Origin of the sequence: Bradyrhizobium macuxiense (genome assembly GCF_007993935.1) — a bacterium.
GTDB classification, from domain to species: Bacteria; Pseudomonadota; Alphaproteobacteria; order Rhizobiales; family Xanthobacteraceae; genus Bradyrhizobium; species Bradyrhizobium macuxiense_A.
Window position 1 is genome coordinate 167,880 of sequence record NZ_VITY01000003.1, and the last position, 110,672, is coordinate 278,551.

Consider the following 110,672-nt stretch of genomic DNA (forward strand, 5'->3'; position numbering starts at 1 on the left):
GAGTTCACCCCGCTGGCTCCGCCGCAGGCCGGGGATTTCGAGACGGAGTGACCATGAAACGTAGTATTCTCGGCGCATTGATCGTGCTTGCGTCGTTCACGGCTTCGGCGGCGGCGCAGGACTTCAAGCAATACCGGACCACGACGCTCGACGCGTTGGTCGACGAATGGAATCGCAAGACCAGCAAAGAGGGGCCGGGCTATTCCTTTTCGCGGCCTGAAAAGCTCAAGCTCATTGTGAAGCTCGGCCAGGCGCCGAAACCGTGCGAGACCGATCCGCTTCGCCTGGTTCTGAGAACGATGGGTTTCGAGAAGGTATTGGAACAGGTCAAGGTCAGCCAATGTATCGGACTCGTATCCGACGGCGGGCGCGCGATGCCAGCTTACGTTCAGGATGTCCTCGTCGATGGCTTGAATGCTGACGCCAAGGTCGGCCGGTCCATCGAAGCCTACGTTGATTTTCTGGCGTTCGAGGTGAATGCCGACCGATCGCGGAACAGGGCGATCCTGATGCTCAACCGCTTCGAGCCACTCTGAGCGGCCGAGACTTCAGACGCGTAGCCCGGATGGAGCGAAGCGAAATCCGGGAGCGGTCCGGCAAGCGGCACAATTCCCGGATTGCGCTACGCTTCATCCGGGCTACGAAATGGCGCGTCATGCGGGCTATTTCAACGCTGCAACCAACTTCGCGGCATGCGCCTCCAGCACCTTGCCGTCTTCCTTGTGGCTCGCAGGCGGCAGCAGCGCGATGCCGTTCTTGCGCGGCATCACGTGCATGTGGAGATGGAACACGACCTGGCCGCCGGCGGGCTCGTTGAATTGCTGCACGGTGATGCCGTCGGCTTCGAATGCCTTCATCGCAGCGGCCGCGATCTTGTGCGAGGCGCGCGCGACGTGCGCGTAATCGTCCGGCGAGATGTCGAGGATGTTGCGGGCAGGGGCTTTCGGGATGACAAGCGTGTGCCCGGGCGAGCGCGGCATGATGTCGAGGAAGGCGAGCACGTGCTCGTTCTCGTAGACCTCGTAGGACGGAAACTCGCCGCGCAGGATTTTCGCGAAGGGATTGTTGTTGTCATAGGCGGGCATGGCGGCGGCTCCTCGGGTCTTGTAGCGCTAATGTCTCGGTCGCGGCTGAAACGTCAAGCGTCGTCGTCGACGGTCTTCCGGAACGGGCCGGCCTCGGCGAGCTCGCGGCCGACCTCGGCGACATAGTCGCGCTCGCGCTTGAGGTAATCGGCAATCGCGCGGCGCAGGCCGGGGTCGGCGATGAAGTGCGCCGAGTAGGTGGTCTGCGGCAGGTAGCCGCGTGCCAGCTTGTGCTCGCCCTGTGCGCCGGCCTCGACTACCTTGAGCCCGCGCTGAACCGCGAAATCGATCGCCTGGTAGTAGCAGACCTCGAAATGCAGGAACGGGTGATGCTCGATTGCGCCCCAGTTGCGGCCGAACAGGGTGTCCGAGCCGATGAAGTTGATGGCGCCCGCGATCCAGCGGCCGTTGCGCTTGGCCATCACCAGCAGCACGTCGCGCGCCATGCTCTCGCCGATCAGCGAGAAGAATTCGCGGGTGAGATACGGCCGGCCCCATTTGCGCGAGCCGGTCTCCATGTAGAACTCGAAGAACGCATCCCAGGCGTCCTCGGTGATGTCTGACCCCGTTAGCCAGTGGATGGTGATCCCGGCGGCAAGAGCCTCGCGGCGCTCGCGCTTGATGCCCTTGCGGTGGCGCGAGTTCAGCGAGCCGAGAAAGTCGTCGAAGGTCTTGTAACCTTCATTGTGCCAGTGGAACTGCTGGTCAGTCCGCTGCAGGAAGCCGTGCGCACCGAGGAACCTTGCCTCATCCTCGCGGGCAAACGTCACATGCACCGAGGAGGCCTCGGTGGCGTTGCAGAGCGCCCGCAGGCCCCGCGCCAGCGCGGAGCCGATCACCTCGCGGTCGACCCCGTCGCGGATCAAGAGCCGCGGCCCGGTCGCGGGCGTGAAGGGGACGGAGACCTGCAGCTTCGGATAATAGCTGCCGCCGGCGCGGTGATAGGCCTCCGCCCAGCCGCGATCGAACACGTATTCGCCCTGCGAGTGCGATTTCAGATAGCAGGGCACGACGCCGACGATCCGGCCATCGAGTTTCGCCACCAGATGCCGCGGCCCCCAGCCGGTCCGCGGGCAGGCCGAATTGGAAGCTTCCGCGGCGGCGAAAAAGGCGTGGGAAACGAATGGGTTATAGCTCGAACTTGCGACGGTCTGGCAATCGCCTGCGGCGGCGGGCGAGGCCAGCGTGTCGAGGTTATGGATGCCGTCCGCGTCCGCCTTCGGATTGGCACAGGCGTCCCATTCGGCGGCCGGAATGCCGCCGATGTCAGCCACAGCCTCTAGGGTGATTTCAGACGACGCCATCGAGAGTGAAGACCGGTGCCTCTTTTGAGCATGATCTTTCCGGAACAGCTGGCTCCACTTCCGGATCATGCTCCCGCATTCCGCCATCGCAGATGACGACCAACTCCCGACAACATCGTGCGTCGCAGCGACGAGTTCAAGACTGCAAAGGGCCTCTCTGGGGCATGTCAGGTTCCCGGCACAAAGCCCTCGAAGATCATCTGGTCGGCGTAGCGGGCGGCGCGCTCGCGCTGTTCCGCGGTTCGCACCGTCCAGGCCAGCAGCGGGCAGCCGAACACATTGCGGGCGATCCAGGGCGCCGGCGCCGGCAGCTGGTTGACCCAAAAGGCGACGAAATGCGGCTCGGTCCTGAAGCCGTGGCGCAGATACAGCATGCCGTCGCGCTGGGCCGCGCTCAGCTTGTCCCAATAGCCGTCGTCATAGGTGCGCTGGGCGGTGATGCCGCGCGGCAAATTGGGCATGGTCTCGCGCAGTGCCAGCACCTGGTCGGGATCGAAGGACATGCCGACGACAGGACCGGAATAGGACGACAGCACCTCGGCCATCCGGGCGACCAGTCTGCGGTCGCCGTCGAAATGGCTCTTCACCTCGACCACCAGCGGGACGCGGCCGGCGACCAGCGCACAGAGGTCGCCGAGCGTCATCATCTGCTCGGACGTGCCCTTGAACTTGACCGCCTTCAGCTCGGCCGCCGTCTTGGCCGCCAGCAGGCCCGACCCCTCGGTGAGGCGGCCGAGCGCATCGTCATGATGCACCATCGCCTCGCCATCGGCGGTGAGCTGGATGTCGCACTCGATGGCGAAGTTGCCGGCGATCGCGGCGGTAGCCGCGGCCGGCATGTTCTCGATGATGCCGCGTGCGGCATCATGCAGGCCGCGATGGGCGACCGGCCGTCTCGTCAGCCAATCGGGGGCGCGCATCGATCAGGCGACTTCGAACACGCCTTCGACTTCGACCGCGGCGTCTGCCGGCAGCGAGGCGACACCGACCGTGGTGCGGGCATGACGGCCCTTGTCGCCGAACGCTGCGACCATCAGGTCGGAAGCGCCGTTCAGCACCTTCGGGCCGTCGAAGAAATCAGGTGCGGAGTTGATGAAGCCACCGAGCCGCACCACGCGCACGACCTTGTCGAGATCGCCGAGCGCGGCCTTGATCTGCGCCAAGAGGTTGATCGCGCAGCCCTGCGCCGCGGCCACGCCTTGCTCCAGCGTGACGCCGGCCCCGAGCTTGCCCTTGGCGATCAGCTTGCCTTCGGCGTTGAAACAAACCTGGCCGGAGACGAAAAGCAGGTTTCCGCTGCGGACGAAGGGGACATAATTTGCGACCGGGGAGGTCGGCTCGGGAAGTGTGATGCCCTGTGACGCCAGTTTTTGTTCGACGGTACCCGCCATCTTTTGTCCCCCAATAGGTTTGCACGAAGCCTGAAACGCGGTCAGGGCCAAGTTTGTTTCGATTGTTTCGCGCATCGTGCCGCAGGTTGCAAGGGACGGTCACGTGAGGGCCTGGCGGCCGCTGCGTGCGAAATAGCATGGAAAACTGTCAAAACGCCGGCAGTTTCGCCGCGTACATTGCGATTTTGTCAGACTTGCCCCAGTTGCGGCGCAATACCACCGTCACTATTGTGGCGAATCCCAGCCTCGAGGAAAACACATGAACCTTCCGTTTCGGAATCCGTCGCGTGCCCTGGTGCTCACGATCGCCGTCGCCGCAGGATCCGGTATGGTTCAAGGCTCCGCTGCTGCGGCAAGCGGGCCGTTTCTCGCGCATCAGGCGCTCTACGATCTGAGCCTGGTGAAATCACGCGGCTCCAATTCGGTCAGCGATGCGCGCGGGCGCATCCTCTACAATTTCTCCGGCAGTTCCTGCGAAGGCTACACCTCCGAATTCCGCCAGGTGTCCGAACTCGACAGCGGCGAGGGCAAGGTGACGCTGTCAGACCTGCGTTCCACGTCCTGGGAGGACGCGTCGGGCAAGAGCTACCGCTTCAAGATCGACACGCGGATGAACGACAGTAACTCGTCGCCGGTCGACGGCATCGCCGAGCGGGTCGGCGATCATATCACCGTGAAGCTGACCCAGCCGGTGAAGAAGACGTTCAATATCGACGGCAAGATCGTGTTCCCGACCGAGCAGATCCAGCACATCATCGCCGCCGCCCGTGACGGCAAGTCGGTGCTCGAGCAGACCGTCTATGACGGCTCCGACAATGGCGAGAAGGTCTACAACACCCTGACCGTGATCGGCCGCCCGATCGCGGGCGACCGCGCGCCGTCGTCGCCCGATCCGTCGACCGCGAGCGATGCGATGAAGACCATGACGCGCTGGCCGGTGACGGTGAGCTATTATGACAGCGACGCGCGGGCGAAGGACGGCGAGCAGACGCCGGTCTACGCGATGTCGTTCGAGCTTTACGAGAACGGCGTCTCCCGCGCGCTGGTGCTGGACTACAACGATTTCGTGATCTCCGGCGCGCTGGACAAGTTCGACGTGAGGGATTCCAAGCCCTGTAAGTAATGGGCTCGCTATCGCCACTCACTCGGTGTCGTCCCGTGCAAGCGAAGCGCGACCGGGATCCATAACCACGACCGTCAATTGTCGCAGAGCGCTGGAGCCACAGCGGGCTTCAACAGCTGCTCCCTGTGGTTATGGGTCCCTGCTTTCGCAGGGACGACAGCGGAGCAAGATTAAGGCCCCCGCGAGACCGCTCTGGCCGGAACCAGCAGACGCGAGTACGCTTCCTGAAACACGCGTGTCAGGGAGGCACATCATGAGCAAGCTCGATCATCTTCGCCCCAGCGGCCTGCATCACAATCCGGCTTACTCCCACGTCGTCGTCGCCTCGGGCGCGCGCACGATCTACATTTCGGGACAGGTGTCCACTGACGAGGAGGGCCGGGTGGTCGGCGCCGGCGATCTCGCCGCGCAGACGACGCAGGTGATGCAGAACCTCGGCATGGCGCTGAAGGCCGCCGGCGCCAGCTATTCCAACATCGTCAAGATCACGACCTTCGTGGTCGGCTACAAGCCGGAGCTGCGCCCGATCATCGGCAAGGCACGCTCGGCGTTCTTCGAGGGCATGGAGCCGCCGGCCTCTACGCTCGTCGGCGTCACCGCGCTCGCGGCCCCGGAATGGCTGATCGAGATCGAGGCGGTTGCGGTCGCGGATTGAGGGTAGTGCCTCCCCGTCATTGCGAGCGCAGCGAAGCAATCCGTACTTCCGCGCGTGCGGAGCGATGGATTGCTTCGTCGCTGCGCTCCTCGCAATGACGGAGTTCTGGTCGCGGTCGAGCCCGGACTACTCCGGCTTTCCTGGCCCCTCATAGGCAATGCCGCGGATCACGGCGGCATTGCCGAACTTCTTGCGCAGATTGTCCATCGCGCGTTCGGCGTGCGCCGAGCGGCGGTCGAGCATGTCGGAATCGTTGGCCTGCGACCCCGGGCGCAACGCGCTGACGCCGGCGCCCATCAGGCGGAAGGCGGTACCGTCGATCTCCTTGACGAGCATCTCGCGTGTCACCGCGAAGATCTTGGCGGCCAATTGGGTCGGGGTCTGGATCGATTGCGAACGGGTGCGCTGGCGGAAATCAGCGGTCTTCAGCTTCAACGTGATGGTGCAGCCTGAGAGGTCGCTGCTCTTCAGCCGCGCCGAGGTCTTCTCCGACAGTTTCCAGAGCAGCTTTTCCAGGGTTGCAAAATCGCGGATGTCGGTCTCGAAGGTGGTTTCGCTCGAGATCGTCTTGGCGCCGCGATCGGGCACCACGCTGCGGTCGTCGATGCCGCGCGCCAGCCGCCACAGCCTGCGGCCTTCGCTCGCGAACTGCTTCATCAGCTCGTTCTCGTCGGCGCGCTGCAAATCGGCGATGACGCGGAACCCGCGTTGCACCAGCTTCTCCTGCGTCGCCGGCCCGACGCCGTAGATGAAGCCGACCGGCTTGCTGGCCAGCATCTCGCGCGCCTCGTCCTGGTCGAGCGTGGCGAAGCCCCTCGGCTTGTCGAGATCGGAGGCGATCTTGGCGAGGAACTTGTTGCAGGACAGCCCGACCGACACCGTGATGCCGATGTCGTGCTCGACCTCGCGGGCGAATCTGGCGAGCACCTTGGCCGGGATCATGCCGTGGACGCGTTGCGTGCCGGAGAGATCGAGGAACGCTTCATCGATCGACAGCGGCTCGACCAGCGGCGTCAGCGCCTGCATCGCCTGGCGCACCTCGCGCCCGACCCGGACATATTTCGCCATGTCGGGCGGGATCACGGTCGCGTCCGGGCAGAGTTCCAGCGCCTTGAACATCGGCATCGCCGAGCGGACGCCGTAGGTGCGGGCGATGTAGCAGGCGGCCGACACCACGCCGCGCTTGCCGCCGCCGATGATGACGGGGCGGTCGGCGATGTCAGGATTGTCGCGCTTCTCGACCGTGGCGTAGAACGCGTCGCAGTCGATATGGGCCAGCGCCAGCGCAGGCAGGGTGCGATGACGCACCAGCCGCGGCGACCCGCAACGGCCGCATCGTTTGACCTTGATATCGAGATCGCCGAGGCAGTCCCGGCAGAAACTGAGGGGGCCGTCGGGAGCTGCCGCTGCCGTCGTCACGGCACGTCGCGCTCCCATTTCGGGTCGCCCAGCACCTGGTGGGCGGCGGCGATGTTGGTCGGGTGCAGTTCGGAGGCTTCGGCGAACGCCTTCACGGTGGCGTCGTCGCGCATCACGAAATCGAGCACGCTCGCAAGAAATTGAGGATTGGACGCAGCGTTCCGCAACGTCTCTGGACCGATTCCGGTTTCGGCCAGGAACAAGCCCAGTCGTTCGGGATCGCCGGCAATGAAGCCGAGCGCCTGAATCGCAACGATTTCAGCAACTTCCCGGGGGTTGTGAACAGGCTTTTTCAACGCGCCGGTTTGCCTTTCCGTTAACTTATGGTCTCTATTGAGAGGCCCATCATGCCCGAGTCTTCCGCGTGTGTTCAAGCAACGGAAACCACGCTGCGGAAGTTGGACTAACGGGTTAACGGGTTAGAGCGATTCTGGCGCTAGTTTGAATTCACATTTTCGACGCGTCCCGAGCGCGGTGCGTGAGGTGCCGCAGCCGGGCCCGTCTCCTGGGTTTGGGAGGGACGGGATGGCCAAAACCGTCCTGATCGTGGAGGACAATGAGCTCAACATGAAGCTCTTTCGCGATCTGTTGGAAGCGCATGGCTATCAGACTTCGGGCACCAGCAATGGTTTCGAAGCGCTCGATCTCGTCCGCAAGCTGCGCCCCGACCTCATTTTGATGGATATTCAACTGCCCCAGGTTTCCGGCCTCGAGGTCACGCGCTGGATCAAGGACGATCCCGATCTGCGCACGATACCGGTGGTCGCGGTTACCGCCTTCGCCATGAAGGGCGACGAAGAGCGCATCCGCGAGGGCGGCTGCGAAGCCTATTTGTCCAAGCCGATCTCGGTCGGCAAATTTATTGAGACTGTCCGACGCTTTATCGGATAGGGGAGTTGTGGTGCCATGTCCGCGCGTATCCTCGTCGTCGATGACGTTCCGGCGAACGTCAAGCTGTTGGAAGCCCGCCTTTCGGCCGAATATTTCGATGTGCTGACCGCTTCCAACGGGGCCGAGGCGCTGGAAATCTGCGCGCGCGCGGAATGCGACATCATCCTGCTCGACGTCATGATGCCTGATATGGACGGCTTCGAGGTCTGCCGCCGCTTGAAGTCGAATCCGGCGACCCATTTCATCCCGGTCGTCATCGTAACCGCGCTCGACAGCCCGGCCGATCGCGTGCGCGGGCTTGAAGCCGGCGCCGACGACTTCCTGACCAAGCCGGTGTCCGACGTCGTACTGATCGCGCGTGTGCGCTCGCTGACGCGGCTGAAGATGATGACCGATGAGCTGCGCATGCGCGCCATCACCTCGCTCGAGATCGGCATGCAGGCGCCCGAGCGCAGCGCGATCGCGGATCGTGGTACCGGCGGCCGCATCCTCTTGGTCGACGACCGGCCGTCGTCCTACGAGAAGCTGGCGCCGATCCTCTCCGCCGAACATACCGTCGACGTCGAGACCAATCCGTCTGAAGCGCTGTTCCATGCCGCCGAGGGCAATTACGACCTGCTGATCGTGTCGCTCAGCCTCGATAATTTCGACGGCCTGCGGCTGTGCAGCCAGGCCCGCTCGCTGGAGCGAACGCGTCAGGTGCCGATCCTTGCGATCTCGGATGCCGACAACAACACGCGGCTGATGCGCGGGCTCGAGATCGGCGTCAACGACTATCTGCTGCGTCCGGTCGATAAGAACGAATTGCTGGCGCGGGCGCGCACCCAGATCCGCCGCCGCCGCTACACCGATCATCTGCGCGACAACGTGCAGAACTCGATCGAGATGGCGATCACGGACGCGCTGACCGGCCTCAACAACCGGCGCTACATGGAGAGCCACCTTGCGACGCTGGCGGAGCAGGCCTCGATCCGCGGCAAGCCGCTGGCGCTGATGATCCTCGACATCGACTACTTCAAGGCGATCAACGACACCTACGGCCACGATGCCGGCGACGACGTGCTGCGCGAATTCGCCGTTCGCATCCGCAAGTCGATCCGCGGCATCGATCTGGCCTGCCGTTATGGCGGCGAGGAGTTCGTGATCGTGATGCCGGAGACCGATCTGCATGTCGCCGGCATGGTTGCCGAGCGGCTGCGCCGCTCGATCGCGGGCGAGCCCTTTGCCGTCGACAAGGGCGGCAAGCGGATCACGGTGACGATCTCGATCGGTCTCACCACGCTGGAGCGCAAGGGCGAGCCGGTCGGCGATGTGCTCAAGCGCGCCGACACCGCGCTCTATCGCGCCAAGCACGATGGCCGCAACCGCGTGGTCTCGGCGGCGGCGTAGTCGCATCTCGTAGCCCGGATGGAGCGAAGCGCAATCCGGGATTTTTCGCCATTTGCACAACTGTCCCGGATTTCGCTGCGCTCCATCCGGGCTACTTAGTGCCTTACCGTCCGCGCTTCACCGCGTCATAGGCCATCCGCTTGAACTCGAACGAGAACGGATGGACGAACGCCATCTGGCGCTGCGCCATCATCACGCCGGCGATGCCCTTTCGGGGCGAAATCCACCACTGCGTGCCCGCGACGCCGCCCCAGTAGAATTCGCCGGCGGCATCGGGATGATCGATCGGCGAGGGGTTGAGGATCAGGCCGCCGGCAAGCCCATGCGCCTTGCCGGGCTGCTCGCCCATCATCGCAAAGCGGATCCATTGTCCGTCCGGCAACTGGTTGGACATCATCGCTGCAATGGTGTCCGGCTTCAGCAGCGTTGGTCCGCCGGGCAGCAGGCTGCGGATCAGTGCGACCATGTCGGGCAGCGTCGACACTAGGCCGCCGCCGCCATTGAGCCGCGCGACCGGGCGCAGATAGGCGCCGGGGAAGGGCGCATTGTCGGTGCGGGTGAGGCCCGGCTTCATCGGCTCCATGAGATCGGCGCCCGCGTAATACGCGACCAGGCGCCCCTGATCCTGCTCGGGAACGACGAAGCCGGTATCGACCATGCCGAGCGGATCGAGGATGCGCACCTTGATGAACTTGTCGAAGCTCTGGCCGCTGACCACCTCGACGAGGCGCGCCACCACGTCGATCGCGAGCGAGTATTCCCACGACGTGCCCGGCTGATAGATCAGCGGCAGGCCGGCCAGCACATCGACCATCTCGGCTAGGGTCGTATTGGGATTGTGCACGCCGCGCTCGTTGAGCGCCTTGAAGATGACGGTGCCGGGATCGAAGAAGCCGTAGCTCAAACCGGCGCTGTGGCTCAGCAATTGGCGGATGGTGATCGAGCTGCGCGCCGGCTCGGTGTCATCGATCGACGTCGCACCGGGCCGCAGTACCTTCCGGTTTCCAAGCTGCGGGATGTAGCTCTCGATCGGATCGTCGAGCCGCAAACGTCCTTCCTCGAACAGCAGCAGCACGGCGCAGGAAGTGATGAGCTTGGTGTTGGAGAACACGCGGAAGATATGGTCGGTGCGCAGCGGGATCTGCGCTTCCTTGTCGGCCCAGCCGACGCACGAGACATCGACGAGGTCGCGGCCGACCATCACCGCGGACGAAATGCCGGACAGGAGATTGTTGTCGATGTAGCGCTGCATGGCGGCGCGCGCCGGCGCGAAATCGTAGCCGGTGGCCGTCACCTTCAGATCTTCCATGGTCGCTCCCCTGTTGCGCCGCGCCGTTCGCGCGGTCGTCGGCCATCTCGCGTGACGGAATATCCGCTCGGGCCGTCGCGCGCGTCCGCGCTACCAACCAAACGGAGCCTGTTTGCGCAACCGGATTTATCCGCCGCGCTTTTTGTCTGTGGAGCTTGCGACCTTGACGCCTGCGTTGGCCAGCAGCACGCGCGCCGCTTCCCTCGCCGCGCGCGCCATCGCCGGATCGTCGCGCACCAGGTCCTGTGCGATCGAGCCGTCGACCAGCAGCGTGAGCTGGGTCGCAAGTCCCTCGGCATCGGCGACGCCGAGCTGGCGGAGCAGATCGCGAAACCAGATCCGGCGGCTTTCCTTGAAGGCGACCGCGATATTTCTGAAGGTATGGTCCTCGTCCTCCGGTCCGAGCTCGGCCACCGCGTTCACGAACGGACAGCCGCGAAAATCCTTCGCCGCGAAGCGCCGCTCCAGCGAATCGAAGGTTGCGAGGATCTGCTCGGCCGGCGGCTTGTCGGAGGCGCGGGGCTGCACGAAGCGGTGCTGCAGATAGGCCTCGATCAGCGCGTCCTTCGAGGGGAAGTGATTGTAGAGCGTGCGCTTGCTGATGCCGATCTCGGCCGCGATGGTGTCGACGCCGATCGCGCGAATGCCCCGCATGTAAAACAGTCTGTCGGCGGTCTCGAGGATCCGCTCTTTCATGGTCTGTTTGGGAGGCGGGGAAGCCATGCGCCGGCCGTGATCCTCTTCGCTTGACAGCACCGCCTCCGTATAGCCTAATTACACAGGTCTGTGTACCTAAAATAAGCGGGATTCGCAGGCTGCGGCTATTGTGCCGTGCCCCTTTGGGAGAACAAGAACAATGCCCCTGTTGCAGGTCCTGCGTCCCACGCTTCCCATTCTGATCGGCGCCTCCATCATGCTCACGCTGAGCATGGGGCTGCGGCAGAGCCTCGGCATCTTCATGCAGCCGCTGACGCACGACATCGGCATCTCGGTGTCTCATTTCACGCTGGCGCTGGCGGTGCAGAACCTCGCCTGGGGCTTCCTGCAGCCGCTCGCGGGCGCGATGACCGTGCGTTACGGCTTCCGCCCGATCATGGTGGTCGGAGCGCTGGCCTATATCGTGGGCCTCGTGCTGATGACGACGGCGCATGGCCTCGTCAGCATCATGATCGGCGCGGGTGTGCTGATCGGCCTTTCGCTCGCCTGCACCGCGAATGCGATCGCCATGTCGGTCGCGGCGCGCGCGGTGCCTGAGACGGTGCGCTCGACCGTGCTCGGCATGGTCTCCGCCGCGGGCTCGCTCGGCGCGCTGCTGTCGGCGCCGATCGGCCAGATGCTCAATGAAGGGTTCGGCTGGCGCGTCGGGCTTGCCGGCTTCGTCGTCCTCTCGGTCTTGATGATTCCAGCAGCCTTGTACGCCGGCGGCGTCGACAAGATCCCGCTGCCGAAGCCGGCGGGCGACGACATCGGCAACGCCACGGCGGCGACCGCGGCGAAGACCGCGTTCGGCAACGCGTCGTTCGTCGTGATGACCTGCGCCTACATGGTCTGCGGCATGCAGCTCGTCTTCCTCACCACGCATCTGCCGTCGTATCTGGCGATCTGCGGGCTCGATCCGATGCTGAGCGCGCAGACGCTCGGCATGATCGGCGGCTTCAACGTGCTGGGCTCGCTGTTCTTCGGCTGGGCCGGCCAGCGCTGGAACAAGCTCGCACTGCTCGGCGGCATCTACATCCTGCGCTCGCTGGCGCTCGCCTGGTACTTCATGCTGCCGGCAACGCCCGGCTCGACGCTGCTGTTCGGCGCCATCATGGGCTTCCTCTGGATGGGCGTCGGTCCGCTGGTTGCGGGCGCGGTGGCCGAGATGTTCGGGCTGCGCTGGCAGGCGATGATCCAGGGCCTTGCCTTCATGAGCCACCAGGTCGGCAGCTTCCTCGGTGCTTACGGAGGAGGGGTGATCTACGACTCGCTCGGCTCCTACACCATGGCCTGGCGTATCGGTGTCGCGCTCGGGCTTGCCGGCGGCATCATCCAGCTTGCCTTCGCGCTGATCCGGCCGGCGCAGCCGCCGCTGCTCAAGGCCGCCTGAGCTTCCGATCCCGCAAACCGACGACTGCCCCATACGAGGGCAGTCGTCGATTGCTGCCTATTTTTCCATCGATCGTTTGCTGCGAGAACGTGCAGTGGGGCGCGAAGCCGTTCCGCGCATGGATTGAATTCGCAGTGTCTTCAACGCGTTGCTCGGTGCGCGCCGGTGGCACGAATCTTGATTGAATCTGGCTAGAAATCGTGCCGGAAGCCGTTGCAGAGGTTTCCGGCCTGGGGACCCATGGGAAGGGCTGGCCGCGATGAGGCTAGTCGCCGTCATTCTCCAGCCATCCGCGCACCACGGCCACCGCCGCGCCGCCGAGCAGGACGCCCTTGTGCCTCGCGCCCGGCCTGATGCCGCCGCGCCTTCGCTGCATCCCGCCACCCGCCGCACGGCAGTTCGAGACATCCCGATAGCCGAGTGCGCGCTGTGCTTCGGCGTTCGCGCTCCGAACGCGCCGCGCCGATTCCGAACACCAGCATTTCTTGTGATGGGAGGACGATGATGGAGTCTGCGACATACACGCGCGAGAGGCTCGTGAGAATCGTGGTTGCTCTGCTGGGAGTGGCGCTTCTTTGCCTGCTGTTCAGTGACCTTGCGCTGGCTGAGGATGCGGCGGCGCCGCCGGCCTGCGGCGGCAAGATCCTCGAGAAGTGCACGCCGAATTCCGGCGACACCGCCTGGATGCTCACATCAGTCGCGCTTGTCCTGATGATGACGGTGCCGGGGCTTGGCCTGTTCTACGGCGGCATGGTGCGCAAGAAGAATGTCGGCGACACCGTGATGACCAGCTTCGCCGTGACCTGCCTGGTCACGATCCTGTTCGCCGTCTTGACCTACAGCCTGGCGTTTCGAGCCGGCACGCCGTTTATCGGCGGTCTGGATCGCATGTTCCTCAAGGACATCCTGAGCGACATCGGCAAGGGTGGCATCGGCAACCCCAATCCGCTCGCCGCGACCATTCCCGAGTCCGTCTACATCTGCTTCCAGATGACGTTCGCCATCATCACGCCGGCGCTGATCGCCGGTGCGTTTGCCGAGCGGATGAAGTTCTCGGCGATGCTCTGGTTCATCGGGTTGTGGGCGATCTTCGTCTATGCGCCGATCGCGCATTGGGTCTGGGGACCCGACGGGATCTTCTCGGCGGGCAACGACGCTGCGTATGTCAAGGTTCTCGATTTCGCCGGCGGTACCGTCGTGCATATCAATGCCGGCGTGGCCGGCCTGATGTGCGCGATCATGCTCGGCAAGCGCGTCGAGACGGGGCCGGCGCACAACATGGTGCTGACCTTCATCGGTGCCTCGCTGCTGTGGGTCGGCTGGTTCGGTTTCAACGCGGGCTCCGCCGTCACCGCCGGAATGCAAGCGGGCATGGCCATGCTGGTGACCCAGATCGCCACCGCGGTGGCAGGCTTCACCTGGATGCTGGTGGAATGGGCGCTCAAGGGCAAGCCGACGGTCGTCGGCATCTGCTCGGGCGCTGTCGCAGGTCTCGTCGCGATCACGCCGGCCTCCGGTTTCGTCGGGCCGGTCGGCGCCTTCGCCATCGGCATCGCGGCCGGCGTCTGTTGCTACTGGGGATGCACCGGCTTGAAGCGCATGTTCAGCTACGATGACGCGCTGGACTGCTTCGGCGTTCATGCGCTGGGCGGCATCGTCGGGGCGCTGCTGACCGGCGTATTTGCGGTCGAGCAGTATGGTGGAACGGCTGGCGTTCTGGAGGGAAATGCCGGGCAGTTCCTCAATCAATGCATCGGCGTCGCGACGGTTTTCGTGTATGATGCCGTCGTGAGCCTGATCATCCTGTTCGTGATCAATCTCTTCGTCGGGCTTCGCGTGACGCGCGACATCGAGCGCGAAGGGTTGGATCTGGCGCTGCATGGCGAGGTCGTGCAGTAGACTTGGCGGCATTCCGCGCCGGCCGGCGATCGTTGCCGGCTGGCACGGATCAAAGCTGTTCGAGGTGATCCGATGAACTGGTTCTATTGGAACACAGCGTGGTCGCTGTTCTTCAGCCTCGTTTGGTTCATGACCATCACACACAATCCGGATGCAGAAATCGCGGATGCACATCTGCCGGATGAGGCGTTCAAAGGCTAGCTCCGGTAGTAGCGCCACATCCTGACGAACGTCCGGTGGATCTCGTCGGGCGTCCGGTCGAACGGCTCGAGATTGACGCGGACCACGCCACGATGGTCCATGCGCCATGGCAAGCGCATCAGCAGCCGATAGGCGGGCCGCCTGCGCCAATCGGCCACCAGCGCGCTGCCGAGTGGCACATTGAGCGCGATCTGCAATTCGTGGACGGTCATCGCGCGCTCTGCGATCTCGACGAGGTCGATCTGCGTTATCGCGCGCCAGCGGATCAGCCCGAACGCCTGGATGAAGATGCCATACTGATTGGCCCCGATGGTCGGACGACCGGCCTCCAGCAGGGGGATGTTGTAGTAGGTGAAGCCGGCGGCCGCCGCCGCCAGTGCCAGCCAGTAGATCGCGCCCGTGATCAGGGTCGCAGTCAGGAAGACCGCGGCGAGGGCGGCGGTGACATAGACCGGAAAGTAGATGTCCTCGCGGCCGTAGGCGACCGAGTAGCCGCCGACGTTGCCCTCGTCCAAGCTTGCGATCATGTGAGCCCTGCGTCCGGGACTTGCCCGAAAGACATGAGGGACGACGCCAGACCACAAAGCAAAAACGGGGCCGCGAGGGCCCCGTTTGTAACGTCAGAAGCAGGCGATCTTACTTGATCTTGGCTTCCTTGAACTCGACGTGCTTGCGCGCGACCGGGTCATACTTCTTCTTGACCAGCTTGTCGGTCATGGTGCGCGAATTCTTCTTGGCGACGTAATAGAATCCGGTATCGGCCGTCGACACGAGCTTGACCTTGATGGTGACCGCTTTGGCCATATGCAAATCCTCGAAAATGAAGGGGTATCGGGAGCCGGCCAAATCGGCCCGCGTTTGGCCCGGAAACTAGCCACAAACAGCTCAAAGTCAAGGATTTCCGGGCCGAAATCGTCCCGATTCCGGCCAATTAGCCCTCGAAGAACTGGTTTTTCGGCCGCGGCAGGCCCAGATTTTCGCGCAATGTCCGTCCCTCGTACTCCTTGCGGAAGATTCCGCGCTTCTGCAATTCCGGGACGACCTTATCGACGAACTCGAACAGGCCCTGCGGCAGATAGGGGAACATGATGTTGAAGCCGTCGCTGCCGCGCCCCTCCAGCCATTCCTCCATCTGGTCGGCGATGGTCTGCGGCGTGCCGACGAAAGCGAGCCCGCCATAGCCGCCGACGCGCTGGGCGAGCTGGCGCACGGTGAGCTTGTCGCGCGCGGCGACCTCGACGAGGCGCTGCCGGCCGCTCTTGCTGGCGTTGGTTTCCGGGATCGGCGGCAATTGCCCGTCGGGATCGAAGCCGGACGCGTCGGTGCCGAGGATCACCGACAGCGAGGCGATCGCGCTGTCGTAATGGACGCGGCTGTCGAGCAGCGCGCGCTTCTCCTTAGCTTCCTCGACGCTGTCGCCGACCACGACGAAGGCGCCGGGCAGTATCTTCAGATGCTCGGGATCGCGCCCGATCTTCTCCATGCGGCCCTTGATGTCGGCATAGAGCTTCTGCCCGTCGGCCAGGCTGCCGCCGCCGGTGAACACGGCTTCCGCGGTCTCGGCGGCAAGCTGCCTGCCGTCGTCTGACGCGCCGGCCTGCACGATCACAGGCCAGCCCTGCACGGGACGGGCGATGTTCAGCGGGCCGCGGACCGACAGGTATTTGCCCTTGTGGTTGAGCACATGCATCTTGTCGGGATCGACGAACAGCCCGGACTCGACATCGCGCACGAACGCATCGTCGGCGAAGGAATCCCAGAGACCTGTGACGACATCGTAGAACTCGCGGGCGCGCCTGTAGCGCTCGGCGTGCTCCATGTGATCGTCGAGGCCGAAATTCAGTGCCGCGTCCGGATTGGACGTGGTGACGATATTCCACCCCGCCCGGCCGCCGGAGATGTGATCAAGCGAAGCGAAGCGGCGGGCAACGTGGTAGGGCTCATCGAAGGTGGTCGAGCCGGTCGCGATCAGCCCGATGTTCTCGGTGACGGCGGCGAGCGCAGACAGCAGCGTGAACGGCTCGAACGAGGTCACGGTGTGGCTGCGCTTCAGCGCGTTGATCGGCATGTTCAGCACGGCCAGATGGTCGGCCATGAAGAAGGCGTCGAACCTGCCGGCCTCGAGCTTCCGGATCAGCGTCTTGATGTGGTCGAAGTTGAAATTGGCGTCGGGCCAGGCTCCGGGATAGCGCCAGGCGCCGGTGTGGATGCTGATCGGCCGCATGAACGCGCCGAGCTTGAGTTGACGCTTCGCCATTGCCCCGTTCCGTTCTTGATGTCGTTAGCGGAACAGATAGGGAGGCTGGCGGGTAACGCCATGAGGGTCCTCAAGAAGAATCTTGCAATCTGGGCGACGAGCAGAGGATATTTTCAACCCGATGCCATTGTCATTGCGGAGGGGGACATGATTTATCCGGCAAGGTCTTTGCGGATCTATGGCTTCCTGGTCGCGCTGGTGCTCTGTCTTGGCAGCCCAGCGCGGGCCCAGATCGTTGCGATCGGCGCGAGCAATGTCGCGGGCAGGGGTGTCAGCAGTTCGGACGCCTGGCCGGCGCAACTGGAGGGCATGCTCGCCGCCAAGGGCCGCAATGTCCAAGTGACCAACGCCGGAATCAACGGCGATACCAATGCCGGCATGCTCGCCCGGCTCGATTCCGCGGTCCCCGAAGGGACCAGGATCGTGCTGCTCGACCGCTATGGTGGCGGCTGGAACGCAAGGCGATTGGGCCGAGGAGATCAGAACGCCGAACTGGCTGCGATCGAATCGAAGCTGCGCAGCCGGCACATCCGCGTGATCCCGATGTGGTGGAATCCAGTCCTGCGCAGTTACCTGCAGTCGGACCACATTCACTTCACGCCGGAAGGCCACAGAGTGGTCGCCGCCCACATGCTGCCCGCAGTGATGGGCGCGGTGCGCTGACCTGACACTCTGTCGCACGCTCGGAGCTTCACGCCCCCAACACGTCCTTGTGCATCTTGCCGCCGTAGAAATGGAAGAACGGCACCGGCGCGTCGTGACGAAGCGGGCCGGTGGCGAGGCGGCGGTCGAGCTCGGCGAGCACGTTCTTGGTCATGGCGTGCGCGTCGGCCAGCGGCTCGGAGCCGATCTCGACCCAGACGAGCTCGACCAGCTCGGCATCGGCATGCACCACGCCTTCGACGCGATGCGCGATGGTCGAGGCGTCCGCAGTGAAGAAGCGGGTGTCGAAGCGGCGGACGCGGCCGGGCGGGGTGATCGCGCGCGCGATCAGGAACAGGCCGGACGGATCAGGCAGCAGCCTCGCGTCGGCGAACGGCGCCCACGGGCCGTCGAGCTTCGCTGTCTTCTCGACCTTGCGGCCGAGGCACAATCCCGTTTCCTCGCAGGCTTCGCGGATCGCGGCATTGGCGAGCGCGCGCGCACGGCCGGGCGTGATCTTCGGGCTGCCCTTCAACAGATTGGCTTCGAGCTCCGGCGTGATCGGGGCGGCGACCGGCACGCGGTTGTCGGCCTTGTCGACGCGGCCGCCGGGGAATACGAATTTGCCCGGCATGAACACGACCTTGTCGTGGCGCTTGCCGACCAGCACCTTCGGCTTGGCACCGGAGCGATCGATCAGGATCAGCGTCGCGGCATCCTTCGGCCGGAAATACGCGTGATGATCGGCTTCCTTTTCGCCCTGGTGGACGACGGCGGCAGGGGCTGCGGCTTCAGTCATTTCATCCCTTTCATTTCTTCTTATCGTCCGGTTTAGCTAGACCGGCGGGATGTCGCTAGGGGGATTCTCGTCAAAGCCATGCATGCGCAGGGCCCATTGCAAGCCGATCACGGCTCCCTTCACCGGCTGCAACAATGCCAGCGATGCGAACAGCGTGAGCGGCAGATAGATCGCAAGTTGCAGCCACACCGGCGGCGAATAGTTGGTCTCGATCCACAGCGCGGTCGGTACCACGATATGGCCGACAATGACGATGACGAGATAGGCGGGGAGATCGTCGGCGCGATGCGGTGAGAAATCGAGATCGCAGACCGGGCAATGGCCATCGCATTTCAGAAACTTGCGGAACAGCCTGCCTTTTCCGCAGCGTGGACAACGGCTGCGGAACCCGCGCTTCATTGCGCTCCACACGTCGCGCTTCTCGGACTCGGCCGCATCGCGGGTCCAGACCACCGTCGGCGGTGTCACGTCCATGATTTCACGTCCATGACTTGCCTCGCTTCGATTTGCCGGGCTTCGATTTTGCCGGCTTGCGGTCCTTCTTGCTGCGCTTCTTCCGTTCCTTGTGCGCCTTCTTGCCGGATCCTTTACCCGGCCCCTTGCCAAATCCCGCGGCGCGGCGCTCGGCTCTTTTGCCGTCACGTTTTCTGTCACGCGGAATTGCCTGGCCGTCGGATAATAGCTCAAAGCGCAGCGCGCCCGCCACCGGTGCTGCCTCGACCAGCCGCACGTCGACGACGTCGCCGAGCCGATACATGGTGCCGCTGCGCGTGCCGATCAGCGCATGTCGCGTCTCATCATAGTTGAAATACTCGCTGCCGATGGTGCGGATCGGGATCAGGCCGTCGGCGCCGGTGTCGTCCAGCTTGACGAACAAGCCGGCGCGCGTCACGCCGGAGATGCGGCCCTGGAACGAGGCGCCGACCTTGTCGGCAAGGAAATGCGCGATCAGCCGGTCGGTGGTCTCGCGCTCCGCCTTCATCGCGCGGCGCTCGGTGACGGAGATCTGCGCGGCAATCTCGGCCAGTGTCTCCACGCTCTCGTCGGTCGGCAGGGCGCCTTCGCCAAGGCCGAGCGCGCGGATCAGCGCGCGGTGCACGATCAGATCGGCGTAGCGGCGGATCGGCGAGGTGAAGTGCGCGTAGCGGCGCAGGTTCAAGCCGAAATGGCCGTAGTTCTCGGCGGAGTATTCGGCCTGCGCCTGCGAACGCAGCACCACCTCGTTGACCAGCGGCTCGTAATCCTCACCCGCAACCTGCGCCAGCACGCGATTGAATTGCGCTGGACGCAGCGCGCCCTGTTTGGTGAAGGGCAGGTCCAGCGTCTTGAGGAATTCCTGGAGGTTTTGCACCTTCTCCTGGCTCGGCTCGTCATGCACGCGATAGATCAGCGGCAGCGCCTTCTTCTCCAGCATCTCCGCCGCGGCGACGTTGGCGAGGATCATGAACTCCTCGATCAGCCGGTGCGCATCGAGCCGCTGCGGCACGATCACCCGATCGACCGTGCCGTCGGGTTTCAGCAGGATCTTGCGCTCGGGCAGATCGAGATCGAGCGGGTCGCGCTCGTTGCGTGCGAGCTTGACGAGTTCATAGGCCGACCACAGCGGCTTCAGGATCGGATCGAGCAGGGGGCCCGTGGTGTCGTCGGGCCTGCCGTCGATCGCGGCCTGCGCCTGCGCGTAAGCGAGTTTCGCAGCCGAGCGCATCAGCACGCGGTGAAACGTATGCGAGCGCTTGCGGCCGTCGGCGCCGATCACCATGCGCACCGCGAGCGCACCACGCGGCTCGCCCGGCACCAGCGAGCAGAGATTGTTGGAGATCCGCTCGGGCAGCATCGGCACCACGCGGTCGGGGAAATACACCGAGTTGCCGCGCTGGAGCGCGTCGCGGTCGAGCGCCGAGCCGGGCCGCACATAATAGGCAACGTCCGCGATCGCGACATGGACGATGAAGCCACCCTTGTTGTTTGGATCGGTGTCGACCTCCGCATGCACGGCGTCGTCGTGGTCCTTGGCGTCGGGCGGATCGATGGTGACGAGCGGGACGTCGCGCCAGTCCTCGCGGCCCTGCAACGTTGCGGGTTTTGCCTCTTCGGCCTCGCGTAGCGCAGAAGACGAAAACACCTGCGGGATGTCGTGGGTGTTGATCGCGATCAGGCTGATCGCCTTTTCGCTCGCAATCGAGCCGAGCCGCTCCTTGACGCGGGCGGAGGCGAGCCCAAAGCCGCGGGTGCGGATCAGGTCAACGCTGATGAGGTCGCCGTCCTCGGCGCCGCCGGTATCTGGCTTGGCGATGTTGAGCTCGCGACCGGCCTGCTTCTTGTCGACCGGGATCAGCCGTCCGCCGCCGTCGGGGTTGCGGCGGAAGATGCCGAGGATGCGCGTGCGACCGTGATCGATCACCTTGATGACACGGCCGCGATAGGGCGTGCCGTCTTGCTCGTCGGTCACTTCGACGCGCAGCAGCGCGCGGTCGCCGACGCCGGCGGTGGTGCCGGGTTTCGGCCGCCGCGGCGTCTCGATGCGGATCTTCGGCGCGGTGCCGTTCTCTTCGCTATCCCACTCGGCGGGCGTTGCGATCAATTCACCGTCGCTGTCGCGGCCGGTGATGTCGGCGAGCACGGTCGGCGGCAGCGCCGCCGGCTCGTGGATCTTGCGGCCGCGCTTGGCGACCGTGCCGTCGTCGGCGAGTTCGCGCAGGAGTCGCTTCAGCTCGATGCGGTCGGCGTTCTTCAGGCCGAACTCGCGCGCGATCTCGCGGGTGCCGACCTTGCCTGGATTGGCGCGGATGAAGGCGACGATGGCGTCCCGGCCCGGAAAGCCATGGTCGGGTTTTCGTTTCACTTATCCTCGTGCCTTGCCGGCGCTCTTCTTTGCGGGCGCTTTCGCTGGTGCCGATGATTTTGAAGGCGACGTCTTGGCACCGGAAGCGACCGGCGCGCGCGCCTTGCTGGTCGCATCCGCTTTCGGTTTCGCCGCGGCCTTCTTCGACGCAGCCTTCTTCGCGGGCTTGGCCTCAGCGTCGCCGTCAGCCTTGTCGGACTCGGTCTTGTCCGATTTGGCCTTGGCCGCCTTGGCAGGCTTTGCCGCCTTCTTGACCTTCTTGCCGCCGCCCTTGGCCGCGCGCTCGTCGATCAGCGCAATCGCTTCCGCGAGCGTGACCTCGTCGGGCGTGCGGTCGCTCGGGATCGTCGCGTTGACGCCGCCGGCCGCGACATAGGCGCCGTAGCGGCCGTTCTTCAGCGCGACCGCGCCGAGCGTCGGGTGATCGCCGAGCGGCTTGCCGGGATCGGCGCCGAAGCGGCGGCCGCTCGGGCCCTTGGCGATCTTCTCCGCGATCAGCGTCACAGCGCGGTTCAAGCCGATGTCGAACACCTCGTCGCCGGCCTCGAGGCTGGCGTAGGTCTTCTCGTGCTTGACGAACGGCCCGAACCGGCCGAGGCCGGCGGTGATCGGCTGCCCGGTTTCCGGATGTTTGCCGATCTCGCGCGGCAGCGACAACAGCTTCAGCGCCAGCTCGAGGTCGACATCGGCGGGCGAGGTGCCCTTCGGAATGCCCGCGCGCTTCGGCTTCTCGCCCTCGGCGTAATCCTTCTGCTCGCCGAGCTGAATGTAGGGGCCGAAGCGGCCGGCCTTCACCGTGACGTCGAACCCGGTGTCGGGATCGGTGCCGAGCACGCGGTCGGCGCTCTCGGCGCTGTCGGCCGCGAGCGGACGGGTATAGCGGCATTCCGGATAGTTCGAGCAGCCGACGAAGGCGCCGAACTTGCCGGCCTTGAGGTTGAGCCGGCCGGTGCCGCAGGTCGGGCATTGCCTGACGTCGCCGCCATCCGCGCGCGGCGGATAGATATGCGGGCCGAGCATCTCGTCGAGCGCATCCAGCACTTCGGCAACGCGCAGGTCCTTGATGTCGTTGACCGCGCCGATGAAGCCGCGCCAGAAGTCCTGCAGCACCTGCTGCCAGGCGATCTCGTTGTTGGAGATGCGGTCGAGCTGCTCCTCGAGATCGGCGGTGAAGTCGTACTCGACATAGCGCGAGAAGAAATTCTCGAGGAATGCGACCACGACGCGGCCCTTGTCCTCGCCGTGCAGCCGTTTCTTCTCGAGCTTGACGTAGCCGCGATCCTTCAGCACCTGCAGGATCGAGGCGTAGGTCGAGGGCCGGCCGATGCCGAGCTCTTCCATCCGCTTCACCAATGACGCTTCCGAGAAGCGCGGCGGCGGCTCGGTGAAATGCTGGGTGACGGCGAGGCTCTGGCGCTTCACGGCCTCGCCCTCGCTCATCGCAGGCAGGCGGCGCGAATCCTCGTCCTCCTCGTCGTCGCGGCTTTCCTGGTACAGAGCGAGGAAGCCGTCGAACTTGATGACCTGGCCGGAGGCGCGCAGTTCCAGCACGCGGGCGCCGGCCTTGGCTTCGATGTCGACCGTGGTGCGTTCGAGCTCGGCCGACTCCATCTGGCTCGCAATGGTGCGCTTCCAGATCAGTTCATAGAGCCGCGCCTGATCGGCATCGAGCCTGCGGCCGATCGTTGCGGGACGCCGGGAGAGATCGGTCGGGCGGATCGCTTCGTGCGCTTCCTGCGCGTTCTTGGCCTTGGCCTGGTACTGGCGCGGCGCGTCCGGCACATAGGCATTGCCGTAGTCTTCGCCGATCACCTTGCGCGCCTGGGTGACCGCCTCGGGCGCGATCTGCACGCCGTCGGTTCGCATATAGGTGATGAGGCCGGTGGTCTCACCGCCGATGTCGATGCCCTCATAGAGCCGCTGCGCGATGCGCATGGTGTGCGCAGGGGCGAAGCCGAGCTTGCGGCTGGCTTCCTGCTGCAGGGTCGAGGTGGTGAAGGGCGCCTGCGGATTGCGTCGCGCCGGCTTGGCCTCGACGGTCGCGACCTTGAACAGCGCGGCTTCGATCGCCTTCTTGAAGTCCTCCGCTTCCGCGCCGGACCCGATGTCGAGCCGCGCGATCTTCTTGCCGTCGGCGCCGACCAGCCGCGCCTCGAAGGCTTCGCCGCGCGGCGTCAGCAGCGTCGCGACCAGCGACCAGTACTCCCGCGGCACGAACTTCTCGATCTCGAGCTCGCGGTCGCAGACCAGCCGCAGCGCGACCGACTGCACGCGGCCGGCCGAGCGGGCGCCGGGCAGCTTGCGCCACAGCACCGGCGAGAGGGTGAAGCCGACCAGATAGTCCAGCGCGCGGCGCGCCATATAGGCGTCGACCAGCGCGCCGTCGATCTGGCGCGGCGCCTTCATGGCCTCGGAGACGGCCTGCTTGGTGATGGCGTTGAACACCACGCGCTCGACCTTCTGGTCCTTCAGCGCGCGCTTCTCCTTCATCACCTCCAGCACGTGCCAGGAGATTGCCTCGCCCTCGCGATCAGGGTCGGTTGCGAGGATCAGGCGGTCGGCGCCCTTGAGCGCCTTGGCGATGTCGTTGAGCCGGCTCGCGGCCTTGGCATCGACCTCCCAAATCATCTGGAAATTGGCGTCCGGATCGACGGAACCGTTCTTGGCCGGGAGGTCGCGAACATGGCCGAACGACGCCAGGACCTCGTAGGAGGACCCCAGATATTTGTTGATCGTCTTGGCCTTGGCCGGCGACTCCACAATGACGATATTCATGTCATTCCAATAGCTTACGGGAAAACTTGAAGGCGGGTTCCGCTAGACTCGCGGTCTGCCGTGTCGGGGCGAACATGGGTGCTGGGGCGGTCGGTGTCAAATCGCCAGATATTGAAGGCAGGGCTCAAACTGTGGAGTTCCTATCCCAAAGGTTGAAAAATGCGTCCTAGAGTTGCAGCCGGAAAGGGCGTATCTCTTTATATATATGGCGTGGGAATCGGATTGGGCCTTTTGAGCAGCATAGGGGGCGGCCGGAAGCGCAAACCGCCCGGCCGGCGGCGACCGGCAAGCGACGAGACAGGTGGGGAGGGCGGCCCGGATGACGCCCTGGTCCTGATCGCAGTCGCGGCGTCCGAACTCGCCAAACTCGCCCAGCACCACAAATTCGAAGTCCTGGACCATCTGCTCGCGATGACCCGCCTGGAGGCCGACCAGCAACTGCGCGCGCGCAGCCGGCGGAAGCTGTCGTGAGGCGAAGGCTTGTTCCGGATGATTGGCCCGCCTTGCGCGCAGGGCTCTCTCAATTCGTCGTCCTGGCGAAAGCCATGACCCATAACCACCGCATTTGGTGACGAGGTGGATCGCGGCCCCAGCGTCGCGCAACAATGACCGCCTGGGGTAATGGGTCCTGCCAGGACGACGGCAGTGGAGTGCCTGCGCTCCACCCAACTTACGCAGTTACAAGACGCCGCGCGCGCTTCGCGGCAGGCCGCGGCTTCAGCGTCGTGTCGGCCGCGCCGAGCACGCGGCCGTCCTGCGACAACAGCGCAAGCTTCTTCACCGGCTTGCCCTTGTCGCGGTCGACCATGACGGTCGCGATCTCGTCCGGATGCTCGTCGAATTCCTCGGTCCATTGCCGGAGCGCGACCAGGATTGGAAAGATGCCGTGGCCCTTCGGCGTCAGCACATATTCCTGATAGGCGCTGCCGTCGGAGGCGGGGACCGTCTTCAGAATGCCGCGCTCGACCAGCGTGCGCAGCCGCGTGGCGAGGATGTTCTTGGCGAGGCCGAGGCTCGCCTGGAATTCGCCGAAGCGGCGCCGGCCAAGGCTGGCATCGCGGATGATCAAAAGCGACCACCAATCGCCGAACACGTCGAGCGCGCGTGCCACGGGGCAACTGTCGCCTGCAAGGCTGGTTCTCTTCACCACGCATCTCCGGAATCTTGTTTTGGCGCGTTTTCTTCACGCGAACCGGTATCCACTTCGCTCGAAAACGCTGATGAGCCATCACGACCTTGTGTGGTTGCAATATTAAACCTGATGCTCTACGTAGGCAACGAAGTTTAATAATGCAACCACATTGGAGGCGGACATGAGACTGGCAAACAAGACGGCGTTGATCACCGGCGGCAACAGCGGCATCGGGCTCGCGACGGCAAAGCTGTTCGTGGCGGAAGGCGCCAAGGTCGTCATCACCGGGCGCAACAAGGAGACGCTGGCGGCGGCGGCGAAGGAGCTCGGACCGAACGCGCTCGCAGTGGTGGCCGATGCCACCGACGTCGCGGCGCTGGAAGCCGCCGTGAAGCAGGGCGCCGAGAAGTTCGGCAAATACGATGTGCTGTTCGCCAATGCCGGCATTCCCGGCCAGACGCCGGTCGGCGGCACCACGCTCGCCGCATTCGAAAATGTGATCCGCACCAATCTCACCGGCGTGTTCTTCACCGTGCAGGCGGTCGCGCCGCATCTCAACGACGGCGCGTCGATCATTCTCAACGGCTCGGTGATTTCGGTGCTCGGCAATCCCGGCTACTCGGCCTATGCCGCGAGCAAGGCCGGTGTGCGCGCGATGGCGCGGGTGATGGCGTCAGAACTGTCGCCGCGCAACATCCGCGTCAACGTGGTGGCGCCGGGCGCCGTGCGTACGCCGATCTGGGGCGCTGCGATCGCGACGCCCGAGGCCGAGAAGGCCTTCGAGAAGCGGATCGGCATGACCACCCCGCTCGGGCGGATCGGCGAACCCGATCACATCTCGAAAACCGTGCTGTTCCTGGCTTCCGACGACGCGGCCCATGTGCAGGGGCAGGAACTGTTCATCGATGGCGGCTCAACGGCGTCGCCCGCCGGCGCGCCGATCTATCGCGGCTAATTTGTTTCTCATTGTAGCGATCGGCCGGTGTGAAGCGCTTCACACCGGCCGATTTCGTTCGCGACTATCATCGCTTCGCTGTCCAACCATGATCTCTTCGGAAAACCGCTTCGCACTTTTCCGGACCATGCTTGAACCTTTGACGTGTTCCCCGGACTCCTGAATGGGCGGGGATTATTTTCACCACGGAATCATTTTGGAGTGCCGTCATGCCGAAAGCAGCTGCCCGCATTTCGACGTCGATCCCTGTCTCGTCCGACTCCGAAAGTTCGGACACGACACAATTTGTGACGGTTGCGTTGTTTTCCGGCATCGGCCTGTTGATTTCGCTCGTCGCCGTCATCCTCGGCATTCAGGGCGTCTGGTTCTGAGTTCCATCAACTGAATGGCCTGCCGCCGCCGGGCGACGGCAGGTGCTCCATCACATCAGGCGGCGTTCAGCCTGCCAGCGGCTTGCAGCGCGCCTGCGACCGCCTTTTCGCGATGCTCGGGGCCGACCTGGATGCCATCGGCAGGGATGAATTCGAGATTCCTGACCCCGATGAAGCCGAACACGCCGCGCAGATAGGTCTCGAGGTGCTCGAGTGCGGCCATCGGCGTGTCGGCGCCGTAGTAGCCGCCGCGCGAGATCGCGATGATGACGCGCTTGTTGCCGGCCAGACCCTCGACGCCGCCGGCGCCGTATTTGAAGGTCTTGCCCGCGACCACGACGCGATCGATCCAGGCCTTCAGCTGGCTCGGAATGGTGAAATTGTACATCGGAGCGCCGATCACGACGATGTCGGCGGCGAGGAACTCGTCCAGGACCGCCTGGCCGGTCGCGATGTCGTCGCGCACCGACGGATCGGGGGCTGCGCCCTGGCTGGCGGCGAGGTGCAGGCCGGAGAGGTGGGCGAGCGGGGTCTGGGTCAGGTCGCGGTAGCTGACGACGAGGCCGGGATTGGCCTGACGCAGCCGCTCGACGGCGGCGGCGGAGACCTGGCGGCTGACGGAGTGGGGGCCGAGGACCGAGGAATCGATGTGCAGAAGTTTCATGGCTGAGGTCACCTTTGGTATAGGTTTGTAACTGGCGCTATATGAGTGACCGCCCTAAATCTCCGCAAGAACGCACATTTTTGAAACCCGAGCACACCGATGAGACCTGAGAACATTGATGTAACTGGTCTGCCGCCGCGGCCCAGTCCCGACCACAGCGATTGCCGCGCGGTGGCCTCCGTGCTGGCGCGGGTCGGCGACAAATGGAGCGTGTTCGTGATCATGATGCTGATCGACGGGCCGAAGCGGTTCAACGAATTGAAGCGCATGATCAATGGCATCTCGCAGCGGATGCTGACGCTCACGCTGCGCGGCCTGGAGCGCGACGGGCTGGTGACCCGTACGGTGTTCCCGACCATCCCGCCGCGGGTCGACTATGAGCTGACCGATCTTGGCCGCGGGCTGGCAGAGCCGGTGAAGGCGCTCGGCCAGTGGGCGTTCACGCATCTGCCGGAGATCGAAGGCGCGCGGAACGACTTCGATACGCGCAATGCGGAGTGATTTGCAGCATCAGCGCATTGAGACAACGGACCCGTCACCCTGAGGAGCCGCGAAGCGGCGTCTCGAAGGGTCGACGGCCACAGTCGGGCCGTGCATCCTTCGAGACGCGCTGCGCGCTCCTCAGGATGACGGCGCGAGATTTCGCGAGCCACCATCGCCGGCTAAATCATCGACACCAGCCCGCCGCCGTGACGCTCCAGCTTGCCCGCCAATTCAAGCTCCAGCAGCACGGCGCGGACGACGGCGGGTGAGACGTCCGCCATCCGGATCAGGTCGTCGAGGCTGATCGGGCTCGGCCCGAGCAGATTGATGATGCGGGCGCGGTCGCCGCCATCTGTGGCAAAGTCCAGCGGCTCGTCGTCTTCGCGCGCGGCGAGCATGATCGGCCGCTCCATGATCGGCGTCACCGCGCTGATGACGTCGGCAGCTTCGGTGACCAGTGTGGCACCTTGCTTGATCAAATCGTTGGCGCCGGCGGCGCGCGGATCGATCGGCGAGCCCGGCACCGCGAACACCTCGCGGCCCTGTTCGGCCGCCATCCGCGCCGTGATCAGCGAGCCGGAGCGATGCGCAGCCTCCACGATCACGACGCCGAGCGAGGCGCCCGAGATCAGCCGGTTGCGGCGGGGAAAGTCGTGCGCTCGCGGCACGTGGCCGAGCGGCATTTCCGAGATCGCCGCGCCGCGCGCGAGCAGGGCGGCCAGCAGATCCTCGTGCTCCGGCGGGTAGATGCGGTCGTGGCCGCCGGCGAGCACGGCGACCGTGCCGCTGGCGACGGTGGCGCGATGCGCCGCCTGGTCGATGCCGCGGGCAAGCCCCGAGATCACGACAAAGCCGGCATCGCCGAGATCGCGCGCGAGCTGGCCTGCAAATTTCAGCCCGGCGCCGGAGGCATTGCGCGAGCCGACGATCGCGATCATCGGGCGCATCAGACTGTCGCGTTCACCGCGCACGCCGAGCAGCGGCGGCGCGTCGTCGATGGTGGCGAGCCGCGCCGGATAATGCGCTTCTTCCGGCGCGACGAGATCGATGCCGAACCTGCGACAGGCCGCGAGCTCCGCAGCGGCGTCGGCCTCGCTGCAGATGCGCGAGGAGCCCGAAGCGCCGCCGCGCCGCGCGAGATCCGGCAGGCGCTCCAGCGCCTGCGCCGCATCGCCAAAATGGCGGAGCAGCGATGCAAAGGTGCGTGGGCCGACATTGTCGGAGCGGATCAACCGCAGGCGGTTGAGCCGTTCGGCGTCGGTGAGTTTTGTGGCGTTGGGGGATCGGTCATGCATGCGGGGTGCAGCTTCGCCCAACCTGAGATTGTGATCAACTGCGACATTGGCGCAGCGCGGCGCAACGCGCTAAAAGCAGCCGCCAATGCCAGGGAAGCCGCCCATGATCTCACTTGCCGACCTCCAAGCGCGTATCGAGCAGGGCGCGTTGTCGCCTGAAGCGGCCATCGGCCAATCGCTGCAGGCGATCGGTGCGCAAGACAGGGCGATCGGCGCCTTTGTCCGCCATGACGCGTCGGCGCGCGCGCAAGCTGCCGGGCCGTTGCGCGGTATTGCAGTCGGTATCAAGGACATCATCGATACCGCCGATTTCCCGACCGAGATGGGCGCTGCGATCTATCGCGGCCATCAGCCGCGCGCCGATGCGCCGGTCGTGATGGCGCTGAAGCAGGCCGGCGCCACCATCATCGGCAAGACCACGACGACCGCGTTCGCGGCGAACGATCCGACCGCGACGCTCAATCCGCACAATCATGCGCACACGCCGGGCGGCTCGTCGTCGGGCTCGGCGGCCGCGGTCGCCGCCGGGATGATCCCGCTGGCGCTCGGCACGCAGACCGGCGGCTCGGTAATCCGGCCGGCCTCGTTCTGCGGCGTCGCCGCGATCAAGCCGAGCTACCGGCTGCTGCCGACCGTCGGCGTGAAGTGTTTTTCGTGGACGCTCGATACGGTGGGGCTGTTCGGCGCCGGCGTGCGCGACGTCGCGCTGGGGCTGGCTGCGATGACGAGGCGGTCTGACCTCGTGGTGCCATCGCAACTCGCGGCGCCGCGCATCGGCGTGGTGACGCAGGCCTTCGCCGGCGCGCCTGAACCATCCGGCGCGGAGGCGTTGCAGAGGGCCGCGCGCGCCGCGGAGCAGGCGGGCGCGACGGTGCGCGAGATTGCGGTGCCTGACGTCATCGCCGAGGCGTGGCGGATCCATCCTGACGTGCAGGAGTTCGAGGCGCACCAGTCGCTCGCCTGGGAATACCGGCAGAACTACGATGCGATGCCGCCGCTGCTGCGCGGCCGGCTCGACGAGAGCAAGGGCGGCACACCGGCCGAATACGACGCGGCGATCGATGTCACGCTGCGCGCGCGCCAGGCGCTGGCCACCGTTCTCGCCGAGGTCGACGTGCTGCTGACGCTGTCGGCGCCGGGCGCCGCGCCGAAGGGCCTGACGTCAACCGGCGATCCTCGTTACAACCGGCTCTGGACCTTGATGGGCGTGCCCTGCGTCAACGTGCCGACCCTGACCGCCGAGGGCGGATTGCCTGTCGGCGTCACGGTGATCGCGGGCTTCGGCGATGACGCGAAGGCGCTGGCGGCGGCGAGCTTTGTCGAGGATGCGCTGAGGGAATGATCACCGTCGTTCCGGGGCGCGAAGCGAACCCGGAACCTCGAGATTCCGGGTTCGATGCTGCGCATCGCCCCGGAATGACCAGCTATCTCTTCTCGCCGATCTTGCCTTCGGTGCCGGCCTGCAGGCGCTGGATGTTCTCGCGGTGCTTGTAGAACAACAGCAGCGTCAGCACGACGAACAGCGAGGCCAGTGCGTTATGGCCGAACCACCACAGGAACAGCGGCGTCACGAATGCGGCGATCAGCGCCGACAGTGACGAGTAGCGTGTGGTGTAGGCGGTGCCGAGCCAGATCACGGCAAAGATCAGCGCCGCCGGCCAGAACAGGCCGAGCAGCACGCCGAGATAGGTCGCGACACCCTTGCCGCCGCGAAAGTTGAGCCAGACCGGGAAGAGGTGGCCGAGGAAGGCACCCAGCGCCGCCAGCATTGCCGCGTTCGGGCCGTCGATCGTCCCCGCGATGATGACGGCAACCGTGCCCTTCAGCATGTCGCCGATCAGTGTCGCCGCGGCGAGGCCCTTGCGGCCGGTGCGCAGCACGTTGGTGGCGCCGATATTGCCGGAGCCGATTGTGCGCAGATCCTGCGTGCCGGCGAGCCTGGTGAGGATCATGCCGAACGGGATCGAGCCCAGGAGATAGCCGATCAGCAAGGCGACCGGCAGCATCGCATCAGCAGACATCGCGGCGGCTCCCTGCACGGTCGGTCCGGTCAAATTTGGACGAATCCGTCAATGAAATATTAACCATCAATCCGCACCATTCCCGTGGAAATGAGGGAGCTTATCATGGCTTCTGTTCGCAGGCGGCTGGAGCAGGTTTTCTTTGTCGTTTACGTCGCGGCCATTGTCGTTGGAACGACGATGGAGGCGATGTCGCAACTCGCGGCGCGTTAGGTTCCACTCCAAGATCAGACGTGTTCGTACACGGTGCGTCCGCCGACGATGGTCCGCGTCACGCGGCCGGAGAAGCGGGCGTCGTCGAACGGCGTATTCTTGCACAGCGATTTGAGATCGTCGCGATCGAGCACCCAGGGGGTGTCGGCGTCGATCACGATCACGTCGGCCGGCGCTCCGGCGCGCAGCGTGCCGCCCGGCAGGCCGAGCAGTTCGGCCGGCCGCGTCGACATCGCCCGGATCAGCGTCTTGAAGTCCATCTCGCCGTTGTGGATCAGCCGTAGCGCCGCCGGCAGCATGGTCTGCAGGCCGACTGCGCCGCTCGCCGCTTCCGCGAACGGCAGCCGCTTGACCTCGACGTCCTGCGGATTGTGATCGCTCATCACGACGTCGATCAGCCCGGAGGCGAGGGCGGCGACCAGCGCCTTGCGGTCCTCCTCGGTGCGCAGCGGCGGTGCCAGCTTCAGGAAGGTGCGGTAGGGGCCGATGTCGTTCTCGTTCAAGGTCACGTGGTTGATCGAGACCGAGGCCGAGACGTTGTGGCCGGCGTCGCGGGCGCGCTTGAGGATCTCCAGCGACTCGGTCGAGGTCAGCGACGCTGCGTGATAGCGTCCGCCGGTCAGCCCGGCGAGCCGCATGTCGCGCTCGAGCATGATCGACTCGGCGGCGGTCGGAATGCCGGCGAGGCCGAGCCTAGTGGCGAACTCGCCTTCGTTCATCACGCCTTCGCCGACCAGATGCGGGTCCTCGGTGTGATGCACGATCAGCGCGTCGAAATCGCGGGCGTAGGTCAGCGCGCGCCGCATCACCTGGGCGTTGGTGACGCTGCGGTCGCCGTCGGTGAAGGCGACCGCGCCGGCGGCCTTGAGCAGGCCGATCTCGGTCATCTCCTGGCCCTGCATGCCCTTGGTCAGCGCCGCCATCGGGTGGATGTTGACGATCGCGGTGTCGCGGGCGCGGCGCAGCACGAAGTCGACGGTCGCCGAATTGTCGATCACCGGCGAGGTGTCGGGCTGGCAGATGATGGTGGTGATGCCGCCGGCGGCCGCGGCCTGGCTAGCGGAGGCGAAGGTCTCGCGATGGCTGGCGCCGGGTTCACCGACGAAGGCGCGCATGTCGATCAGGCCGGGGGCCACGATCTTGCCGGCGCAATTGACGATGTCGGTGCCTTCGGGGACGCCGGCGGCGCCGATGCCGCGCTTGGCGTCACGGATCACGCCGTCGGCGATCAGGACATCGCCCGGACCGTCGAAGTCGCGCGACGGATCGATGACGCGGGCGTTGGCGAGCAGGATGGGGCGGCGGTCGGTCAGCATCGGTCTCACGCGTTCGGCAGGTTGCGGGCGAGCGCTTCCAGCACCGCCATGCGCACTGCCACACCCATTTCAACTTGTTCACGGATCAGCGATTGCGCGCCGTCGGCGACGAAGGTGTCGATCTCGACACCGCGGTTCATCGGGCCCGGATGCATCACCAGCGCATCCGGCTTGGCATAGCCGAGCTTCTTCTGGTCGAGGCCGAAATAATGGAAATATTCGCCCGACGACGGCACGAAGGAGCCGTTCATGCGCTCGCGCTGCAGCCGCAGCATCATCACGATGTCGGCGCCGTTCAGCCCCTCGCGCATGTCGCGCGCGACCTCGACGCCCATCCGCTCGATCCCGGGCGGCAGCAGCGTGGAGGGCGCCACGACGCGGACGCGGGCGCCCATCGTGTTGAGCAGGAAGATGTTGGAGCGCGCCACGCGCGAATGCAGCACGTCGCCGCAGATCGCGATCGTCAGCCCCTCGAGCCGGCCCTTGTTGCGGCGGATCGTCAGCGCGTCGAGCAGCGCCTGGGTCGGGTGCTCGTGGCTGCCGTCGCCGGCATTGATCACGGAACCGTCAACCTTGCGCGCCAAGAGCTCGACCGCGCCGGAGGCGTGGTGGCGCACCACCAGGATGTCGGGGTGCATCGCGTTCAGCGTCACCGCGGTGTCCATCAAGGTCTCGCCCTTGCGGGTCGACATCGATGACACCGACATGTTCATGACGTCGGCGCCCAGGCGTTTTCCGGCGATCTCGAACGAGGACTGGGTCCGGGTCGAGGCCTCGAAGAACAGATTGACCTGGGTGCGGCCGCGCAGACTGGCGCGTTTCTTGTCGACCTGGCGGTTGAGCTCGACATACTCCTCGGAGAGGTCGAGCAGGCCCGTGATGTCGTCAGCGGAAAGGCCCTCAATGCCCAGCAGATGCCGGTGACCGAGGACAAAAGTCGATTTCAATGATGGGGTCATTAAAGCCAGAGCTATAGGCGCGGATGGCCGGTGGGGCAAGCGCGAAGAGGGGCCAGATGAGTTTTCCCCGAGTAAGATGTGGCCGCCCCCCGGCCGCCATTCCCGGGCTTGCGGCGGGCCGGCGATGGCTTGCTTTTGCTGGTCCTTCCGGAACAAGACGTGGACGGCCGGGACCAGCCCGGCGGCTGCGCCGGAGCGAGAGCTTGAAAATTGTCGTGATCCTCGCCGCTGTTGCGGGCTTGGTCTCACCGGTCCTCGCCCAGGGCCTTCAGGGCCTTCCTGGCGACTTCGCGTTCCTGCGCGACATCGATCCGACCATCATCCAGGACATTCGCTACGCCGGCGCGAACAACTTCATGGGCCGGCCGATCGCCGGCTATGACGCGGCGGAATGCGTGGTGAAGCGGGACGTCGGGCTTCGCCTCAAGGCCGTGCAGCGGGAACTGGCGCGACAAAGACTGTCGCTGAAGATGTTCGATTGCTACCGGCCGGCCCGCGCGGTCGCCGACATGGTGGCGTGGTCGCGGAACGGCAAGGAGACCGCCGCCGAGCGGCGCTACAACCCGGCGTTCGCGAAGGCGGATTTGTTCCGCCTCGGCTATATCGCCACCCATTCCGGCCATTCGACCGGCGCCGCGGTCGATCTCACGCTGGTCGATCTTGGCGCCGACAATTCGCGCAAGTTCGATCCGGCCAAGGACTATGCCGACTGCACTGCGCCGGTCGCCGCGCGCGCCCCGGAAGGCAGCGTCGACATGGGCACCGGCTATGACTGTTCCGACGTCAAGGCCCACACTACTGCGGGCTCGATCACGCCGGCGCAGAGGCGCTGGCGGAGCATGCTGGTCGCGGCCATGGCCCGGCAGGGCTTCGTGAACTATTCCAAGGAATGGTGGCACTTCTCGCGGCCTGAAGCGGGCGGGACCGCCTACGATTTCCCGATTTCGCGGGCGCGCTAGCGGAGGATTTTCCTTCAAATTCGAGACACCCTGGCAAGACATAACTTGCCATCGCAAAAGTGGCGAAACGCGTATTCAACACTCCTTAATTGTGGCCGTATGAAGTGGCGGCATTGCGGGAGCACGAAACATGCGTCTAGCAGCCATTGCGATTGTTGTTGTCGGCGCTGCCGGCATCGCGATCTACGATCAATACGACAAGGGCGCGAATTATCAGCGCGTCGAGGCACGCATCAGCGGCGTCAGCGACCAATGCTATCTGGAAAAGGTCGAGCGCAACGTCATCACCAAGACGACGTGGACGTCCGACCTGACGCGCTGCGAAGTTGCCGAGCTGTTGCGCAAGGAGCATCCGAAGTGGCAGGGCTATGACCTCAAGCACAAGATCGAGGTGCGCGTGGTCTATGTCTCGCCGGTCGATGGCGTCTCGCACCAGTCGAGCCTGCAGATGTCCTACTTCCCCAACGGCAAGCCGCTGCGCGCCGGGGATATTTTTCCGGTGCTTGCCTCCAAGACCAAGGCGGACAAGACGCGCATGATCTGATCGTCGCGGCGGTTCGGGAGCTTATCATGCGTGTCGGCGTCTACGGGATGATCGCCATCGGCCTTGCCGGCTTCTATGCCTATCGCGAGTTCGACAAGCGAGTGAACTTCCGCCCGATCGACGCCCGCGTCAGCAGCGTCAAGGAGCAGTGCTATCTGGACAAGACCGAGGGGAATCGGAGTTCGAGCTCCGATCTGCTGCCTTGCGAGATTGCCGAGCTTCTGGCGCGCAACCATCCGAAGTGGCAAGGCTACGACATCAAGCACAAGATCGAGATCCGATTTGCTTATATCTCGCCGGTGGACGGGGCAGCGCACGAGTCGAACCTGCAGATGGCGGCATATCCGGACGACCGGCCGCTGCACGCCGGCGACATATTTCCTGTCCAGGCGTCCCGGAGCGACGCCAACAAGACCCGCGCCAACGACTGGCTGGATCGGCGGCTCGGCCGCCATGCGCCGAAGCATGGCAGCATCTAGCCGGGGGCGAATTTTCCGCTGCCCGGCGCCGGCGCGCGGGCTTATGATCCTCCGATTCCACTGCGACACGACTGGCTCGTGACCCCGGCCCGAGTAGACTGGTCGTCCGGGCCGCATGCGCGCAGCGAGCTCATTCCCGAGGAGACCATGACACAGGCTCCGTTTGCCACCCACGACGTGCTCAACCAGTCGCCGCCGTTCGAGAACGTCGATCTCTTCACGACGGACGCGCCGCTGGCCGCGGCCGTCGCCGCCAATGGCGGGGCGTCGGCGTCAGCTGAGCTGTCCGATTTCGGCAAGCATTGGGGCTCCGCCGTCATGGCGGAGCGCGGCCGCGTCGCCAACGAGAACACGCCGAAGCTGCGCACCTTCGATGCCAGGGGCAATCGCCGCGACGAGGTCGAGTTTCATCCGGCCTATCACGAGCTGATGGCGCACTCCGCGCATGCCGGCGTGCACAATTCGACCTGGACCACGGACGGCAAGCCGGCCGGCGGGGCGGCCGAGGTGGTGCGCGCGGCGAAATTCTATATCGCCTCGCAGGTCGAGACCGGCCATCTCTGCCCGATCACGATGACGCGCGCCTCGGTCGCGGCGCTGGCCTCGCAGCCGGACATTCTGGCGAAGACGATGCCGGTGATCGGTACGCGCGCCTACGACCCGAGCTTTGCGCCGTGGTGGACCAAGCGCGGCATGACGCTCGGCATGGGCATGACGGAGAAGCAGGGCGGCACCGATGTGCGCGCCAACATGACGCGCGCCGAGCGTGACGGTGATGGCTATCGCATCACCGGGCACAAATGGTTCATGTCGGCGCCGATGTGCGACGCATTCCTGGTGCTGGGGCAGACCAATGGCGGCCTGGGCTGCTTCTTCATGCCGCGCTTTGCGCCCGACGGCACCGTCAACGCGATCCACTTCCAGCGGCTGAAGGACAAGCTCGGCAACCGCTCCAACGCCTCGTCCGAGGTCGAATTCCACGGCGCTTATGCCGAATTGATCGGCGAGGAGGGCAAGGGCATCCGCACCATCATCCAGATGGTGCAGCTGACGCGGCAGGATTGCGCGATCGCATCCGTCGGCCTGATGCGCTCGGGGCTCGCGCATGCGCTCAATCACGCGCGGCATCGCAGCGTATTCCAGAAGCATCTCGCCGACCAGCCGCTGATGCAGGCGGTGCTCTCGGACATGGCGCTGCATGTCGAGGCGTCCATCGCGCTGGTGATGCGGCTCTGCCGCGCTTTCGACCGCGCGCCCAGCGATGCAGGCGAGGCCGCTTACATGCGGCTGCTGACGCCGGCGATCAAATACTGGACCTGCAAGAGCGCGCCTGGCTTCCTCTATGAGGCGATGGAGTGCCTCGGCGGCAATGGCTATGTCGAGGAGGGCATTCTGGCGCGCCATTACCGGGAGTCGCCGGTCAACGCCATCTGGGAGGGCTCGGGGAACGTGATGTGCCTCGACGTGTTGCGCGCGCTCGGCCGCGAAGCCGATGCCGCGCTCGCGGTGTTGCGTGCGCTCGCCGACGAGACCAGGGGCTTGCCGGGCGCCGTTGAGGCGGTTGCGTCGATCGGACAAGCGTTCCGCCGTCCGGACAGCGAGCGCATCGCGCGGCTTGCGGTCGAGAAGCTGGCGCTGCTGGCGGCGGCAGCGGCGCTCAACCAGGTCTCGCCTGACAATGCCAAACTGTTCGCAGCGACACGGCTTGCCGAACGCCACGCCGGCATGTACGGCGCGGTGGACCTATCCGATGCCGATCAGCGCGCGCTGCTGGCGCGGGCGTTGCCATGAAGGTTTACTGATGGACGCTCTCAATCCCGATAACCCGCCGGCCTCCCTCGAGCCACCGCCACGTCCCCCGCGGGTCTGGAAGTTCTGGGGCACCGCGCTGTGGGGCTTTTTGATCTTCGCCGCGATGTTCCTCGGCCAGGTCGCCGTCATCGTCTACCGCATCATCGCGCAGGGCGGCGAATTGTCGGCCGCCGGCATCACCCATGTGGTCGCCGACGGTCTGACGATCTCGCTCTCGGTCCTCGCGGGCCTGCCGATGGTGCTGCTGGTGCTGTGGTTCGCGATCCGCCGGACCCGGATCTCGTTCGCCGATTATCTCGGGCTGCGCGGGACGTCGTGGAAGAACGTGATCATCGGCATCGTCTCGCTCATCGTGCTGGTCGGCGCCTGGGACATGGTGTCCCGCGCCGCGGGCCGCGAGGTGACGCCGGGCTTCATGGGCGACGTGCTGAAATCGGCGCAGGAGCACAGCGCGCTGTGGCTCCTGGTGATCGCGTTCGCCGTAGCTGCGCCGCTCTGGGAGGAGCTGTTCGCGCGCGGCTGGCTCTATCGCGGCTGGTCTGAATCGCGGCTCGGCCCGTACGGCGCGATCCTGCTGTCATCGCTGGTCTGGACCATCATGCACCTCCAATACGACTGGTTCTTCCTCTGTCAGGTGCTGACGATCGGACTTCTGTTCGGCTATCTGCGCTTCCGCACCGGCTCGACCTGGCTCACCATCCTGCTGCACGGGCTGAACAACCTTGCGGCGACGATCCAGACCTGGTGGCTGGCGGGGCAGTAGCGGGTTCTTTGTCCGTCCGTGATTGCGAGCGGAGCGAAGCAATCCACCGCTCCGCATACGCGGCACCATGGATTGCTTCGTTGCTCCGCTCCTCGCAATGACGGCGATAGGGACCGGCTTCCTCTCCGTTCTGCTCTCTAGCATGCCAGGTACAGTTGACCCAACGCCGGCACACGAGCGGCGGCGCATTGTCACCTATTGGAACCTGACGAAGGGGATGCCGGCGCCCCCGCCAAAGTGCTATGATCTAGATCAATGAACGAGCGCGGGCCGGATCGAAACTAGGCAGCGGCGGCTGCCGTCGTGCGAGCTCTTCCCATGGCTACGTTGTTCCGAACCCTTTTGGCCAGCGTTGTCGCGCTGGTGTCGCTCGGCGCCATCACGCAGCAGGTGCGCGACCAGGGCGTGACCGATACCGAAATCCGGATCGGCAATCTGATGCCGTATAGCGGCACGTTGGAAATCTTCGGCCAGATCGGCAAGGCGGAAGCCGCCTATTTCGACATGATCAACGAACGCGGCGGGATCAACGGCCGCAAGATCCGCTTCATGTCCTATGACGATCTGTCGGACGCTTCCAATGCCATGGACCTCACGCGCATTCTCGTCGAGACCGACAATGTGCTCCTGATGTTCGGTTCGTTCGGGACGCCGGACAATCTCGCCGTGCGGAAGTATCTCAACGAGCGGCAGGTCCCCCAGCTCTTCGTTGCCTCCGGCGATCAGGACTTCGGTGAGCCGTCGCTCTATCCGTGGACCATGGGCTGGCAGCCTTCATACCGCGAGGAGGGGCGGATCTACGCCAACTACATCCAGGCTTTCTATCCCGGAAAGAAGATCGTGGCGCTTTGGGAGAATGACCAGTTCGGCCGTGAATTGTTCAAGGGGCTGGTGCAGGGGCTGGGCGACGTCGCCCACAACATCAGGGTCGACATCGCCTATGATGTCGACGATCAGCATCTGGACGGCCACATATCGATCCTGAAGCAGTCGGGCGCAGAGGTCTTCGTGTTTGCCGGCGTACCGGAAAATGCCGCCAAGGTGATCCGGGCGGCGGCCGACCACGGCTGGCGGCCGGTGTTTGTCGTGAACCAGATGGCGTCGTCGATCGAGACGGTGCTCAAGCCGGCCGGCACGGAGAATGCGACCGGCGTCATCACCGCCGCCTTCCTGAAGGATGCGAGCGATCCGGCTTGGAGGGAAGATCAGGGCGCCTGGCACAGCTTCCTGGACAAATATACCAAAGCCGGCGGCAAGGACGACGCTGCCGCCGTCTACGGCTATGCGGCCGCCGAAACGATGGTCCAGGTGCTCAAGCAATGCGGCAACGATCTGTCGCGCGAAAACGTCATGAAGCAGGCCGCGGCGATCAGGGATTATCAGGCGTCCGCGTTGCTCCCGGGCATCAGGATCAACACCGGTCAATTTCGACCGGTCGAGCAATTGCGCTTGCTTCAATTCGATGGCCGCAGCTGGCAGCCGATCGGCGACGTGCTCGATACGGCGTTCACCGACGCGCGCAGGAAGTAACTGTCATCAGCGCGACGGTGGTCACGCGCGAGACGCGTCCTCGGCTGGTCGCGGCCGGTGGATGATCTGCGCGAGCCGGTTATCCACCCCGGCCTCGGTCCGGCGCAGCTTGAGTGCGATCAGCCGGTGGTTCATCCCGGATTCGTGCAGCGCAACCAGCAGCCGCTCTTCGTTCTCGGTCCAGCTCTTGAATCTGTTGGCACGCATGGTCACGCTCCCTAGCGGAACGATCATTGCTGATTCCTGCAACCCGCGCGCGTCCTAATTTGTAGCTGCACGTCCTGATCAGGACGGCGCTCCCGCCGTGCAATGGTGGCCCGATCGAACCGGTTGATGACCATTTCGGACCTTCACAAAATCCAAACTCCACGCGAGGCTCCGCGCTAACCTGTCCAAATACCGCGCGGCGGAAGGTCAGGCGATGCGCCGCGATTGCTATCCTTCACTTGGCTCTTTCGCAGGGTGATGCAGATGGACGAGAATTTGCAGAACATCTGGATACTTGGTTCAAGCGCTACGGTCGTTGCCTTAGCGGTCTTGCAGATCATCGACCTGGCGTTGACGCTGTTGCACTCCCTGCAGGAGCGCAAAGGCCAACTGTGGCGCTATTTCGGCGCGATCGCCGGGGTGAAGATACCCGATGCTTTCGGTCAGATCTCGTTCTTCGGCGGCCTGACCTTCGCGCTGTGGATCGTAGGCGTGCTCGGAATTGCCGGCACGGTGCTCTGGCAAACGCCGCTCGCGTTCGGTTGCCTCGGCGCGATCATCGGGTGCCGGCTGTCGGACGGCTGGTTCTCGCACATCGCACTCAACAATGCGGGCTTTCTGCCCAATCCAGGGCTGTCGTCGGTGCCGCTCTACTTCGCCGAAGTCGTGCTTCTCCTGGTCGTGTTCTATCCGACCATCCGGACGCAGACATTCTCCGTGCTGATCGGGTTCGTGATCGGCGCGCTTGCCTTCTACTCGGTCATTCCGGGCCTGAAGCTCGTCGGGCGCCTGGTGTTCCAGCCGATCGCGCCGTGGCGGGCAGGGAGTCCGCAGCCGGAGTGGTGATGCCCGCGTGCACCCCTAGCGCCCGACCGCCGCGATCACGATCGGCATCGTGATCGCGGCGAGGATCGTCTGTAGCGTGATGATCTGGGCGAGCAGCGGGGCGTCGCCGCCCATCTGGCGCGCCAGCACATAGGCTGACGGCGAGGTCGGCACCGCGGCGCAGGCGGCGACGATGGCGAGATTGGCACCGGTGACGCCGAACCGCACCGCGAGCGCGACCGTGAGCACGGGCATCAGGACCAGCTTCAGCACCAGCGCGATGCTGGCGGCGAGGCTGGGGCGGAAGATGCCTTCCAGATGCAGCCCGGCGCCGGTCACGAGCAGACCGATCGCCAGCGACGAGCCGCCGAGCGCGTCGGCGACATCGTGCCAGATCTGCGGCAGCGGGATGTGCGCGACGTTGATGACGAGCCCGATCACGCAGGCCCAGATCAGCGGGTTCTTGACGATCGTCATCACGACGGCGCCGGCGGAGCGCTTCTCCGAGGAGGCATATTTTGCCAGCACGGCGACGCTGAAGACGTTGACCAGCGGGATGATGGCGACCATCGCGACCGAGGCGAGCGCAAGACCTGTGCTGCCGTAGAGATTGCGCGACACCGACAGCGCGACATAGGTCTGCCAGCGCGTCGCGCCCTGGAAGATCGAGGTGAAGGCGGGGCCGTCGACACCGGTCCGGGCAAGCGCGGTCCGCAGCGCAAGACAGAGCAGGCACATGATGAGCGCCGCGACCAGCAGCGCGCCGCCGACACCGGCGACCGGTACCTTGGTCAGGTCGGCCTTGACCAGCGTCTGCACCAGCAGCACCGGGAACAGCACGTAGTAGGTGAGCTGCTCCAGCCCGTGCCATTGCGTGTCGAGCCGCATCAGCGTGCGCTTCAGGACGAAACCGAGCACGATCAGCAGGAACACCGGCAACAGCGCCGCGATCACCACGGCCATGGTCAGCGGTCTCCGCGCAGCTTCGCGAGCCGGTCGAGCGCGCCCTGCAGGATGAAGATCGCGGCGTGCTCGTCGATCACCTCGGCGCGGCGGGCGCGGCTGACATCCATGCCGATCAACTCGCGTTCGACCGCCGCGGTCGACAGCCGTTCGTCCCACAGCCCGATCGCCAGCGCGGTGAGGTTTGAGAGGTTGCGGGCAAAGGCCCGGGTCGATTGCGCGCGCGGGCCTTCGCTGCCGTCCATGTTGATCGGCAGGCCCAGCACGAAGCCTGCGGCATTGCGCTCGGCCGCGATCGCGAGCAGTCGCGCCGCGTCGACCTTGAACTGCTTGCGCTGGATGGTCTCGACGCCGGTGGCGAGCCGCCGGTCCGGATCGGAGACGGCAACGCCGATGGTCTTGGTGCCGAGGTCGAGGCCAACGAGCGCGCCGCGGTCGGGCCAGTGCGGCGCGGCTTCGATCAGGGGAAGGATGAGGGCGGGCATGGCCTTGCGCTTAGCACGGGTGAGGCAAGGAAAGGTAGCCCGGATGGAGCCAACGGGTCGCGCGAACGCGCGCCCGATGACAGGCTCCGCGAAATCCGGGAATCTTGCCGCCGCGAAATCGTCCCGGATTGCGCTGCGCTCCATCCGGGCTACGAACTGCGTCGGCGTCGATGCACTTATGCCGCGATCACCCGATCGTCGCCGCCGAGGCACGCGACAAGCCCCTGCAACGGACTGTACTGGTGCGCGGTGCGGCGCTGGATGAACAGCGTCTCGACCTGCGCATGCTGCGGATTGAGCTTGTGGATATTGATGTCGCGCTGGACGTGGTCGCGCTCGACGACCGCGCGCGGCAACAGCGTCACGCCCATGTCGGCGGCGACGCAGCCGACCATGCCGTCGAGCGTGCCGAGTTCGAAGCGCGCGGCCGACGGCCAGCCGAACTCGGTGAACACCTGTTCGAGGCGCTGCCGGTAGGTGCATCCGGTGCGGAACACCAGCGCGGTGGGGCCCGACTCCGATGTGCCGGCGCGCAAGGCGGCGAGCGATTTCCAGCGCTGCGCGGTGACGAGCACCAGTTCTTCGGCGAAGGCCGATGTCGCTGATAGTTCGGCGTGCTCGATCGGACCGGCGACGAAGGCGCCATCGAGCGAGCCGTCAAGCACGGCGGCGACGAGATCGGCGGTCGGCGCGGTGCGCAGCGTCAGGCGCACCGCCGGGTAACGGCGGTGAAACTCGGCAAGCAGCGCCGGCAGCCGCACGGCCGCGGTCGTTTCCATCGAGCCGATCGACAGCGGTCCTCTCGGCTCGCCGTCGTCGCGCGCCGCGAGCACGGCTTCGCGCGACAGCGCCGCCATGCGCTGCGCATACGGCAGCAGGCGGCGTCCGGCGCCGGTCAGCGACATGCCACGGCTGTGACGCTCGAACAGCGCGGTGCCGATCTCGGCCTCCAGCGCCTTGATGCGCTGGGTGACGTTGGACTGCACGGTATTCAGCTCGTCGGCGGCCCGCGTGATGCCGCCAAGCCGGGCGACCGTGGAAAAGGTGAGCAGGTCGGTCAATTCCATCTGGGACCACCGTTTCAATTTAGAGATGGCTGCGTTCTCTAGTATTCATTATCCGAGAATGTTAGGCCCGCTTAGGCTTGGAGTCCAGAACAGCGAGTCCAGAACAGGGAGCAAACGCATGCCGATCAGCACCGAATTGACGGCGCGTCTGGGCATTGAACATCCGGTCCTGGCGGCGCCGATGGCCATGATCACGGGGAGCCGGCTGGTGAAGGCGGTGAGCGGCGCGGGCGGCTTCGGCATTCTGGGCGGCGGTTACGGCGACAGAGCGTGGCTCGAGGTGGAGACTGCGGCGCTCAAGGAATTCGGCCGTCCGTTCGGCATCGGCTTCATCACCTGGAGCCTCGCCAAGCAACCCGAGCTGATGGACATCGCGCTACAGGCGCGGCCGCGCGCGGTGATGCTGTCATTCGGCGATCCCGCGCCGTTCGCGCCTGATATCAAAGCCGCCGGCGCGCTGCTGATCTGCCAGGTCCAGAACGAAGAGCTCGCACAGCAAGCGCTCGATTGCGGCGCCGACATCCTGATCGCGCAGGGAACGGAGGCGGGCGGTCACGGTGCGTCGCGCACCACGCTCGATATCGTGCCGGCGATCATCGATTTCGCGGCAGGGCGTGTGCCTGTCGTCGCGGCCGGCGGCATCGCTGATGGCCGCGGCCTGGCTGCGATGATGATGCTCGGTGCCTCCGGCCTGCTGATGGGCACGCGCTTCTATGCCAGCGTCGAGGCCGACGCGCCCGAGCAGGCGAAGCAGTTGATCCGCGCGGCGAAGAGCGGCGACACGGTGCGCGGCGTGGTGATGGACTGGTCGCGCAAGCTGATGTGGCCGGCGCCGTTCACCGCGCGCTCGCTCGCCAACGATCATTTGCGGCGGTGGTCTGGCCGCGAGATCGAGCTGATGCAGCGCGCCGACGAGATCGCTGTCGAGTATGCCGCGGCGAGGGAAGCGGGCAATTTCGACATTGCCGCGGTGTTTGCCGGCGAGTCCGTCGGCCTGATCCATGATATCGTTCCCGCGGCCGAGATCGTCGGCCGTATCATTGCCGAAGCCGAGCAGTCGCTGCAGGGCCGGCGCAACTTTCTCTCCTCTTTGACCTGAACAAGTGTGAGACACACCATGTGGCCGGACCGTCGATTGATCGATCGTTTCAAGACCGAATTCCCGATCGTGCTGGCGCCGATGGCCGGCGTGATGGATGCGGAGCTTGTGATCGCGGTGGCGCAGGGCGGCGGGCTCGGCTCGCTGCCATGCGCGATGCTGTCGGCCGAGAAGGCGCGCGAGCAGGTCAACATCATCCGCCAGCGCGTCTCCGCGCCGGTCAACCTCAACTTCTTTTGCCACAAGGCGGTCGACGCCGATCCGGCGCGCGAGGCGACATGGCGGCAGCGGCTGGCGCCATACTATCGCGAGCACGGCCTCGATCCCAACGCACCGATCAACGCGGCGAACCGCGCGCCGTTCGATGCGGCGTTCTGCGCGGTGGTCGAGGAGCTGAAGCCCGAGGTCGTCAGCTTCCATTTCGGCCTGCCGGAGCCGAAACTGTTGCAACGGGTGAAGGGGATGGGCGCCATCGTGATGTCGTCGGCGACGACCGTGAAGGAGGCGATCTGGCTCGAGGAGAACGGCGCCGACGTCATCATCGCGCAGGGCGCCGACGCCGGCGGCCATCGCGCCATGTTCCTGACCGATGATATCGCCGAGCAGCCTGGCACATTCTCGCTGCTGCCGCAGGTGGTGGATGCGGTGAAGGTGCCGGTGGTCGCGGCCGGCGGCATCGCCGATGGACGCGGCATCGCGGCGGCCTTCGCGCTCGGTGCCTCGGCCGTGCAAATCGGTACGGCCTATCTGCGCTGCCCGGAGTCCAAGGTGACGGCGCAGGGGCGTGTCGCGCTGGCGCAGGCCAGCGATGAATCGACCGTCATCACCAATGTGATGACCGGCCGCCCGGCGCGCGGCGTTGCCAACCGCGTGATGCGCGAGGTCGGCCCGATCTCGCCTGACGCGCCGGCGTTCCCGCATGCGGCGACCGCCCTCGGACCCCTGAAGGCGGCTGCCGAAAAGCAGGGCAAGGTCGATTTCACCAATCTTTGGGCCGGGCAGGCGGTACGGATGGGCAAGGAGATGCCGGCCGCGGAGCTGACCCGCGCACTGGCCGGCGCGGCGCTGGTGCGGATGGGAGCGCTGTCTCAGGCCTGACGCGCCGGCTCGTCCCGGCTGATCTCCAGATGCTCGGTCGCGAGCCTGCGATAATGCGCCGCCATTTCCTTGTAATGCTGGCGGGAAATCGAATCCGCGGCGCTTTCGGCGCGGCGCTCGAACATCTCGGCCTTTTCCTGCAGAGCCTTTGCCTGGGATATGCCCATGGCTTGCCTCGCTCAGACCAGGCAGGCCACGTAAAGGATCGCGATCCCCAGCACTGTGCCGATCGACCACAGAGCGGGATCCCAGCCCTCCGACCGGGGGCGGCTTTCGAGCATTGACATGACGCACTCCGAACTTTTCTGTTTGGAGGCAGTAGGCGCCGGCAATGTTTCCGGACCATTTCGTGGCGAGCACGAAGTGGTTTCGTCGTGGGGTTTTGCAGCCTCAATGCGTGCCCGGAATGCCTCGCCGAGGGGCCGGCGGGGTGCGTAGGCCCCGGGGACCGCGGTTGCGGCGCAAAACCGGCCTCTGCTATACGGCAGGCTGACCTTTCAGCCTGACCACCCGAGGCCCTATATAATGTCCGTAGATGCCACGACTGTCCGCCGCATCGCGCATCTGGCGCGGATCGCGGTCAGCGACGCGGAAGTTCCCCATCTCCAGGGCGAGCTGAACGCGATGCTGGCCTTTGTCGAACAGCTGTCGGAGGTGAATATCGAGGGCGTCGAGCCGATGACCTCGGTGACGCCGATGGAGATGAAGAAGCGCACCGATGCGGTCAATGACGGCGAGATCGCCGAAATCATCGTCCGCAATGCGCCCGACACCGTGAACGACTTCTTCCTGGTGCCGAAGGTGGTCGAGTAAAGAGCCCGATCGGATAAGTCCAATGTGTCTGCTCTGCGACGATGAGAAGGCCTACAAGGCCTATATGGATTTCCTCGATGCGATGGAGCGCAAGGGGAAGGTCGCCGACCCCAATGCGGCGATGGACGCCGTGCTCGACCATCTCGAGGCGCTCGATGCCGCCCGCGCCAAGGAAAATGCCAATAACCGGGCGCGCCAAGACGACCCCGCCAACGACAAAACCCTGTCTCCGTTCTTCTGCAGCCCGATCAATAAATGACCGATTTGACATCGCTGACGATCGCCGAGGCCCGCGAGGGCCTGGCGAGCAAGTCTTTCACCGCCCGCGAACTGACTGACGCGCATCTCGCCGCCATCGAAGCCGCGCGCGTGCTCAATGCCTATGTGCTCGAGACGCCCGACCGGGCGCGCGAGATGGCCAAGGCCGCCGACGAGAAAATTGCAAAGGGTGAGGGCGGACCGCTGGCCGGCATTCCGCTCGGCATCAAGGATCTGTTCGCGACCCGCGATATCAGAACCACGGCGTGCTCGAAGATCCTCGGCAATTTCATCCCGCCCTATGAATCGACGGTGACCTCGCAGCTCTGGCGCGACGGCGCGGTGCTGCTCGGCAAGCTCAACAATGACGAGTTCGCGATGGGCTCGTCGAACGAGACCTCGTGCTTCGGCCCGGTCACCAATCCGTGGCGCCGCGAGGGCTCCAACACCACGCTGGTGCCGGGCGGCTCGTCCGGCGGCTCCGCCTCGGCGGTGGCGGCGCTGCTCTGCATGGGCGCGACCGCGACCGACACCGGCGGCTCGATCCGCCAGCCGGCCGCGTTCACCGCGACCGTCGGCATCAAGCCGACCTATGGCCGCTGCTCGCGCTGGGGCATCGTGGCGTTCGCGTCCTCGCTCGACCAGGCCGGCCCGATCGCGCGCACCACGCGCGACGCCGCGATCCTGATGCGCTCGATGGCCGGTCACGATCCGAAGGACACCACGTCGGTCGACATCGCGGTGCCGGACTACGAGGCCGCGATCGGCAAGTCCGTGAAGGGCATGAAGATCGGCATCCCCAAAGAATATCGGCTCGACGGTATGCCGGCCGAGATCGAAAAGCTCTGGAGCGAGGGTGCGCAATGGCTGAAGGCCGCCGGCGCCGAGCTCGTCGAGGTGTCGCTGCCGCACACCAAATACGCGCTGCCGGCCTATTACATCGTGGCCCCGGCGGAGGCTTCGTCGAACCTCGCGCGCTATGACGGCGTGCGCTACGGGCTGCGCGAGCCGGGCAAGAGCATCATCGAGATGTATGAAAACACCCGCGCCGATGGGTTTGGCGACGAGGTGCGCCGCCGGGTGCTGATCGGCACCTATGTGCTCTCGGCCGGCTATTACGATGCCTATTATCTGCGTGCGCAAAAGGTGCGGACGCTGATCAAGAAGGATTTCGAGGACTGCTTCGCCAAGGGCGTGCATGCGATCCTGACGCCGGCGACGCCGTCGGCGGCGTTCGGCATCGGCGAGAAGGGCGGCGCCGATCCGGTCGAGATGTATCTCAACGACATCTTCACGGTGACCGTGAACATGGCGGGCTTGCCCGGCATCGCCGTTCCCGCGGGCAAGGACGCGCAGGGCCTGCCGCTCGGCCTGCAACTGATCGGCCGTCCGTTCGACGAGGAGACGCTGTTCTCGCTCGGCGAGGTGATCGAGCAGGCGGCGGGACGTTTCACGGCGCCCAAGTGGTGGTGAGCGATGGCGGATTTCCGCACCACTCTCGCTGATGCTGCGCCCGATGCGGCGCTGTCGCCGCCGCTCGCCGCATTGTGGTGGGCGAAGAAGGGCGATTGGGATCAGGCGCACCGCATCGTGCAAGACGAGAGCGACGCCAACTCGGCCTGGGTGCATGCCTATCTGCATCGCGTCGAGGGTGACCTCGGCAATGCCGGCTACTGGTATCGCCGAGCCGGCCAGCCGGTCGCCAAGGACACGCTCGAGGCCGAGTGGGAGCGGATTGTGTCCACGCTTTCAGCCTGAACTACCGCGAACATGCTGGTGTCGTGACACCGCGAGCATTAACCGTGTTTCGGCCGCCATGCCGCCGCCCAGATTGACCGTGATAGGCTGGTGGAACCCGGGCGGGGGCCAGTGGCAAAGAGAGTATTCGTGCGTGGGTCGGGCATAGGGGGATGGCTGTCAGCGCTGCTGGTGGCCGTGGTGGGAGCGGGCCTTGCCGGCTGCGCCTCCGTCTACAATCTTCCCGGCAATGTGCCGCTCGGTGCCGCGCTCGCCGATAACAGCAGCGCCCGCGACTATCCGGCCTATGAAGATGACCTGTTGCTCGCGCTGTCGTTCTCCGGCGGCGGCACGCGTGCGGCGGCGTTTTCGTTCGGCGTGCTCGAAGAGCTCGACCGGGTGCACTCCAATGCGGCCGGCAGCAAGACGCTGCTCGATCGCGTCGATTTCGTCTCCGGCGTCTCCGGCGGATCGGTCACCGCAGCTTATTTCGGATTGAAGCGGCGCGCGGCGCTTGCCGATTTCCGCGAACGTTTCCTGCTGCGCAATGCCGAGGAGGGACTGAAGACCCGGATCTCGCTCGGCAATATCGGGCGCGCGCTGGGCGGCGGCGTCAACGACAGCCAGTTCACCGACTGGCTCGACCAGAACCTGTTCGACGGCGCGCGGTTCGAGGCATTGCCGGACGACCGCCGGCCGCGGGTGTGGATCAACGCCTCCGACATCTACAACCGCACGCCGTTCGTGTTCGGCAAGACCTCGTTCGATGCGCTGTGCAGCGACATCCGCTCCTATCGTGTCGCCGAAGCGGTGGCGGCGTCGGCCGCGGTGCCGCTGGCATTTGCCCCGATCGTGCTGCAAACCTATCCCGGCGGCTGCGCCGCGCCGCTGCCGCCCTGGTACGATCGGGTGCGCAACGATCCCAACGCGCAGCCGTTGCTGCGCTCCTACGCCGAGGCCCAGGCGCGCTACCGCGACGGCTCGATGCGCTACGTCAAGCTGCTCGATGGCGGGCTGGTCGACAATTACGGGCTGTCGGCGCTCAGCATCGGTCTGCTCGCCGCCCAGCGTCCTTACGAGCCGCTCGACGAGCGACAGGCCGCGAAGCTGAAGCGCATCCTGTTCCTGGTGGTCGATGCCGGCCGCGGCATCTCAGGCGATTTCGTGCAGACGCTCGAAGGACCGAACGGCGTCGAGCTGGTGTCGGCGGCGGCCGATACCGCGATCGATGCCAGCGTGCGTTCGAGCTACGCGGCCTTCACCGCGCTCGCCGGTGACTGGTCGGGCAAGCTGAAGCGCTGGCGCTGCGGCCTGTCGGCGGCGGATCGGAGCCGGCTTGCCGTCGGCGCCGGCTGGAAGTGCGGCGACGTCGCAATCTATGTCGAGCGGCTCGGCTTCGACCGGCTGGGACCGGAACGCGCCGGTATCCTGAACGCCATCCCGACGCGGCTGTCGCTGCCACCGGAGCAGGTCGACCAGCTGATCGTGGGCGGCGCGGACGCGTTGCGCTCGAGCAAGGCCTACCAGCAGTTCCGGCGCGGGCTCTGATCCGCGCCTCAATGCGCGGCTACGGGCCGCAAGGGCGGCAAGGGGACAGCAAGGCGGCTTGACTGGCGCGGTTGGTTGCGCGAAGCCCAATCCATCCCAGATATTCACTTTATCCGGAAACCGAGATCCATGACCGCATCTGCCGCCCCGCATAGACTGATCAAGCGCGCCACCGGCGATTGGGAGGTCGTGATCGGCATGGAGATCCATGCCCAGGTCACCTCGAACTCGAAGCTGTTCTCCGGCGCGTCGACCGCGTTCGGCGGCGAGCCCAACTCGCATGTCTCGCTGGTCGATGCCGCGATGCCGGGCATGCTGCCGGTCATCAACGAGGAGTGCGTCCGCCAGGCGGTGCTAACCGGCCTCGGGCTGAATGCGAAGATCAACCTGCGCTCGGTGTTCGACCGCAAGAACTATTTCTATCCGGACTCGCCGCAGGGCTACCAGATCAGCCAGTACAAGTCGCCGATCGTGGGCGAGGGCGAGGTGTCGCTCGAGCTCGACGGCGGCCGCAGCGTCACGATCGGGATCGAGCGGCTGCATCTGGAACAGGACGCCGGCAAGCTGCTGCACGATCAGTCGCCGACGATGTCCTATGTCGACCTCAACCGGTGCGGCGTCGCGCTGATGGAGATCGTCTCCAAGCCGGACATCCGCGATGCCGAGCAGGCCAAGGCCTACGTCACCAAGCTGCGCTCGATCCTGCGTTATCTCGGCACCTGCGATGGCGACATGGAGAAGGGCAATCTGCGCGCCGACGTCAACGTCTCGGTGCGTCGCTACGGCGAGACCGCGTTCGGTACCCGCTGTGAAATCAAGAACATGAACTCGGTCAACTTCATCGGCCAGGCGATCGAGTACGAGGCGCGGCGTCAGATCGAGATCATCGAGGACGGCGGCACCATCGACCAGGAAACCCGGCTGTTCGATCCGAACAAGGGCGAGACCCGTTCGATGCGCTCCAAGGAAGAGGCGCACGACTACCGTTACTTCCCCGATCCCGATCTTCTGCCGCTCGAGTTCAGCCAGGCCTTCGTCGACGGCCTCAAGGCGCAGCTGCCGGAACTGCCAGATCAGAAGCGGTCCCGTTTTATTACGGGCTTTGGCCTGTCGCCCTATGATGCGAGCGTGCTGGTCGCCGAGCGCGAGAGCGCGGAGTTCTACGAGACGGTGCTGTCGGGTCTTGCCGACAAGGCGCGCGACGGCAAGCTCGCCGCCAACTGGGTGATCAACGAGCTGTTCGGCCGGCTGAACAAGGAGAGCGTTGCGATCGCTGCCTCGCCGGTGTCGGCACAGCAACTCGCCGCGATCGTCGACCTGATCGGCGAGGGAACGATTTCCGGCAAGATCGCCAAGGACTTGTTCGAGATCGTCTGGCAGGAAGGCGGCGATCCGCGCGCACTCGTCGAGACGCGCGGCATGAAGCAGGTCACCGACCTCGGCGCGATCGAGAAGGTGGTCGACGACATCATCGCAGCCAATCCCGACAAGGTCGAGCAGGCCAAGGCGAAGCCGCAACTGGTCGGCTGGTTCGTCGGTCAGGTGATGAAGTCGTCGGGCGGCAAGGCGAACCCGCAAGCGGTCAACGACCTCCTGAAGTCGAAGCTCGGCATCTGACGAACAGGACAATGATGTTGTCCTTGGCGCATGATCCGACCGGATCATGCTCCCGCGCGATCACCTTTGGTGTCGTCGCGCGCGCGTGAACGCGGCGTGATCCAGCCTCACACCCTCTCTCGACGGTGGCACTGACGCCGTCGGCGCCGAATCGGCGAACCTGCGATTCGTTCGCGAATTCGGCTCGGACGACCTCAAACGAGGCAAAAGTCGTCTTTCCCACGAAAATTTTTTCGTTGCCAAAAATTACGACTCGGCGTCTGCGACGCGCCGCTTTTCGCCGTCGCTCGCGACTCAGCGCAACGGCGATCGTGCGTCGATCGCGTCAATGCGAATTCATGGAAAGCCTACAATACAAGGCGTTTCCCGCAACGTTGACAAATGCCGATGTCGGCCGCTGTTGCACTTCTTGCATCGTCGCGCGAATGCATCGTCGATTTGAACGGCGGCGCGCGCTGTGCGCACTGCCATCGCTGCGTCAACACTTCCTTAAGCGGGACACTGTTTTTTTCGGTCTGTTGGTGTATTCGGGAAGTAGTGCATATCGATTCCCGAGTGCACGCAGCGAAGTAGAGCCATCTCACATACTGGAGGGCAACATGGCTAAGAAGGCAAAGAAGGCGAAGAAGGCGAAGAAGGCGAAGAGCGCAGTGAAGAAGACTGCGAAGAAGACCCGCAAGGTCGCCAAGAAGAAGTAAGCCTCTCGCCTTGAGAGGATTGCCGGCGGCTTGACGCCGGCACGTCGCGAGAGCCAGCGGACGGACTGCTGAGAGGCACATCCCACCCCAAGGCTCTGGCTGACGAAAGAGGGTGTCGGCGAGACATCAGGTCAAACGGCTGGATCGAATTTCGGAGAGGGCAACCTTCCCAAAACCGGTCCGGCAGAAGAAACAGAGATTTCTTCGTTCGGTGCGGAGCCCGCTTGGTTCCGCAATTTCACCGGCGAGAATGCCGAGCTGAAATCTGGTCCTGACGTGTTCGCCGACCCCCTCGTTCCGGCGGCCCGCGCAGTCCGCGCCCGGCAGCCACTTTCCCACATCCCAGTTCTGGATCGACGTTGGGCCTGACGGCCTCGCGTTGCTTTTGTATGCGCGCCGTCCGTGGATCGTCCGCAGGGCCCGGCACCCCTCCGTGAATTTCGAGACTGATCGCCGGCGAGGGCCGGCCGGCAGGCGCGGCCGTTGTCCGCGATGGTTATCGTTGTCCGAAGCACCAGGGTAAACCGGCGTTCACGAATGAAAGGAAGTGCCTGCGGCACAGGCACTTCTGCGATTCAGCGAGGCGCCCCGGGCGGCGCCGGTTTACATCCCGTTCATCGCGATACTTAAACCGCTCTTCAAATTTGATGGGCCATGATCATCCCAACAAGCCGGCAAACGGCGAGCGAATAACAGGACGTTTGAACAGTGGACGGGGGCCGCGCTCGGGGGAGGGCGGCCAACAACAAAAAGGGGAATGACGACAATGTTTCAGGGGGTCATCGATCAGGAAAGCGCCGTCCCGGTTGCTGCGACCGCAATCCAGGACGTGCTGTTCGAGCGCGGCATGTATTGGGCGAGCGGCCGCTCCGGCGTGGTCAACCTCGTCGCGGCGCACAAATGGTTCAACCTGGCGGCGCTCAAGGGACGTACCGACGCAATCGCGCACCGCCGCGAAGTCGCCGAGCAGATGTCCGACGTCGAGATCGCGGCTGCCCAGCGCGAAGCCCGCGCCTGGATGACGACGCATTAGGTTTCGTTTGGCGCGGTTTCTTCGCGCGAACCGGTAATCGCTTCGCTCGAAAACGCTCCAGCTCAACAGCTATCGAGCCGGGAGCCTCGGCTCCCTCGCTCCATCTAGAACCAGTATCGCGCGGCGTAGATCACGGTCATCACCGCTCCGGCCACAATGACGAATTGGCGGACCACGGGCGCGGGAAGAACCCGGATCAGGTGACCTCCTGCATAGCCGCCGGCCACGGCGCCGAGCAGCATCGCCAACGTCTCCGGCCAGCGCACCGCTCCCTGCACGATGAAGATCAGTGTGGCGGCGAGCGACACGCAGGTCGCGAGCAGGTTCTTCAGCGCCTTGATCGCCCTGATGTCGTTGGGCTCGGTGACCGACAGCACCGCGGTCAGGATGACACCGAGCCCGGCGCCGAAGAACCCTCCATAGACACACGCCAGTCCGAGGACGGCACCGCTCGCAGCGGTCGACGGCAAGGCTGCGGTCTTCTGCTGCCCGATGGTCATGCTCTGGATCTGCGGCGCATGCGGCGCGACGCCGAGCTCGCGCCTCACCATGCGGCTGAACCCTTCGCGGCTTCGCCCCAAGCCTGCGGCAACGGCGCCGATCGGCGCGAGGCTCTCCGTCAGGGCGGCGCCGAGCTCGGACCGGTCGGTGCGTCCGGTCGAAGCAGACGGCGCGCGCGACAGGATGTCGCCCGCGATCTCGAGGATGTGCTCGGGCGAGATCTCGTCGACGCGCTGCCAGCGAGCCCCGATGCTGACGACCTGGAGCGACGAACAGGCGCGGCTCGCCGGAACATAGGCGTTCAGGCAAGCCGTCTCCTCGTCCGACGTCGGCATCGGCGCATGCAGCATCCCCGCCGGGATCAGCGCGGCATGGCCGGCAGGCACGGTGATGGTCTCACCTTCGATGCGAAAGCTGCGCGACCCGGACAGCACCAGCACGAGCTGGTGTTCGTCATGGAAGTGCGGCCTGAGGCCGAGCGAGCCGGCACCGCGCCACGATGCCAGCTCGACGATGTCGTCACGGTCGGCTCGCCGATAAGTCCAGGCATTGGTCATGGCGAAGCGTAGCACTGACGTCACCGACCGTCATGAGGCGTCATGGCCGCGCGACCGAGGCGATCGGCGAGGCGGTTCGCATCGTCGCGACAGCGATCAGGGCGGCGACGAGGTTGGCGGCTGCGCTGATCGCCACCGGGATGAAATAGCTGTGGCTGATGTCGAACGCGAAGCCGGCGGCGCTCGGACCGAGCAGCGTCCCGAACGCGACGCTGGTGTAGAGGATGCCGATGATGCCGCCGACATTGCGGCCGCCGAAATGGTCGGTGACCACGGCGGGCAGGATCGCGACCCAGCCGCCATAGAACACGCCGAACAGCAGCGCGAACACCGCGAGCGACCAGAAGCTGCTCGCAATCGCCCAGATCGCCAGCGAGACCGCCATGCCGAGATACATCGCGATCAGGAATGCGTCGCGGCCGACGCGGTCGGCGATGCCGCCGAGGAAGAACCGGCCGGCGGTGCTGCCGACGCCGATCATCCCGAGCAGCAACACCGCGAGCGTCGGCGCTACCTGATGATCGACCGCAAAGGGCACCAGATGCACGAAGGGCACGAACACCCCGAATGCGCTGATCAGGCAGGCCGCATAGAGCCCGGCGAAGCGGGCGGTCCTGACCGCGCCGCGGATCGAGACGCCCTGGCGGAGTGGCGCGCTGGAGACTGTCTCCAGCGGATCGCCGTCCGGTCCGGTGCCATAGCGGCGCGGGTCGTCGGCGATCAGCAGTGATGCGCCGATCCCGGCGACGACGGCAACGACGCCGAGCACCACGTAGGCATCGCGCCAGCCGAGGCTCGTGATCAGCCAGGTCGCGAGCGGCGGCATCACCAGCGTCCCGACGCCAATTCCGCTGACCGCGAGGCCCGATGCAAAACCACGCCGCTTGACGAACCAGCGCTGCACGGCGCCGAGCGTCGGGACATAGGCGCAACCGACGCCGGCGCCGATCCCGATGCTGTAGGCGGCATAGACCTGAAGGATGGTCTGCGCCTGTCCCGCCAGCACCATGCCGAGACCGACCAGCGCCATTCCAACGCCAGCAAGCCTGCGCGCGCCCCAGCGATCGGCAAGCGGGCCGGAGACGATGCCGAGACCGAAATACAGGAAGCCGGCGAAGGAGAACACCAGCGACACCGAACCGCGCGAGGCGCCGAACTCGCGCTGCAAGGACTCGACAAAGGACGAGAAGGTGTAGGCGCTGCCGAAGCCGATGAAGGTCACCATGAAGGCGGCCGCGACGACAATCCAGCCGTAGAACGGCTTTGCTCTCTGATATCCGGCGTGCATGACGGCGTTCCTCATGTTCGTTCTCCCTGCGTCGCACGGTCGCCTGCCTTGGTAGGCGGATAGAGCAGCATCTGCGTGCAGCGAAACAGCGCGATGGTCTTGCCGGTCACCTCGCTCTTGATCTCCGCGTCCCACACCTGGGTGGTGCGGCCGGCGTGAATGAGGCGCGCCTCGCAGCTCACGCCGCCTTCGCGCGCGGCGCCGATGAAATTTGTCTTCAACTCGCCGGTGGCGAAGCCGATGGCGCCGTCCGGCAAGGAGGCGAGACAGCCGAACCCGCATGCGGTGTCCGCCAGGGCGACGATGCTTGCGCCGTGCAACAGCCCGTGCGGCGAGAAGTGCTTCGCTGCGATCTCGAAGCGGCCGCTGATGTGGCCGCGTTGGGCTTCGAGCCATTGAAAGTCCAGCAGGCCGGGCAGGCTGCCGGCTTGCGATGCGTTGATGCGATCGACGAGTTGGTTGGGATGGCCGTCCGCACCGACCTCGTGCAGCGCGAGTCTTTGTGTGGCCTCAATCATGTCTTGGTTCCATCAATCCTGGCTTCATCAGGGAACCGAAAGCCGTCCGCGGACGCCGGAAACTAAGATTAGATAATCTAATCTTATTGGTTCGGCTTTCTCTGCGTTGACGCGGCTTCCAGCATTAAGTTAGGCTTATAGAGCGCTCGGATAACCGGATTGGCAAACCAGATTTGCTGCGTGCTAACGATTAGAAAATCTAAATCATGGAAAACAGGCTTCCGCCCCTGAACGCACTCAAGGCGTTCGAATCCGCTGCCCGCCATCTCTCGGTGAAGCTCGCGGCCGAGGAGCTGTACGTGACGCCGGGCGCGGTCAGCCAGATGCTCAAGACGCTGGAGGCCCATCTCGGCGTCAAGCTGTTCGAGCGGGTGCCGCGCGGCATCTATCTCACCGACGCCGGACGCGACTATCTGCCGTCGATCCGCAATGCATTCCGCCAGATCGCGGAGGCGTCGCGCCGCGTCGCTGCGTCGGTTGATGTCGGCACGCTGACGGTCAGCGTCACGCCGTTCTTTGCGTCGGCCTGGCTGGTGCCGCGCATGGCGTCGTTTCAGAACGCGCATCCGGAGATCGACCTGCAGATCGTGACCAGCAACACGCTGGTCGATTTCTCGCGCAGCGGCATCGACGTCGCGGTGCGCCATGGCCTTGGCCGTTATCCGGGGCTGCGCAGCGACCGCGTCGTCACGGTCGAGATGGTGGCGGTCGCATCGCCTTCGCTGATCGCGCGTCTCGGTCGGCCGGCATCTCCCGGCGAACTCGCGGGCTGGCCGCAGGTGCATGACGCCGATCGCAAGGGCTGGAGCCTGTGGTTTCAGGCCAACGGCATCGCGGAGGTTCGCGCGCCGCGCGGACCCTCGTTCGACGACAGCGGCCTGCTGCTGAAGGCCGTGCTGACCGGGCAGGGCGCGGGCCTGCTGCCGGCGGCGATGGTCGCGCATGAGATCGAGAACGGCGAGCTGATCCAGCTGCTCGAGACCGCGCATCTGGAGGAGTTCGCGTATTATCTCGTCTGCCCCGACAACCGGCAGGGGCTTCCGAAGATTGCAGCGTTCAGGGAATGGATCCTGGGGCCGGTGGCGCAGTCTCCGCCTGCGGAGCGTTAGTTCTCCGCCGTGGCCGTCTATCGGTAGAACGCGCTGGGCGTCGCCCCAAAATGCTTGCGGAACATCGCGGTGAAAGCGCTCTGGCTGGCGTAGCCGGCATCGAGCGCGACATCGACCACCCGCGCGCCGCGCGCAAGCCGTTCGAGCGCGAACAGCAGGCGTGCCTGCTGACGCCATTCGCCGAACGTCATGCCGGTTTCCCTGGTGAACAGACGGTGAATCGTCTTCGACGTCAGCTTCAGCCGGCGCGCCCACTGCTCGGCGGTCGAGGTGTCATCGGGGCGGGCCAGCAGCGCCGTGCAGATCCGTGCGAGCCTGATGTCGCGCGGCATCGGCAGGTGCAGCGGCAGCACATCGATTTCGCGCAGCTGGTCGAGCAGCACGCGCATCAGACGCTCGTCTGAGGTCCCGGGCGCATAGTCCAGCGGCACGCGCATCGCGGCGACGAACAACTCGCGCAGCAGCGGCGAGACCGTGAACACGCAGCTGGTCGGCGGCAGATCGGGCGCCGCGGCGGCATCGACGAACACGGTGCAGATCTTGACCGCGCCGCACATGCGGACCTCGTGCGCGAGATTTGCGACCAGCCACACCGCGCGATTGGGCGGCACCACCCAGGTGCCCTCGGCGCAGCGCACGATCATCACGCCTTCGATCGCGTAGAGCAGTTGGCCGCGCGGGTGCGCATGCAGGCCGGTCGACGCGCCGCTCGGATAGTCGATCTCCATCGCTGCCATCGGCCGCGCCGTGGCGTGATAGTCGAGGTGCCGTGTGATCAGTTCGTCCAACACGTCTTAATCTGCATGTCCCAATCTCGCTAGGTGAGGTCATTTTAGCGTGAGACGGACGCTGATGCGACAGGTAGTTGCTGGTGCTCCTTCACCAACGCGCTGCCACGTCATGCTCAGGAAGAATGCCGCACTTCTCTATCCCTTCGTTGCCATCGTGCTATGGGCCGGCAACGTCATTGTCTCGCGTCTCTCGGCGCACACGATCGGTCCGCAGGCGATCACCTTCTATCGCCTGCTGGTCGCAGTGCTCCTGATGTCGCCGTTCGTGGCGCGCGCCGCCTGGCGCAATCGCCGCGCGATCTGGCCGCATCTCGGGCCGCTCGCGATCCTCGGTTTCCTTGCGATGTGCCTGTTCCAGAGCCTGTCGTATCTTGCGGCCGAGACCACGACCGCGACCAACATGGCTGTCTTCACCGCGCTGACCCCGCTATTGACCGTCGCGCTAAGCGCCGCGCTGCTCGGCGAGCAGCCGACGCTTGGCATGATCTGCGGCGCGCCGCTGTCGTTTGCGGGCCTCGTCTATCTCGTCAGCGGCGGTGACTTGTCGTCGCTGCTGCACAACGGCGTGTATGCGGGCGACGCCTTGATGCTGCTGGCCGCGATCGTCTACGCGCTGTACGGCGTGCTGCTGAAGCGCTGGAATCTGCCGATCACCGGATGGCAGTCCACCTACATGCAGGCGTTGTGCGCGCTGGCGGTGATGTTTCCTGCCTTCCTCGCGACGCCGGCGCCGCTCCGGCAGGTCAATGCCGAAACGTGGCCGCTGATCGTCTATGCCGGCGCGCTGGCCTCGGTGGTGCTGCCGTTTTTCTGGATCCGCGGTGTCGCACAACTCGGCCCGAGCCGCTGCGCGATCTTCATGAACCTGCTGCCGGTGCTGACCGCCGCGGCCGCGATCGTGATGCTGGGCGAGCCGGTCAGGTCATTCCACGTCATCGGCGGCGGCCTTGCGCTGCTCGGTGTCGCCTGCGCACAGGCGTTTCCGCGACCGCTGTTGCGAGCGCAGCGTGCTTGAGCATGATGGGACGGTCATGCCGTCGCTGTGACCGATCGTCACAGCGACGCCTGATCGTACCGGCCCAATTCCCGAGTTCCAAAAACGAGGGATTGTTTCCAATCGTTGCTGATTGATGTTCGATCACTAGCGAATCGGCGTGCCTGTAGCTCGGCTGGATCATGAGCTCCGCATCGAGCGCGATCAAACTAAAGGATATCTAGCTTCTCACTTCGAGTCGTGAGGGTTTCCTGGTTTCATCGGTGGTCATCTCGAGCGGGGCATGAACAAGAAGATCGCATATGGCGCGCTTCTGATTGGCGCAATCGTCCTGGTCTTGTTCGCGCACAAGATCAGGACTGCCACGAATCTCCTGACGGAGACGCTGCTGTTCAGCGGTCAACGCACGGCTGTCATCATCAACCGCCTGGACGCGCAGGGGCAGACCGCGAACACGCAAGAGCAGATTGCAAGCAAGCAGGAGCAGGCCGCGGGCAGACAGGAGCAAGCCGCGGGCAGGCAGGAGCAGGCGGCAGGCAGGCAGGAGCAGGCTGCGGGCAGACAGGAGCAGGCGGCAGGCAGGCAGGAGCAGGCTGCGGGTAAGCAGGAGCAGGCTGCGGGTAGGCAGGAACAGACTGCAAGCCGGCAGGAGCAGGTTGCGAGCAAGCAGGAGCAGACATCAGGCAAGCAGGAGGCGGCTGCAAACAGGCTGGAGCAGACTGCAAGTCAGCTCGAGGAGACCGCAAAGCGGTTGCGGGCGGATCTTGGTGCCGCAATCGACCAGCAGAAGCGCGGCCGGCGCGCGCCCGATCTGCAGGGCAACGCAATTTCCGTTTCGCTGCTCAAGAGCGAGGATGGCCCGATGACGCCGGTCTCCATGACGAAAATCTCAGCGCAAGAGTTTCTTATCGCCAACTACCGGGATGTTTATCTGTTCGACCAGGATCAGCGCACCGCGGTGCCGCTTGAGATCGACGTCGAACTCCCCGTCTGGAATCCGACGGCCGTGTTCTACTCGGCTTTCTATGACCGGATCTTCATCGCGAACTACGTTGGAGGCGACATCATCGTCGCTCAGCTTGAGCATACCGCAACCGGTGCGAAGCTTCGGCTCACCGAGCGCATCGCGGATATCGGGATCAAGGGCGCCGAGGGGGTGGCGATCTCGCGAGGCGGTCGATTTATGGGCGTGGCGGACTACGACGGCAACGTGGTCTCCATGTTCGAGCGAGTGGATGATAAATGGATTCTGCGCTGGAAGCGGGATTTGCTGGCCTCTCACGGCATCACGATCATCGGAGATGAGGTGTTCGCGTCGGGTCAGGGGAGCATCGTCAAGCTCGCAATTGAAACCGGGCAAGAGCTCGCCAGGACCGCAAATATTGGCTCTGAAGCGATTCAGTTCGCCACCTGCATCAACGAAGACGAGAGCACGGGCGATCTGATCGGTTCGGATCCCATGGCCGGCGTCGTTTTCACCATGACGAAGAGCCTTCAGTTGAAGGACATATACGGCGCGAATGGCCCGACGTTTGCCAATCTGTCGGCGCCGTTCTGCGCCTATCGGGACAAGGACGCAGCCTATGTCTTGTCCACCTACCAGGACAGGATCGTCGCCATCAGCAAAAGGGCGACGACGTCTTTCGAGTTCGGTTCGCCGCGCTGGAAATACATCGCTGACCAATCGAGATTTCGATATCCCTTCGTTGCCTCGCGCGGATCCGTCCGATTCGATGCGCCGAGCTACCAGATGTTCGACAAGACGGTGCGTGCTGCCTATGGCGCGCTGGCGGCGAGCGATGGCACGCTGTTGATGATGCCCGGCCGCGGAGACCTGTTCGGCGGCGAGTGGCCGTTCTACGCGACCGGCATAGCCAGCGATCCAAACTGGCTTGTCATCGTCTCCAATTCATCACCCAGTGCAATTCTCTATAACCGCAAGACGGGTGCGCTCGGAGGCGTCACGATTGGCGAGTGGGATTGCTGGGCGCAAGCGAGTGAAATCCTGTGTCCATCGCGGCGCTATACCATCGGCGAACTCGCTGCAGCCGGTGGCATGCTGGATCGGGAGGAAGAGGCCAAGATGGCGGGAGGTTGGATTGGAAGTGCGATTCCGCTCCTGAAGTACTGGGCGGAATGGTCACCGGCTCGACCGGCTGAGGCAAGTCACTAGACGCTGCCTGCTCGCAGGAGCTCCGCGCGATCACTCGCAAGCGATACCCTTCCGATCTCGTGGTTTTGATCACATGTGAAAGGCCGGGCCAGAATAGGGCGCCGCAGCCCGCGATCACTTGTTCGCTGAAACGGAGTGATCGCCATGCGCGCTGCCTTACGAATGTCGCTACGTATCTCCCTGGCCTTGACGCTACCCCTCGTGATCCTGTGCAGTGCTGCCGCCGACGCCGCAACTGCGCATCATCGGCGCGTGCGACAGCATCTCATTGTCCGTCCAACTGAACAGATCGTCCCTCCGGACCGTTACGTGTATCCAGGCTTTGGGCCGATCCCGCCGGGCGAGAACAGGAATCTCGATCCATCGACCCGCGGCAGCGGCTGACATCGCTCAGCGCTGCACCGACGCACGCAGCGATATGCCTGAGTGACCCGCCTCACATCAATTGCGCAACAGTCCTGCGAGGGTCCTGCCAGGGTGATGCAATGGTGCGTCGGCCCAATTGTGGAGGAGGGTAAATCATGCGTTCGATTACACTGAGCTTCGCCGTTGCAACTGCGATTGCTCTGTTCACGTTCGGTCAGTCGGCCTCTGCCGCCCCGATCGGGGCAGTCGTGAAGGCGTGCGACAGAACCGCAGGGTGCAATTACAACCTGAACAAGGCCGGAGACCTGTCGGGCTGCTCCTCGAAGGCCTGCTTCTACTGCCCGAACGACGGCAAGCGGCAGTGCTTCCCGGTGCAGTAAGCAGCCAGGGGCTCGCTACTGGCGGGCCCCTTTGCTTCTCAGGGATCGGCTAGGCTGCGTCGGTGACCAGCTGAGATCTCTCGGTGACACGCTTCTCGAGCGTGGCGATGGTACCCTTGAGATTGGCGTACCGCTCATTGAGCGACCTTGCCAGGATCGGGTACCTGGCGTCCGACCGGTCACGAATCCCCGCGCGCGCTTCTTCGGTGGCGATGTCGGCTTCGATCTGCTGGCAGACCAGGACAAGATCGGACAGCATCTTGCTGATCGTCGACTCTCGTCCGTCGTGTCCGCGAGCTGTCTCAAAACGATGGTGCATGTTCATGTGCGTGCTCCGAATGTCTGAGTTCGGCACACCGAGAACCGCCGGCGCCGAACTATTCACGGATGCATCGCAAATAGCCTGCCAGTCGTGGGTCCGTAACAATACGGTCGGGGCGGTCTGACGCGGAGGTGCCACCCGGTGGCGACAGCCTGCTGGGTCTCGCGAGACTAGTCTCGCCGCCACGCCGGAATGCAGGCGCTGAGCGTGACGCGCTTGTAGTCGCGGGCGGCATCCTGATCGCCGGCTTGTTCGGCAAACCTGACCGCGGCCTCCATATCTTGAGCGGCGGACGCGCTGTCGCAGAACAGGCTATGAATTTCAGCCCGGTATCGATAGGCCCTGTAGTTCATCGGGTTGTACGAAAGCGCCAGATTGTAGTTGCTTTGCTCCTCGGTGGCGACTAGGCGCGCTTCATCCGATTGGCTGTTGAAGTTGGTGAGGCGATTGAGCGACTGGAGTGAGCCGAGCTCCAAATAACGCAGAGACATCGCGCCAAGACTTGCAGGAAGTGCGTCGCTCGACGAAGAAGGTTGCTCCGCCGCGGTGTTCGCGCGTTCGATTTCGATCTTTTTATATTTTATGGCGTTGTCGTAGTCCCGCAAGCTCTGGAACGTGCTCGATATCTCGCCGTTGATCGGCGCAAGATAGGCGGTCGAGAGTCGTCGATCGCTCAGCAGGTTGAGGCATGCCCGGATCTTTGCCTGCGCAGGCAACACATCACGACATTCCTTGCCAACCACACGCCACTCGTCCCGCGAATGCACCGTCGGCGGCGTCTGTGCAGCCGGCAGAACGAGAACCAGTGCGAAGCAAATCGCTGACCTGAGACCGCGGCTTGAGCCATCCATCTTGGTTCTTCGCCTTCAGCCCGATCTCGCTAAACTAGCTGGCGGTTTCTTCGTGCGGGCTTCCTGATCATTTGATGCCAAATAATCATCCCGAGGGGAAGCCTGCCGCTTCCATGTCGGCCCTCGCGCGCGCCCGTTGAGGTCGCCGCGGGTACACCAGACGGACTCAAAGGTGAGGCCGTTCGAGACTGGGAAAAGACCGAACGGCCTCAGCCGGCCCGTAGGACCAAAAATGGAAGAAATGGGTCGGCACTCCAGCTACGGAGCTGCCGGGCACATGGTTTCACTGGCCAATTGACGTTGCGAGCATACGCAGTGCCTGCGCAACAAACGACGTTGCCTGAACGAATGAGGCCGCTTGCTATGAGCGCGCAGGGTCGGCTTGACGACAGGTCGTCAAGACAAACGCCGCCTTGCTGCATTGCCACTCGCTGCCAAGCGCAGCGCTTGAGACCGGCCGCGGCGCAGCAACGATCGCCAGGACCGCAACCATGCCGGCCAGCGAAGTGGCGATGACGAGCCTGCCTGCTTTGGATGCGAAGCGCTGCGCTAGCCAGGGACTCAAGTCGGCGGAGCGACGAAGCTGGGCGTTACGCAAAACCTGGTCGAGATCCTGGAATTGAATGCCATCGTCGTGCTGCATGGCTTTACCCCGGAAATGTTCAGGTGAAGAAAACAATGCGGCGAGGTTGGGCGCGATTTGTTTCGCGCTCGCTTCGAGGTGCCGGGAATGATGTTTCGTTCACGTGGAGGTGACTGCCGGTTCACACCGGGCGGGCCGAAGCCCGAATTTCTCCACGCAGATACCTGGAGACCATCGTTGGGCAGCCGGTTGTGGGGCTGGCGGAGAGGGAGGGATTCGAACCCTCGATACAGCTTGAGACCGTATGACGCTTTAGCAAAGCGTTGCCTTCAGCCACTCGGCCACCTCTCCAATGGCGCCGATATGCCCGAGTGGGCGCTGAGCCGCAAGCGGCAGATTCAGATTGCGACAAGGTGATTTAGTGGCAGCTCACCCGCCGGCCGCCCCGGAGCGGGCGCAGAGCCTCTATATTGCGCAGCGATTTGGCGGTGTGGGTCCGGTCGAATGAATTAAATATCATATATAACAATGAGTTAGATTGTTTTTTAGCCAGGCCTGAACGCTGCCGGTCGCAAGGCTGTTGAAAACCGCCTGGCGCGGGCTCACTCCGCGCTGGTGCCGCGGTGCAGATCGGCCTCGATCTGCAATCTGGTGCCGCCGCCGAAGCGGGCGCGGTAGACCTGCAGGTTCTCCATGATGCGCTGGACGTAGTTCCGTGTCTCCGAGAACGGAATCAGCTCGACCCAGTCGACCGCGTCGACCTTGGGATCGCGCGGGTCGCCGTAGCGCTCGATCCACTTCTTCACGCTGCCGCGGCCGGCATTGTAGGCGGCGAAGGTGAGGATGTAAGAGCCGCGATAGTCCTCGAGCAGGCCGCCGAGCTCGGCCGCGCCGAGCGTCGCGTTGTAGACCGGGTCGGTCTTCATCCGGTTGAGATCGAAGCCGATGCCGGCCCGCTTGCAGACGTAGCGTCCGGCGTCCGGCGTCACCTGCATCAGGCCGTAGGCCTGCGCCGGCGACACCACCGCCGGATTGAACGCGCTCTCCTGGCGCGCGATCGCGTAGACCACGCTCTGTTCGACCTCCGGCCCGACCTGGCGGAACGACGGGATGCCGTTCACCGGATAAGCGTAGTGGTCGAACGGCAGTCCGCGGTTGAGGGCGGATTTGCCCATCAGCAGCATGCCGCGGGCATCGCCATGGCGTGCGGTGAGCTCGCCGAGGCCGGCCAGCGCTTCCGGATCGCCGTTGTCGCCCATGTCGCCGAAGATCGGGATCGCGAGCTCGCGCGCGTCGATTTCGTAGAGCAGCCCGACCGCCCGCACGATCTCCAGCCGATCGGCGCCACGGCCGCGCGGCGCGCTGTTCAGCTCGATCTGCGGCAGGCCGAGTTTGGCGCGCGCGAGCTGGCCGTAATAGCTGGTGGATTGCTCGGCCGCGCGTGCATAGGCCGCGCGTGCTTCCTGGCCGCGGCCGGCGGCTTCCGCGGCGCGGCCCTGCCAATAACCGGCACGCGCGAGCGCCGTCGGGTTGGCGCTGCCGACGCCGATCCGCGCGAAGTGCTGGGAGGCGAGGGCGGGATCGTTGAGGAAGCGCAGCGCGATCCAGCCCGAGGTGAATTCCTGCTCGGTCTTGTAGATGTCACGGGCCGGCAGCGCCGCGTCGCGCGCGATCAGATAGGCGGTGCGAAACTCGTTGACGTCGATCATCTTGCGCGCCAGCAGGCGGCGCTCGACCCACCATTCGTCGGCATTGTAGAGCCGCGCGGCGTCCTTCGGCGCGCTCAGCATCAGCCGCGCGGCCTCACTGAACTTCTCCTCGCGGCGCAGCAGCTGGATCTTGGCGAACAGATAGCCGGTGTCGCCGGACAGTTCGCTCGGCACCGCTTCGAGCAGCGCGCGCAGGTTCGAGCCCTTGCGATTGGCGGCGATGCGCGCCTTGGCGAGCGCCAGATAGCCGGAGCCGAGCCGCTTGGCCTCGCGGATGCCGGCAGCCTCGTTGTCGGTGCCATAGAGCATCGTGTCCATGCGCGCCTTGTGGTCGGCGGCGGTCAGGAACGAGCCGAACATTTCGAGCGCGGTGGTTTCGGTCTCCTCGCTCATCCCGTCATTGCGCCAGGCCTCGCGGACCAGGCGCTCGGCGTTGCCGCGGTCGCCGCGTCCGACCATCACCTTGGCGAGCGCGAGCCGGCCCTTGGCGGAGACCGGCGATTCATTCTGGAACCAGCCCCAGACCGCGGAGTCGTCGCGATGGTCGTCCCATAGCGAGGCCTCGATGCGGCGGCGCAGGAAGGTCTGCGAGGGCCAGCTCGGATTGGCGTCGAGGAAGGCGCGGTAGCGCTCGACCGAGGCGCCGTTGTCCTCGCTGCGCAGGATCAGCCATTCCGCAAGCTTGCGCGCGACCGGATCGGAGATCGAGGCCTCGGCCTCGGTTGCGTCAGAGGGCCTGCGCTTGCGCAACAGCTCGACGACGCTGGCGAGCGCTTCCTTGTCCGACTGCGAGGTCGACGATGTCGCGGCCACGGCCGCAGGAAGCACCGGCTTGCGCGCGAGCGGCGCGGCATGCTGGCGGGTCGCCGGAACCAGCGCGGGGGCGGGCACCGACCTGCTCGAGACAGTACCCGTCGCCGCCGGCGAGATGTGCTTTGAAGTCGTGGCCGTGGTGGTCCTCGGTTCGGCGGACTTCGGAGCTGTTGTCTTGTGCGCCTCGGTCTTGGGAGGGGCGGCCTTGGCTCCGTCTGTCATGGCCGTACCGGACTTGGAAGCGACCGGTTTGGAAGCGGCCGGCTTGGCAGCGTCGGTCTTGGCTGTGCTGTGCTTGGTGTCGCCGCTCTTGGTTTCACCGCTCTTGGTTTCGCTGCTCTTGGTCGCGGCTGGCTTGGAAGCCGCCGGCTTCGAAGTCGAGGTCTTGGGAGTGGCGCTCTTGGAAGCCGCAGTCTTCGGCGCGGCAGGCTTCGCAGCACTGGATTTGGACGCCGACTCTTGGGCAGCCGGCTTTGCGGTTGGAACATCTTCGGCGGCCCGGGCGTCGGGCGTGATGGCGGCAAGGCCGACAACGAGCGCCAGGCTCGTCGCCAGCGCCGTCGACCGCAATGTGCCTGCGCGAACGGAACGGATCACAGAAGTCCTCTGCGGCCCCGAATCATCTGGTCGTTTGGGCCATGGGTTCTTATTTGATTGAAAACGTAGACAAAATACTAAGAAGCGTGCCGGTGCGGCTGTTTGCGCCAGCACAACGGCAAAATCGCGGCTGGAAGCGGTTTCGCGCGCCGCAGATTACCGTTGGGAATAGGTACGGTACGGCCCTTTCGCCTGTCGGCCAGACCCGATATGAATTGCCCTTCATGGCGTTTCGCATCAACCGGGTGCCGGTTGCACGGACGTAAAGCACGACAACAACAAGGGTCCGTCGACCTAGCCTTTAGCCTGAAGCGTTTGGAGGAAGTCCATGGCAGCCAAGACAAAATTCCGGGGATCATTCACTGCCTTGGTTACGCCCTTCAAAAACGGCTCGGTCGATGAGGCGGCGTTCCGCGGCCTCGTGAACTGGCAGATCGCCGAGGGCACGCACGGCCTGGTGCCGGTCGGCACGACCGGCGAAAGCCCGACGCTGAGCCACGACGAGCACAAGCGGGTGGTCGAGTGGTGCATCGAGGAGGCCAAGGGCCGGGTGCCCGTGATCGCCGGCGCCGGCTCGAATTCGACCAAGGAGGCGATCGAGCTCGCCGAGCACGCCGAGAAGGCCGGCGCCAATGCGGTGCTGATCGTGACGCCGTACTACAACAAGCCGACCCAGGAAGGCATGTATCAGCACTTCAAGGCGATCAACGATGCGATCGGCATTCCGATCATCATCTACAACATCCCGCCGCGCTCGGTGATCGACATGTCGGTCGACACCATGAAGCGGCTGTTCGAGCTGAAGAACATCGCCGGCGTCAAGGACGCGACCGCCAGCATGGTGCGGGTTTCGCAGCAGCGCGCTGCGATGGGCGAGGACTTCAACCAGCTGTCCGGCGAGGACGCGACCATCATCGGCTACATGGCGCATGGCGGCCATGGCTGCATCTCGGTGACCTCGAACGTCGCGCCGCGGCTGTGCTCCGAGTTCCAGACCGCCTGGCAGAAGGGCGACGTCACCACCGCGCTCAAGATCCACGACAAGCTGATGCCGCTGCACACCAACCTGTTCATCGAGAGCAATCCGGCACCGGTGAAGTACGCGATGTCGCTGCTCGGCAAGCTCGACGAGAAGCTGCGCCTGCCGATGGTGCCGGTCGCCGAATCCACCCGCCAGGCCGTCCGCAGCGCCATGGTGCATGCCGGCCTGATCAACTGAGCCGGGACCGTACCGCAGTGAACAATGCCGTGCGCAATGTCGAAGAGAAGGGGATGGGCATGCTGAAGGAGTTCCGCGAATTTGCCATGAAGGGCAATGTCGTCGACCTCGCCGTCGCCGTCATCATCGGTGCAGCCTTCGGCGCCATCGTCACCTCGCTGGTCGGCGACATCATCATGCCGATCATCGGCGCGATCACGGGCGGTCTCGACTTCTCCAATTATTTCACCGGGCTTTCCAAGGCGGTCAACGCAACCAACCTGGCCGACGCCAAGAAGCAGGGCGCGGTGCTGGCCTGGGGCAACTTCCTGACGCTGACGCTGAACTTCCTGATCATCGCTTTCGTCCTGTTCCTGGTCGTCCGCTTCATGAACCAGTTCAAGCGCAAGGATGAGGCCAAGCCCGCCGAGCCGCCGAAGCCGTCCGACGAGGTCGTGCTGCTGACGGAAATCCGCGATCTCCTCAAGAAGGGCTAACGTGGCCGAGAAGAACGAACGCCCGATCAAGGTTGTCGCCGAAAACCGAAAGGCCCGCTTCAACTACGCAATCGAGGACACCATCGAGGCCGGCATTTCGCTGACCGGCACCGAGGTGAAGTCAATCCGCAGCGGCAAGAGCACGATCGCGGAATCCTATGCGGATTCCAAGAACGGCGAGCTGTGGCTGATCAACGCCAATATTCCCGAGTATCTGCAGGCCAACCGCTTCAACCACGAGCCGAAGCGGCCGCGAAAGCTGCTGCTGCACCGCAAGCAGATCAATAAGCTGCTCGGCGCCGTCGACCGCGAGGGCATGACGCTTATTCCGCTGAAGCTGTACTTCAACGAGCGCGGCCGTGCCAAACTGCTGCTCGCGGTCGCCAAGGGCAAGAAACTGCACGACAAGCGCGAGAGCGAGAAGAAGCGCGACTGGTCCCGCGAAAAGGGCCGCCTGATGCGGGCGCGAGGATAGCGTTCAAGCCGTCATTGCGAGGAGCGAAGCGACGAAGCAATCCACCCATCCAGTGCGCGTCGCCATGGATTGCTTCGCTTCGCTCGCAATGACGCTACGGAGATGCAGGCCATGACCCAGAGCAGCCTCACCGACGTCGACTGGAGCAAGATCCCGGCGCCCACCGATGACGGTGGCGCGGCGCACCTCGCCGGCATGACGATCCCGCCGGTGACCTTGCGGGCCACCAACGACGCGTCCGTGACGCTGTCGGCGCTCAAGGGCCGCACCGTGGTGTTCGCCTATCCACGAACCGGCGAGCCCGGCAAGATCGGGCTGGTCGACGATTGGGACATGATCCCCGGCGCCCGCGGCTGTACGCCGCAGACCTGCGCGTTCCGCGACCTGTTCGCCGAGCTCAAGGCAGCCGGTGCTGCCCAGGTGTTCGGGCTGTCGACGCAAAGCAATGCCTACCAGACCGAGATGGCCTCGCGCCTGCATTTGCCGTTCCCGGTGCTGTCGGACGACGCGCTGGAACTGACGCACACGCTGAGATTGCCGACGATGTCGGTGGCGGGCCTGACGCTGATCAAGCGGCTTGCCCTGATCATCGACGATGCGCGCATCACGCAGGTGTTCTATCCGGTGTTTCCGCCTGACCGGAACGCGGGCGATGTGCTGGAATGGCTGAAGGACAATCCGCGGAAGGACTAGCTAGCGCAGCCGGGGCGCTGACAAAATATCGAAAACAACCCCATGCAAAGCAGCCGGCGGCGGCCGGTGTCCGACCAGGCAACTTGACACGTCGGGCAAATCAGGGATATTTTTCTATTATTCAGAAATGATGTCCCGCGGGGTTTGCGGGCTTCGGATAAGCGGTTCGCAAAGCGGATACCGGAAGGGCGCTAGCCGAGATCCTTCCGCACCGTCGCGAAGACCTTGCGGAACATGTCGGTCGTCAGCACACCGGTGTTCGTGTTGTAGCGCGAGCAGTGGTAGCTGTCGTAGAGCTTGTACTTGCCGATGCTATGCACGGCGCCATGCACAAACGGCGCTGCGGCAAGACGAACCCCCAATGCCTTCAGGGTCGATTCGTGGGCGATACGCCCGAGCAGCACGATGGCCCGCACCTTCGGCATCGCAGCAATGGTGGCGCTGAGGAACTGCCGGCAGGTGTTGATCTCGGCCGGCAGCGGCTTGTTCTGCGGCGGCACGCAGCGCACCGCGTTGCTGATCCGGCTGTCGACCAGCGTCATGCCGTCGTCCGGCCGCGCCTGGTAGACGCCGCTGGCAAAGCCATATTCGAGCAGGGTGGCGTAGAGCAGGTCGCCGGCGTAGTCGCCGGTGAACGGGCGGCCGGTGCGGTTGGCGCCCTGCATGCCCGGCGCGAGCCCGACGATCAGTAACCGTGCGTTCGGATCCCCGAAGGATTCCACCGGCGAGTTGAACCAGTCCGGGTGGAGTTTGCGCGCCTGTGCGCGAAAGTCGGCCAGCCTGACGCAGAGCTGACAGTTGCTGTCGGGACGCGTGGGTGCGGCGACGAGGTTACTCGTCGAAATCGTCATCGGCTCCCCGTGGGGCCATGGTGGTCGCGCGCTGCAGGAATTGCGGGGAGTGATGACGCGGCTCGCGGGGTTCGCGCGGGGCCGGACGTTCGGACGGATCGCGGCCAAGCTTGGATTGCAGTTCGACGAGGTCGGTGAAGACGTCGGCCTGGCGGCGCAGCTCGTCGGCGATCATCGGCGGCTGGCTGGCAATGGTCGAGATCACGGTGACGCGAACGCCGCGGCGCTGCACGGCCTCGACCAGCGAGCGGAAGTCGCCGTCGCCGGAAAACAGAATCATCTGGTCGATATGCTCGGCGAGTTCCATGGCATCGACCGCGAGCTCGATGTCCATGTTGCCCTTGACCTTGCGGCGGCCGCTGGCGTCGATGAATTCCTTGGTCGCCTTGGTGACGACGGTGTAGCCGTTGTAGTCGAGCCAGTCGATCAACGGACGGATCGACGAATACTCCTGATCCTCGATGATCGCCGTGTAGTAGAACGCGCGAAGCAGCGTGCCGCGACTCTGGAATTCCTTCAGGAGGCGCTTGTAGTCGATGTCGAAGCCCAGCGTTTTTGCGGTGGCGTAAAGATTGGCTCCGTCGATGAAGAGCGCGATCTTGTTGGAAACAGGTGACGACATCAAAGTGTTCTCGCGTGGTTGTTAGTGTTCTTAGCGCGGCGGTGATCAACCGCGCGCAATTTCCGGCGTTGCTGCCTAAAGTTCAGTGAATCTTTCCCCACGACAGTCACCACCGCAATTATGGTGAGGCGAGGGCAAAAAGCCTAGACCTTTGACATTGCAATGAAGAGATTTACTTGTCTGGGACAGCAACCTAGCCATGTCGTCAGACGCTCCGGCCCTTCTGGCCCCGGCAGACCGGGTTATCAGAGCCTGTTGGGAAGGCAAATCACAAATTTTGCCTTGCGAAACCGGGGCTAGCGCTATAACTAACCCTCATAACCTACATGTTCGGTCCCTTTTACCACGGAGCGCCTCGAGATGGCTCGCGTCACCGTCGAAGATTGCATTGATAAGGTCGACAATCGTTTCGACCTCGTCCTGTTGGCTGCGCACCGCGCCCGGATGATCTCGTCGGGATCGCAACTCACGGTTGATCGCGACAACGACAAGAACCCGGTCGTGTCGCTGCGCGAGATTGCCGATTCGACGATCTCGCCGGAAGACCTGAAGGAGGAATTGGTACACTCCCTGCAGAAGTTCGTCGAGGTGGACGAGCCCGAGCCGGACACTGTGCCGCTGATCGGTTCCGCTGGTGCCAGCGTCGACGCCGACGACACCGAGGTCGCGGTCGAGCGCATGACCGAGGAAGAGCTGCTCAAGGGCCTCGAGGGCCTCGCGCCCCCGGAAGAGCAGCCCGAGGAAGACGAGTAAGCTCGTCCCTTCAGCCCCCGGTTTCGAACGGATTTGAAAAAGGCCCGGACATTGCTCCGGGCCTTTGCTTTTGTTGACAATTTTGCTGTTACGGTGCGTCCTATGCGGGCGCGGGAAATTGAATGGTTCCAGGGCCCGTGCGGGGTGCAGCTTCATTCGAAAGCGCACTAGATTGAGGAAGAAGGGACGTTCGGGTCCCGCGCGAGAGGCAGCGAGTTCATGGCGTATCGACGCCGCAGTTCCATCCAGATGCAGGCTGCGACCGAAACGGTCGCGGTGGCGCCGGCGTCGTCCACGGCGGAGAGGCCGGTCAAGCCGCGGACGCGCATGATGCGACAATATGACCTCGTCGAACGCGTCCGTTCCTATAACCCCGATACCAACGAGGACCTGCTCAACCGCGCCTATGTCTACGCCATGAAGGCGCACGGCACGCAGATGCGAGCCTCCGGCGATCCCTATTTCTCGCACCCGCTCGAGGTCGCCGCGATCCTCACCAACCTCAAGCTCGACGACGCCACGATCGTGGCGGCGCTGCTGCACGACACGATCGAGGACACCGAGGCGACGCGGGCCGAGATCGATCATGTGTTCGGCCATGAGATCGGCGCACTGGTCGAGGGACTGACCAAGTTGAAGCGGCTGGAACTGGTGTCGCGCGAGGCCAAGCAGGCCGAGAATCTGCGCAAGCTGCTGCTCGCGATCGCCGACGATGTCCGCGTGCTGCTGATCAAGCTCGCCGATCGCCTGCACAACATGCGGACCATGGAGTTCATGCCGCCGGCCTCGCGCCGCCGCATCGCCGAGGAGACGCTGGATATCTATGCGCCGCTGGCCGGCCGCATGGGCATGCAGGAGATGCGCGAGGAACTCGAGGATCTGTCGTTCTTCGTGCTCGATCCCGAGGCCTATGCGGTGGTCAAGCAACGGCTCGATTCACTGGCCGAGCGCAACCGCAATTTGATCGGCGAGATCGAAACCCAGCTCTCCAAGAACCTGCAGAAGAACGGCATCACCGCGCGGGTGTTCGGCCGCCGCAAGCAGCCGTTTTCGATCTGGACCAAGATGGAGCGCAAGTCGGTCGGTTTCGAGCAGCTGTCCGACATCTACGGCTTCCGCGTCATCCTCGACGATGTCGGCGCCTGCTACCGCGCGCTCGGCATCGTCCACACCACCTGGCCGGTCGTGCCGGGCCGCTTCAAGGACTACATCTCGACCCCGAAGCAGAACGACTACCGGTCGATCCACACCACCGTGATCGGCCCGGGCAAGCAGCGCGTCGAGCTGCAGATCCGCACCGAGGAGATGAACCAGATCGCCGAGTTCGGCATCGCCGCGCATGCCTTCTACAAGGAAGGGGCCGGCTCGCCGCATGAGCGGCTGAAGCACGAGTCCAACGCTTTCGCCTGGCTGCGCCACACCATCGGCATCCTCTCGGAAAGCTCCAATCCGGAAGAATTCCTCGAGCATACCAAGCTCGAGCTGTTCCACGACCAGGTGTTCTGCTTCACGCCGAAGGGCAAATTGATCGCGCTGCCGCGCAACGCCAACGTGATCGATTTCGCCTATGCCGTGCACACCGGCGTCGGCAACAGCGCGGTCGGCTGCAAGATCAACGGCAAGTTCGCGCCGCTGTCGTCGGAGCTGCAGAATGGCGACGAGGTCGAGGTGCTGACCTCGAAGGCGCAGTCGGCGCCGCCGTCGGCCTGGGAGGCGCTCGCCCGCACCGGCAAGGCGCGCGCCGCGATCCGGCGTGCCACCCGCGATGCCGTGCGCGACCAGTATGCCGGCCTCGGCCGCCGCATCGTCGACCGCCTGTTTGCCCGCGCCAAGATCGAATATGCCGACGACAAGCTGAAGGGCGCGTTGCCGCGGCTCGCGCGCACCTCGATCGAGGAGGTGATGGCCTCGGTCGGACGCGGCGAGATCAAGGCCTCCGACGTCGCGCGCGCGATGTATCCCGACTACAAGGAAGAGCGGCTGGTGCGCTACGGCGCCAAGAAGGGGCTCGCCGCCAAGCTGAAGACGCAGACCCCGCCGCATCCGGCGCGCGCCACCTCGGTGATCCCGGTGCGCGGCATCAATTCCGACCTGCCGGTGAAGTTCGCGCCGAACGGCGGCGCCGTGCCGGGCGACCGGATCGTCGGCATCGTCACGCCGGGCGAGGGGATCACGATCTACCCGATCCAGTCGCCGGCGCTGAAGGATTTCGAGGAGGAGCCGGAGCGCTGGCTCGACGTGCGCTGGGATATCGACGAGACCATGCCGCAGCGCTTCCCGGCGCGTATCCTGATCCACAATGTCAACGAGCCCGGCAGCCTCGCGCAGATCGCAACCGTGATCGCCGAGCACGACGGCAATATCGACAACATCCACATGTCGCGCCAGTCACCGGATTTCACGGAGCTGACCATCGATCTTGAGGTCTATGACCTCAAGCATCTCCTCGCTATCATCGCGCAGTTGCGCGCCAAGGCCGTTGTCGCAAAGGTCGAGCGCGTCAATGGGTAGGATGGATGCGTAGGGCATCGGCTAGCGCAAGCAACGCCGTCCTTCGAAGGGTTGCGCCCGCGCATGACAGGCTAGAATTGCAGGTTGGTGAAATGTCAAAGGCTGCTCCCCTCCGTCTCGGTATCAATGTCGATCACGTCGCGACCCTGCGCAATGCGCGGGGCGGGGCGCGGCCCGATCCGGTGCGGCTGGCGCTTGCCGCGATCGCGGCCGGCGCCGACGGGATCACCGCGCACCTGCGCGAGGACCGGCGTCACATCCGCGACGAGGACATGGCGCGGCTCAAGGCCGAGATCTCCAAGCCGCTGAATTTCGAGATGGCGGCCACCGACGACATGCTGCGGATCTCGCTCGCCACCAAGCCGCACGCGGTCTGCCTGGTGCCGGAACGGCGCCAGGAACTCACCACCGAGGGCGGCCTCGACGTGGTCGGCCAGCACAATGCGCTGGCGCCGTTCATCGCGCGGCTCAACGATGCCGGCATCCGGGTGTCGCTGTTCATCGCCGCCGATCACAGGCAGATCGAGATGGCCGCCAAGCTGAAAGCGCCGGTGATCGAGATCCACACCGGCGGCTGGTGCGATGCCGTGGTCGACGGTCACAAGGACAAGGCGGAGGCCGAATGGAAGCGCATCGTCGCCGGCGCGAAGCTCGCGCAGGCAGCGGGGCTCGAGGTCCATGCCGGCCACGGGCTCGACTATGAGACCGCGGAGACGATTTCCGCGCTGCCCGAAATCCGCGAGCTCAACATCGGCTATTTCATGATGGGCGAGGCGCTGTTCGTCGGCATCGCCGAGACGGTGCGCGAGATGCGCGCGGCGATGGACCGCGGCCGCGCCAAGGTCGGCGCATGATCATCGGCATCGGCTCCGACCTGATCGACATCACCCGGATCGCGAAGGTGATCGAGCGGCACGGCGAGCGCTTCCTCGACCGCATCTTTACCGACGCCGAACGCGCCAAGGCGCTGCGCCGCGCCAACAGCGAGAAGATGGTGGTCGCAACCTACGCCAAGCGCTTCGCCGCCAAGGAGGCCTGCTCCAAGGCGCTCGGCACCGGTATCCGGCGCGGGGTGTGGTGGAAGGACATGGGGGTCGTGAACCTGCCGGGAGGGCGGCCGTCGATGCAGCTGACCGGCGGCGCGCTGGCCCGGCTGCAGGAACTGACGCCCGAGGGCATGCAGGCGCAGATCGACCTGTCGATCACGGACGACTGGCCGCTGGCGCAGGCCTTCGTCATAATTTCGGCGGTTGGCCCGGCCAGATGAGCGCGCGGCGCCGGAATCTGCCGGAAAACTTCAGCAAACTAAAAAATCATTGACATTTCAATGAATTGCGAAGTTTTGAGGCGGCGATTGATTGCGCCCCTGCGAACAACCGTCTAAAACGCCGCAGGGTATATCGAGCGAGACGCGGATTTCGGGTTTACGCCGGAATTTGCCCTCAAGATCAGAATCAAGGCCATTTTCCTCAGGCGGGGTCGAACACCTCGCGTGGAGAGAACGTTCTGCCACCGCGTGGGCATCAGGGCCCGCGGGAATTGGGAAAGCAATGAGCGCGACCACCGGGACCAAATCTGAGAGCGGCTTGGGCGAGACCATCCGCGTCGTCATCCATGCCCTTCTGATCGCGCTCGTCATCCGCACCTTCCTGTTCCAGCCGTTCAACATCCCCTCGGGGTCGATGAAGGCGACGCTGCTGGTCGGCGACTATCTGTTCGTCTCGAAATATTCGTATGGCTACAGCCACTATTCGATCCCGTTCTCGCCGAACATTTTCTCGGGCCGCATCTTCGGCTCGGAACCGAACCGCGGCGACATCGTGGTGTTTCGCCTGCCGCGCGATGACTCCACCGACTACATCAAGCGCGTCATCGGCCTGCCGGGCGACCGCATCGAGGTCCGCAACGGGCTGCTCTACATCAACGATGAGCCGATCAAGCGCGAGCGGCTGAGCGATTTCATCGGCGAGGACCCCTGCGGCTCGGCGGATGCCACCGCCCGGGTCAAGCGCTGGAAGGAAACGCTGCCGAACGGCGTCAGCTACGAGACGCTGGACTGCACCGACAACAGCTACATGGACAACACCATCGTCTACACCGTTCCGCCCGGGCATTTCTTCATGATGGGCGACAACCGCGACAACTCCACCGACAGCCGATTCCTGTCGCAGGTCGGCTACGTGCCGTTCGAGAACATCATCGGGCGCGCCCAGATGATCTTCTTCTCGATCGCCGAGGGTGAGCAGGCCTGGATGGTCTGGCGCTGGCCGTTCGCGGTGCGGTGGAACCGCCTATTCTCCATCGTGCGATGAACGACGATACCGCAGCCATCAACGATCAAGCGCCGACCGGCGAGCCGAGCCAGACGCCTGCCGCCGAAAGCACAGCCGCGCCGAAGAAGCGGCGCAGCAAGGCTGCCAAGGCGGCTGAAGAGAAGGCGGCGATCGCCGGCACCGAGGCGCGCATCGGCTATACGTTCTCGGATGCCGCGCTGCTGACCACTGCGTTCACCCACGTCTCCGCGCTGAAGCCCGCCACCCGCAACCGCGCCGACAGCTACCAGCGGCTGGAATTCCTCGGCGACCACGTGCTCGGGCTGATCGTATCAGACATGCTGTTCCGGGCGTTCCCGAAGGCCGACGAGGGCGAATTGTCGAAGCGGCTCGCCGACCTCGTGCGCAAGGAGAGCTGCGCCGATGTCGCCAAGGCGCTCGGGCTGCTCGAGGACATCAAGCTCGGCATGGTGAAGGCGGTCGAGGGCGCGCGGCTGCGCAAGTCCGTGCTCGGCGATATCTGCGAGGCGGTGATCGGGGCGATCTTCCTCGACGGCGGCTACGAGGCCGCGCGCCAGTTCGTCGAGCGCAACTGGACCGAGCGCATGCACAAGCTGCGCCGGCCGCTGCGCGATCCCAAGACCGTGTTGCAGGAATGGGCGCAGGGCAAGGGATTGCCGACGCCGGTCTATCGCGAGGTCGAACGCACCGGCCCGCACCATGATCCGCAATTCCGCGTTGCGGTTGACCTGCCGGGCCTCGCCTCCGCCGAGGGCCTCGGCGGCAACAAGCGCGCGGCAGAGAAGGCAGCAGCATCCGCGATGATCGAGCGTGAAGGCGTCGGTACCAATGACTGACGAAGCCAAAGGGCAGGGAGACGCGACGCGCTGTGGCTTCGTCGCGCTGATCGGTGCGCCCAATGTCGGCAAGTCGACGCTGGTCAACGCGCTGGTGGGCTCCAAGGTCACCATCGTGTCGCGCAAGGTGCAGACCACCCGCGCGCTGATCCGCGGCATCGTGATCGAAGGCAACGCGCAGATCATCCTGGTCGATACGCCCGGCATTTTCGCGCCGCGGCGCCGGCTCGACCGCGCCATGGTGTCGACCGCCTGGAGCGGCGCCCACGATGCCGATCTCGTCTGCGTGCTGCTCGACGCCAAGTCGGGTCTCGACGAGGAGGCCAACGCGATCCTGGCCAAGCTCGAAACCGTCGCGCATCCGAAGATCCTGGTGCTCAACAAGGTCGACCTGGTGCAGCGCGAGAAGCTGCTGGCGCTGGCGCAGGCCGCCAACGAGCGGATGCGCTTCGAGCACACCTTTATGATTTCGGCGCTGTCGGGTGACGGCGTCGACGATTTGCGCCAGGCGCTGGCGAAGATGGTGCCCGCGGGACCGTTCCTCTATCCCGAGGACCAGATGTCGGATGCACCGATGCGGCATCTGGCGGCCGAGATCACCCGCGAGAAGATCTACAGCCACCTGCACCAGGAACTGCCGTACCAGTCGACGGTCGAGACCGACAGCTGGACCGATCGCAAGGACAAGTCGATCCGCATCGAGCAGACGATCTTTGTCGAGCGCGAGAGCCAGCGCAAGATCGTGCTCGGCAAGGGCGGCGCCACCATCAAGTCGATCGGCGCGCAGGCGCGCGCCGAGATCGCCGAGATCATGGGCGTACCGGTGCATCTGTTCCTGTTCGTCAAGGTGCGCGAGAACTGGGGCGACGATCCCGACCGCTACAAGGAAATGGGACTGGACTTCCCCAAGGAATAACAGCCGGCGTCGCAATGAACGTGCCCAGAAATGTGTTGTGGTTTGAGGTGCTGCTCTATCTGTCGCTGACGCTCGACGCGTTGTCGGTGGCGTTCCAGGACCGCACGCCGACCATCGAGAGAACCGAGCAGATCATCACGGGCGAGACCCTGACCGCCGGCTGCATGATCCTGCTGCTGGTGTATTTCGTCCGGCTCGCCGCGCAGCACCGCAAGAACTGGCCGCGCTGGGTGCTGGCCGCGATGCTGGTGATATCGGTGCTGTCGCTGGTCCAGGTGATCGGCGACAGGGGCCTGGAGCTCGACAGCGCCATCGAGGTGGTGTCGTGCATCCTGACCACGGCCGGGCTGTATTATTCCTTCACCGGCGACGCACAGGGCTGGTTCAACGCGTAAGCGCTGCGTAGGGCGGGTTAGCTGAAAGCGTAACCCGCCGTGTAACTTCCTGGCGATATCGGCGGATTACGCTGCGCTAATCCGCCCTACATGATACTTTTGCAATCATGGAATGGACCGACGAAGGCATCGTGCTGGGCGTGCGGCGGCATGGCGAATCCTCCGCCATCGTCGAGCTGTTGACGCGCGAGCATGGCCGCCATCTCGGCCTCGTGCGCGGCGGCGCCAGCTCGCGGATGCGGCCGCTGCTGCAACCCGGCAACAGCGTCACCGCGGTGTGGCGGGCGCGGCTCGACGAGCATCTCGGCATGTACACGCTGGAGGGCACCCGGCTGCGCGCGGCGACACTGCTTGCCTCGTCGCATGCCGTCTACGGCGTGACCCATCTGGCTGCGCTGGCACGGCTGCTGCCGGAGCGCGATCCGCATGAAGACATCTACGAGATGCTGCAGGGGACGCTCGACGATTTCGACGACGCCGGCGTTGCCGCCGTGCACCTGATCCGGTTCGAACTCGCGATGCTGACCGAGCTCGGCTTCGGGCTCGACCTGGAGAACTGTGCGGCCACCGGGGAGACCGCCGACCTGATCTATGTGTCGCCGAAGTCCGGCGGCGCCGTGTCCCGGGCCGCGGGCGAGCCGTGGCGCGACCGGCTGTTGCCGTTGCCGGCGTTCCTGCGCGAAGGCGAGGGTGGCGCCAACAGCTGGTCGGAGCAGGACCTGCGCGACGGTTTTGCGGTCACCGGCCTGTTCCTGCTCCGCCACGTGCTGGAGCCCCGCGGCCAGGGCCATTCCGACGCCCGCGACGGCTTCATCAACGCCGTGACCAGGCGGCGGAGCCGGCTGGCCGGGACGTGAGCGCTGACGTTGCCGCGCCCCCTGTCATGCAGCGGGGAACCAAATCGTCCCCTGGTGCGTTTGGGACCGTGGTTCCATCGAAGGGCGACCGATGTTTCTGCGGGGAATTGTCATTTCGGCGGCGTTGCTGACGCTGGCGCCGGACGCCAATGCCGGCGAGCAGGGGAGCGTCATCCGTCGCGTCTCCTGCACCGTGGTTCGCTACTACGTCGCCCGATATTCGGCCGCCGCGGCCGAAAGCTGGGCGCGCGCCCACGGCGCAACCGACGCCGAGATCGAAATCGCCCGCCATTGCCTCAAGGAGACGCCGGTCAAAACCCTGCAGGCGGCCAACCGGTCCGCGCAGTAGGTGCACGAATCAGGTGAATCCGCCCGCGTTTGACACGATTCGCGGCTTGCCCGATTCAGCGCAAAAGTCTAACGCCTCCCCATGGGAAAGCGACAGACCCCGCCGGAAAAGCCGGCCGAAATTCACGAGGTGCCGCTGCGTGATGCGCTCGAGGAGCGCTATCTCGCCTATGCGCTCTCGACCATCATGCATCGTGCGCTGCCGGACGCCCGCGACGGGCTGAAGCCGGTGCACCGGCGTATCCTTTACGGCATGGACCTGCTCGGGCTCGACCCGCGCGCCGCATTCAAGAAATCGGCGAAGATCGTCGGCGACGTGATGGGCTCGTTCCATCCGCATGGCGACCAGGCGATCTACGACGCCATGGTGCGCCTGGCGCAGGATTTCTCCTCGCGCTACCCCCTGGTCGACGGCCAGGGCAATTTCGGCAATATCGACGGCGATAACCCGGCCGCCTACCGCTACACCGAAGCCCGCATGACCGAGGTCGCGCGGCTCTTGCTCGACGGCATCGACGAGGACGGCGTCGAGTTTCGCCTCAACTACGATGGCCAGTCGAAAGAGCCGGTGGTGCTGCCGGGCGGCTTCCCGAACCTGCTCGCCAACGGCGCGCAGGGCATCGCGGTCGGCATGGCGACCTCGATCCCGCCGCACAACGCCGCCGAGCTCTGCGACGCCGCGCTGCATCTGATCGAGAAGCCCGACGCCAAGTCGAAGGCGCTGCTGAAGTGGGTCAAGGGTCCGGACTTCCCGACCGGCGGCATCGTCGTCGATTCCAAGGAAGCGATCATCGAGGCCTACACCACGGGCCGCGGCTCGTTCCGCACCCGTTCGCGCTGGACCCAGGAGGAGGGCGCGCGCGGCACCTGGGTGGTTGTGGTCACCGAGATCCCGTGGCTGGTGCAGAAGTCGCGGATCGTCGAGAAGATCGCCGAACTGATCAACGAGAAGAAGCTGCCGCTGGTGGCCGACGTCCGCGACGAGTCGGCCGAGGATGTGCGGCTCGTGATCGAGCCGAAATCGCGCACCGTCGATCCGGCGCTGATGATGGAATCGTTGTTCCGGCTCACCGAGCTGGAAAGCAAGATCTCGCTGAACCTCAACGTGCTGATCAAGGGCCGGATCCCGAAGGTGGTCGGCCTTGCCGAGTGCCTGCGCGAATGGCTCGACCATCTGCGCGACGTGCTGGTGCGCCGCTCCAACTTCCGCAAGACGCAGATCGAGCACCGGCTGGAAGTGCTGGGCGGCCACCTCGTCGCCTATCTGAACCTCGACAAGGTGATCAAGATCATCCGCACCGAGGAGGAGCCGAAGCCGGTCCTGATCAAGACCTTCAAGCTCACCGAGATCCAGGCCGAAGCCATCCTCAACATGCGGCTGCGCAATTTGCGCCGCCTGGAGGAGATGGAGATCCGCACCGAGGACAAGGATCTTCGCAAGGAGTTGAAGGGCATCGAGGGGCTGCTCGGCTCCGAGACCGAGCAATGGGCCAAGGTCGGCGAGCAGGTCCGCAAGGTCCGCGACATCTTCGGACCCAAGACGCCGCTCGGCAAGCGCCGCACCAGCTTCGCCGATGCGCCCGAGCATGACCTCGCCGCAATCGAGGAAGCGCTGGTCGAGCGCGAGCCGTGCACCGTCGTGATCTCCGAGAAGGGCTGGGTGCGGACGCTGAAGGGCCATGTCGAGGACCTCTCGGGGCTCGCCTTCAAGACCGACGACAAGCTCGAGCACTCGTTCTTTGCCGAGACCACCTCGAAGCTGTTGCTGTTCGCCACCAACGGCAAATTCTACTCGCTCGATGTGGCAAAACTGCCGGGCGGCCGCGGCCATGGCGAGCCGATCCGCATGTTCATCGACCTCGAGCAGGACGCCGCGATCATCTCGCTGTTCGTCAACAAGGGCGAGCGCAAGTTCCTGATCGCGAGCAGCGAGGGCCAGGGCTTCGTCGTCAAGGAAGAGGACTGCGTCGGCAACACCCGCAAGGGCAAGCAGGTGCTCAATGTCGAGATGCCGAACGAGGCCCGCGCGATCACCACCGTGAACGGCGACACCGTCGCCGTGATCGGCACCAACCACAAGATGGTGCTGTTCGGTCTCGACCAGGTGCCGGAGATGGCGCGCGGCCGCGGCGTGCGGCTGCAGAAATACACAAGCTCCGAGCTGTCGGATGTTGCGGTGTTCGATTCCAAGACCGGTCTGACCTGGAAGGACTCCGCCGGCCGCGAGCACAGCATGACCATGAAGGAACTGGCCGACTGGCGCGGCAACCGCGCCGACGCCGGCCGGCTCGCCCACGGCCTGCCGAAGTCGAATAAGTTCAACCGCGGCGTGGAGTAACGGAATTGTAGCCCGGATGGAGCGCAGCGAAATCCGGGGCCGCTATCGCATTTGGCAATAGCCCCCGGATTGCGCTTCGCTCCATCCGGGCTACGCTTACGAACAGCGCGGTGTGATAGTATCCACATTTCACCGCGCTATAACCGTCGCCAACGATCACGGGCGACGGTTGCCATGGCGCACGATCACGACCACGACCATGACCACGGCGGTCATTCTCACGGCCACTCCCACGGCGGACACTCCCACGCCGGGCATTCCCATGCCGGACACAGCCACGCGCCCGAAAGCTTCGGCACGGCCTTTGCGGTCGGCGCGTCGCTCAACACCGCCTTCGTCATCGCGGAGCTGATCTTCGGCTACTCCGCCAACTCGCTGGCGCTGGTCTCCGATGCCGTCCACAATCTCTCTGACGTCATCGCGCTGCTGTTGGCCTGGGCCGGGGCATGGCTCGCCGGCCGGCGGCCGACCGACACCCACACCTATGGCTACCGCCGTGCCTCGATCCTGGCGGCGTTGTTCAACGCCGGGCTGCTGTTGATTGCGGTCGGCGGCATCGCGGTCGAGGCGATCAACCGTTTCCGCGAGCCTGCGGAGGTTGCAAGCTGGACCGTGGTCTGGGTCGCCGCGCTCGGCATCCTGATCAATGGCGGCACCGCGCTGCTGTTCATGCGCGGTCGCGACAGCGACCTCAATGTCCGCGGCGCCTATCTGCACATGGCGGCGGATGCCGGCGTCTCGTTCGGCGTCGTGATCGCCGCGCTGTTGATCATGGCGACCGGCTGGCAGTGGCTCGATCCGGCGATCAGCCTTGTCATCGCGGTGGTCGTGCTGCTGAGCGGCTGGGAGCTTGCCCGCGACAGCGTCAACCTCGCGCTCGACGCGGTGCCGAAGGGGATCGATCTCAAGCAGGTGAGGGACTATCTCGCCGCGCTCGAGGGCGTCACCGAGGTGCACGACCTGCACATCTGGGCGATGAGCACCAGCGAGACCGCGTTGACCGCGCATCTGGTGCGGCCCGGCGGACATGACGATGTCTTCCTGCATCGCGTCTGCGGCGAGCTTTCGGAGCGGTTCAGCATCCATCACGCAACGCTGCAGGTCGAGATCAGCAGCGAGACCTGCCGGCTGGCCCCGGCGGAGATGGTCTAGCCCGGGACGCGCCACGCACTCGCATTCAATTGATCGGTCAGCCCCATCTCGACGTCTTCCACGATCGGCGACAAGACGGCACATTGCGACTGCGCGCGTTGAAAACAGCGGGCTCGATCAATGGAGGGCAACGTGAAAAAGGCAATCGGTCTTGCAATGTTGCTCTGGATCGTCGGCGCGATCCCGCAGGCAGACGCCCAGCCGGCGAAATCAGGCGTCGAGCGGCTTTATATCCTCAATTGCGGTGAGGGCGTTGCCGGCGACATTTCGCGCTGGTCGCCCGGCGTCAATGAGGGCAAGTCGATGGACTTCGTCGACAATTGCTACCTGATCAAGCACGCGCAGGGCTGGTTCCTGTGGGACACCGGCATTCCGGATGCAGTGGCAACAATGCCCAACGGCCTTGCACCGGCTGATCCCAAGGCGATCACGTGGCGACGGCCGAAGACGCTCGCCGCGCAGCTCGACCAGCTCGGGGTGAAGCCGTCGGACATCAAGGCGATGGCCGTCTCGCATACCCATCCCGATCACATCGGCAATGTGGAGCTGTTCCCGGCCGCGATGCTCTATGTGCAGAAGGCCGAGTATGAATGGCCGGGCGTCAACAACGCGCCGCGCTTCAAGCCCGAGCATCCGGTCACGAAACTGGAAGGTGATCGCGACGTGTTCGGTGACGGCAGCATCACCATCCTGTCGACGCCGGGCCACACGCCCGGCCACCAGTCGCTGCTGGTGAAGCTGCCGAACACCGGCGCGCTCGTGCTGACCGGCGATGCCGTTCATTTCAAGGACAACTGGGACAATCGACGCGTGCCGAGCTTGAATGCCAGCAAGGAGCAGACGCTGGCCTCGATGCAGAAGATCGCCGACACGCTGACGAAAGAGAAGGCGCAGCTCTGGATCAACCACGACAAGGCGCAGCGCGAAGGGCTGAAAATGTCGCCGGAGTTCTATGACTGAGCCGCCTTGGCAGCACCCGCCTTCGACCAGCCTCGAAAAATCTGCGCGGTCGCTTCGTCCATCGGAAAGAAGCTCTCGATCCGCAGCTCCTGCAGCGTGACGTCCTGCGGCGTCCCCAGCGTTGCGATGGTCGTGAACAGCTGCAGGCGGACGTCGCCCTTGCGGAACAGCATCGGCAGCACAGGTCCCGAAGTTGGAGGCGGCGCGGTCAATGCCGCCTCGACGCCGTCATAGGCCAGCAGGCGCTTGAGCAATTCCGCCGTCGCGTTGGTGCCGTCGCTCGCGGCATCCGCCTCGACGCTGCGGACGAAGTAGCCGGCGACCTCGGTCCAGTTGGTGAGATAGGGCCGCAGCACGCCGGGCGCCACCAGCGCGTCGGCGAGATTGACCGCTGTGTCTGGCGCCAGCGGCCCAACCAGGAATTCCACCAGCCTCACCGCGCCGGCATTGGCGAGCAGCAGATTCCAGTGCCGGTCGACCACGACCGCAGGGAACGGCTCCTGCTGCGCCAGGATGAAATCCAGGGCGTGACGGACCTGCGCGAGCTCGGGCGCGGCGAGGTCGGTTTGCCGCCACACCGGCGCGAAGCCGGCCGCGACCAATAGCGCGTTCTGCTGGCGCAGCGGCACGTCGAGCGCCGCGGCGAGCCGGATCACCATGTCGCGGCTCGGTGCGGCGCGGCCGAGCTCGAGGAAGCTCAGATGGCGCTGCGAGATATCCGCGCGCCCGGCGAGCTCGAGCTGCGAATGGCCCTTGCGCTGCCGCCACCAGCGCAGGCTGGCTGCAAAATCGCGCTGTGACATGAGTACCTGTCAGGTAGTTGCCGAAACGATCTCGCCGGGCAAGATGCCACAAGCGGGCGCGAAACGCATGGGGAGCAGGATGGGCGAGTGGATCGGCGTTGCGATTGCACTGGTCTCGAGCTGCCTCGGCGGCACGGCGGCGGCGATCACGCGTTATCTGGCTGGTAACGCCGACCCGATCACGCTTGCGATCCTGCGCTGGGCAATCGGCTTCCTCTGCGTGCTTCCCGTTGCGGTCCTGCTCGGGGCGAAGTGGCCGCGGCGCGAGGATTGGCCGGCGGTCGCGGCGCTCGGCATCGCCTTCTTCGGCGTATTCTTCGTGCTCTATAATCTCGCGATGTCCTACACGACGGCGGCGCGCGCCAGCCTCGCGCTGGCGACGCTGCCGCTCTCCACCATGGTGGTCGGCGCCGTGCTCGGCATCGAGCCGCTGACGCTGCGCAAATCGGCCGGGGTCTCGATCGCGGTGCTCGGCGTTGCCGGCGCACTGGCGTCCGGGCTGTCGGCGGCGCCACCGGGCGCATGGCGCGGCGAGCTGATCATGGCCGCCGCCGTGCTCTGCATGGCATTCTACAACGTGCTGTCGCGGCCGTTCATCCGCCGCTCCAGCGCGCTCGGTTTCCTTGCCGTCGGCATGGGAGCGGGGGCGGCTGTGCTGGTGGCAGTCGGGGCGTTCACCGGCAGCATGGCGACGCTGCGCGATTTCGGCGCATCGCAATGGATCGCCGGGCTCTATCTCGGAATTGCCGGCGGTGCGCTGGCCTTTATTTTGTGGGTGCTGGCGCTCGAGCGGGCCTCGCCGACCCGAGTCGCCAACACCATGACGGTCAATCCGATCGCGGCCGGGCTTTTGGCGAAGCAGCTGGTCGGCGAGCCGATCACGGTCAGTCTGGTCGCTGGCCTGATCGCGGTCTGCGCCGGAATCTGGATCGCGACGTCGGAGCCCAAGCCGGCCTGATCAGCTGTGCGGGGCGGACGGCGCGGTCACCGACGGGGCGGCGGGAACGTGTTTCGGTTTCAGCGTGCCGGCGTAGAACGACAGGGCGTAAACCAGGATGATGCCGCCAAGATAGACCCCATAGGATTGCGGCGGGGTGATCGCCCATTTCATAAGGCGTCGGATCGGATTGTGCGGGCCGGTAGTGTTGTCCATGCGTTCGTTGTGCGCGAAGCCAGGGGCAAAGGGAAGTGGAAACGCCGGCTCCAGCGGCGCTGTTCCCGGTGAAATGATGCGGCCGGGCGGCCTTGCAATGCCGCATGGGCGTCCGCATCTGTCACGCGACGACCAGCCCTTCCTCCCGCACCAATTGCCCGGCATACTCAGCTGATGGAACTGACGCCCCGTTTGCGCCTCATGAATTGGCTGGTCCGTCAGGGTCTGACGGGCCTTCCGGAAAACGACCTGCTGCGCGGCTTCTGCGAGCGCTGCCGGGCTGCCGGCATGCCGCTGTCGCGGGCGATCGTCTTCATCGACACCCTGCATCCGATCTTCGAGGGGCGCGGCTTCCGCTGGAACGACGGCGAGAGCAACGAGGCCGACATCTTCGAATACGGCTCGACCAGCACCGGCGAGGCCAACCAGACCTGGCGGCGGTCGGCGTTCCATCACATGCTCGAAAACGGCCATGACGAGATGGTGATCGATCTCGCCGGGACGCACGATTTCTCGATGATCGGCGATCTTGCCGAGAAGGGCCACAAGCATTTCGCGGCGTTCGTGCATCGCTTCGGCGAGGCCGGCACGATCGGCGAGATGGACTGCTTCTATTCCTACTACACCACCCGGCATTCGGACGGATTCGGTGAGAACCACATGGCGGCGCTGCGCGACCTGGTGCCGGTGCTCGGGCTCGCAATCAAATCGGCCGCCCAGGTCGAGATCGCCCGCACGCTCGGGCGGGTCTATCTCGGCCGCGAGACCGCGGAGCAGGTGCTGCGCGGGCGCATGCAGCGCGGCATCACCGAGAAGATCAAGGCCGTGCTGTGGTACTCCGACGTGCGCGGCTCGACGGCGATCAGCGAGCGGATCGGTCCGGACGAGATCATTCCGTTCCTCAACGATTACGCGCAAGCCTCGATCGACGCGATCCATGACGCCGGCGGCGAAGTCTTGAAGCTGATCGGCGACGGCGTGCTGGCGATGTTCACCGGCGAGAATCTGGCGGGGGCCAAGCGCGCGGCGCTGCGGGCCGAGCACAAATTCCGCGGCAACATGGATGCGTTGAACGAGCGCCGCGCTGCCGATGGACAGCCGACGACGACGGCCTATGTCGGCCTTCATGTCGGTGAAGTGTTTTACGGCAATATCGGCAGCGAGGACCGGCTGGACTTCACGGTGGTCGGGCCCGCCGTCAACGAGGTCAGCCGGATCGCCTCGATGTGCGCCTCGGTCGACCGCGAATTGCTGACCTCGACCGCCTTCCGCGCCGGGCTCGATGCCGCCGGCCGCAACTATCTGGTTTCCACCGGCCGCTTCGTGTTGCGCGGCATCGGCCATGCGCAGGATCTCTACACGCTGGATCCGGCGGTTGCTGCCGACGAAGTGGTTGGCGGGAAATACGAGCGGTACCTGGCGAGTTGAGATCTTTCACCGTCATTGCGAGGAGCGAAGCGACGAAGCAATCCATCGTCCCGCATATGCGGAAGAATGGATTGCTTCGCTCCGCTCGCAATGACGGCTGAGAATACCCGGGTTCAGCAGCGCGCGGGCTCGCCGACCATGTCGGGCTGCCGCGTCAACGACACCGCAGGCGACAGCAGGATCACCAGCGCCTGGGCGGCGAAGATCGCGGCCGCGAGATACAGGCATGCTTCGGCGCCGTAGAAGCCACCGACGATGGCGCCGAGCGCGGAGCCGAGCGGGCGGGCGCCGTAGCTCATGATGTTGATCGCCGAGACGCGGCCGAGCAGCGAGGGCGGCGTCACCGACTGCCTGAGCGTGGTGGTCGAGATCACCCAGAGGATCGGGCCGACGCCGAGCAGGAAGAAGCCGAGGCCGGCGAGCAGCGGCGTCGCGATCCAGGTCGTCAGCGCCATCACCAGCGAGGCGACGAGGCCGGTGACCGGGCCGAGCCCGATCACGGTGCCGAACGCCAGCCGCTTCATCACGCGGGTCGCGAACAGCGCGCCGACCACCATGCCGACCCCATACATCGCAAGCGTCGTGCCGACACCGGTGGCGCTGAGCCCGAGATGGCGCACCGCATACGGCACGAACACGGCGAGCAGCAGGAAGGACGCGGTGTTGAAGATGAACTGGGTGATGAACACGGGCCGCAGCAAGGCGTGGTGCATCACGAACGCCGCGCCTTCCTTGATGTCCTGCAACGGATGACGCCGCGGGGCGGGCTGGCGCGCCGGCTCGTAGAGGCCGGCGAGCAGCACCACCGCAATCGCCGACAGCGCCGCGGCGAAGCCGAATGCGGGCGCGGCACCGACCCAGCCGACCAGCACGCCGCCGAGCGCGGGGCCGCTGGCGAAAGCGACGGTGCGGGCGAGTTCGATGCGGGCATTCGCGGCAGGCAATTGCTGTGACGTCACCAGCGACGGCACCAGGGCAGGCGCGGCGACGCTATAGGCAACCGTGCCGCAGACCGCGATGAAGCCGAGCAAGGCGAGCAACGGCAAGGTCATCGCGCCGAGCCAGAGCAACAGCAGGATCGCAGCAAGGGCCGCCGCGCGCAGCGCCTCGGAGCCGGCCATCACCCAGCGCCGCGACACGCGGTCGGCGAGCAGGCCGGCCGGAATCGCAAACAGGATGAAGGGCAGCGTCAGCGCGGTCTGCAGCAGGCCGGTCTGGCCTTCGCCGACGCCGAGCACCAGCACGGCGACGATGGGCGCGGCCGCAAGCGCGATCTGTTCGGCCGATTGCGCGGCGAGGTTGGACCAGGCCAGGCGATTGAAGGTGCTTGGCAGACGAGGCGTATCGGCGGACATGGCAGAATCCCTGGAAAACTCGACTGCCTTGAGTGTGTGGTTGGAAGACGTCCGATCCCACCCGTTTCCCGACAACCCAAAAACAAAGGTTCGCCAAAAACAAAGGCTCGCCGGGAAAGGCGGGCTGTGACGACGCAGCACGCTCACCGTCTCGTTCTCATCCCGATTCACCCTTTCGGGGAATTGCGACTTGAAATCGCGCGGCGTCGAATTGGCGCAAGCAGCCCGGTCGCTCACCAGACTGCACCCACGGGAGACGAGACATCATGAGCCATGCCCCCCACGAGAGTTTTGAAGGCCAGCCGAATCCGGAGCGCCGCCGGCTCCTGAGCATCGCCCTTGCAGGCGTCGCCGGGGCGGTCCTGCCGGCAGTATCGAGCGCGGCCGCCGCGGGGCCGTCCGAAAAGGTCGATGTCGACGACATTGCCTACCTGACGGCCGGCGAGGCGCTCGCGAGATTCAAAGCCAAGAAGCTGTCGCCGGTCGAACTGTTGCGGGCGCAGATCAAGCAGGTCGAAGCATGGGAGCCGACGCTCAAGGCAACGACGTACACCTATTTCGACGAGGCGCTGGAACAGGCGCGGATTGCGGAGCGCAAGTACGTGCGCGGTGAACCGGTCCGCCCGCTGGAAGGCATCACCTGTGCCGTCAAGGACTATCACTCTGTCAAGGGCAAGATCACCACCTACGGCTCGCGGCTTTACAAGGATTTCGTTCCAGACCAATCCGCGCCGACTGTGGAGCGCCTGCTTGCCGCCGGAGCGATCATGCATTGCCGCACGACGACGCCGGAATTCGCGCATTCAGGTGTGACGGCGTCCTTGCTTTGGGGCGTCACGCACAACCCGTGGAATCCTGCCTATACCCCCGGCGGCTCGACCGGCGGAGGCGGCGCGGCGCTGGCCGCCGGCTACACGACCTTGTCGGACGGCACGGATGGTGGCGGGTCTATTCGCATCCCGGCTGCGATGAACGGCGTGTTCGGCTACAAGCCGCCATGGGGACGCAACCCCAACGACCGCGAGCACCCGAATGAATGGCTGATCCACTACGGCGAACTGGCCCGCAGCGTCGGCGATTGCGGGCTGATGCAGAATGTCACTTCCGGCCAGCATCCGGCCGACATGTCGTCCCTGCGGGACAAGGTGGTCATTCCGCCGACCTTCGACGGCATCGCCGGCATGAGGATCGCGCTCTCGATGGACCTGGGCTATTTCGCGGTCGATCCGGAAGTCGAGAAGAACACACGCAATGCCGTGTCGGTGCTGCGTTCGCTCGGCGCCGTGGTCGATGAAGTCGACATCGGCTGGACCAAGGAAATCGAAGAGACCTGGAACACAAGGTGGCAAGGCGTGTTCTACGCGCTCGCGGGCAGCCTTCTGACCAAGTCCCGCAACGACGTGGATCCGTACGTCATCAAGATTCTCGAAGAGGGCAAGAAGCTCGACGTCACGAAGTTCTACAACCTGAATACCGTGCGGCAGAAGATGTACGCATCCATGACCAAGCTGTTCGAGACCCACGACGCGCTGATCTGTCCGACGACCGCGACGACGAAGATCGTCGCAGGGCGCAGCAGCGAACAGCCGCTCACCATCAACGGGAAGTCGGTGAATCCCTTTATCGGCTGGTTCATGACGTATCCCTTCAACCTGGTCGGCACCCTCCCGGTGATGTCCGTGCCGACCGGTTTCGATGCCGAAACCAGCGTGCCCACCGGGATGCAGATTGTCGGTCCAGCCTATGACGACCTGAGGGTGTTCCGCATCGCGTCCGCGTTCGAAGGCGCGACGCATCCCTGGCAGCGTCGGCGACCGAAACCGGCCGCCTGAAGCATGATCCGGAAAAGTGCGAAGCGGTTTTCCGAAAAGATCATGCGCAAACAATAACCTAAAGCGCGACGTTGATTCATCCTGATCGCGCTTTAGCGTGGCTTGACACCCGCGGGCCGCAGGAGGACCATTACGGCCCATGATGAGAGATGGACCTTGATGTCTCTCCCAGCAGCTCATGCACTTCCCAGCGCCGACCGCGAAGCTCTGATGGGACGCTTCGCGGCCGACCTCGAACAGGCTGATGACCTCGAGTCCGCGCTGGATGCGTTGCATCAAGCCCTGTCGGGCCTGGGTTTTTCCTCCTTCGCCTACGGCATGGCCGGCACGCCGAGAGCGCAAGACGGCAGCTTCACGTCACCCGTCGTGAAGACGCGAGCCTTTCCAAATCGATGGGATCGGCACTGGAGCCACCTTTGCGATCCCTACTACCGGTTCTGCTTCACGACGACCTTGCCCCTCAAGTGGATCGACGTGCAAGAACACGAACGCCTGAGCACCGGCGAGCGGGCGTGCGTGGACCACCTCAACGACAAGAACCTGCACTACGGAATCACGATTCCGATGCACATGCCGAACGGGTCATTTGCGTTCGTCAGCGCGATTTCGGAAAGCGCGACCAAGTACGAGACCGGTTCTTCACCGACGGTCGTCAATGGGCTGTTCGCATTGTGTCATCAATTCCAGAACACCTCGCTCCGGAGATGGTTGTGGAACCAGGCCGCCGACACCAAGGCCTGGCTCAGCACGCGTGAGAAGGAGTGCCTGTCTCTCGCGGCGCAAGGGAAGACCTCGGATGACATTGCCCTGATCCTCGGTTTGTCCTGCGAGACCGTACGATCTCACATGAAGCGTGCAATCGCGCACCTCAACGCGTCGAACCGGCCGCATGCGATCGCGAAGGCGATCCAGCTTCGGCTCATAGACATGCCATTCGCCTAGAACGACTAGCTCAACTTGCGGCGGACTTGCACGCGCATGAGTGCGCCCATGCTCAGGCGCCATCCGTGGGAACATCACGCCACGAGACCTTCCCCGCAAGCGGGGAAGGTGGAGTGCATCTGCCGTCAGTGCGCGCTCACATCATTGCGGCGTGGGCGCGAGCTGGCCGGTGATGGTGCCGACCAATGTGGCGGGCCGGGTGTCCTCGCCGTTTGCTGACGCCGGGGCGGCCTCGGCCTTGCGTTGCGCCAGCGCGCTGGTCAGGCTGGTCAGCGCGTCGGATCCTGCCGGGAAACCGGCCTCCGAGAGGATCTTGTCGATCATCGGCTTGAATGCCGAGACCGACAGCAACTGCGCGGCGAGGCCGTCGCCGAGCCCGAGGCCGCCATTGCCATTGGCGTGGCCGTTGGCACCGCCGCGGCCAAGCATGCTGCCGGTGTCGAAGATCCGGATGTCGGAGATCTTCTCGATCGGCTTCACCGCCTCGGCAAGCGCGCTCGGGATCACGTTGATCCGCGCGAGGTTGAGATCGTAGTCGATCATCTCGGCGCTCAGCTTGTTGCGCGCCTCCGCCTTCATCGTCGCGACCTCGGCCTCGGCCTGGCCGAGCGCCTTGACACCGGCGGCGCGGGTGGTGGCGGCGGCCGCGTCGGCCTTGGCGAGCACGTTGGTGGCTTCCGCCTTGTTGGCGGCGGCCTGGCGTTCCGCCTCGGCCATGACCGTGATCGGCATCGCGTCGGTCTCGGCCGCCTTGCGCGCCGCGATCACGTTGATGATCTTGTCGCGCTCGGCGATTTCGGTGGCGCGGGCGGTGGTGACCTTTTCCTCGGCCGCGATCGCAACCGCACGCGCGGTCTCGGCGATGGTCTGGGCCTCCGACTGCTCCTTGCTCTTGGCCGCGACCGCGATCGCGCTTTCCTGGGCCACGATCTGAAGGTCGCGCTCCATCTCGGTGTTGCGGCGCTTGACCGCGAGATCGGCCTCGATCTTGCGGGTGTCGCGGGCCTGGTTGGCCTCGGTCTGCTTGTTGGCGACCGCAAGCTCCTGCTGGATGCGGTATTCGGCCTCGTTCTGCAACGCGGTCTGCTCGACCTGCGCGGTCTGCGCGCGCATCGCCGCGGTCTTGTTGGCGATGTCGCGCTGCTGGGCCAGCTCGGCCTCGCGCTTGGTGCTCTCGATCGTCAGCGTGGTCTGCCGCGCCACCAGGTCCTGCTGGGCGATATTGACCTCGGTGGTGCGGACGATCTGGTTGCGCTCCTGCTCGCGCTCCTTGGTGATCTTGGTCAGCGTGGTGAGACCGTGCGCGTCGAAGAAATTGCTCGGGTTGAAGTGCTTGATGTCGCTCTGGTCGAGCTTGGTCAGCGACACCGATTCCAGCTCGAGGCCGTTGTTCTGGATGTCGGCGCCGACCGCGTCCTGCACCGCCTTGACGAAGGTCGCGCGCTGCTCCTGCAATTCCTCGAGGTTCATGGTCGCGGCGACCGAGCGCAGGCCGTCGACGAATTTTGCTTCCACCAGCTCGCGCAGCTCGGCCGCGTCATTGGTGCGGTTGCCGAGCGTCTGCGCGGCGAGGGCGATCGACGAGCTGTCCGGTTTGACGCGGAGGTAGAACTCGGCGCCGATGTCGACGCGCATGCGGTCCTTGGTGATCAGCGAGTCCGGGCCGCCGCGGGCCACCTCGAGCCGCAGCGTCTTCAGGTTCACCGCGGCAGTGGAATGGAAGATCGGCAGCACCAGCGAGCCGCCGTCGAGCACCACCTTCTGGCCGCCGAGGCCGGTGCGGACATAGGCCTCATCGCGCGTCGAGCGCTTGTAGAGCTTTGCGAACAGCAGACCGATAACGAGAATGGCAAGGACGCCAATGACGACGGGTATAGCAAGTTCCCACATGTGTTATGCCCTGTTGGAAGATTGTTGTTGTTCGACGAGGTCGGCTGGAGCGGCAATCGCGATGAAGCCTTTGGCGTCGCGATCGACCAGCAGCACGCTGGCGCCGACCGGCAATGCCTCCGACTCCGCGCTGGCACGCGCCGACACGGTGTGCCAGTTTCCGAAGACATCCTTGAGACGAACCCGGCCGGGCAGGCCCTGATCGAGCGGGCCGACCGACACGGTTGCGACCTTGCCGACAAAGTCGCTCTCGTTGACCGCATAGCTCTCGTCGCGCGGAATGATGCGGGCGAGGCCGCGGCTGCTGTTTCTGATCACGGGAATGCTGCCCGCGGCGGCAACCACCGCGGCAATGGAAACCGGGATGGCGGTGCCTGCGGCATGCGCCAGTCCCTGAAGCAGAAAGCCTCCGATCGAGAAGATGCCGAGTATCAGGATGATCAGGATCAGGAGGGGAAGCCGCCCGGCGTTGATCCAGAGAAACAGGCCACTGAGAGCATTGTGGCTCTCGGCCTCGACCGCGAACTCCTTGCCGATGAGTTCGCTGATCGAAAGTCCGACCATGGTGGTCAGCAGCTCGATACCGCCAAGTGCCACCATGATCGCAGCCGCGACCGCGAAGGGCCGTACGTCGGGGGCGAGCAGGATGTCGCCAACTGCACTCATTTTTCTGACTTGATCCTTTCAAGCCGCGCCGCGATTTCCCTTTCGCGGTGCAGGCGATCGAGTTCGTCAAGCTCCTTGTCGCCGAGCACGCTGGAAGCGGGAACACCGGTGACCCGGGCGATCGCCGCCATGGCGCGTTCAGCACTCAATGTATTGGTCGTCGATGGGGCCCGGCTGGTTTCGTCCTTGGCCTCGCGGATCAGACTTTGTTCGAGATCGGCCAATCGCGCTTCCGCCTCGCGGCGCGCACCGAGCATGGCTTGCAGCGCCTTGGTCTGCTCATCGATTTCGAGCTCGATGAAATCCATCGCGCGTTCCAGCGCGATCACCTGCGACTCCAGATCGATTTGCCGCGCGACGCCGGCGCGCGCGAGATCCTCGCGACTTTCCGCAAGTGCGAGACGGATCTTCTCGTTGAGACCAGCCGTCTCGGTATCCAGTTCTTCGCGGCGCCGCTTCAAACGGAATTCTTCGGCGCGCGACTTGCCGAGCGCATAGCGCGCTTCGTCGGCGCCGGCGTCGATCTCGCGGATCGCCTGTTTGACCAGCGCCACCTTGTTGTTGTTCTCGACATTGTCGATGGTCTGGCTCGCGATGGCGGCAAGAAGCCGGCCCATGCGCGCAAGGATGCCTTCGTGAAGCATGGTCTTCTCCTCCGGTTGTGCTGATTTCGATTTGACGGCGATGTGGATTTCGTAACCGCGTCCATCCGAGATCAAATGCGCCGGGAAGGGGCTTTCCCAGCCCGAGACATATCCCGGCACATCGAACGGCACCAAGACGCGTCCGCTGACAGTGCTAATGGTCAGTGAAGTTGGACCCTTGATCGCAAACAACTTGTCGTCGAGCGGTATCCGGCGGACGGCGACGCCTGCGACATAGTTGGCGCGATCGCGCAGGCCGAGCGTGACCAGGCGCGCGGGCAGGCCGGTCTCCTTGCGGATTCGCTCGTAGGCCTGGGCGTGCAGCGAGACGAGGTTGGCGCCGACCGGCGCGACCTCGGCAAGGATCGCCATCATCCGGTCATAGGCCGCAAAGGTCGCCTCGATCGCCTCGATGCCCGAGGGGTCAGGGGCGAGGGCGTAGCGCAGCGTTGCGGTCGGCGTCTCGACGGGCAGCTTGATCATGCATCTAACGTAAAGTACTTCCTCAGTGCTTTACAAGATCGGCGGTCGGTATCATTTCCGTGATCCCAGATGCAGTTGCAAATGAGTTGCAATAACGGGAGAGATCGGCCATCCTTGACCGATGGATGCTCGGACTCCTGAAATGTCTTCCGTTTCCGTGCCCGACGCCGTGCCGGGCGGCTGGCGCGGCGATGCCGGACACGCGCGCAGCCTGCCCGAGGTGAATGCGACCGTCGCGGTGCCGAGCACGGGCGTGTGGTGGCGCCGGCTGCTGGCCTTCGCCGGCCCGGGCTATCTGGTCTCGGTCGGCTACATGGACCCCGGCAACTGGGCCACCGATCTCGCGGGCGGATCGAAGTTCGGCTACACGCTGCTGTCGGTCATCCTGCTCTCGAACCTGATGGCGATCCTGCTGCAGGCGCTCGCCGCACGGCTCGGCATCGCAACCGACCGCGATCTGGCGCAGGCCTGCCGCGCGACCTATTCGCGGCCGGTGAATCTGCTGCTGTGGCTCGCCTGCGAGGCCGCGATCATCGCCTGCGACCTCGCCGAGGTGATCGGCACCGCGATCGCGCTGAAGCTGCTGTTCGGCATTCCGCTGATTGGCGGCGCGCTGCTGGCCGCGCTCGATGCGTTCCTGCTGCTGCTCCTGATGAACCGCGGCTTTCGCTTCCTCGAAGCCTTCGTAATCGCGCTCTTGATCGTCATCGCGGTCTGCTTCGTGGTCCAGATCGCGGCCGCCGCGCCGCCGGTTGCGGCCGTGATCGGCGGCTTCATGCCGTCGCGCGAGATCGTCAGCAATCCGGAGATGCTGTACATCGCGATCGGCATCATCGGCGCCACGGTGATGCCGCATAACCTCTATCTGCACTCGTCGATCGTGCAGACCCGCGCCTATCCGCGCACCGAGGAGGGGCGGCGGGACGCGATCAAATGGGCGACGACGGATTCCACCATCGCGCTGATGCTGGCGCTGTTCGTCAACGCCGCGATCCTGGTGCTGGCGGCCGCGACCTTCCACAAGAGCGGCCATGCCGACGTCGCCGAGATCGACCAGGCGTTCGAGCTGCTGTCGCCGCTGCTCGGCCTCGGCATTGCCTCGACGCTGTTTGCCGTGGCGCTGCTCGCCTCCGGCCTCAACTCGACGGTGACGGCGACGCTGGCCGGCCAGATCGTGATGCAGGGCTTTCTCGACCTCAAGCTGCCCGACTGGCTGCAGCGGTTGGTGACCCGCGGTATCGCGATCGTCCCGGTCATCGTGGTCGCGGCGCTCTATGGCGAGAGCGGCACCGCGCAGCTGTTGGTGTTCAGCCAGGTCGTGCTGTCGATGCAGTTGCCGTTCGCGGTGATCCCGCTGGTGCGCTTCGTGTCCGACAAGCGCAAGATGGGCGCGTTCGCGATTTCAATGCCGGTTGCGGTGGCGGCGTGGATCGTCGCCGGCCTGATCGTGATCCTGAACGTGAAGCTGCTGTTCGATACGCTGTTCGGGACCTAGCGCGAACGCTAATCTTGTGGCTCGGCCAATCCCTCGCCGGTAGCATCGACGCGCAGCCAGCCCGACGGCGCGAGCCGCTGCTGCGGCAGGAAGCGGCCCTTGTAGTCCATCTTCTTGGAGCCCTCGATCCAGTAGCCGAGATAGACGTAAGGCAGGCCCTGCCGGCGGGCGCGGGCGATGTGGTCGAGGATCATGAAGGTGCCGAGCGAGCGCGCCTCCAGCCCGGGCTCGAAGAACGAATAGACCATCGACAGCCCGTCGCTGAGCACGTCGGTCAGCGCCACTGCCATCAGCTCGTCGCCGCGGCCGGTGATGGCGCTGTCGGCATTGCGCTTGCGATACTCGATGATCCGGGTCTCGACATGGCTGTCCTCGACCATCATCGCGTAGTCCAGCACGGTCATGTCGGCCATGCCGCCGTTGCGGTGGCGGCGGTCGAGATAGGCCCGGAACACCGAATATTGCTCCGAGGTCGGCACCGCGGTGCGCTGCTCGCCGATGATGTCGGCGTTGCGGGCCAGGACCTTGCGGAAGTTGCGGGAGGGGCGGAATTCGTTGGCGATGACCCGGACCGAGACGCAGGCCCGGCACTGGTCGCAGGCCGGGCGGTAGGCGATCGACTGGCTGCGCCGGAAGCCGCCATGGGTCAGCAAGTCGTTGAGATCGCCCGCTTTGTCGCCGACCAGGTGCGTGAAAACCTTCCGCTCGTGCCGGCCCGGCAGATAGGGGCAGGGTGAGGGCGCCGTCAGGTAGAACTGGGGGGTGTCACGCGAGTGCTGGGTCACGTCTGATCGTCGGGCTCCACAAACAATACAGGCAGCCGAGTTAGCATCGCCCCCCGGAGGCTAACGGTCAATTGGTTTAGGCGGGCCTAATAGGAGGCCCGCGCGGCCGGAGATACCTGGGTCCGGACCGAGCTGTTGATAACGACGGTTCCGAGGATGATGTCATGCAGCAGCCGGCGGCGGCCGTTGACGAGGCCGACCAGCAGCACCAGCGGCGACAGGAACGAGATCGTCACCCAGAACAGCACCGCGTGGGTGGCGCCGAGCACGAAATAGCCGCGCGCGCCGTACCAGGTCCGCAGTTCCAGATCCATCATGCGCATGCCGATGGTGGCCGAGTGCTGGCCGCCGATCGAGGCGCCGTAATAGACGATGGCCCAGACGATCGACGCCGGCGACACCAGCCAGAACAGCGCCCAGCCGAGGCCGAGCGTGACCAGGCCGAATACGGCAATGAAGATCACGGCGAGGATCACCGGCACCGACAGCACGAAGAGGTCGATCAGGAACGCAAACACCCGCCGCGTCAGCACGCCGCGGAACAGTTCCGGCTGCATCAGCGGATCGAACGCATGCGGGGGAACGCCGCCGTCGTTGCGCCAAGCACCACCGTCACTGCCGTAAGACATGACCAACCTCCGATGAAACTCCCGCGCAGGACATGGGAACAGGAGGGACGCCTGCCAAGTCTGCACGAACATTAACTAGCCGAAATATTCCGGCGATTCGGCGGCCGACGCGGTCGCCCCCAGATGGCTTTCGCACCGCCCGCCCGCTACTGTCGGGCGTCAGGCGAGGCGCTGCGGCATGTTTGCGTCGCCGAGCTGCAACGGGAGGACGCATGAGCGCACAGCTGGAGCTGCGCTGCCGCTGCGGGGCCGTGCGCGGCACGGTCAGCAATGCCGCGCCGCAGTCCGCCAACCGCGTGGTCTGCTATTGCGACGACTGCCAGGCGTTCATGCACCAGCTCGGCCGCGCCGATCTGCTCGACGCACATGGTGGCACCGACATCGTCCAGGTCGCGCCGTCCTCGCTCAGTTTCGTGCAGGGCCAGGACAAGATCGCGGGCGTGCGGCTGACGCCGAAGGGGCTGTTCCGCTGGCACACGACGTGCTGCAACACGCCGATCGGCAATACGCTGACGCCACAGGTCCCGTTCGTCGGGATCGCGGTGCAGGCGTTCGACGGCGGCGCGCCGCGTGCCGATGCAGCGTTCGGCAAACCGGTCGGCGCGATCCTCGGCAAATACGCAGTCGGCGAGGCGCCGAAGGGGTCGACCGGATTGAACCTGGGACTGATCGCGCGCGCCGTCGGCAAGGTGCTGGGCTGGCGCCTGCGTGGAAAGACGTGGCCGCATCCGTTCTTCACGCGCGAGACCGGCGAGCCGATCTATCCGCTCACCGTGCTGTCGCAGCAGCAGCGAGACGCACTGCGTCCGCTATGCGGCCCGCATCCTGCGGCGTCGGCCGCGGGGCGGACCTAGCTCAGGTCTCCGCCCTGATCTTCTCGGCGGCCTTCGGCGCGAAATAGGTCAGGATGCCGTCGGCGCCGGCGCGCTTGAAGCCGACCAGGCTTTCCATCATCGCGCGCTCGCCGTCGATCCAGCCATTGGCGGCGGCGCCCGCGATCATCGCGTATTCGCCGGACACCTGGTACACGAAGGTCGGCATTGCGAAATGGTCCTTCACGCGGCGCACGATGTCGAGATAGGGCATGCCGGGCTTGACCATCACCATGTCGGCGCCCTCGGCGATGTCGAGCTCGACCTCGCGCAGCGCCTCGTCGGAATTGGCGCTGTCCATCTGATAAGTGCGCTTGTCGCCGGTCAGCGTCTTAGCCGAGCCGATCGCGTCGCGGAACGGGCCGTAGAACGCGGAAGCGTATTTCGCCGCATAGGACATGATCTGCACGTCGCCGAAGCCGTTGTCGTCGAGCGCCTCGCGGATCGCGCCGATGCGGCCGTCCATCATGTCCGACGGGGCGATCACGTCGCAGCCGGCCTCGGCCTGGGTCAGCGCCTGCTTCACCAGCACCGCGACGGTCTCGTCGTTGAGGATCTTGCCGTCCTCGATCAGCCCGTCATGACCGTGGCTGGTGAAGGGATCGAGCGCGACGTCGCAGAGCACGCCGATGTCCGGAAACTCCTTCTTGATGGCGCGCACCGCCTGGCAGACCAGGTTGTCGGGATTGAGCGCCTCCGAGCCTTGCTCGTCGCGCAGCGCCGGCTCGGTGAAGGGAAACAGCGCGATGCAGGGGATGTTGAGTTTTGCGGCACGCTCGGCGTCGCGGACAATCTGGTCGACGGTGAGCCGGTCGACGCCGGGCATCGAGGCCACCGGGGTGCGGGTGTTGTGGCCGTCGACCACGAACATCGGCCAGATCAGGTCGTCGGTCGTCAGCACGTTCTCGCGCACCAGGCGGCGAGCCCATTCGGACTTGCGGTTGCGGCGCATCCGGATCGCAAGGTCCAGCGAGGGGGAGGCGAGGGCATCGGTCTGGCGCCGCGGTGTGTCGCGCAATTCGATCGGGCGCCCGAATTTGATCGCCATTGTCTTCTTCTCCTCGAGGACGGCTGGTCTGGACCTAATAGCAGGTCTGGACCTGATATAAGTCCAGTTCTAGCACCTCACAGAGGCGCCGTCATTGCGCCGCCATTGCATCCCGAGCGCCCTTGATTTGCCGCAACGGCAATTGATTTTGCGTCCCCGGCGGGCCAAGACTGCGCCATGAACCCCATTTTGCAGCCGCCAAGCGGCGATTCGGATGTCTGACACCTCTGCACGCGATCAGGCGCGGGACAACGCCATCTCGGTCAGCGCGATCTCGTCCGACCGGATCGAGCCGGACGACAATGCGTGGACGCGGCGCCTCGTCATCTTCCTGCGCATCATGGCCGTCGTCTCGGTTGCCAAGGGGCTCTATCACTGGGCCCAGGTAACCGGCTTCGTCGGCGGCGAGGAGGAGGCCTTCGAGAACCAGTCGATGGCCTGGCAGACCGCCACGATCTATTTCGCCGTCATCGAGCTCGTCGCCGCCGTCGGGCTCTGGCTCGCGACGCCCTGGGGCGCCGTGGTGTGGCTGACCACCGTGGTGTCGATGGCGGTCATCGAGCTGATGTTTCCGGGCATCTATGGCGGCAGCCTCACCGTGGTCGGGCTCGAGGCCGTGATGCTCGCGGCCTATCTCGCGCTGGCCTGGATGTCGGCGCGCGAACGCCCGCCATAGGCCCGCGTGCAGGGACGGCCTGATGATGCACTGTTGCCCGGCCGCGACAGCGCGATGAATAGCTGGCGGCGGCTGTCGATATCTGGCAGCCGTGCGCGCAACGAGAAGACAGCTTCGCTGGTTCTGCTAGGTGGATGCCGACAGATCGCATCCCGTTCGAGGCGCCCCATCTCCGGGGCATCTCCACGGGACCTGCCGTCGGGATCCATTTCACCGGATCTTGGTGCGTGTGCCGGCCGGCTTTGCGCGGGCCGACGGCGGAACCGGTCTCACCCCGCACTTGATGTCGGCGGCTTGCGCGTATCGCGCGTGTCCCGCCGCGATGCACTCCGATAAAATTTTCAAAGAATCTTCCGGTAACCGATCGGTCACCGTAAAGGGTTCCCTCACACTCGTTACGCCGTCGTTTCGAATTCAGACGATGCTGTTTCCGAATGTGACAGGAGGGGCAGACGAAGCGTGAACAAAGGGTCTGCCACCGTCAATGAAAAGTTGCGAAAAGCCCTTGATCCATGGGCTTAATCCACGATTCACTGTCTTAAATTCATGATCTCTTTATTCTCTTATTTAAGCGGATATTCAAACGGCCCCCTTACGTTGGACCTATCAGGCGGGACACAAGTTTCGTCGAATAAAGTCGATAAAAACGACAAACAGGGGAAGTGTCATGATGAAAGCCGTTGCGACAACGGCGGCGGATGCCGCTGATCGCGCTGCCGGTCAAGCTCCGGTGCAGCCGCTCTATCTCGAAGCCCTGACTTTGGTGGAGCGGCTGCATCGCCGGCTCCTCGATGTCATCAAGGACGAATTCGATCGTCGCGGCCGCGCCGACATCAACTCGGTGCAGGCACTGCTCCTGTACAATATCGGCGACAAGGAACTGACCGCCGGCGAGCTGCGCACCCGCGGCTACTATCTCGGCTCCAACGTTTCCTACAATCTGAAGAAGCTCGTCGAGCTCGGCTTCCTCGATCATCAGCGCTCGCGCGTCGATCGCCGCTCGGTCCGCATCCGCCTGACCCCGCAGGGCCAGGAAGTGCGCCGTATCGTCGATGCGCTCTATCAGAAGCACGTCAAGACGGTGGAGCAGGTCGGCGGCATCTCGAACGAGGAGTTCGCGAGCCTCAACAAGTCGCTGCATCGCCTCGAGCGCTTCTGGACCGACCAGATCCTGTATCGTCTGTGATAACAACTTCTGACACTTAGCCTGATACTAAGTGGCGCGAGAGGGACGGATAGTGAACCAAAGCGCACGAAGAGGCACACGGTTCGCGCCAGTTCGCGCCACACCGGGCATGCCCGCCCGTATCCTCCAGTGAAGACGTAAAGTGCACGCTAGAAGGCACATAGAAAGCGATTAGGCGCCCTTGGGCGCCTTTTCCTTTTTGGATGGCCATGCACCCATCCAGACACCGCTCTCTCCATCGCCCAGTGTATGGTGAAGGACGCGAACGGCTTCTTCATCTGCGGCATCGCTCATCGTGAAGATCTGCACTGCGGCAATTGCCAGTACGCCAACAACTTCCTGTCACGGGAAGAGGCCAGGCGTATCCTGAAAGCCATATCGAGGCTGCCGGAGCTGTTGCGGCGCCCGCAGTATTGACCGGCCCGACGTATCGGACCGGTCTGTGTCAGTTCTGGGTGCAGACGAAGCGGGTGCCGTTCTTTGTCGTGCCGGTGGCTCGATTGCCCTTCTTTGCAACGGGGTAGCTGTTGCCGGTGCGGAAACCGGTGAGATGGATGTAGGCGCTGTCGCCTCCATCGTACTACCCGGTGATCAGCCCTGGGGCGGAGCAGGTCCACGCCGCGGAAGCGGGGATGCTGCTCGCGGCCAGCAGGGCTGCAATGAGCACAGTCTTAGCGGCCATCCCGGCACTTCCGGTAAGGCACGGCCTTCTCAGCAGGTACGGCGTAGGCACGCCATTCGGCGTAGGTGAAGCCGTACTTCTTCATGCAGGCCAGCGCATGCGGAGTGTTGTTCTTGGACTCGGCAAAGGCCGAACCGGTCGAGAGAGCCAATACAGCAGTAATCAAAGCAAATCGCATGGATATCCCCTGGGGTTGAAACGCGGGGAAGATAACGACCTTTGGTGTATCGACAAGGTGGTCATGCGTGAACACCCTGGAATTATTGGAACAGGCCCGACCATTTCGATGCAGGATCGCGAGAAGTATCGTGGCAAAGTCGCGCGGGAAATTATGCGGCCGATGCGTTTTTCATGTTGCACCTGCGAAAATAAATGGGGCCCGGCGAGGAACCATGGCATTCCCTGCGCTTTATCTCGTCTCCCTACGGAGAAGCAGGACATGCTGGTTGAGCGCGAGATCGAGGTGCTGAATGTCGAGGTCGTCGGTGACGCCTACGCGATCGCCTCGAACTATCTGCGCAAATCCGGCGCCATTCCCGACACTTTCGCCACCAATGAGCGCCTGCTCGGCATCATCGTGAAGCTGTTCCAGCGCGGTGAGCTGAACCGGCTCCGCCTCGCCAACAAGGCGATCGCGAAGTTTGAGGCCGAGACGCTGGTGGTCGTCTGAGCGTCAACCCGGAGACTTCAATGCAAGCCGCTATCGATCGGATCATGCAGACGTATGATCTGCTGCTCAACCGCACGTCCGCTGCAAGCGACGAGGCGCGCGCGAAGGTGACGGAGTACGTGCAAACGCTGTTCGATGCGGGCGAGCGCGACACGCATCGGCTCACCGTGTGCGGGCTGACCTATCTGCGCCAGCTCGACGGCAGCACCGACCATGTGAAGGCCGGGTATACCGGGCTGTAGGGGCTGCCTGTTTCGCGGGCTGTCTCCGCGTCATTGCGAGGAGCGAAGCGACGAAGCAATCCATGGTCCCGCATGCGCGGAGCCGCGGATTGCTTCGCTTCGCTCGCAATGACGAATGGATCGTTCGATTTAAATGTCAAACAGCTAGCTCGGTGTCATCACCCGCGAAGGCGCGTCATCCCTGCGGTCACGGTTAGCGTCAATCCAAGACACGTCACGTGGGTGCGGCGATTTGCTGCACGGGCCAGTCGCGCCGTCGGGCTTGCCGAAGGCTGTGGCGAATGGTCGCTAAGGACACGCAGACGCGAGATCGGCGAGCGATTCCACAACCGGTGGGATTCGCGCGTTTCGATCAGCGATGCGGCCACATGACCGGATGCAGCTCGCGATCAAAAGGCTGCCTCTATCAAATCCAGGAGGAAGCCCCATGATCTCGTCCCGCATGCGCCTGTTCGGCGCGGTCGTCGCGCTGCTTGTCGGGGCGAGCAGTTCGGCGCTTGCACAGCAGCTCGAGCTCAAGCTGATGGCGCCCGCGGCGCCCGGCGGCGGCTGGGATCAGACCGCGCGCTCGATGCAGCAGGCGCTGGTCGCCGCCGGTGTTGCGCGCAGTGTCCAGGTCACCAACGTTCCCGGCGCCGGCGGCAGCGTCGGCATCGCGCAGTTCGTCAACGGCGCCAAGGGCGACGGCAACCAGATGATGGTCAACGGCTTCGTCATGGTCGGTGCGCTTGCCATGAACAAATCGCCGGTGACGCTGGACCAGGTGACGCCGATCGCGCGCCTCACCGAGGAAATCCAGGTCATCGTCGTGCCGGCGAATTCGCCGCTGAAGACGGCGCAGGATCTCGCCGCTGCCGTGAAGGCCGACATCGCCAAGGTCACCTTTGCCGGCGGCTCGGCCGGCGGCGTCGACCATGTGATGGCCGCGCTGTTCGCGGGCACGGTCGGCGCCGATGCCAGGAAGATCAACTACATTCCGTTCTCGGGCGGCGGCGAGTCGCTCGCCGCCATTCTCGGCGGCAAGGTCACGGCCGGCATTTCCGGCCTCAGCGAGTACGAGGGCCAGATCAAGGCCGGCAAGCTGCGCGCGCTCGGCGTGACCTCGCCGCAGCGTCTGCCTGGCGTCGACATCCCGACCTTCAAGGAGCAGGGCATCGACCTCGTGCTCGCCAATTGGCGCTCGGTGGTGGCGCCGCCCGGCATCACGCCGGAGCAGCGCAAGGTGCTGAGCGATGCCGTCGAGAAGATGGTGAAGTCGGATGCCTGGAAGGAGATCCTGAAGCAGAAGGGCTGGGATGATGCCTATCTCGGCGGCGATGCCTTCGCGGATTTCCTGAAGAAGGAAATCGCGCGTGTCACCGAGGTGCTCAAGTCCGTCGGCCTCGTGAAGTCATGACACCGGACACGGCTTCCGAAAACCTGCCGCGCGCCCCGGCTCGGCGGGTCGATCGCGCCGGCGTCGTCATCGCGGCCGCGTTGGCCGTGCTCGCCGCCGTGCTGGTGTGGGACGCGAGCAAGCTGCCGTCGACCACGATGTACGGCATGGGGCCGGAGGCGATGCCGGTCGTCATCGCGATCGGCCTCGTCATCCTCGCCGTCGGCAATCTGATCGATGCGCTGCGCGGCAACCTGCCGCCGCGCGAGAGCATGGATCCGAAACCGGTGTGGTTGATCATCGGTGGCCTTGCGCTCCTGATCGCCATCATCGGCTTCGGCGGCGGCTTCATCCTTGCCACCTCGGCGCTGTTCATCACCACATCGGCCGCGTTCGGCCGGCGCGCCGTCCTTGCCGACACGGTGATCGCGCTCGTGATCACGACCCTCATCTATCTCGCGTTCGACAAACTGTTGACGCTGAGCCTTCCTGCCGGCCCGCTGGAGCGACTGCTGTGATGGATACCTTCGCCGCGCTGGCGCATGGCATGGCGGTCGCCATGCAGCCGATGAACCTGCTCTACGCCCTGATCGGCGTTTTCCTCGGCACCGCGGTCGGCGTGTTGCCGGGCATCGGTCCGGCGCTGACGGTCGCGCTGCTGCTGCCGGTGACCTACAAGCTCGATCCCGGCGGCTCGCTGATCATGTTCGCCGGCATCTATTACGGCGGCATGTATGGCGGATCGACCACCGCGATCCTGATCAACACGCCGGGCGAGAGCGCCTCGATGGCGACCGCGCTCGAGGGCAACAAGATGGCCAAGGCCGGCCGCGGCGGCCCGGCGCTCGCGACCTCGGCGATCGGCTCGTTCGTGGCCGGCACCATGGCCACCATCGGGCTCGCATTCCTTGCGCCCTGGCTGGTCGACTTCGCGGTTCGGTTCGGGCCGGAGGATTATTTCGCGCTGATGTGCGTCGCCTTCGTCACGGTGTCGGCGACCTTCGGCGACTCGCCGGTTCGCGGCCTCACCAGCCTGTTCATCGGGCTGACGCTCGGCCTCGTCGGCATCGACAAGCTGACCGGTCAGGCGCGGCTCGCCTTCGGCATTCCGGAGCTGCTCGACGGCGTCGAGGTGACGACGCTCGCGGTCGGCCTGTTCGCGGTGGGGGAGGCGCTCTATGTCGCCTCGCGCCGCCATCACGCCGAGGAGAAGCTCGAGCCGGTGCGCGGCTCGCTGTGGATGACGCGCGAGGATTGGCGGCGCTCGTGGAAGCCGTGGCTGCGCGGCACGCTGTTCGGCTTTCCGATCGGCGCGCTGCCGGCCGGCGGCGCCGAGATCCCGACCTTCCTGTCCTATTCGACCGAGCGGCGACTGACCAAACATCCGGAAGAATTCGGCAAGGGCGCGATCGAAGGCGTCGCGGGACCGGAAGCCGCCAACAATGCGTCCGCCGCCGGCACGCTGGTGCCGCTGTTGACGCTGGGGCTGCCGACCTCGGCCACCGCGGCGATGATGCTGGCGGGCTTCCAGCAATACGGTCTCAATCCGGGGCCGCTGCTGTTCGCCGAGCGGCCCGATCTGGTGTGGGGCCTGATCGCCAGCCTGTTCATCGCCAACGGCATGCTGCTGGTGCTCAACCTGCCGCTGGTGGGCTTGTGGGTGCGGCTGCTCGCGATCCCGCAGCCGTGGCTCTATGCCGGCATCCTGGTGTTCGCGACCATGGGCACGATCGCGGCCAAGCCGTCGGTCGTCGAACTGTCGATGCTGGCTGCGTTCGGTGTGATGGGTTTCCTGATGCGACGGTTCGATTTCCCGATCGCGCCGGTCGTGATCGGATTGATCCTCGGGCCGATCGCGGAAAGCCAGCTGCGCCGCGCGCTCGCGATCAGCCTCGGCGATCCCATGGTGCTGCTGCAAAGCCCGATGTCGGCGACGCTGCTCGGCGTCGCGCTGATCGCGCTGCTGGCGCCGTTCGTGCTGAGGGGACTCGGGCGGTTCAAGGCCAACGAGGATTAGGCCCGACACTGCCAAACATTCGCGTGATCCGGAAATATCCGGACCGCAGTCCCGGTCTTCCGTTCAGCAACGTAGATGCCTCGCCCCGCGAGGCTCAATCAAGGCGGCTGAACAATGAAGACCACATACCTTCTGGCAGCGCTGCTGCTGGCGCCATCGCTCACGACCCTGGTTTTGATGCCCCAAGCCGTGGGTCATGTGCGAACCGACAAGAGCAGCCATCTCGCGCGCGCCGGCGCGCAACCGAGCATCGGCAGTCGATGGCAGGAATCCGGGATCGTCGGCCGCCAGATCGCGGCTCCGCCGTGGAGTGCGGCCTGCACGAACGATCTGGGATCGCAACGATGCGACGAGCCGATGTGGGTCTATGGAAGCCCCGACTATGTCGAGCAGTTCAGGAGTGCATTCTGACGCCGACCCGCGCCGGGCGGAAACCCAGGCATGTAAAAGGCCCGCTCCGGGGCTCGCATTTCGGAGCGGGCCAGTCTGGGCGCGGCAAAGCGTTGCCGCGGCGCGAACCTAGCGCGACATGCTGACACCACGCTGACGGCAGTGGAAAAAGGAGAGGCGGCCGAACGCCGCCTCTTGATGATAGTTTTGTGAACGAAATATTTCGTGGCGGCTCACCATTTGTAGGCGAGGCTTGCCGTGATGCGCCGGCGGTCGCCGTAGTAGCAGGAGCTGATGGTGGCGCAGCTCGCGACGTAAATCTTGTCCGTCACGTTCACGACATTGAGCGCCGCGCGCCAATTGTTGTCCCATTCATAGTGCAGGGCGAGGTCGCCGAGCACGACGCCCGGAACGCGCGCGGTGTTCGCGGTGTCGGCAAAGGACGAGCCGACATAGCGCACGCCGCCGCCGAAGCCGAAGCCCGAGAGCGGACCCTCGCGGAAGGTGTAGTCGGTCCAGACCGAGGCGAGCTCTCGGGGCGTGTTGGTCGGCACGGTGTCGATCAGCGCGGGATTGAGGTCCTTGCTGACGAACAGCTCGTAATTGGTGTAGCTCGCCACCAGCTTGAAATCCCGCGTGATGTTCGCGACCGCCTCGAGCTCGACGCCGCGCGAGGTGACTTCGCCATTCTGGGTCTGGAACAGGGTGTTGTTCGGATCTGTCGTCAGCGCGTTCTTGCGCTTGAGATCGAAATACGCGACGCCGAACCGCGCGTTGAGCCCGGCCGGCTCGTACTTGACGCCGACCTCGGTCTGCTCGGAGGTCTCCGGCAGCAGCAACTGGCCGGCGGCATTGGTGCCGATCACTGGATTGTAGCCGGTCATGTAGGAGACGTAGGGCGCAACGCCGCTGTCGAAATTGTAGATCGCGCCGACGCGGCCGGAGAACTTGCTGTCGTCGCGGCTCTGATCGGCGCCGATCCGGTTGTTGTTGGTGAGATCGACCCAGTCCTGGCGTCCCGACAACACGACCGTCAGGCGGTCGAGCTTGACCTGGTCCTGCAGATAGAGCCCGGCCATGCCCTGGGTCAGATAGCCGTTCTGATACAGCGCGCCGCTGAACGGCAGATTGTTGCCGTAGACCGGATTGAGCACGTTCAGGTTCGTGCCCGCGCCAAAACCCTGGCGATCGTCGATGCCGTAATACTTCAGATCGACGCCGACCAGCGCCGTGTGCTGCAACGCGCCGGTGGCGAAACGGTATTCGAGCTGATTGTCGAGGTTGAGCTGCGTGGCGATGCCGCGGGTGTAGAAATTGCCGCGCGAAATGTCCGCGGCGGCCGGCGTCGTCGCGTAGCCGAGCCCGTAGAGGCCGGCGTAGTAGACGTCGACATGCGCCATGCGCGCGTTCTGGCGGAAGTCGACGCTGTCGGTCACGCTCTTCTGGAACTGGTAGCCGACCATCTCCTGGTCGCGGCGGAACTGGTCGACGCCGGGATCGCCGGCGAACAGGCTGGTCGGAATCCGGCCGAACGGCGCGTTGGTCACGGTGCCGACATAGGGCAGGAAGTTCAGCGCGCGCGTGTTGCTGTGCGAGGCCATGCCGAACACGGTGAGGCTGGTGTCGGCATCGGGCCGCCAGGTCACCGACGGGGCGAAGAAGAAATTGTTGTCGTAGACATAGTCGGTCTGGGTGCCGCCGCCCTGGGCCTGGCCGACCAGGCGATACTGCACCTGGCCGCCTGCCGGCTGTGCCGTCGCGCCGCCGATATCGAACTGGGTGTAGGCGTTGCCGAAATTGTTGACGCCGGTCTCGATATAGCGAATGGGCTCGGCCTGCGGCAGCTTGCTCACCGCGTTGACGAGGCCGCCCGGCGCCGAGCCGCCGTACAGGATGCCGGACGGGCCGCGCAGCACCTCGACGCGCTCGAGATTGAATGGCTGCAGCTTCCAGCTTGCATAGGAAGTGTAGAACAGTTGCAGGCCGTCGAGGAACAGCGACTCGTTCTGCGCGGGGAAGCCGCGGATCATGAACCAGTCGTTGCGGAAATCGGCGCCGTAAGTGCCGCCGATCACACCCGGCGTGTAGCGCAGCACCTCGTCGAACTTGCTGACGATCTTCTGGTCGCGGATCTGCTCGGCGCTGATCACCGTCACCGATTGCGGCGTCTGGATGATCGGCGTGCTGGTCTTGGTGCCGCTCGAACTCTGCCGCGCAAGATAGCCGGTGACCGGACCGTTGGCGCGTTCGTGCCCGCTGCCAGAGCCTGCGGCCTGCGGCTGCGCGGCTTGCGGCTGTGCTCCCGCTGGGGCGACCGTTGCGCGGCGCGAGGCGCTCCGCGCGCGCGTGGTCCGTTGCGAGGACTGCAGCGATCGCGCCGCTTGCCGGTGCGACGGCGCATCGACCGTCACCGACGGCAATTGCGTCTGCGCGAACGCCTCGTCCGCAGCAGCAACCGAAAGCACCACCAACGCCGAAGCAGCAAACCGCCGCGGCCGAATCCATCCGTCCGTCATCCAACGCCCCCGAAGAGAATTTTCTCCGGCGTCGTTATCACGGTGATTTTCGTAAACAGCCTGCGCGCGCTTAGAAGCTATTTAAGCCGTACGCTAAGCTCGCGTGTGTGACCGACAGACAACGGAGTACGTTGCGCAATTGCACGCCTCGCGTGAGACGTTTGAATCGATCCAGTGTTGAACGATTCAAAAATCGAACGATTCAAAATTCGGACGCGAGAGATCATATCGTGACGCGATACATCGCGATCGAACGTGTGACGATCGGGCGCATCGCAAGTTGCGTGGTTCTGTTCTTGCGAAGTGCGGAAGGAGACCATCGACCCCGCGGGGCGCGACCCGGAAGGGGCCCGTCACGTTCCATTCGACGGCCGCCGCCAGCCGCACCGGCCGGCTGGAACCGGGGCCTACGGCGCCCCGGGATCGGGACCGCAGGGCCGGGTGCCGGCCCGCTGGCAATCCCCGCCATCCCCACCATATCTGGCATAATTGACCGCCGGGGACCGCAACCGCTTGGCCATTTTGGGGCGATGTGATAACGCTCTGAAACCAGCTTCGACCGCCACTCGTGACCGTCCGCATCCTGCCTAAAGGCTTGCGGCGGTGGAGATATTTCGCCGATGACCTCATC

115 protein-coding genes and 1 tRNA gene (2 of these 116 cut by a window edge) are annotated in these 110,672 nt (G+C 64.9%); 68 read left to right on the plus strand and 48 right to left on the minus strand.

Annotated elements, in window-relative coordinates; all coding sequences use genetic code 11:
• On the plus strand, window positions 1-51 hold the 3' portion of the coding sequence (gene tsaA / locus FBZ93_RS08670; protein WP_146985521.1) for a tRNA (N6-threonylcarbamoyladenosine(37)-N6)-methyltransferase TrmO. The gene continues 441 nt to the left of window position 1, outside the view; only the last 51 of its 492 coding nucleotides appear in the window; its start codon lies off the left edge, out of view; its stop codon occupies window positions 49-51.
• Entirely contained in the window at window positions 48-536 is a 489-nt protein-coding gene (locus tag FBZ93_RS08675) for a hypothetical protein (protein WP_146985522.1), read from the plus strand. Before tsaA ends, FBZ93_RS08675 begins: the two co-directional genes overlap by 4 nt.
• A 126-nt stretch (window positions 537-662) precedes the next feature.
• Here the strand turns inward: FBZ93_RS08675 and FBZ93_RS08680 are convergent, their stop codons facing one another.
• The 4 genes from FBZ93_RS08680 to FBZ93_RS08695 all read right to left on the minus strand — a co-directional run bounded on the left by FBZ93_RS08680 (window position 663) and on the right by FBZ93_RS08695 (window position 3,780).
• A complete protein-coding gene (locus tag FBZ93_RS08680) occupies window positions 663-1,085 on the minus strand; it encodes an HIT family protein (RefSeq protein ID WP_146985523.1) in 423 nt (140 codons plus the stop codon).
• A gap of 53 nt (window positions 1,086-1,138) precedes the next feature.
• Window positions 1,139-2,389 carry a GNAT family N-acetyltransferase gene (locus FBZ93_RS08685; RefSeq protein ID WP_146985524.1) on the minus strand — a complete coding sequence of 417 codons (1,251 nt, stop codon included), beginning with the start codon at window positions 2,387-2,389 and terminating at the stop codon, window positions 1,139-1,141.
• A 167-nt stretch (window positions 2,390-2,556) separates the two neighbouring features.
• Complete coding sequence (locus FBZ93_RS08690; protein ID WP_146985525.1) at window positions 2,557-3,309, minus strand: glycerophosphodiester phosphodiesterase; 753 nt, start codon at window positions 3,307-3,309, stop codon at window positions 2,557-2,559.
• A gap of 3 nt (window positions 3,310-3,312) precedes the next feature.
• The gene (locus FBZ93_RS08695) at window positions 3,313-3,780 is read right to left on the minus strand and encodes a RidA family protein (RefSeq protein ID WP_146985982.1); all 468 of its coding nucleotides are present in this window, start codon (window positions 3,778-3,780) and stop codon (window positions 3,313-3,315) included.
• A 259-nt stretch (window positions 3,781-4,039) separates the two neighbouring features.
• Here FBZ93_RS08695 and FBZ93_RS08700 point away from each other — a divergent pair, with 259 nt between their 5' ends.
• Together FBZ93_RS08700 and FBZ93_RS08705 are read left to right on the plus strand one after the other, a co-directional pair.
• A complete protein-coding gene (locus tag FBZ93_RS08700) occupies window positions 4,040-4,903 on the plus strand; it encodes a cell envelope integrity EipB family protein (protein ID WP_146985526.1) in 864 nt (287 codons plus the stop codon).
• A gap of 253 nt (window positions 4,904-5,156) precedes the next feature.
• Window positions 5,157-5,558, plus strand: a complete 402-nt coding sequence (locus FBZ93_RS08705) for a RidA family protein (protein WP_146985527.1) — start codon at window positions 5,157-5,159, stop codon at window positions 5,556-5,558.
• Between the two features lie 126 nt (window positions 5,559-5,684).
• On the opposite strand, the gene FBZ93_RS08710 is transcribed toward FBZ93_RS08705, so the two are convergent.
• Window positions 5,685-6,995, minus strand: coding sequence for a DNA polymerase IV (locus tag FBZ93_RS08710; protein WP_146985528.1), 1,311 nt, complete (start codon window positions 6,993-6,995; stop codon window positions 5,685-5,687).
• The gene (locus FBZ93_RS08715) at window positions 6,974-7,273 is read right to left on the minus strand and encodes a DUF3572 domain-containing protein (protein WP_146985529.1); all 300 of its coding nucleotides are present in this window, start codon (window positions 7,271-7,273) and stop codon (window positions 6,974-6,976) included. Before FBZ93_RS08715 ends, FBZ93_RS08710 begins: the two co-directional genes overlap by 22 nt.
• Window positions 7,274-7,502: 229 nt before the next feature.
• On the opposite strand from FBZ93_RS08715, the gene FBZ93_RS08720 reads away from it, so the two are divergent.
• Together FBZ93_RS08720 and FBZ93_RS08725 are read left to right on the plus strand one after the other, a co-directional pair.
• Window positions 7,503-7,868, plus strand: coding sequence for a response regulator (locus tag FBZ93_RS08720; protein WP_016845968.1), 366 nt, complete (start codon window positions 7,503-7,505; stop codon window positions 7,866-7,868).
• A 15-nt stretch (window positions 7,869-7,883) separates the two neighbouring features.
• A complete protein-coding gene (locus FBZ93_RS08725; RefSeq protein ID WP_146985530.1) occupies window positions 7,884-9,257 on the plus strand; it encodes a PleD family two-component system response regulator in 1,374 nt (457 codons plus the stop codon).
• 103 nt (window positions 9,258-9,360) lie between these two features.
• On the opposite strand, the gene FBZ93_RS08730 is transcribed toward FBZ93_RS08725, so the two are convergent.
• Window positions 9,361-10,566, minus strand: coding sequence for a serine hydrolase domain-containing protein (locus FBZ93_RS08730; protein ID WP_146985531.1), 1,206 nt, complete (start codon window positions 10,564-10,566; stop codon window positions 9,361-9,363).
• A gap of 126 nt (window positions 10,567-10,692) precedes the next feature.
• The gene (locus tag FBZ93_RS08735) at window positions 10,693-11,262 is read right to left on the minus strand and encodes a TetR/AcrR family transcriptional regulator (protein WP_433995391.1); all 570 of its coding nucleotides are present in this window, start codon (window positions 11,260-11,262) and stop codon (window positions 10,693-10,695) included.
• A gap of 160 nt (window positions 11,263-11,422) precedes the next feature.
• Between FBZ93_RS08735 and FBZ93_RS08740 the strand changes: the two genes are divergently transcribed.
• The 3 genes from FBZ93_RS08740 to FBZ93_RS41725 all read left to right on the plus strand — a co-directional run bounded on the left by FBZ93_RS08740 (window position 11,423) and on the right by FBZ93_RS41725 (window position 14,755).
• On the plus strand, window positions 11,423-12,655 hold the full coding sequence (locus tag FBZ93_RS08740) for an MFS transporter (protein WP_146985533.1): 1,233 nt from the start codon (window positions 11,423-11,425) through the stop codon (window positions 12,653-12,655).
• Between the two features lie 501 nt (window positions 12,656-13,156).
• The gene (locus tag FBZ93_RS08745; RefSeq protein WP_146985534.1) at window positions 13,157-14,554 is read left to right on the plus strand and encodes an ammonium transporter; all 1,398 of its coding nucleotides are present in this window, start codon (window positions 13,157-13,159) and stop codon (window positions 14,552-14,554) included.
• A gap of 72 nt (window positions 14,555-14,626) precedes the next feature.
• A complete protein-coding gene (locus FBZ93_RS41725) occupies window positions 14,627-14,755 on the plus strand; it encodes a hypothetical protein (protein WP_021078305.1) in 129 nt (42 codons plus the stop codon).
• Here the strand turns inward: FBZ93_RS41725 and FBZ93_RS08750 are convergent.
• From FBZ93_RS08750 to FBZ93_RS08760, 3 genes are all read right to left on the minus strand, one after another.
• Window positions 14,752-15,282, minus strand: coding sequence for a hypothetical protein (locus tag FBZ93_RS08750; protein WP_146985535.1), 531 nt, complete (start codon window positions 15,280-15,282; stop codon window positions 14,752-14,754). The genes FBZ93_RS41725 and FBZ93_RS08750 overlap by 4 nt on opposite strands.
• A 109-nt stretch (window positions 15,283-15,391) precedes the next feature.
• Window positions 15,392-15,559, minus strand: coding sequence for a 50S ribosomal protein L33 (gene rpmG, locus FBZ93_RS08755; protein WP_018271988.1), 168 nt, complete (start codon window positions 15,557-15,559; stop codon window positions 15,392-15,394).
• A 127-nt stretch (window positions 15,560-15,686) separates the two neighbouring features.
• The gene (locus FBZ93_RS08760; protein ID WP_146985536.1) at window positions 15,687-17,012 is read right to left on the minus strand and encodes an LLM class flavin-dependent oxidoreductase; all 1,326 of its coding nucleotides are present in this window, start codon (window positions 17,010-17,012) and stop codon (window positions 15,687-15,689) included.
• Window positions 17,013-17,159: 147 nt separating this feature from the next.
• Here FBZ93_RS08760 and FBZ93_RS08765 point away from each other — a divergent pair, with 147 nt between their 5' ends.
• Window positions 17,160-17,675 (plus strand): GDSL-type esterase/lipase family protein, encoded by a 516-nt coding sequence (locus FBZ93_RS08765; RefSeq protein WP_246667416.1) that lies wholly within the window; start codon window positions 17,160-17,162, stop codon window positions 17,673-17,675.
• Window positions 17,676-17,703: 28 nt separating this feature from the next.
• On the opposite strand, the gene FBZ93_RS08770 is transcribed toward FBZ93_RS08765, so the two are convergent.
• The 4 genes from FBZ93_RS08770 to topA are packed head-to-tail and all read right to left on the minus strand — an operon-like array spanning window position 17,704 to window position 24,070.
• Window positions 17,704-18,453 carry an NUDIX hydrolase gene (locus tag FBZ93_RS08770; protein WP_146985537.1) on the minus strand — a complete coding sequence of 250 codons (750 nt, stop codon included), beginning with the start codon at window positions 18,451-18,453 and terminating at the stop codon, window positions 17,704-17,706.
• 36 nt (window positions 18,454-18,489) lie between these two features.
• Window positions 18,490-18,927, minus strand: coding sequence for a DUF983 domain-containing protein (locus tag FBZ93_RS08775; RefSeq protein ID WP_050425570.1), 438 nt, complete (start codon window positions 18,925-18,927; stop codon window positions 18,490-18,492).
• A gap of 4 nt (window positions 18,928-18,931) precedes the next feature.
• Window positions 18,932-21,295 (minus strand): ribonuclease R, encoded by a 2,364-nt coding sequence (gene rnr / locus FBZ93_RS08780; protein ID WP_146985538.1) that lies wholly within the window; start codon window positions 21,293-21,295, stop codon window positions 18,932-18,934.
• The gene (gene topA, locus FBZ93_RS08785) at window positions 21,296-24,070 is read right to left on the minus strand and encodes a type I DNA topoisomerase (protein WP_146985539.1); all 2,775 of its coding nucleotides are present in this window, start codon (window positions 24,068-24,070) and stop codon (window positions 21,296-21,298) included.
• 222 nt (window positions 24,071-24,292) lie between these two features.
• Here topA and FBZ93_RS08790 point away from each other — a divergent pair, with 222 nt between their 5' ends.
• Window positions 24,293-24,541, plus strand: a complete 249-nt coding sequence (locus tag FBZ93_RS08790) for a hypothetical protein (protein ID WP_146985540.1) — start codon at window positions 24,293-24,295, stop codon at window positions 24,539-24,541.
• A 199-nt stretch (window positions 24,542-24,740) separates the two neighbouring features.
• Here the strand turns inward: FBZ93_RS08790 and FBZ93_RS08795 are convergent, their stop codons facing one another.
• The gene (locus tag FBZ93_RS08795; RefSeq protein WP_146985541.1) at window positions 24,741-25,220 is read right to left on the minus strand and encodes a winged helix-turn-helix transcriptional regulator; all 480 of its coding nucleotides are present in this window, start codon (window positions 25,218-25,220) and stop codon (window positions 24,741-24,743) included.
• 163 nt (window positions 25,221-25,383) lie between these two features.
• Here FBZ93_RS08795 and FBZ93_RS08800 point away from each other — a divergent pair, with 163 nt between their 5' ends.
• Together FBZ93_RS08800 and FBZ93_RS40525 are read left to right on the plus strand one after the other, a co-directional pair.
• The gene (locus FBZ93_RS08800) at window positions 25,384-26,157 is read left to right on the plus strand and encodes an SDR family NAD(P)-dependent oxidoreductase (protein WP_146985542.1); all 774 of its coding nucleotides are present in this window, start codon (window positions 25,384-25,386) and stop codon (window positions 26,155-26,157) included.
• Between the two features lie 209 nt (window positions 26,158-26,366).
• On the plus strand, window positions 26,367-26,528 hold the full coding sequence (locus FBZ93_RS40525; protein ID WP_167528972.1) for a hypothetical protein: 162 nt from the start codon (window positions 26,367-26,369) through the stop codon (window positions 26,526-26,528).
• Window positions 26,529-26,583: 55 nt separating this feature from the next.
• Here the strand turns inward: FBZ93_RS40525 and FBZ93_RS08805 are convergent, their stop codons facing one another.
• The gene (locus FBZ93_RS08805; protein WP_146985543.1) at window positions 26,584-27,192 is read right to left on the minus strand and encodes an FMN-dependent NADH-azoreductase; all 609 of its coding nucleotides are present in this window, start codon (window positions 27,190-27,192) and stop codon (window positions 26,584-26,586) included.
• A 99-nt stretch (window positions 27,193-27,291) separates the two neighbouring features.
• On the opposite strand from FBZ93_RS08805, the gene FBZ93_RS08810 reads away from it, so the two are divergent.
• Complete coding sequence (locus tag FBZ93_RS08810) at window positions 27,292-27,693, plus strand: winged helix-turn-helix transcriptional regulator (protein ID WP_146985544.1); 402 nt, start codon at window positions 27,292-27,294, stop codon at window positions 27,691-27,693.
• A 161-nt stretch (window positions 27,694-27,854) separates the two neighbouring features.
• On the opposite strand, the gene dprA is transcribed toward FBZ93_RS08810, so the two are convergent.
• Window positions 27,855-28,970 (minus strand): DNA-processing protein DprA, encoded by a 1,116-nt coding sequence (gene dprA / locus FBZ93_RS08815; RefSeq protein ID WP_146985545.1) that lies wholly within the window; start codon window positions 28,968-28,970, stop codon window positions 27,855-27,857.
• A gap of 103 nt (window positions 28,971-29,073) precedes the next feature.
• Here dprA and FBZ93_RS08820 point away from each other — a divergent pair, with 103 nt between their 5' ends.
• Complete coding sequence (locus tag FBZ93_RS08820; RefSeq protein WP_146985546.1) at window positions 29,074-30,312, plus strand: amidase; 1,239 nt, start codon at window positions 29,074-29,076, stop codon at window positions 30,310-30,312.
• 82 nt (window positions 30,313-30,394) lie between these two features.
• On the opposite strand, the gene plsY is transcribed toward FBZ93_RS08820, so the two are convergent.
• The 3 genes from plsY to FBZ93_RS08835 all read right to left on the minus strand — a co-directional run bounded on the left by plsY (window position 30,395) and on the right by FBZ93_RS08835 (window position 33,479).
• Window positions 30,395-30,991 (minus strand): glycerol-3-phosphate 1-O-acyltransferase PlsY, encoded by a 597-nt coding sequence (gene plsY / locus FBZ93_RS08825; RefSeq protein WP_146985547.1) that lies wholly within the window; start codon window positions 30,989-30,991, stop codon window positions 30,395-30,397.
• A gap of 227 nt (window positions 30,992-31,218) precedes the next feature.
• A complete protein-coding gene (locus FBZ93_RS08830; RefSeq protein ID WP_146985548.1) occupies window positions 31,219-32,520 on the minus strand; it encodes a dihydroorotase in 1,302 nt (433 codons plus the stop codon).
• A gap of 5 nt (window positions 32,521-32,525) precedes the next feature.
• Window positions 32,526-33,479 (minus strand): aspartate carbamoyltransferase catalytic subunit, encoded by a 954-nt coding sequence (locus tag FBZ93_RS08835; protein WP_026192854.1) that lies wholly within the window; start codon window positions 33,477-33,479, stop codon window positions 32,526-32,528.
• A 209-nt stretch (window positions 33,480-33,688) separates the two neighbouring features.
• Here FBZ93_RS08835 and FBZ93_RS08840 point away from each other — a divergent pair, with 209 nt between their 5' ends.
• From FBZ93_RS08840 to FBZ93_RS08865, 6 genes are all read left to right on the plus strand, one after another.
• Window positions 33,689-34,438, plus strand: a complete 750-nt coding sequence (locus FBZ93_RS08840) for a M15 family metallopeptidase (protein ID WP_433995400.1) — start codon at window positions 33,689-33,691, stop codon at window positions 34,436-34,438.
• A gap of 130 nt (window positions 34,439-34,568) precedes the next feature.
• Window positions 34,569-34,982 (plus strand): hypothetical protein, encoded by a 414-nt coding sequence (locus FBZ93_RS08845; RefSeq protein ID WP_146985550.1) that lies wholly within the window; start codon window positions 34,569-34,571, stop codon window positions 34,980-34,982.
• A gap of 26 nt (window positions 34,983-35,008) precedes the next feature.
• Window positions 35,009-35,461, plus strand: coding sequence for a hypothetical protein (locus tag FBZ93_RS08850; protein ID WP_146985551.1), 453 nt, complete (start codon window positions 35,009-35,011; stop codon window positions 35,459-35,461).
• Between the two features lie 147 nt (window positions 35,462-35,608).
• On the plus strand, window positions 35,609-37,252 hold the full coding sequence (locus tag FBZ93_RS08855; RefSeq protein ID WP_146985552.1) for an acyl-CoA dehydrogenase family protein: 1,644 nt from the start codon (window positions 35,609-35,611) through the stop codon (window positions 37,250-37,252).
• Window positions 37,253-37,262: 10 nt separating this feature from the next.
• Window positions 37,263-38,036, plus strand: a complete 774-nt coding sequence (locus FBZ93_RS08860) for a CPBP family intramembrane glutamic endopeptidase (RefSeq protein WP_146985553.1) — start codon at window positions 37,263-37,265, stop codon at window positions 38,034-38,036.
• Window positions 38,037-38,354: 318 nt separating this feature from the next.
• On the plus strand, window positions 38,355-39,566 hold the full coding sequence (locus FBZ93_RS08865; RefSeq protein ID WP_146985554.1) for an ABC transporter substrate-binding protein: 1,212 nt from the start codon (window positions 38,355-38,357) through the stop codon (window positions 39,564-39,566).
• A 21-nt stretch (window positions 39,567-39,587) separates the two neighbouring features.
• Here the strand turns inward: FBZ93_RS08865 and FBZ93_RS08870 are convergent, their stop codons facing one another.
• On the minus strand, window positions 39,588-39,800 hold the full coding sequence (locus tag FBZ93_RS08870) for a hypothetical protein (RefSeq protein WP_246667417.1): 213 nt from the start codon (window positions 39,798-39,800) through the stop codon (window positions 39,588-39,590).
• Window positions 39,801-40,037: 237 nt separating this feature from the next.
• Here FBZ93_RS08870 and FBZ93_RS08875 point away from each other — a divergent pair, with 237 nt between their 5' ends.
• Entirely contained in the window at window positions 40,038-40,619 is a 582-nt protein-coding gene (locus tag FBZ93_RS08875; protein WP_146985555.1) for a hypothetical protein, read from the plus strand.
• 15 nt (window positions 40,620-40,634) lie between these two features.
• Here the strand turns inward: FBZ93_RS08875 and FBZ93_RS08880 are convergent, their stop codons facing one another.
• From FBZ93_RS08880 to FBZ93_RS08890, 3 genes are all read right to left on the minus strand, one after another.
• A complete protein-coding gene (locus FBZ93_RS08880; RefSeq protein WP_146985556.1) occupies window positions 40,635-41,561 on the minus strand; it encodes an AEC family transporter in 927 nt (308 codons plus the stop codon).
• Window positions 41,562-41,563: 2 nt separating this feature from the next.
• The gene (gene ruvX / locus FBZ93_RS08885; RefSeq protein ID WP_146985987.1) at window positions 41,564-42,046 is read right to left on the minus strand and encodes a Holliday junction resolvase RuvX; all 483 of its coding nucleotides are present in this window, start codon (window positions 42,044-42,046) and stop codon (window positions 41,564-41,566) included.
• A gap of 176 nt (window positions 42,047-42,222) precedes the next feature.
• Complete coding sequence (locus tag FBZ93_RS08890; protein WP_146985557.1) at window positions 42,223-43,113, minus strand: LysR family transcriptional regulator; 891 nt, start codon at window positions 43,111-43,113, stop codon at window positions 42,223-42,225.
• Here FBZ93_RS08890 and FBZ93_RS08895 point away from each other — a divergent pair.
• Window positions 43,091-44,212, plus strand: a complete 1,122-nt coding sequence (locus FBZ93_RS08895; RefSeq protein ID WP_283810816.1) for an NAD(P)H-dependent flavin oxidoreductase — start codon at window positions 43,091-43,093, stop codon at window positions 44,210-44,212. The genes FBZ93_RS08890 and FBZ93_RS08895 overlap by 23 nt on opposite strands.
• A gap of 18 nt (window positions 44,213-44,230) precedes the next feature.
• Entirely contained in the window at window positions 44,231-45,310 is a 1,080-nt protein-coding gene (locus tag FBZ93_RS08900; RefSeq protein ID WP_146985558.1) for an NAD(P)H-dependent flavin oxidoreductase, read from the plus strand.
• On the opposite strand, the gene FBZ93_RS40530 is transcribed toward FBZ93_RS08900, so the two are convergent.
• Complete coding sequence (locus FBZ93_RS40530; protein ID WP_167528973.1) at window positions 45,301-45,477, minus strand: hypothetical protein; 177 nt, start codon at window positions 45,475-45,477, stop codon at window positions 45,301-45,303. The genes FBZ93_RS08900 and FBZ93_RS40530 overlap by 10 nt on opposite strands.
• A 358-nt stretch (window positions 45,478-45,835) precedes the next feature.
• Between FBZ93_RS40530 and gatC the strand changes: the two genes are divergently transcribed.
• The 7 genes from gatC to FBZ93_RS08935 all read left to right on the plus strand — a co-directional run bounded on the left by gatC (window position 45,836) and on the right by FBZ93_RS08935 (window position 53,014).
• Window positions 45,836-46,123: an Asp-tRNA(Asn)/Glu-tRNA(Gln) amidotransferase subunit GatC gene (gatC, locus tag FBZ93_RS08905; protein WP_146985559.1), complete on the plus strand. Its 288-nt coding sequence runs from the start codon at window positions 45,836-45,838 to the stop codon at window positions 46,121-46,123.
• A 22-nt stretch (window positions 46,124-46,145) separates the two neighbouring features.
• Window positions 46,146-46,382 (plus strand): hypothetical protein, encoded by a 237-nt coding sequence (locus FBZ93_RS08910; protein WP_021078336.1) that lies wholly within the window; start codon window positions 46,146-46,148, stop codon window positions 46,380-46,382.
• A complete protein-coding gene (gene gatA / locus FBZ93_RS08915) occupies window positions 46,379-47,854 on the plus strand; it encodes an Asp-tRNA(Asn)/Glu-tRNA(Gln) amidotransferase subunit GatA (RefSeq protein ID WP_146985560.1) in 1,476 nt (491 codons plus the stop codon). Before FBZ93_RS08910 ends, gatA begins: the two co-directional genes overlap by 4 nt.
• Before the next feature lie 3 nt (window positions 47,855-47,857).
• Window positions 47,858-48,139 carry a hypothetical protein gene (locus FBZ93_RS08920; protein WP_146985561.1) on the plus strand — a complete coding sequence of 94 codons (282 nt, stop codon included), beginning with the start codon at window positions 47,858-47,860 and terminating at the stop codon, window positions 48,137-48,139.
• Window positions 48,140-48,304: 165 nt separating this feature from the next.
• Window positions 48,305-49,666 (plus strand): patatin-like phospholipase family protein, encoded by a 1,362-nt coding sequence (locus tag FBZ93_RS08925; protein WP_146985990.1) that lies wholly within the window; start codon window positions 48,305-48,307, stop codon window positions 49,664-49,666.
• 129 nt (window positions 49,667-49,795) lie between these two features.
• Window positions 49,796-51,283 carry an Asp-tRNA(Asn)/Glu-tRNA(Gln) amidotransferase subunit GatB gene (gatB, locus tag FBZ93_RS08930; RefSeq protein WP_146985562.1) on the plus strand — a complete coding sequence of 496 codons (1,488 nt, stop codon included), beginning with the start codon at window positions 49,796-49,798 and terminating at the stop codon, window positions 51,281-51,283.
• Between the two features lie 1,464 nt (window positions 51,284-52,747).
• Window positions 52,748-53,014 (plus strand): hypothetical protein, encoded by a 267-nt coding sequence (locus tag FBZ93_RS08935; protein WP_021078341.1) that lies wholly within the window; start codon window positions 52,748-52,750, stop codon window positions 53,012-53,014.
• Window positions 53,015-53,118: 104 nt separating this feature from the next.
• On the opposite strand, the gene FBZ93_RS08940 is transcribed toward FBZ93_RS08935, so the two are convergent.
• The 3 genes from FBZ93_RS08940 to FBZ93_RS08950 are packed head-to-tail and all read right to left on the minus strand — an operon-like array spanning window position 53,119 to window position 55,878.
• Window positions 53,119-54,096, minus strand: a complete 978-nt coding sequence (locus FBZ93_RS08940; protein ID WP_167528974.1) for a TSUP family transporter — start codon at window positions 54,094-54,096, stop codon at window positions 53,119-53,121.
• Window positions 54,097-54,112: 16 nt separating this feature from the next.
• Complete coding sequence (locus FBZ93_RS08945; RefSeq protein WP_246667418.1) at window positions 54,113-55,375, minus strand: MFS transporter; 1,263 nt, start codon at window positions 55,373-55,375, stop codon at window positions 54,113-54,115.
• Window positions 55,372-55,878, minus strand: coding sequence for a PaaI family thioesterase (locus FBZ93_RS08950; RefSeq protein ID WP_146985564.1), 507 nt, complete (start codon window positions 55,876-55,878; stop codon window positions 55,372-55,374). Before FBZ93_RS08950 ends, FBZ93_RS08945 begins: the two co-directional genes overlap by 4 nt.
• 206 nt (window positions 55,879-56,084) lie before the next feature.
• Here FBZ93_RS08950 and gcvA point away from each other — a divergent pair, with 206 nt between their 5' ends.
• A complete protein-coding gene (gcvA, locus tag FBZ93_RS08955) occupies window positions 56,085-56,987 on the plus strand; it encodes a transcriptional regulator GcvA (RefSeq protein WP_208763981.1) in 903 nt (300 codons plus the stop codon).
• 17 nt (window positions 56,988-57,004) lie between these two features.
• Here gcvA and FBZ93_RS08960 read toward each other — a convergent pair whose 3' ends face one another.
• Window positions 57,005-57,778: an AraC family transcriptional regulator gene (locus FBZ93_RS08960; RefSeq protein ID WP_246667419.1), complete on the minus strand. Its 774-nt coding sequence runs from the start codon at window positions 57,776-57,778 to the stop codon at window positions 57,005-57,007.
• Window positions 57,779-57,887: 109 nt separating this feature from the next.
• Here FBZ93_RS08960 and FBZ93_RS08965 point away from each other — a divergent pair, with 109 nt between their 5' ends.
• From FBZ93_RS08965 to FBZ93_RS08980, 3 genes are all read left to right on the plus strand, one after another.
• Complete coding sequence (locus tag FBZ93_RS08965; protein ID WP_146985566.1) at window positions 57,888-58,793, plus strand: DMT family transporter; 906 nt, start codon at window positions 57,888-57,890, stop codon at window positions 58,791-58,793.
• A gap of 262 nt (window positions 58,794-59,055) precedes the next feature.
• A complete protein-coding gene (locus tag FBZ93_RS08970; RefSeq protein ID WP_146985567.1) occupies window positions 59,056-60,945 on the plus strand; it encodes a cell envelope integrity protein TolA in 1,890 nt (629 codons plus the stop codon).
• Window positions 60,946-61,466: 521 nt separating this feature from the next.
• Window positions 61,467-61,691: a hypothetical protein gene (locus FBZ93_RS08980; protein ID WP_146985568.1), complete on the plus strand. Its 225-nt coding sequence runs from the start codon at window positions 61,467-61,469 to the stop codon at window positions 61,689-61,691.
• A 49-nt stretch (window positions 61,692-61,740) separates the two neighbouring features.
• Here the strand turns inward: FBZ93_RS08980 and FBZ93_RS08985 are convergent, their stop codons facing one another.
• The 5 genes from FBZ93_RS08985 to FBZ93_RS09005 all read right to left on the minus strand — a co-directional run bounded on the left by FBZ93_RS08985 (window position 61,741) and on the right by FBZ93_RS09005 (window position 66,566).
• Window positions 61,741-62,016, minus strand: coding sequence for a hypothetical protein (locus FBZ93_RS08985; RefSeq protein ID WP_146985569.1), 276 nt, complete (start codon window positions 62,014-62,016; stop codon window positions 61,741-61,743).
• 167 nt (window positions 62,017-62,183) lie between these two features.
• On the minus strand, window positions 62,184-62,864 hold the full coding sequence (locus tag FBZ93_RS08990; RefSeq protein ID WP_146985570.1) for a hypothetical protein: 681 nt from the start codon (window positions 62,862-62,864) through the stop codon (window positions 62,184-62,186).
• 361 nt (window positions 62,865-63,225) lie between these two features.
• On the minus strand, window positions 63,226-63,507 hold the full coding sequence (locus tag FBZ93_RS08995) for a hypothetical protein (protein WP_146985571.1): 282 nt from the start codon (window positions 63,505-63,507) through the stop codon (window positions 63,226-63,228).
• A gap of 198 nt (window positions 63,508-63,705) precedes the next feature.
• Window positions 63,706-63,798: transfer RNA gene (locus FBZ93_RS09000), tRNA-Ser, on the minus strand.
• Between the two features lie 251 nt (window positions 63,799-64,049).
• Entirely contained in the window at window positions 64,050-66,566 is a 2,517-nt protein-coding gene (locus FBZ93_RS09005) for a transglycosylase SLT domain-containing protein (protein ID WP_433995392.1), read from the minus strand.
• A 328-nt stretch (window positions 66,567-66,894) separates the two neighbouring features.
• Between FBZ93_RS09005 and dapA the strand changes: the two genes are divergently transcribed.
• From dapA to FBZ93_RS09025, 4 genes are all read left to right on the plus strand, one after another.
• Window positions 66,895-67,785, plus strand: coding sequence for a 4-hydroxy-tetrahydrodipicolinate synthase (gene dapA, locus FBZ93_RS09010; protein WP_146985572.1), 891 nt, complete (start codon window positions 66,895-66,897; stop codon window positions 67,783-67,785).
• 59 nt (window positions 67,786-67,844) lie between these two features.
• Window positions 67,845-68,261 carry a large conductance mechanosensitive channel protein MscL gene (gene mscL, locus FBZ93_RS09015; RefSeq protein WP_167528999.1) on the plus strand — a complete coding sequence of 139 codons (417 nt, stop codon included), beginning with the start codon at window positions 67,845-67,847 and terminating at the stop codon, window positions 68,259-68,261.
• Between the two features lies 1 nt (window position 68,262).
• Window positions 68,263-68,736 (plus strand): SsrA-binding protein SmpB, encoded by a 474-nt coding sequence (gene smpB / locus FBZ93_RS09020; RefSeq protein WP_050422619.1) that lies wholly within the window; start codon window positions 68,263-68,265, stop codon window positions 68,734-68,736.
• Window positions 68,737-68,847: 111 nt separating this feature from the next.
• On the plus strand, window positions 68,848-69,429 hold the full coding sequence (locus FBZ93_RS09025) for a peroxiredoxin (protein ID WP_146985573.1): 582 nt from the start codon (window positions 68,848-68,850) through the stop codon (window positions 69,427-69,429).
• 191 nt (window positions 69,430-69,620) lie between these two features.
• Here FBZ93_RS09025 and FBZ93_RS09030 read toward each other — a convergent pair whose 3' ends face one another.
• Window positions 69,621-70,280 (minus strand): uracil-DNA glycosylase, encoded by a 660-nt coding sequence (locus FBZ93_RS09030; protein ID WP_146985574.1) that lies wholly within the window; start codon window positions 70,278-70,280, stop codon window positions 69,621-69,623.
• Window positions 70,261-70,902 (minus strand): NYN domain-containing protein, encoded by a 642-nt coding sequence (locus tag FBZ93_RS09035; protein WP_050422617.1) that lies wholly within the window; start codon window positions 70,900-70,902, stop codon window positions 70,261-70,263. Before FBZ93_RS09035 ends, FBZ93_RS09030 begins: the two co-directional genes overlap by 20 nt.
• Before the next feature lie 360 nt (window positions 70,903-71,262).
• On the opposite strand from FBZ93_RS09035, the gene rpoZ reads away from it, so the two are divergent.
• The 13 genes from rpoZ (at window position 71,263) to FBZ93_RS09100 (ending at window position 84,262) form a co-directional block, all read left to right on the plus strand.
• Entirely contained in the window at window positions 71,263-71,655 is a 393-nt protein-coding gene (gene rpoZ, locus FBZ93_RS09040) for a DNA-directed RNA polymerase subunit omega (RefSeq protein ID WP_016844003.1), read from the plus strand.
• A gap of 219 nt (window positions 71,656-71,874) precedes the next feature.
• Complete coding sequence (locus FBZ93_RS09045; RefSeq protein WP_146985575.1) at window positions 71,875-74,166, plus strand: RelA/SpoT family protein; 2,292 nt, start codon at window positions 71,875-71,877, stop codon at window positions 74,164-74,166.
• 92 nt (window positions 74,167-74,258) lie between these two features.
• Window positions 74,259-75,020: a pyridoxine 5'-phosphate synthase gene (locus FBZ93_RS09050; protein ID WP_146985576.1), complete on the plus strand. Its 762-nt coding sequence runs from the start codon at window positions 74,259-74,261 to the stop codon at window positions 75,018-75,020.
• Window positions 75,017-75,433 carry a holo-ACP synthase gene (acpS, locus tag FBZ93_RS09055; protein WP_146985577.1) on the plus strand — a complete coding sequence of 139 codons (417 nt, stop codon included), beginning with the start codon at window positions 75,017-75,019 and terminating at the stop codon, window positions 75,431-75,433. Before FBZ93_RS09050 ends, acpS begins: the two co-directional genes overlap by 4 nt.
• Before the next feature lie 283 nt (window positions 75,434-75,716).
• Entirely contained in the window at window positions 75,717-76,478 is a 762-nt protein-coding gene (gene lepB / locus FBZ93_RS09060) for a signal peptidase I (RefSeq protein WP_074128889.1), read from the plus strand.
• Window positions 76,475-77,296 carry a ribonuclease III gene (gene rnc / locus FBZ93_RS09065; protein WP_146985578.1) on the plus strand — a complete coding sequence of 274 codons (822 nt, stop codon included), beginning with the start codon at window positions 76,475-76,477 and terminating at the stop codon, window positions 77,294-77,296. The genes lepB and rnc overlap by 4 nt, the downstream gene beginning before the upstream one ends.
• Window positions 77,289-78,212 (plus strand): GTPase Era, encoded by a 924-nt coding sequence (gene era, locus FBZ93_RS09070; RefSeq protein WP_146985579.1) that lies wholly within the window; start codon window positions 77,289-77,291, stop codon window positions 78,210-78,212. The genes rnc and era overlap by 8 nt, the downstream gene beginning before the upstream one ends.
• Window positions 78,213-78,226: 14 nt before the next feature.
• Entirely contained in the window at window positions 78,227-78,607 is a 381-nt protein-coding gene (locus FBZ93_RS09075; RefSeq protein ID WP_146985580.1) for a hypothetical protein, read from the plus strand.
• Window positions 78,608-78,714: 107 nt separating this feature from the next.
• Window positions 78,715-79,464, plus strand: a complete 750-nt coding sequence (gene recO, locus FBZ93_RS09080) for a DNA repair protein RecO (RefSeq protein WP_146985581.1) — start codon at window positions 78,715-78,717, stop codon at window positions 79,462-79,464.
• Between the two features lie 91 nt (window positions 79,465-79,555).
• Window positions 79,556-79,813 carry a hypothetical protein gene (locus tag FBZ93_RS09085; protein WP_146985582.1) on the plus strand — a complete coding sequence of 86 codons (258 nt, stop codon included), beginning with the start codon at window positions 79,556-79,558 and terminating at the stop codon, window positions 79,811-79,813.
• 81 nt (window positions 79,814-79,894) lie between these two features.
• Entirely contained in the window at window positions 79,895-82,150 is a 2,256-nt protein-coding gene (gene parC, locus FBZ93_RS09090) for a DNA topoisomerase IV subunit A (RefSeq protein WP_146985583.1), read from the plus strand.
• Between the two features lie 174 nt (window positions 82,151-82,324).
• Window positions 82,325-83,302 (plus strand): cation diffusion facilitator family transporter, encoded by a 978-nt coding sequence (locus FBZ93_RS09095; RefSeq protein ID WP_146985584.1) that lies wholly within the window; start codon window positions 82,325-82,327, stop codon window positions 83,300-83,302.
• 156 nt (window positions 83,303-83,458) lie between these two features.
• Window positions 83,459-84,262 carry an N-acyl homoserine lactonase family protein gene (locus FBZ93_RS09100; protein ID WP_246667441.1) on the plus strand — a complete coding sequence of 268 codons (804 nt, stop codon included), beginning with the start codon at window positions 83,459-83,461 and terminating at the stop codon, window positions 84,260-84,262.
• On the opposite strand, the gene FBZ93_RS09105 is transcribed toward FBZ93_RS09100, so the two are convergent.
• The gene (locus FBZ93_RS09105; protein WP_146985586.1) at window positions 84,253-85,065 is read right to left on the minus strand and encodes a helix-turn-helix domain-containing protein; all 813 of its coding nucleotides are present in this window, start codon (window positions 85,063-85,065) and stop codon (window positions 84,253-84,255) included. The genes FBZ93_RS09100 and FBZ93_RS09105 overlap by 10 nt on opposite strands.
• Before the next feature lie 79 nt (window positions 85,066-85,144).
• Here FBZ93_RS09105 and FBZ93_RS09110 point away from each other — a divergent pair, with 79 nt between their 5' ends.
• The gene (locus FBZ93_RS09110; protein WP_146985587.1) at window positions 85,145-86,023 is read left to right on the plus strand and encodes a DMT family transporter; all 879 of its coding nucleotides are present in this window, start codon (window positions 85,145-85,147) and stop codon (window positions 86,021-86,023) included.
• On the opposite strand, the gene FBZ93_RS09115 is transcribed toward FBZ93_RS09110, so the two are convergent.
• Entirely contained in the window at window positions 86,024-86,218 is a 195-nt protein-coding gene (locus tag FBZ93_RS09115) for a hypothetical protein (protein ID WP_146985588.1), read from the minus strand.
• 174 nt (window positions 86,219-86,392) lie between these two features.
• Here FBZ93_RS09115 and FBZ93_RS09120 point away from each other — a divergent pair, with 174 nt between their 5' ends.
• A complete protein-coding gene (locus FBZ93_RS09120) occupies window positions 86,393-87,646 on the plus strand; it encodes an adenylate/guanylate cyclase domain-containing protein (RefSeq protein ID WP_146985589.1) in 1,254 nt (417 codons plus the stop codon).
• Window positions 87,647-87,759: 113 nt separating this feature from the next.
• On the opposite strand, the gene FBZ93_RS09125 is transcribed toward FBZ93_RS09120, so the two are convergent.
• The gene (locus FBZ93_RS09125; protein ID WP_146985590.1) at window positions 87,760-89,001 is read right to left on the minus strand and encodes an MFS transporter; all 1,242 of its coding nucleotides are present in this window, start codon (window positions 88,999-89,001) and stop codon (window positions 87,760-87,762) included.
• A 266-nt stretch (window positions 89,002-89,267) separates the two neighbouring features.
• Here FBZ93_RS09125 and FBZ93_RS09130 point away from each other — a divergent pair, with 266 nt between their 5' ends.
• Entirely contained in the window at window positions 89,268-90,833 is a 1,566-nt protein-coding gene (locus FBZ93_RS09130) for an amidase (RefSeq protein WP_146985591.1), read from the plus strand.
• Between the two features lie 210 nt (window positions 90,834-91,043).
• On the plus strand, window positions 91,044-91,775 hold the full coding sequence (locus FBZ93_RS09135; RefSeq protein WP_167528975.1) for a helix-turn-helix transcriptional regulator: 732 nt from the start codon (window positions 91,044-91,046) through the stop codon (window positions 91,773-91,775).
• 141 nt (window positions 91,776-91,916) lie between these two features.
• Here the strand turns inward: FBZ93_RS09135 and FBZ93_RS09140 are convergent, their stop codons facing one another.
• Genes FBZ93_RS09140 through FBZ93_RS09150 form a run of 3 tightly spaced genes read right to left on the minus strand, consistent with a single transcriptional unit; the run spans window position 91,917 to window position 95,458 of the window.
• The gene (locus FBZ93_RS09140; protein WP_146985593.1) at window positions 91,917-93,665 is read right to left on the minus strand and encodes a flotillin family protein; all 1,749 of its coding nucleotides are present in this window, start codon (window positions 93,663-93,665) and stop codon (window positions 91,917-91,919) included.
• Between the two features lie 3 nt (window positions 93,666-93,668).
• Window positions 93,669-94,331, minus strand: coding sequence for an OB-fold-containig protein (locus tag FBZ93_RS09145; protein WP_146985594.1), 663 nt, complete (start codon window positions 94,329-94,331; stop codon window positions 93,669-93,671).
• Window positions 94,328-95,458: a PspA/IM30 family protein gene (locus FBZ93_RS09150; protein ID WP_146985595.1), complete on the minus strand. Its 1,131-nt coding sequence runs from the start codon at window positions 95,456-95,458 to the stop codon at window positions 94,328-94,330. Before FBZ93_RS09150 ends, FBZ93_RS09145 begins: the two co-directional genes overlap by 4 nt.
• A 121-nt stretch (window positions 95,459-95,579) precedes the next feature.
• On the opposite strand from FBZ93_RS09150, the gene FBZ93_RS09155 reads away from it, so the two are divergent.
• Window positions 95,580-96,953, plus strand: coding sequence for an Nramp family divalent metal transporter (locus FBZ93_RS09155; RefSeq protein WP_146985596.1), 1,374 nt, complete (start codon window positions 95,580-95,582; stop codon window positions 96,951-96,953).
• Between the two features lie 8 nt (window positions 96,954-96,961).
• Here FBZ93_RS09155 and FBZ93_RS09160 read toward each other — a convergent pair whose 3' ends face one another.
• Both FBZ93_RS09160 and FBZ93_RS09165 read right to left on the minus strand, forming a co-directional pair.
• Window positions 96,962-97,738, minus strand: coding sequence for an arginyltransferase (locus FBZ93_RS09160; protein ID WP_146985597.1), 777 nt, complete (start codon window positions 97,736-97,738; stop codon window positions 96,962-96,964).
• A gap of 86 nt (window positions 97,739-97,824) precedes the next feature.
• Window positions 97,825-98,367: an RDD family protein gene (locus FBZ93_RS09165; RefSeq protein ID WP_146985598.1), complete on the minus strand. Its 543-nt coding sequence runs from the start codon at window positions 98,365-98,367 to the stop codon at window positions 97,825-97,827.
• 212 nt (window positions 98,368-98,579) lie between these two features.
• Between FBZ93_RS09165 and FBZ93_RS09170 the strand changes: the two genes are divergently transcribed.
• On the plus strand, window positions 98,580-99,221 hold the full coding sequence (locus FBZ93_RS09170; RefSeq protein ID WP_146985599.1) for a DUF6151 family protein: 642 nt from the start codon (window positions 98,580-98,582) through the stop codon (window positions 99,219-99,221).
• 1 nt (window position 99,222) lies between these two features.
• Here FBZ93_RS09170 and hemB read toward each other — a convergent pair whose 3' ends face one another.
• Entirely contained in the window at window positions 99,223-100,287 is a 1,065-nt protein-coding gene (hemB, locus tag FBZ93_RS09175; protein WP_146985600.1) for a porphobilinogen synthase, read from the minus strand.
• A gap of 214 nt (window positions 100,288-100,501) precedes the next feature.
• Here hemB and FBZ93_RS09180 point away from each other — a divergent pair, with 214 nt between their 5' ends.
• The 3 genes from FBZ93_RS09180 to FBZ93_RS40535 all read left to right on the plus strand — a co-directional run bounded on the left by FBZ93_RS09180 (window position 100,502) and on the right by FBZ93_RS40535 (window position 102,566).
• Entirely contained in the window at window positions 100,502-100,963 is a 462-nt protein-coding gene (locus FBZ93_RS09180) for a DUF6163 family protein (protein WP_050422596.1), read from the plus strand.
• A gap of 667 nt (window positions 100,964-101,630) precedes the next feature.
• On the plus strand, window positions 101,631-102,149 hold the full coding sequence (gene ldtR, locus FBZ93_RS09185; protein WP_146985601.1) for a transcriptional regulator LdtR: 519 nt from the start codon (window positions 101,631-101,633) through the stop codon (window positions 102,147-102,149).
• Between the two features lie 252 nt (window positions 102,150-102,401).
• On the plus strand, window positions 102,402-102,566 hold the full coding sequence (locus FBZ93_RS40535; RefSeq protein ID WP_167528966.1) for a hypothetical protein: 165 nt from the start codon (window positions 102,402-102,404) through the stop codon (window positions 102,564-102,566).
• Between the two features lie 254 nt (window positions 102,567-102,820).
• Here the strand turns inward: FBZ93_RS40535 and FBZ93_RS09190 are convergent, their stop codons facing one another.
• The gene (locus FBZ93_RS09190) at window positions 102,821-103,009 is read right to left on the minus strand and encodes a hypothetical protein (protein WP_146985602.1); all 189 of its coding nucleotides are present in this window, start codon (window positions 103,007-103,009) and stop codon (window positions 102,821-102,823) included.
• 261 nt (window positions 103,010-103,270) lie between these two features.
• Between FBZ93_RS09190 and FBZ93_RS09195 the strand changes: the two genes are divergently transcribed.
• The 6 genes from FBZ93_RS09195 to FBZ93_RS09220 all read left to right on the plus strand — a co-directional run bounded on the left by FBZ93_RS09195 (window position 103,271) and on the right by FBZ93_RS09220 (window position 107,546).
• Window positions 103,271-103,501, plus strand: a complete 231-nt coding sequence (locus FBZ93_RS09195; RefSeq protein ID WP_050422594.1) for a hypothetical protein — start codon at window positions 103,271-103,273, stop codon at window positions 103,499-103,501.
• A gap of 20 nt (window positions 103,502-103,521) precedes the next feature.
• The gene (locus FBZ93_RS09200) at window positions 103,522-103,743 is read left to right on the plus strand and encodes a hypothetical protein (protein ID WP_146985603.1); all 222 of its coding nucleotides are present in this window, start codon (window positions 103,522-103,524) and stop codon (window positions 103,741-103,743) included.
• Between the two features lie 427 nt (window positions 103,744-104,170).
• A complete protein-coding gene (locus FBZ93_RS09205) occupies window positions 104,171-105,139 on the plus strand; it encodes a Bug family tripartite tricarboxylate transporter substrate binding protein (RefSeq protein WP_146985604.1) in 969 nt (322 codons plus the stop codon).
• The gene (locus tag FBZ93_RS09210; RefSeq protein ID WP_146985605.1) at window positions 105,136-105,636 is read left to right on the plus strand and encodes a tripartite tricarboxylate transporter TctB family protein; all 501 of its coding nucleotides are present in this window, start codon (window positions 105,136-105,138) and stop codon (window positions 105,634-105,636) included. Before FBZ93_RS09205 ends, FBZ93_RS09210 begins: the two co-directional genes overlap by 4 nt.
• Complete coding sequence (locus tag FBZ93_RS09215) at window positions 105,636-107,135, plus strand: tripartite tricarboxylate transporter permease (RefSeq protein ID WP_146985606.1); 1,500 nt, start codon at window positions 105,636-105,638, stop codon at window positions 107,133-107,135. Before FBZ93_RS09210 ends, FBZ93_RS09215 begins: the two co-directional genes overlap by 1 nt.
• 114 nt (window positions 107,136-107,249) lie before the next feature.
• Entirely contained in the window at window positions 107,250-107,546 is a 297-nt protein-coding gene (locus tag FBZ93_RS09220; RefSeq protein ID WP_146985607.1) for a hypothetical protein, read from the plus strand.
• Between the two features lie 212 nt (window positions 107,547-107,758).
• Here FBZ93_RS09220 and FBZ93_RS09225 read toward each other — a convergent pair whose 3' ends face one another.
• A complete protein-coding gene (locus FBZ93_RS09225; RefSeq protein ID WP_146985608.1) occupies window positions 107,759-110,041 on the minus strand; it encodes a TonB-dependent siderophore receptor in 2,283 nt (760 codons plus the stop codon).
• Window positions 110,042-110,661: 620 nt separating this feature from the next.
• Between FBZ93_RS09225 and glyA the strand changes: the two genes are divergently transcribed.
• Window positions 110,662-110,672, plus strand: partial view of a serine hydroxymethyltransferase gene (gene glyA, locus FBZ93_RS09230; RefSeq protein WP_146985609.1) — the start only. The gene runs 1,288 nt beyond the window's last position; only the first 11 of its 1,299 coding nucleotides appear in the window; its start codon is at window positions 110,662-110,664; its stop codon lies off the right edge, out of view.

Coding starts and splice junctions, on each gene's coding strand:
- FBZ93_RS08680 (WP_146985523.1), bottom strand. CDS start 1,085: ATGCCCGCCTATGACAACAACAATCCCTTCGCGAAAATCCTGCGCGGC.
- FBZ93_RS08685 (WP_146985524.1), bottom strand. CDS start 2,389: ATGGCGTCGTCTGAAATCACCCTAGAGGCTGTGGCTGACATCGGCGGC.
- FBZ93_RS08690 (WP_146985525.1), bottom strand. CDS start 3,309: ATGCGCGCCCCCGATTGGCTGACGAGACGGCCGGTCGCCCATCGCGGC.
- FBZ93_RS08695 (WP_146985982.1), bottom strand. CDS start 3,780: ATGGCGGGTACCGTCGAACAAAAACTGGCGTCACAGGGCATCACACTT.
- FBZ93_RS08700 (WP_146985526.1), top strand. CDS start 4,040: ATGAACCTTCCGTTTCGGAATCCGTCGCGTGCCCTGGTGCTCACGATC.
- FBZ93_RS08705 (WP_146985527.1), top strand. CDS start 5,157: ATGAGCAAGCTCGATCATCTTCGCCCCAGCGGCCTGCATCACAATCCG.
- FBZ93_RS08710 (WP_146985528.1), bottom strand. CDS start 6,995: ATGGGAGCGCGACGTGCCGTGACGACGGCAGCGGCAGCTCCCGACGGC.
- FBZ93_RS08720 (WP_016845968.1), top strand. CDS start 7,503: ATGGCCAAAACCGTCCTGATCGTGGAGGACAATGAGCTCAACATGAAG.
- FBZ93_RS08725 (WP_146985530.1), top strand. CDS start 7,884: ATGTCCGCGCGTATCCTCGTCGTCGATGACGTTCCGGCGAACGTCAAG.
- FBZ93_RS08730 (WP_146985531.1), bottom strand. CDS start 10,566: ATGGAAGATCTGAAGGTGACGGCCACCGGCTACGATTTCGCGCCGGCG.
- FBZ93_RS08735 (WP_433995391.1), bottom strand. CDS start 11,262: ATGAAAGAGCGGATCCTCGAGACCGCCGACAGACTGTTTTACATGCGG.
- FBZ93_RS08740 (WP_146985533.1), top strand. CDS start 11,423: ATGCCCCTGTTGCAGGTCCTGCGTCCCACGCTTCCCATTCTGATCGGC.
- FBZ93_RS08745 (WP_146985534.1), top strand. CDS start 13,157: ATGATGGAGTCTGCGACATACACGCGCGAGAGGCTCGTGAGAATCGTG.
- FBZ93_RS41725 (WP_021078305.1), top strand. CDS start 14,627: ATGAACTGGTTCTATTGGAACACAGCGTGGTCGCTGTTCTTCAGCCTC.
- FBZ93_RS08750 (WP_146985535.1), bottom strand. CDS start 15,282: ATGATCGCAAGCTTGGACGAGGGCAACGTCGGCGGCTACTCGGTCGCC.
- rpmG (WP_018271988.1), bottom strand. CDS start 15,559: ATGGCCAAAGCGGTCACCATCAAGGTCAAGCTCGTGTCGACGGCCGAT.
- FBZ93_RS08760 (WP_146985536.1), bottom strand. CDS start 17,012: ATGGCGAAGCGTCAACTCAAGCTCGGCGCGTTCATGCGGCCGATCAGC.
- FBZ93_RS08765 (WP_246667416.1), top strand. CDS start 17,160: ATGATTTATCCGGCAAGGTCTTTGCGGATCTATGGCTTCCTGGTCGCG.
- FBZ93_RS08770 (WP_146985537.1), bottom strand. CDS start 18,453: ATGACTGAAGCCGCAGCCCCTGCCGCCGTCGTCCACCAGGGCGAAAAG.
- FBZ93_RS08775 (WP_050425570.1), bottom strand. CDS start 18,927: ATGGACGTGACACCGCCGACGGTGGTCTGGACCCGCGATGCGGCCGAG.
- topA (WP_146985539.1), bottom strand. CDS start 24,070: ATGAATATCGTCATTGTGGAGTCGCCGGCCAAGGCCAAGACGATCAAC.
- FBZ93_RS08800 (WP_146985542.1), top strand. CDS start 25,384: ATGAGACTGGCAAACAAGACGGCGTTGATCACCGGCGGCAACAGCGGC.
- FBZ93_RS40525 (WP_167528972.1), top strand. CDS start 26,367: ATGCCGAAAGCAGCTGCCCGCATTTCGACGTCGATCCCTGTCTCGTCC.
- FBZ93_RS08805 (WP_146985543.1), bottom strand. CDS start 27,192: ATGAAACTTCTGCACATCGATTCCTCGGTCCTCGGCCCCCACTCCGTC.
- FBZ93_RS08810 (WP_146985544.1), top strand. CDS start 27,292: ATGAGACCTGAGAACATTGATGTAACTGGTCTGCCGCCGCGGCCCAGT.
- dprA (WP_146985545.1), bottom strand. CDS start 28,970: ATGCATGACCGATCCCCCAACGCCACAAAACTCACCGACGCCGAACGG.
- FBZ93_RS08820 (WP_146985546.1), top strand. CDS start 29,074: ATGATCTCACTTGCCGACCTCCAAGCGCGTATCGAGCAGGGCGCGTTG.
- plsY (WP_146985547.1), bottom strand. CDS start 30,991: ATGTCTGCTGATGCGATGCTGCCGGTCGCCTTGCTGATCGGCTATCTC.
- FBZ93_RS08830 (WP_146985548.1), bottom strand. CDS start 32,520: ATGCTGACCGACCGCCGCCCCATCCTGCTCGCCAACGCCCGCGTCATC.
- FBZ93_RS08835 (WP_026192854.1), bottom strand. CDS start 33,479: ATGACCCCATCATTGAAATCGACTTTTGTCCTCGGTCACCGGCATCTG.
- FBZ93_RS08845 (WP_146985550.1), top strand. CDS start 34,569: ATGCGTCTAGCAGCCATTGCGATTGTTGTTGTCGGCGCTGCCGGCATC.
- FBZ93_RS08850 (WP_146985551.1), top strand. CDS start 35,009: ATGCGTGTCGGCGTCTACGGGATGATCGCCATCGGCCTTGCCGGCTTC.
- FBZ93_RS08855 (WP_146985552.1), top strand. CDS start 35,609: ATGACACAGGCTCCGTTTGCCACCCACGACGTGCTCAACCAGTCGCCG.
- FBZ93_RS08860 (WP_146985553.1), top strand. CDS start 37,263: ATGGACGCTCTCAATCCCGATAACCCGCCGGCCTCCCTCGAGCCACCG.
- FBZ93_RS08865 (WP_146985554.1), top strand. CDS start 38,355: ATGGCTACGTTGTTCCGAACCCTTTTGGCCAGCGTTGTCGCGCTGGTG.
- FBZ93_RS08870 (WP_246667417.1), bottom strand. CDS start 39,800: ATGATCGTTCCGCTAGGGAGCGTGACCATGCGTGCCAACAGATTCAAG.
- FBZ93_RS08875 (WP_146985555.1), top strand. CDS start 40,038: ATGGACGAGAATTTGCAGAACATCTGGATACTTGGTTCAAGCGCTACG.
- FBZ93_RS08880 (WP_146985556.1), bottom strand. CDS start 41,561: ATGGCCGTGGTGATCGCGGCGCTGTTGCCGGTGTTCCTGCTGATCGTG.
- ruvX (WP_146985987.1), bottom strand. CDS start 42,046: ATGCCCGCCCTCATCCTTCCCCTGATCGAAGCCGCGCCGCACTGGCCC.
- FBZ93_RS08890 (WP_146985557.1), bottom strand. CDS start 43,113: ATGGAATTGACCGACCTGCTCACCTTTTCCACGGTCGCCCGGCTTGGC.
- FBZ93_RS08900 (WP_146985558.1), top strand. CDS start 44,231: ATGTGGCCGGACCGTCGATTGATCGATCGTTTCAAGACCGAATTCCCG.
- FBZ93_RS40530 (WP_167528973.1), bottom strand. CDS start 45,477: ATGGGCATATCCCAGGCAAAGGCTCTGCAGGAAAAGGCCGAGATGTTC.
- gatC (WP_146985559.1), top strand. CDS start 45,836: ATGTCCGTAGATGCCACGACTGTCCGCCGCATCGCGCATCTGGCGCGG.
- FBZ93_RS08910 (WP_021078336.1), top strand. CDS start 46,146: ATGTGTCTGCTCTGCGACGATGAGAAGGCCTACAAGGCCTATATGGAT.
- gatA (WP_146985560.1), top strand. CDS start 46,379: ATGACCGATTTGACATCGCTGACGATCGCCGAGGCCCGCGAGGGCCTG.
- FBZ93_RS08920 (WP_146985561.1), top strand. CDS start 47,858: ATGGCGGATTTCCGCACCACTCTCGCTGATGCTGCGCCCGATGCGGCG.
- gatB (WP_146985562.1), top strand. CDS start 49,796: ATGACCGCATCTGCCGCCCCGCATAGACTGATCAAGCGCGCCACCGGC.
- FBZ93_RS08935 (WP_021078341.1), top strand. CDS start 52,748: ATGTTTCAGGGGGTCATCGATCAGGAAAGCGCCGTCCCGGTTGCTGCG.
- FBZ93_RS08945 (WP_246667418.1), bottom strand. CDS start 55,375: ATGAGGAACGCCGTCATGCACGCCGGATATCAGAGAGCAAAGCCGTTC.
- FBZ93_RS08950 (WP_146985564.1), bottom strand. CDS start 55,878: ATGATTGAGGCCACACAAAGACTCGCGCTGCACGAGGTCGGTGCGGAC.
- gcvA (WP_208763981.1), top strand. CDS start 56,085: ATGGAAAACAGGCTTCCGCCCCTGAACGCACTCAAGGCGTTCGAATCC.
- FBZ93_RS08965 (WP_146985566.1), top strand. CDS start 57,888: ATGCTCAGGAAGAATGCCGCACTTCTCTATCCCTTCGTTGCCATCGTG.
- FBZ93_RS08970 (WP_146985567.1), top strand. CDS start 59,056: ATGAACAAGAAGATCGCATATGGCGCGCTTCTGATTGGCGCAATCGTC.
- FBZ93_RS08980 (WP_146985568.1), top strand. CDS start 61,467: ATGCGTTCGATTACACTGAGCTTCGCCGTTGCAACTGCGATTGCTCTG.
- FBZ93_RS08985 (WP_146985569.1), bottom strand. CDS start 62,016: ATGAACATGCACCATCGTTTTGAGACAGCTCGCGGACACGACGGACGA.
- FBZ93_RS08990 (WP_146985570.1), bottom strand. CDS start 62,864: ATGGATGGCTCAAGCCGCGGTCTCAGGTCAGCGATTTGCTTCGCACTG.
- FBZ93_RS08995 (WP_146985571.1), bottom strand. CDS start 63,507: ATGCAGCACGACGATGGCATTCAATTCCAGGATCTCGACCAGGTTTTG.
- dapA (WP_146985572.1), top strand. CDS start 66,895: ATGGCAGCCAAGACAAAATTCCGGGGATCATTCACTGCCTTGGTTACG.
- mscL (WP_167528999.1), top strand. CDS start 67,845: ATGCTGAAGGAGTTCCGCGAATTTGCCATGAAGGGCAATGTCGTCGAC.
- FBZ93_RS09025 (WP_146985573.1), top strand. CDS start 68,848: ATGACCCAGAGCAGCCTCACCGACGTCGACTGGAGCAAGATCCCGGCG.
- FBZ93_RS09030 (WP_146985574.1), bottom strand. CDS start 70,280: ATGACGATTTCGACGAGTAACCTCGTCGCCGCACCCACGCGTCCCGAC.
- FBZ93_RS09035 (WP_050422617.1), bottom strand. CDS start 70,902: ATGTCGTCACCTGTTTCCAACAAGATCGCGCTCTTCATCGACGGAGCC.
- rpoZ (WP_016844003.1), top strand. CDS start 71,263: ATGGCTCGCGTCACCGTCGAAGATTGCATTGATAAGGTCGACAATCGT.
- FBZ93_RS09045 (WP_146985575.1), top strand. CDS start 71,875: ATGGCGTATCGACGCCGCAGTTCCATCCAGATGCAGGCTGCGACCGAA.
- FBZ93_RS09050 (WP_146985576.1), top strand. CDS start 74,259: ATGTCAAAGGCTGCTCCCCTCCGTCTCGGTATCAATGTCGATCACGTC.
- acpS (WP_146985577.1), top strand. CDS start 75,017: ATGATCATCGGCATCGGCTCCGACCTGATCGACATCACCCGGATCGCG.
- lepB (WP_074128889.1), top strand. CDS start 75,717: ATGAGCGCGACCACCGGGACCAAATCTGAGAGCGGCTTGGGCGAGACC.
- rnc (WP_146985578.1), top strand. CDS start 76,475: ATGAACGACGATACCGCAGCCATCAACGATCAAGCGCCGACCGGCGAG.
- era (WP_146985579.1), top strand. CDS start 77,289: ATGACTGACGAAGCCAAAGGGCAGGGAGACGCGACGCGCTGTGGCTTC.
- FBZ93_RS09075 (WP_146985580.1), top strand. CDS start 78,227: ATGAACGTGCCCAGAAATGTGTTGTGGTTTGAGGTGCTGCTCTATCTG.
- recO (WP_146985581.1), top strand. CDS start 78,715: ATGGAATGGACCGACGAAGGCATCGTGCTGGGCGTGCGGCGGCATGGC.
- FBZ93_RS09085 (WP_146985582.1), top strand. CDS start 79,556: ATGTTTCTGCGGGGAATTGTCATTTCGGCGGCGTTGCTGACGCTGGCG.
- parC (WP_146985583.1), top strand. CDS start 79,895: ATGGGAAAGCGACAGACCCCGCCGGAAAAGCCGGCCGAAATTCACGAG.
- FBZ93_RS09095 (WP_146985584.1), top strand. CDS start 82,325: ATGGCGCACGATCACGACCACGACCATGACCACGGCGGTCATTCTCAC.
- FBZ93_RS09100 (WP_246667441.1), top strand. CDS start 83,459: ATGTTGCTCTGGATCGTCGGCGCGATCCCGCAGGCAGACGCCCAGCCG.
- FBZ93_RS09105 (WP_146985586.1), bottom strand. CDS start 85,065: ATGTCACAGCGCGATTTTGCAGCCAGCCTGCGCTGGTGGCGGCAGCGC.
- FBZ93_RS09110 (WP_146985587.1), top strand. CDS start 85,145: ATGGGCGAGTGGATCGGCGTTGCGATTGCACTGGTCTCGAGCTGCCTC.
- FBZ93_RS09115 (WP_146985588.1), bottom strand. CDS start 86,218: ATGGACAACACTACCGGCCCGCACAATCCGATCCGACGCCTTATGAAA.
- FBZ93_RS09120 (WP_146985589.1), top strand. CDS start 86,393: ATGGAACTGACGCCCCGTTTGCGCCTCATGAATTGGCTGGTCCGTCAG.
- FBZ93_RS09125 (WP_146985590.1), bottom strand. CDS start 89,001: ATGTCCGCCGATACGCCTCGTCTGCCAAGCACCTTCAATCGCCTGGCC.
- FBZ93_RS09130 (WP_146985591.1), top strand. CDS start 89,268: ATGAGCCATGCCCCCCACGAGAGTTTTGAAGGCCAGCCGAATCCGGAG.
- FBZ93_RS09135 (WP_167528975.1), top strand. CDS start 91,044: ATGGGACGCTTCGCGGCCGACCTCGAACAGGCTGATGACCTCGAGTCC.
- FBZ93_RS09140 (WP_146985593.1), bottom strand. CDS start 93,665: ATGTGGGAACTTGCTATACCCGTCGTCATTGGCGTCCTTGCCATTCTC.
- FBZ93_RS09145 (WP_146985594.1), bottom strand. CDS start 94,331: ATGAGTGCAGTTGGCGACATCCTGCTCGCCCCCGACGTACGGCCCTTC.
- FBZ93_RS09150 (WP_146985595.1), bottom strand. CDS start 95,458: ATGATCAAGCTGCCCGTCGAGACGCCGACCGCAACGCTGCGCTACGCC.
- FBZ93_RS09155 (WP_146985596.1), top strand. CDS start 95,580: ATGGATGCTCGGACTCCTGAAATGTCTTCCGTTTCCGTGCCCGACGCC.
- FBZ93_RS09165 (WP_146985598.1), bottom strand. CDS start 98,367: ATGTCTTACGGCAGTGACGGTGGTGCTTGGCGCAACGACGGCGGCGTT.
- FBZ93_RS09170 (WP_146985599.1), top strand. CDS start 98,580: ATGAGCGCACAGCTGGAGCTGCGCTGCCGCTGCGGGGCCGTGCGCGGC.
- hemB (WP_146985600.1), bottom strand. CDS start 100,287: ATGGCGATCAAATTCGGGCGCCCGATCGAATTGCGCGACACACCGCGG.
- FBZ93_RS09180 (WP_050422596.1), top strand. CDS start 100,502: ATGTCTGACACCTCTGCACGCGATCAGGCGCGGGACAACGCCATCTCG.
- ldtR (WP_146985601.1), top strand. CDS start 101,631: ATGATGAAAGCCGTTGCGACAACGGCGGCGGATGCCGCTGATCGCGCT.
- FBZ93_RS09190 (WP_146985602.1), bottom strand. CDS start 103,009: ATGCGATTTGCTTTGATTACTGCTGTATTGGCTCTCTCGACCGGTTCG.
- FBZ93_RS09195 (WP_050422594.1), top strand. CDS start 103,271: ATGCTGGTTGAGCGCGAGATCGAGGTGCTGAATGTCGAGGTCGTCGGT.
- FBZ93_RS09200 (WP_146985603.1), top strand. CDS start 103,522: ATGCAAGCCGCTATCGATCGGATCATGCAGACGTATGATCTGCTGCTC.
- FBZ93_RS09205 (WP_146985604.1), top strand. CDS start 104,171: ATGATCTCGTCCCGCATGCGCCTGTTCGGCGCGGTCGTCGCGCTGCTT.
- FBZ93_RS09210 (WP_146985605.1), top strand. CDS start 105,136: ATGACACCGGACACGGCTTCCGAAAACCTGCCGCGCGCCCCGGCTCGG.
- FBZ93_RS09215 (WP_146985606.1), top strand. CDS start 105,636: ATGGATACCTTCGCCGCGCTGGCGCATGGCATGGCGGTCGCCATGCAG.
- FBZ93_RS09220 (WP_146985607.1), top strand. CDS start 107,250: ATGAAGACCACATACCTTCTGGCAGCGCTGCTGCTGGCGCCATCGCTC.
- FBZ93_RS09225 (WP_146985608.1), bottom strand. CDS start 110,041: ATGACGGACGGATGGATTCGGCCGCGGCGGTTTGCTGCTTCGGCGTTG.